Origin of the sequence: Hymenobacter sp. BT18, from assembly GCF_012273015.1 — a bacterium.
GTDB classification, from domain to species: Bacteria; Bacteroidota; Bacteroidia; order Cytophagales; family Hymenobacteraceae; genus Hymenobacter; species Hymenobacter lutimineralis.
Map to the genome: position 1 here is coordinate 287,058 of NZ_CP050954.1, position 115,343 is coordinate 402,400.

A 115,343-nucleotide genomic window follows, 5' to 3' on the forward strand; every position below is an offset into this window, starting at 1 on the left:
GGCCCGGCGCGTGGTCCTGGTCGGTATGATTTTGAGCACTCTGGTAGCCCTGAGCCTGGTGGTGCGGCTGCCCCGGGCCGTGCTCCGCCCTTTGCGCCGCCTCCGCGCCGATGTGGAGGATGTGGCCAGCGCCGGCCCCGCCACCCAGGTTTCCATTGCCAAAAACGACGAAGTAGGCGCCGTGGCCCTGGCTCTCAACCGCGCCTTCGGCTACCTGCAGGACCAGCGCGCCGTGACGCGGGCGGCCCTGGCTACCGAGCGCAGCCGCCTGGAAAGCCTCATCGAGCACCTCGACGAGGGCTTGCTGCTACTCGACCCAGATGGCTGCGTGCTGCTGGCCAACCCCGTGGCGCGCGAGCTGCTGGGCCGCTCGGCCGCCGAACTGGTAGGCCAGCGGGCCGAGGACCTGCGCCGCGAGTCGGCCCTGCTGCACGACGTCTTTCAGCCCCTGCTGGAGCCGGAGTCGGGCCGGGCCGGCGAAGCCCCAGCGCCGGTGCTCCTCACCATCAACCATGCCAACGGCGAAACGGCGTACTACCGGCTCACGCTCAACCACATCGTAACCCGCAACCGCGAAACGGGCCGCACGGAGTTCGTGGGCCACATTCTGGCGCTACGCAACGTGTCGGACTTCAAGAAGCTGGACGAGGTAAAGTCGAACTACTTGGCTACGATTTCGCACGAGCTGAAAACTCCCCTGGCCAGCATCAAGCTTAGCCTCATGCTGCTCCAGGATGAGCGCACCGAGGCCGAGGAGCGCCAGCGCCTGGCTGACGGCATCCGCGACGAAACCCAGCGCCTGCTGGGCATGGTGGGCCAGCTGCTGGCCGTGTCGCGCCTCGATGCCGGCGCTGACATTCAGTTCGACGTGCAGCCCGTGGCCCTGGCCGAAGTAGTAAACTACGCCATTGATACGGTGCGCCCCCAGATTGAGGACAAGCAGCTGCAGCTGTGCCTGGAGCTGCCCGCCGGCCTCCTGCCGGCCCGCGCCGACCTGGAGAAAACCACCTGGGTGCTCATCAACCTGCTCAGCAACGCCATTCGCTACTCCCCCCGGGGTGCCCGCCTGCTGGTGCAGGCCACCCCGCGCCTAGAGGCAGTAGAAATCAACGTGCAGGACTGCGGGCCCGGCATTGCGGCCGAGTTCCACGAGCGGATTTTTCAGCGCTTCACCCACGTGCCCAACGCCACGGGCCACAAGGGCGGCTCGGGGCTGGGCCTGAGCATCTCCCGCGAATTCATCGAAGCTCAGGGCGGGCGCCTGTGGGTGGAAAGTGAGCCCGACTGCGGCAGCAGCTTCCGCTTCACGCTGCCGCTGGTGGACGTAGGATAAAAGGATTCAGCTGCCGATTAGCCGCCGCTCGGGTACCAGCCAAATACCCCTTGCCTACTCGAAAACACTTCTTAGCTAAGCAGAAACCCAACCTACTAAGAATCGACTACCCCTTTCCCGGCAATTCCGCTTAATTTCGCCCTTTCACTCGCAGCAGAATCCCATGCCCGGCTATTATCCCCAGGATATTGAGAAGAAGTGGCAAGCCCACTGGAAAGAGCACCATACGTTTAAGGCTGAGAATCAGTCGGACAAGCCCAAGTATTACGTGCTGGACATGTTCCCGTACCCCAGCGGCGCGGGCCTGCACGTAGGTCACCCGCTGGGCTACATTGCCTCCGACATTGTGGCCCGCTACAAGCGCCTGCAGGGCTACAACGTGCTGCACCCCATGGGTTTCGACTCGTTCGGCCTGCCCGCCGAGCAATACGCCATCCAGACCGGCCAGCACCCGGCCCTGACCACGGAGCAGAACATCGACACCTATATCCGGCAGCTCAACTCCCTGGGCTTCAGCTACGATTGGAGCCGGGAAGTACGCACCTCCGACCCGCAGTACTACAAGTGGACGCAGTGGATTTTCCTCAAGCTGTTCAACTCCTGGTATAACCTCGACACCAACCGGGCCGAGCCGCTCAAAACCCTGCTCGACAAGTTCCAGCAGAATGGCAGTGAGGGCATCCGCGCCGCCGGAGATGAGGAGGAGCGGCACTCCTTCACGGCCGGTCAGTGGCAGTCGTTCACGGAAAAGCAGAAGCTGCAGGCCGTGCACCCCTACCGCCTGGCCTACCAGCAGGATACCTACGTGAACTGGTGCCCCGGCCTGGGCACAGTGCTCAGCAACGACGAGGTGAAGGATGGCCTCTCGGAGCGCGGCGGCTTCCCCGTAGAGCGCCGCCTCATGCCCCAGTGGAACCTGCGCATCACTGCCTACGCCGACCGCCTCCTCCAGGGCCTCGACACCCTCGACTGGCCCGACGCGGTAAAGGAAATGCAGCGCAACTGGATTGGCAAAAGCATCGGGGCCGAAGTAGAATTTTCGGTTATTAGAACTGAGAATTTAGAACCTAGAACTCAGAACTCGGCTGAAAATACTCTAAGCTCCCAGTTCTCACTTCTAAGCTCTAAAATCAAGGTCTACACCACCCGCGTAGATACCATTTACGGCGCGACCTTCCTGGTGCTGGCGCCCGAGCACGAGCTGTTGAAAGAGCTGACTACCCCAGACCAGCAGCAGGCCATTCAGGACTACATCGACGCCACCAAGCGCCGCTCGGAGCGCGACCGGATGGCCGATACCAAGACGGTTTCGGGTGCCTTCACCGGCGCTTATGCCCTGAATCCGTTTACGAACGAGCCTATCCAGATCTGGATTGCCGACTACGTGCTGGCGGGCTATGGCACCGGCGCCGTGATGGCCGTACCCAGTGGAGACCAGCGCGACTACGTGTTTGCCAAGCACTTCAATCTGCCCATTGTGCAGGTAGTAGATGCCCAGCAAATTGACGAGCAGGCCGACCCCACCAAGGAAGGCAAGTACCTGCACGGCCTCATCCAGGGCCAGAACTACAAGCAAGCCACCCAAACCCTGATTCAGGAGCTGGAGCAGCGTGGCATCGGCAAGGGTAAAACCAACTTCCGCATCCGCGACGCCATCTTCGGCCGCCAGCGCTACTGGGGTGAGCCTATCCCGATTTACTACAAGGAGGGTGTGGCCTACGGCGTGGCCGAAGCCGACTTGCCCCTGGTACTCCCGGAAATCGACGAGTACAAGCCCACCGAAACCGGCGAGCCGCCCCTGGGCCGCGCCAAGGATTGGAAGTACAAGGGCCAGTTCGAGTATGAGCTGAGCACCATGCCCGGCTGGGCCGGCTCCAGCTGGTACTACCTACGCTACATGGACCCGCAGAACGTCGGCCGTTTCGTAGGCGAGGAAGCCGAGCAGTACTGGCAGCAGGTGGATTTATACATGGGTGGCGCAGAGCACGCTACGGGCCACCTGCTCTACTCCCGCTTCTGGCACCTGTTCCTGAAAGATCTAGGCTTGGTTTCAGCGCCTGAACCCTTCCAGAAGCTCATCAACCAGGGCATGATTCTGGGCCGCTCGAACTTCGTGTACCGCATCAACGGCACGAATACGTTCGTGTCTTCAGGCAAGAAAGGTGACCATCAGACTACCGCATTGCACGTCGATGTGAACATCGTTGAAAACGATGTGCTGGATATTGAGGCGTTCAAGAACTGGCGCGAGGAGTACGCCAACGCCGAGTTCATTCTCGAAGACAATGGCACCTACGTATGCGGCGTCGAGGTCGAGAAGATGTCGAAGTCGAAGTACAACGTGGTGAACCCCGACACGCTCATTGAGAAGTTCGGGGCCGATGCGCTGCGTTTGTACGAAATGTTCCTCGGGCCGCTGGAGCAATTCAAGCCCTGGAATACCAACGGCATGAGCGGCGTGGCAGGCTTCCTCAAAAAGCTCTGGCGCCTCTACCATCCCCAGGATGGCGACTTCGCCGTAACCGACGAGGCCCCGAAACCCGCCGAGCTGAAGGCCCTGCACAAGGCCATCCGTAAGGTGGAAGAGGATATCGAGAAGTTCTCCTTCAACACCACCGTCAGCGCCCTGATGATTACGGTGAACGAGCTGACGGCCCTCGACACGCACAAGCGCGCCGTGCTGGAGCCGCTGGTGGTGCTGGTGTCGCCCTACGCCCCCCACCTGGCCGAGGAGCTGTGGCAGAAGCTGGGCCACGCGCCCGGCTCCATCAGCTCCGCCACTTATCCCGAGTTCAAGGAAGAGTACCTGGTGGAGGACGTAGTGAACTACCCCGTGGCCATAAACGGCAAGGTGCGCGAGCAGCTGCAGTTCCCGGCCACCGCCACCCCCGCCGACATCGAAGCCGCCGTGCGCGCCTCCGACTTCCTGGCCCGCTTCGCCGATGGCAAAGAAGCCAAGAAGATTATTGTGGTGCCCGGCCGCATGGTGAACGTGGTGGTATAGAGCCAATCCGATTTCACCAAAAAGTCCCTGCCGTACGCACGGCAGGGACTTTTTATGTTTAAACAGGGTGCGGTGCGCGGGCCAGCTATTCGGCTGCGGCCAGTTCTTCCCGCAGTTTTTTGGGCAGGGAAGCACGCACCAGCTCGTAGGAATGATCTATCAGCTCACGTAGCTGCGCCTCGGGAATGCCCGTGCCAACCAGCACGGTGTTCCAGTGCTTTTTGTTCATGTGGTAGCCCGGCAGCACGTAGTCGTGCTGCTCGCGCAGCTCGGCGGCCCGCTCCGGGTCACACTTCAGGTTGATACTCCCGAACGTATCAATATCGGTAAGGGCGAAGACTTTACCGCCGACTTTGAACACCAGGGTTTCGGGCCCAAACGGAGTTTCTTCGCTTACACCCGCTTTGAGCAGGCAGTAGTCGCGGAAGTCTTCGATGTTCATGAATTAGCGAATAAACCAGCGGTAGATCAGCACCACCAAGCCGACCAGAAACATGGCCATGCTCAGCTTATTGATAAAGTGCATGGTCCGCAGGTTGAAGTTGGTGTGGCGGGTAGGGTCTGGCTTACGAAAGAAATAGCCCAGAGCCGGGCCGAAATTAAACAGGTCTTTGCGCATGGGAAGTGCTTATCTGGTACACGAAGATAACATAGCCAGGCGCAGAAAGATTTAGGTTTTCCGCTATTTAATCTACTGCTGCCTGGGCTGCAACCCTGCCGAAAGGCGGGCGTCGTTTCGGCCTTATCTTTGGTTTCCAGCTCCCCCGTAACGCTTTGCTTCCATGAAACATCTGCTACTCGTAGCCTTCCTGCTCAACGCCCTGCCCGCTGCCCACGCCCAAAAATCGACCTCCGACGCCGACGCGGCCAAGAAAACCATCACCACGTTTTTTGAGGGCCTGCGCAAGGGCGACAGCACCTTGGTGCGCAGTACGCTGGCCCCGGGTGTGGTGCTGCAAACCATCAGCAACCGGGGAGGAAAAACGCAGGTGCTGGTGGAAAGCCCCAAGGAGTTTTTGAAGGCAGTAGGTACGCCCCACAACGCCGTGTGGGATGAGCGCATCACCTTCGATAAGGTGCTGATTGACGCCAACCTGGCCAGCGTCTGGACGCCCTATGAGTTCTATCTGGGCACCTCCTTCAGCCACTGTGGCTACAATTCCTTTCAGTTGGTGAAGCTGGCCGAGGGCTGGAAAATCGTGCACATCATCGACACCCGCCGCAAGGAAAAGTGTAAGTAGCAAAGCTTTGGCCTGCCGCCCAGCAGTCATCCTGAGCGGAGCGAAGGACCTGCTCACGCCAGAACAGCAGGCGTGAGCAGGTCCTTCGCTCCGCTCAGGATGACAGGAAAGGCTACTTTTTCGCCGCAGCCACAATATCCGCCACTTCCAATACAGGTTTCGCGTAGCCGCGTTGCGAGACGTGCAGCATTGCCTGACCCAACTCTACCAATGTAGAGGCATATTTGGGGGCTAGCCCGCGCACTACCGGGTACAGCCAGCTGAAATACTTGTAGTACGACAGCACGTGCCGCTGGCCCGGGGTGGTTTTCAGAAAGCCGGGGCGGAACATGTAGGCCTGGCGGAAACCCATGACCCGCAATGCATTTTCGGTTTCGCCCTTCACGCGGGCCCACATCTGGCGGCTGCGCAGCGTATCGTCGGTGCCCGCGCCCGATACGTAGCAGAACGTGAGGCCGGGGTTACGGGGCAGCAAAGTTTGGGCGAAGTGGAGGGTTAGGTCCTGGGTGAGGCGGCGGTACTCGGGCTCCTTCATCCCCACCGACGACACACCCAGGCAGAAAAAGCAGGCGTTATAGCCCGTCAGTTGGTCCTGTACGGGTGCCAGATTTTGAAAATCTGAGTGGATGATTTCCCGCAGCTTGGGATGACTCCGGCCACTGGGCCGCCGGCTGATGCTGAGCACCTGCTCAACTTCGGGGCTGTTCAGGCATTCCAGCAGCACACCCTCTCCCACCATGCCGGTGGCCCCGGTCAAGATTACACGTAGTTTCATAGGAGGGCAGACGGATGAGAGGCATGGATGTTTTACGCTTCGTCCGGGCTCCTGTCGCCGGTAAACCCCGCGCCGGTATACTCAGCAGCTCCGTAGGCATCAATCGGGTAGTCCTCCACAAACTGAGTGTTCCAGAAAAACTGCCCTAGGGAACAATTTAGTTTGATGAAGAACTTGCGGGGATCTTCGGCTTCTTCTTCCCAGAAATAGTCGTGAAAAAGGTAGCCCACCTGCGAATCCTCAATATCCAGTGCCAGCGGGTCACCGGTTGAACCAGCTCCAACCAACAGCAGACCGGCTTGCAGGGCCCGTTGAAAATCGTCTTCCCAGTCCAGTCTCTTTTTCAGGCTATTGGCTTGGTCGAGATGCACTTCCCCGATTGCCAGGTCAGTATCGAAGGAGAACTCGGCCAAGAATTGCTGTACCTCCGCCGAAACGCCCCACTGGCGAAGAAGTTCAGCATTTTCGGGGCGTAACGGCTCCGGATGCTTCCGCCAGTTGCTGTCGGCTTCCTCCAGCACCGTCTGCATTTTTTGCTTATCTGTCATAATGGTACGCATGCCTTCGGTCAACCATCTTGCGCCAGCAAGCCGTAACGGGCCAGCGTTGCGTCTAGCCTCTTTTAAAAGATGCTGGCTGTCAGAATTCAAATAGAAATCCAGCACCGTTTCTTTCGATTTCAAGACAAAACGGGATTGGAGCATACAGCCCAATCCCGTTTTCATCGGGTTATTCACCCTACTACCCCACCACCGGTTCTTCCAGCCGTACCGGCTCAAGCCAGCGGCCGTCTTCGCGCATAAGCTCAATCAACTCATCTACCGCGCGCTCCTCGGGCACGGCTTTCTTGATGACTTCCTGGCCGCGGTAGAGGGCAATTTTGCCTTTGCCCACGCCCACGTAGCCGTAGTCGGCGTCGGCCATTTCGCCGGGGCCGTTCACGATGCAGCCCATGATGCCGATTTTCACGCCCTTGAGGTGGTCGGTGCGCTTGCGGATCATGGCGGTGGTTTCCTGGAGGTCGAACAGGGTGCGGCCGCAGCTGGGGCAGCTGATGTACTCGGTTTTACTCATGCGCGTGCGCGCCGCCTGCAGAATCCCGAACGACAGCTGGTTGAGCTGGTCGAGCGTGGTCAGCCACGCCTCTTTGCTTTGCTCGGGCAGTAGTTCGGTGCTCAGCACCACGCCGTCGCCGAGGCCATCAAGGAGCAGGCCGCCTACGTCGGTGGCGGCGTAGAGCTGGGTCTGCGCGGGCGTGAGCTCGGGGTACTGGCGGTTGATGATAACCGGATTAGTGATACCGTTATGCAGCAGCTCGAAGAATGCCCGGCGGATTTCGGGCATGGCGTGGGCATTGTCGGTGTAGAGAATGACAACGGCCGTAGCGTCCAGCCGGAGCTGGTCGAGGGCAGCAGGCGTGAGCGAGTCCAGGTTGTGGAAGACGAAGTTCAACTCCGGGTGCCGGGCCCCCACTACGGCGTAATCGGCCTGGGTGAGCACGGGGAAATGGTCGGTGCGGCGGCCCGCGTCGAGCCAAGCGCTGTAATCCACCACTTCCTTCAGGCCATTAGGCAGCATAAACGGCACCGGGCGCTGACCCGAGTACACGTAGTCGGCGCCCAGGTCATTCATCTGGAACTTGTCGAGAAAAGCCGAATAGAGGTGGCCGACTGCGCGCAGATCGGCATATTCTACAGAGGAGAGCCGCGAAAGATCGACCAGCACGCGGGGTACGTTCTGCCCGCCCAGGTTGAGCACTTCGTGGGTATGGCGGCGGTGGTACTGGAAGGGGACGATGGGCACCTGGGTAACCGGCTGTATCGGTTTGGCCTCGGCGGCGCGGTTCGTGTACCGGTCGATGAGGGCGCGGGCCACGGGAGCTTCGGCTTCGGGAGCTTCCGTAAGCGAAACGCGCACGGTGTCGCCGAGGCCATCTTCCAGCAGGGTGCCGATGCCCACGGCCGACTTGATACGGCCGTCTTCGGCCTCGCCCGCTTCCGTCACGCCTAGGTGCAGCGGGTACGGCTGCAGCCCTTCTTCGTCGAGCTTCTGCACCAGCATGCGGTAGGCCTGCACCATCACCTGGGTGTTGGAGGCCTTCATGCTCAGCACCACGTCGTAGTAGTTTTCTTCCTCGCAGAGCCGCAAAAACTCCAGGGCTGATTCCACCATGCCCAGGGGCGTGTCGCCGTAGCGGCTCAGAATCCGGTCCGACAACGAACCGTGGTTGGTACCGATGCGCATGGCCGTGCCATATTGCTTGCAGATCTGCACCAGGGGGCGGAACCGCTCCCGGATGCGCTCCACCTCGGCGGCGTAGGAGGCATCGGTGTAGTCGATGACGTCGAACTTCTTTTTATCGGCGTAGTTGCCGGGGTTCACGCGCACTTTCTCCACGATACGGGCAGCCAGTTCGGCGGCGTTGGGCGTGAAGTGAATGTCAGCAATGAGCGGCACGTTGCAGCCCCGCTTGCGCAACTCCTTCTTGATTTCCAGCAGGTTCTGGGCTTCCTTCACGCTGGGGGCCGTAATGCGCACGTACTCGCAGCCAGCCTCCACCATGCGCAGGGTCTGCTCCACCGAGCCCAGCGTATCCATCGTGTCCACGGTGGTCATGCTCTGCACCCGGATGGGGTTGAGGCCACCCAGGGGCAGGTCGCCGATTTTCACTTCCCGGGAGAGGCGGCGCTTGTATTCGGTGAGGCTGGGGCAATACGTCTTGTTCATAGAAAGGGAAACCGACGACGAAAGGCGAAAGTTGCGGGAGAAAGGCGGTACCAGCCGCAAAGGTACGAGCCAGCCGCTACGTTTAGCAGCGCCGTTCTCCGGCCCACCACCGCCGCAAGCGGCGCAGCGGGTGTTGCTTTTTGCATCGTACAACTCGAACGCAGTTACTACCTTGCCGCGGCTCCCCGCTTCTCATCTCCCTTCTCGCCCAGCCTGCATGTCTGAGTTCAATTCTTCGCGCCGTTACTTTCTGAAACTGACCGGGTTTTCGCTGGCCGCGCTGCCCCTGGCCCTTTCCGGGTGCGCGGCCGCCCTGCCCGGTTCCCGCAAAGCGCCTTCGTATCTGGTGTACGTGGGTACCTACGCCGCTGCCGACGCCGACAGCCTGTTTCTGTACCGGCTGAATGCGGAAACCGGCGCCCTCACCCGCATAGGCGCCACCAAAGCCGGCCCCAACCCCACTTACCTGACCCTGGATCCGCAGCAGCGCCTGCTGTACACCGCCAACGAAACCGAGGAATACAAGGGCATGAAGAGCGGCTCGGTACGGGCCTTTGCCGTCGACCGCAAAACCGGCGGCCTTACCCTGCTCAATGAGCAGTCGTCGTTTGGGCCGGGACCGTGCTATGTGAGTCTCGACCACACCCGCCGCGTGGCGCTGGTGGCCAACTACGGCGGAGGCAGCGTGTGCGCCCTGCCCGTGCAGGCCGATGGACGCCTGGGTGCGCCCTCGGCCACCCAGCAGCACACCGGCTCCGGGCCCCACAAAAACCAGAACGTGCCCCACGCCCACTGCTTTCTGCCCGACCCCGCCAACCGCTTTGCCCTGGCCGTGGACCTAGGCATCGACCAGGTGGTGGCCTACCCGCTGGAGCCGGGCACGGGCAAGTTTCTCAACACCCCCACCACGGCCTTTACCACCGCGCCGGGCGCCGGGCCGCGCCACCTCATCTTTCACCCCAACAAGCACTGGGCCTACCTCATCAACGAGCTGAACTCCACCGTTACGGCCCTGAGCTACGATGCCGCCCAGGGCAAATTCAGCGAGCTGCACACCCTGCCCACGCTGCCCGCCGACTTTACGGCGTGGAATGCCTGCGCCGATATTCACGTGTCGCCCAACGGCCGGTTTCTCTACGCCTCCAACCGGGGTCACAACAGCATCGTGGTGTACGCCATTGACCAGGCCAGCGGGAAGCTCACCTGGGTGCAGCACGCCGATACGCAGGGCAAGATTCCGCGCAACTTTGCCCTCGACCCCAGCGGCCGCGTGGCGCTGGTAGCCAATCAGCAGACCAACAACATCGTGACCTACCGCATTGATGAAAAGACCGGCCAGCTTGCTGCTACCGGCACGTCGGTGGAAGTGTCGGCGCCGGTTTGCCTGCAGGTGGTGCCGGATTTTCTGGCGTAGCGCCTAGTCAATGTGCTGAAGTGAAAACGTGCGAAGGTGCTACTGTTGCCTTTGCTCAGCCCGTATTGGCACCTCAACACCTTCGCCCCATACTCAAGCGGGCGTTTCCCCGGCTTCGTTGTCAGGTATTTTTTAAAAGATCGGAATACCTGACACTTTCTGCGCGGGGTTTGTTGTGTATTTTCCCGGATTCAAAAAATATACAACAAACCCTGGCTTAGGAAGAGGCTGTGTGGGCGGTTTATCACCGGCGGGTTGAGGGAGTTTCCCGACTTCCCACTCAGCTTCCGTCTCACCTTAGCCCATTCGGCTACAGGGGCACATTACTCCCCGACCTCCAATACGATTTTACCGATGTGCGCGCTGCTTTCCATGAGCTGATGCGCCGCTATGGCCTCGGCCAGCGGGAAGCGCCGGTAAATGACGGGCCGGAACCGGCCGGCCGCCAGCAGCGGCCACACGTGCTGCTCCACTGCGGCGGCCAGCGCGGCTTTGAACTCGGCGGAGCGCGGGCGCAGAGTGCTGCCCGTGACGGTGAGGCGGCGGCGCATCACGTCCAGGGCATTGAACTCGGCTTTGGGGCCCTGCATGGCGTTGATGAATACCAAGCGGCCATCCTCCTTGAGCAGGCGCAGGTTCTTGGGGGTATAGTCGCCGCCAATCATGTCCAGCACTACGTCCACGCCCTGGCCTTTCAGCTCATCTTCGAAATCCTCAGTCTTATAGTTGAAGCAGCGCGTAGCCCCCAGCTTTTCGCAGGCGCGGCATTTCTCGTCGGAGCCGGCCGTGGCAAACACCGGGGAGCCCAGCGCCGCTGCCAGCTGAATGGCCGTAACGCCGATGCCGCTGCTGCCGCCGTGCACCAGCAGGGTTTCGCCGGGCTGCAACTGCCCCCGCTGAAACACGTTGTGCCACACAGTAAATACCGTTTCAGGCAGCGTGGCGGCTTCGGCCATGCTCCAGCCGAGGGGCACGGGCAGGCAGTGGCGGTCATCTACCAGGGCGTATTCGGCGTAGCCGCCCTCGGCCAGCAGGGCGCACACCGCGTCGCCGGGGTGCCAGCGCCTAACCTCCGCTCCTACGGCTTCCACGGTGCCCGCAATTTCCAGCCCGGGTACGGTACCCGTTACGTCGCCGCTGCCGGCGTATTTGCCCTGGCGCAAAAGCACGTCGGGACGATTTACGCCGGCGGCCTGCACGCGCACCAGCACCTGGTGCGGGGCCGGCTGGGGTAAATCGGCAGAAGTAAGCTGCAGGACTTCAGGGCCGCCGGGCTGGGTAATGATGATCTGATGCATAAAAAAGAGAAAAAGGCAGGGCTGTAAAGTTGCGTTACCGGCAGACCGCCTACGTCACCTACGCCAGCGGGCAGTGGTAGTTTCGGCAGGTTTTGGCCGGTACTGCTTGTCCGCCCGGCGGCGGGCTGCGTACTTGCAGACCTTACTGCTTTGCCCACCCTTATGAAAGACCGCCCCATCTGGATTACCCTACTCGGCAACATGACCAAGGCTACCGGCCTGGCCGCCTGGCAAACCGGCCGCCTGTTTCGCAAAGCCGCCGCGGCCGCCCTGGAGTCGGTGCAGGAAGTGCTGCGGGCGGAAGTGAAGAAAGGCAATGGCCGGCTGGTACAAGACTTTCTGGCCAATAAAGCCCTGCCGGCGGCGCGGGCCCTGCTGCTGGAGCGCATGGCGGCCCGGCTGCTGGTGCGCATTGGGCTGCGCGGGGCCCTGGCCTCCAGCGTGGTCGGCTGGATTTTGCCTTTTGTGGTAGAGCAGCTGGTGAAAGTTGCGCAGCGCACGGGAATACTCGATAAGCTTAGGGCTCACCCCACCGTGGCCGATACGCTCACGCGCCTCGATGAGCTGAAGCGCGCCGCCTGGAAAACGCTGGTGCCGGATGCCGGCAGCGGCGCCGAGGTGCTGCCCGATGACGCCGAAGGCCCACGGCTGCTTTCCTGACCGGGCTTCAGCGCTGAGCATGCCTTAGCCGGAAGGAACCGTTATCCTATCCCAGAATTCCCTTGTTTCAGGCCCGCAACGTGGTTTTTGTCAACTCCCGGCGCAATCGGATGGCCGAAACTGAGCGTTTCCCGTATAGCCAACCTTCACCAGCTTTACGACCTTTATGAAACTCTCTTTCAAGTCTCTCGTGTTGTTTTCGGCATTTGCCGCCTTTGCTACCACCTCCTGCTCGGAGCGCCAGCAGGAAAACACGGAAGCCGCCACCGAAAATGCCGTGGATCAGGCCGGCGACGCTACCAGCGAAGCCGCCAATGAAGTGCAGGCTGACATGGCTACCGAGCCCGGTGACACGGCCGTAGTGCAGAACAAAGAAGCCGACAAACTCGTGGAGAAAGTACCCGCTACGCCGCAGAACTAGTTACTGCCTTTTATCCGCAAAGCTCCTGCTCAAACCTTGGTTTGGGCAGGAGCTTTTGTTTTATTCCTGCCCGCTGCTGCCTTGGGCTGTTACCAGCCACCGTGTACGTATCTTGAGGCCGTTTCGCCCCGGAAAGTTATTTCGGTGGTCTTCGCCTTGCTTTTATGTTCGCTCGTACCTGGTTGTGGCTAGCTGCCTGCTTTCTTTCGGTTCCGGCTTGGGCGGGGGGCCCGGCTCCGGCTGCTCCTCCCACGTTGGCCGACCAGTTTGTTGAGTTTTTTGCCCGCCTGCTTTCGCCCTGGGGGTTTCCAGCACGCTGGCACTGCGGGCACTGGACCAGCTTCCACGGCTGGCTCTACATCGTGTCCGATCTGATGATCTGGGCGGCTTACTTCGCTATTCCTTTCCTGCTGATCAACTTTATCCGGCAGCGCCGCGACATGCCCTTCAACCGCCTGTTCTGGCTTTTTGGGCTGTTTATTTTTGCCTGCGGCGCCACGCATTTGCTCGACGCCCTGATTTTCTGGGTGCCCGTTTACCGGCTGAGCGGCCTCGTCCGGCTGATTACGGCCCTGGCCTCCTGGGGCACGGTGCTGGCCCTGTTTGGGGTGATTCCCAAAGCCCTCCTGCTGAAAACGCCCACCGAGCTGGAAAGTATTGTCCAGGCACGCACCACGGAGCTGGCTGCCACCAACCAGCAGCTCCAGGACGTGGCCGCCCAGCTCCGGCAGCAGAACGCCACGCTGGCCCGCACCAACCGCGACCTGGACACCTTCGTGTATACAGCCTCCCACGACCTGAAGCAACCCGTGCTGAACCTGTCGGGCCTGCTGGAGGAACTCACGCGCACGGCTACCTTCGCCGACCCCGAGGCCGGCCCCATGCTGAAGATGGTGGATGCGTCGCTCAACCAGCTGCTGGGTACTATTCAGTCCCTGGCAGAAGTGGTGCAGGTGCAGCGCCCGGCCCACCTACTCCCTCCCGAGCCGGTAGAGCTGCAGCCCTTGGTGGAGGAAGTGCTCCGCAACGTGCAGAATCTGCATCCCAACACCGCTACCTGGACGCTGGCCTTGGCCAACATTCCGGCCCTGCACCTGGAGCCGGCCACCCTACGCAGCGTGCTGTATAACCTGCTCAGCAATGCCGTGAAGTACGCCGCCCCCACCCGCCCCGCCCATATTGAGGTGCGCACGGAATGGCAGCACGGCCAGCCCACCCTTGTGGTCCAGGACAACGGCCTGGGCATCGACCTGACCCGGCACGGCACGGAGCTGTTTAAATTATTCCGGCGCTTTCATGACCATATTCCCGGCACCGGGCTGGGCCTCTATCTGGTTCAGCGCCAGCTGGAGCAGGCCGGGGGGCATCTGGAGGTGGAGAGTGAGGTAGGAAAAGGCTCCACTTTCCGGGTGGTACTGCCGGCCCCCACAAGGCCAGGGTCTGGCTCTGCGCCTACTCAGTAGCAATAGAGCCAGCCCGGCTACCCGGGAAAATTCGGGCCGCTGGGGCTGTAGGCACGCGTTGGCGGTCGGCTGCGGAAACCGGACGCCAGAAAAATATCGGCGGGTCGAAATCCGGCTGGCCCAACACTACGCACTTACCAATACCTTAGGGTGCGCCTTTTCCCGTTTAGCCTCCGCCGCTGCCGTGTCCACCTCTTTCGCTGACGTTTCTTTCGTGTATGACGCACTGCCGGGCTCCGTGCTCCTGCTGCAGGCCAATGCGCCGGACTTTACGCTACTGGCCCTCAGCGACGACCTGCTGCCCCGCCTTGCCTCCACCCGAGCGGAGGTAGTAGGCCGCAGCCTCTGGGCCGTGTGTACTGCCAACCCAGCCCTACCCGGCGCCGCCAAGCCAGCCGGCCTGGCTAGCGCCTTGCAGCACGCCCTGCTCACCCGGCAAGCCACCCAGTACGCCATCGGGCCGGGCTGGAGCCCCCACGAAGAGGAGGCCAACTGGGTAGCCCACATCCGGCCGGTGTCCGATGCAACCGGGGAAGTTCGCTGCCTGGTGCTCAGCTTCAGCCACGGCGGGCGGCTACCAGCGGCGGGTGTTCTGCAAGGGCAGGAAAGTGCTGCTTACGACCAAACCCTGCTTGAAGCGTGCCCCATTGCCACGGCGCTTTACTTAGGCCCGGAAATACGGGTGCAGTACGCCAACGCCTTGATGCTGGAGTACTGGGGCAAGGACCCATCGGTAGTGGGCAAAACTTTCTGCGAAGCGCTGCCGGGCCCGGAGAGCCGCGCCTTCCAAGCCCGGCTGGAGCAGGTATATGCTACCGGAGAGGCCTACGCGGGGGTATACGAAAAGGCTGCTGTACTGACAGACGGGGCAGCGCACACTGCCTATTTCGATTTTACCTGCAAGCCCCTGCGTACCCCCCAGGGCCACGTGTACGGCATTCATCACACGGCCACCGACGTAACGGAGGAGGTGCTGACCCGCCAAAAAAGTGAGGCCCGCCGGGAGGAGCTGGAGTGGTTTAAATTCATGGCCGATCAGGCCCGCGACTTATTTATCCTGGTGCGCGAGAATGGCACTTTTGCTTACCTGAACACCCAGGCGCTGGAAACCTGGGGCTACACCGCCCGGGAAGCCCAGCAACTGCACGTAGCCGACATCGACCCCACGTACCAACCCAGAATGTTTGCCCTGGGCTTTGCCAAGGCCCAGCGCGAAATCATTCCCCCTTTCGAAACCCTGCACAAGCGCAAGGACGGACACGTGTTTCCGGTGGAAGTGAGCATGAATGCACTGGTGCTGGGCGGCAAGCCCCACCTACTGGCCGTAGCCCGCGACATCACCCAGAAAAAGCGCGACCTGGAGGCCCTGCAGGAAAGTGAAGAGCGGTTCCGCATCATGGCCGACGCCGCCCCCAGCCAGGTGTGGGCCGTGCACCCGGATTCGTCGGTGCGCTACGTGAACCGTACGTTTCTGGAGTTTGTGGGCCTCGACCTGCCTCAATACCTGGCGAAAGGCTGGTTTTCCTTTTTACACCCCAGCGAGGCGGCCTTTGCCCAGCGCACCCTGGAGCAGGCCATTGACGAGCGGAAACCTTACAGTTTGGAGCACCGCATGCGGCGCCACGATGGCGTGTACCGCTGGTTTCTCTCCCAGGGCGCCCCCAGCTACTACGCCAACGGAGAGCTGTACGGCTACGTGGGCGCCGCCATCGACATCACGGAGCTCAAGCTGGCCAACGAGCAGCTGGTCCGGATAAATAACGACCTGGACAATTTTGTGTACACGGCCTCCCACGACCTGAAGGCCCCCATCAGCAACATCGAAGGCCTGCTCCACGCCCTGCTGCGCGTGCTCCCCCCGGAAACGCTGCAGTCGGAACAGGTGCTGCAGCTCACGGCACTCATGCAGGAGTCGGTGGAGCGGTTCAGCAAGACCATTGCCAACCTCACGGACGTAGCCAAGCTGCAAAAAGAACACAGCGCCGAAGCCGTGCCCGTGCAGCTGGCCACCGCCATTCGGGAAGTGCTCCTGGACCTGCAACCCCAGCTCGGCCGCGGGCACCTGCAGGTGGAAGTTGACGAAACCACCACCATCCGCTTTTCCGAGAAAAACATCCGCTCCGTGGTGTACAACCTGCTTAGCAACGCCCTTAAATATTGCGCCCCGGAGCGGGAGCCCCACATTGTAGTGCGCTGCGAAGCCCGGGACGAGCACCACGTGCTCACGGTGGCCGATAATGGGCTGGGACTGGATGCCAACCAGCAGCGCCAGCTGTTCATTATGTTCAAGCGCCTACACAGCCACGTAGAAGGTTCGGGCGTTGGACTCTACATGGTCAAGAAGATTATGGAAAACAGTGGGGGCCGCATTGAGGTGGAAAGCACGCCGGGCCTGGGGTCCACGTTCCGGGTGTACTTTGCCCGCTAACCCCGCAGTGATTCAGCACGAGTCATAAACAGAGCAAGCCCCATCCGGCGTGGGCCGAACGGGGCTTGCAGTAGTTTAAGCAAACACGCTTATTGCTTGTCTTCCAGCTTTTTTAGCCGGTCGTAGGTTTTTTGGGAAAGCTCGTACTGATGCTGCACGGCCACCCGGATGGAGCCGGTGAGGGTGCCTTGCTCCAGGGCGTCTTCGTAGGCTTTCAAAGCCCACTCCTCCCCGTACACATTGGAGCCCAGGATGGCTTTTTCGCTCCGGCCCGTGAGCAGGGCCTTGGCGTCCATCCAGCCTCGGTAAAGCTTGCCTTTCAGCGTGGTGCTCGTTTCCGTGGGCTCCCCCTGCGCCCGCAGGGCGGCATTCAGCTCGTTGGAGAACTGCTGACTCTGGCTGACCAACTGCTTGTAGTAGCCCGTCAGCTCGGCATCGGTGCTTTCGGCGGCCGCGCGCTGATACCCTTCTATCCGGTCGTTTACGAAATACAGCAGCTCCCGCAGCGTGTCGGCCTGGTTGGTTTGCGAAGCGGTTTTATTGCGGCGCGCCAGGTAGCCTACCCCGGCTACGAGCAGGGCCCCGCCCACTACCTTCTGCAGGGTGCTGAGTTTATTGAGGCTGGCGGCCGAACGGCCCAGCAGGTCGCCCATGGTTCCTTGGGTAAAACGCGTTGCAGTAGCCGGGCCCGCCGCGCGTTGCGCGGTGCGGGCCGTGGGGTAAGATGATGCGGACTGGTTCATAGGTCTAGCGTAGGATGGTGAAAAACACCTTGCTCTACGACCTGGTTAAGCAGTTAGTTATGTTGAGCTTAGCCACTTGTTCCGGCCACACTGCTGCCGGGGCTGCCTGTTCTCTTTGACCCGAAACACGACCAGGACTTGCTTGTGCGACCGAAAAGTGTAAGTTTGGTGCCAATGCTCCGGTATATTCTTCATGGAAATCCACCCCGAACTTGTTACCATTCGCCGGCAGATGCGCCAGCTGTTTCATGAGCGGGCGGAGCTGGGCACCCTCGACACGTTGCGCCAGCAGTGGCAGCAGACCCTGAAAGCCTTGCAGCAGCAGGCGCTGGAGCCGCAGGTAGCCCTGCGCGTGGCCAACAGTCTTACGCAGCTGGCCGCCCTGGAGCAGCCCGCCTCGGTTTTCTGGTCGAGCCAGGCCCGGCGGCAGCAGCTGGAAAATGCCCTTATTCGCGCCGTGCAGGAGCTATAGCCTCCGGCCTACCCCCACCACTACGGTCCAGCTACACCGGCCCTGGCCTCGCCGGTGCCGGTCCGCCCCCAAGCAGCCCCGCGGATTTTTGACGCCAAATAGGCGGCCTGCGCGTGTACATCCGCTTTCGTCTGGCTAAGTTCGCAGCGGCTTAGGCCGGCCACACGTGTCCTTTTTGCTTTGCTGGACCCGTACCGCGCTGCTTGCTCCTACTTCACCTACAGCACACAATCTCCATGCTGCTTTCTTCTTTTACCGGTTTTTTACCGCCCCGGATGGCCCGGCAACTGCTGGCTATCTGTGGCCTTGCGCTACTGAGTCCGGCCGCTCTGGCCGAAGAGCTCAAGTCGCCCAATGGGCAGCTTACCCTCAACTTCGACCTGCAGGCCGGCGGGGTGCCCACTTACCGGCTTACCTACAAGGGCCGCGACGTTATCAAGGCCAGCAAGCTGGGCCTGGAGCTGAAGGGCACCACCAGCCTGCAAAGTGGCTTTGCGCAAACCGACAAGCAAACCCGCTCCTTCGACGAAACCTGGCAGCCGGTGTGGGGCGAGGCCAAAACCATCCGCAACCACTACAACGAGCTGGCTGTGACGCTCACGCAGGCCGAAACCCAGCGCACCATCCGCGTCCGGTTCCGGGTGTTCGACGACGGGCTGGGCTTCCGCTACGAGTTTCCGCGCCAGCCCAAGCTCGACTACTTCACCATCAAGGAAGAGCGCACCCAGTTTGCCCTGGCCGGCGACCATAAGGCCTTCTGGCTACCCGGCGACTACGACACCCAGGAGTACAGCACCGTTACGTCGAAGCTCTCGGAGGTGCGCGGCAAGATGAAGGCCGCCGTGACGCCAAATGCCTCCCAGACGACCTTTTCGCCTACCGGCCTGCAAACCCCGCTCATGCTCAAAAGCCAGGACGGGCTTTACATCAACATTCACGAGGCCGCCCTCATCGACTACTCGTGCATGCACCTTGACTTGGACGACAAGAACATGGTGCTGGAAAGCCACCTGACGCCCGACGCGGTGGGCGACAAAGGCCTGATTCAGACCCCGGCCAACTCGCCCTGGCGCACGGTGATTGTGAGTGATAAAGCCGGCGACATCCTGCTCTCCAAGCTGGTGCTGAACCTCAACGAGCCCACCAAGTTCAAGGATGTGTCGTGGATCAAGCCGGTGAAGTACGTGGGCGTGTGGTGGGAAATGATTACGGGCAAGAGCACGTGGTCGTACACCAACATGGACAACATCAAGCTCGACTCGGTAGACTACCAGAAGGTGAAGCCCAACGGCACCCACGCCGCCAACACCCAGCACGTGAAGGAGTATATCGACTTCGCCGCCAAGCATGGGTTTGATGCCGTGCTGGTAGAAGGCTGGAATACGGGCTGGGAAGACTGGTTTGGCAAGCACAAGGACTACGTGTTCGACTTCGTGACGCCCTACCCCGATTTCGACGTGCAGGAATTGAACCGCTACGCCGCCGCCAAGGGCGTGAAAATCATCATGCACCACGAAACGTCCGGCTCGGTGCGCAACTACGAGCGGCACCTGGAAAAGGCCTTTCAGTTCATGAACGACAACGGCTACAACGCCGTGAAAACCGGCTACGTGGGCGACATAGTGCCCCTGGGCCACCACCACTACGACCAGTGGATGATAGACCACTACAACTACGTGCTGGAAAAAGCCGCTGAGCACAAGATCATGGTGAACGGCCACGAAGCGGTGCGCCCCACCGGTCTTTCGCGCACCTTCCCCAACCTTATCGGCAACGAGGCCGCCCGCGGTACGGAGTACGAGTCGTTTGGCGGCAACAACGCCGACCACACCACCATCCTCCCGTTTACCCGCCTCATTGGTGGCCCGATGGACTACACGCCCGGCATCTTCCAAACCAAGGTGAGTGCCTACAATCCGCAGAACACGTCCTTCGTGCACAGCACCCTGGCCCGGCAGCTGGCCCTGTACGTGACCATGTACTCGCCCCTGCAGATGGCCGCCGACCTGCCCGAAACCTACAACAAGCACCTCGACGCCTTCCAGTTTATCAAGGACGTAGCGGTGGACTGGGACGACACGAAAGTGCTGGAAGCCGAGCCCGGCGACTACATCACCTACGCCCGCAAGGCCAAGGGCAAGAGCAGCTGGTTTGTGGGCAGCACCTGCGACGAGAACGGGCGCACCTCGAAAATTGACCTGAGCTTCCTGGAGCCTGGCAAGAAATACGTGGCCACCATCTATGCCGACAGCAAGGGCGCCCACTACCAGTACAACCCGCAGGCCTACCAGATCCGCAAGCTGAACGTGACCAGCAAAACCAAGCTGACCCAGCTCTGCGCCCCCGGCGGCGGCTATGCTATCAGCCTGATAGAAGCGGGCCGCTAGACGCAAAACCTCCAACGAAGAAGCCCCTTGCGCAGCTGCGCCAGGGGCTTCTTTTTGATTTATGGGTCGGCTTTAAATCAGCTTATCGGGGGTGATGGGCAGCTCCCGCACCCGCTTGCCGGTGGCGTTGAACACGGCATTGGCAATGGCCGGCGCTACGCCGATAATGGCTATTTCGCCAATACCCTTCGTACCCAGGGCATTCACGTGCGGGTCGGGCTGGTTGACGAAGGCTACTTCCACGGCTGGCGAATCGGCGTGCACGGGCACGTGGTAGTCGGCAAAGTCCTTGGTGACGTAGCGCCCAAACCGGTCATCGATGTGGGCAGCCTCCATCAGGGCCATGCCGATACCGCCCACGGCCCCGCCCTTCATCTGGTTGCCGGCCGTTTTCTCATTCACGATAGTCCCGGCATCAGCGCAGGAAACCAGCTTGCTCACGCGCACTTCCCCGGTCAGCTCATGCACCCGCACCTCGACAAAATGCACCGAAAACGAGTACATGGAATACTGCTGGCCTTCCGGGCCGGGGCGGGCTTCCACCATCACAGCTTTGTCACCGCCCTGCTTGATTAGGTCGGCGTAAGCCACGCGGGTGGCGGGGTTGCTGCTTAACGCCAGGTAGCCATCGGTTAGGGTCACGTCCTCTTTTTTGGCAGAAGCAAAGGCAGCGTTGCTGGCCCCGGCCAAACCGCGCAGCTTGTCTTTCAGGGCCAGGCAGGCTTCCTGCGTGGCTGGCCCTACGCTGTTTACCGTGGAGGAGCCGCCCTGGGTGCCGGCCTTGGGAAACGAGGAGTTGCCGAGCTCAAACCGGATTTTCTTGGGGTCCAGGCCCAGCGTGTCGGCCGCAATCTGCGTCATCACGGTGCCGGTGCCCGGGCCAATGTCGGTGGTGGCACACTGCAGCAGCACGGTACCATTTGCCAGCAGCTGGGCTCCTACGGTGGCCGCTCCGCGGTGCGCGCCAAACGTGCCCACGCCCATGCCGTAGCCGATGAGCCACTCCCCGTCGCGCAAAGAACCGGGTTTGAGCTGGCGCTTGCTCCAGCCAACCCGCTCGGCCCCCAGCTGGTAGCACTCCTTCAGAAACTTAGTGCTCCAGGGCTTGCCGTTTTCCGGGTCCTTGTCGGTGTAGTTGCGCAGGCGGAACTCCAGGGGGTCCAGGTTCAGCATATGCGCCATTTCATCCATAGCCGACTCCAGCGCAAAGGCCCCGGTAGCCTCGCCCGGGCCGCGCATCCAGATGGGAGAACATACGTCCAGCGAAACCAAGCGGTAGCGCGTGGTCACGTTGGGGGCTTGGTACATCATCCGCGTCTGGGCCAGGGTCGACTCAGTGAACTCCTCGTAGTTGGAGGTTTGCCCGATGGATTCGTGGGTAATGGCCGTGATTTTGCCGTCGGGTGTCGCACTCATGCCCAGCTTCTGCCAGGTGTAGGGCCGGTAGCCTACGTTGGTAAACATCTGCTCCCGGGTCAGCATCAGCTTTACCGGCCGGTTGACCACCCGGGCCGCAATAATGGCCGCCGACTCGTGGGGCCAGCTGTGCAGGGCGTTGCCGAAAGCCCCGCCCACGAAGGTGGCAATGACTTTCACGTTTTCCTCGGGCAGGTTCCACTCCTTGGCGAAGTCGCGACGGGTGGCCATGGTGCCCTGGGTTTTGTCGTAAATCGTGAGCTTATCAGCAGCCTCCCAGTGGGCCGTAATGGCCTGCAATTCCATGGGATGGTGTACTTCCGTGGGAATGACGTACTCACTTTCCAGCTTGATAGCGCCCAACTTATAAGCATCAGCCTGGCCGCGCTGGTAGTCGTTCATGGGGTGCTTGGGGTTCTTCTTGGCCGCCGTGGGCAGGAAGGCTTCCGAGGCACCGGCCTCAAGGTTGGTTTTGTGCTTTTCCGGGGCGTATTGTCCCTTCACCAGCCGGGCCGCGTGCCGGGCCCGCTCCCAGCTGTCGGCCACCACTACGGCAATGGGCTGGTCGCTGTAGTGAATTTTGTCGTCCTTGAAAATTTTCAGGGGCCCGCCCACCGTAGCCGGCTGCGAGGGGTCTTTGCCCGCGGTATCAAAGCCCGGAACCTTAGGCGAGTTGAAGTGGGTGATAACGGCCAGCACGCCCGGGGCCCGCTCGGCGGCTTTGGCATCGACGCCGGTAAGACGGCCCTTAGCAATGGTGCTGCCCACCAGCACCGCGTAGGCCATGTTGGGCAGCTCGTACTCGGCCGAGTATTTAGCCGCGCCGGTTACTTTCAGGTGGCCATCCACCCGGTTCATCGGCGCCCCGATCTGCTTGTTTTGCGCTTGCTCTTTCATAGAAAATCAGGGTTAGGCGGCCGAAGCAGCCGTTCGCAGGGCCTGCACAATGGTGTTAGGCCCAAGCTTGATCTTGTAGGCATTGTGCTTGAATGCCTTGGCCCCTTGCATGGCTACTTCCGCCGCCTGCCGGAAGGTATCTTCGGTGGCGGGCTTGCCCACCAGCAGCTGCTCGGCAGCCGTGAGGCGCCAGGGCTTGTGCGCCACCCCGCCCATGGCCAGCCGCGCCGCCTTGATGGTGTTGTTTTCAATGTCGAGGGCAGCGGCTACCGAGAGCAGGGCAAAGGCGTAAGAGGCCCGCTCCCGTACTTTCTGGTAGTGCACGTATTTGGTAAAAGGCCCATCGGGCACGTCCACGGCCGTTATCAGCTCACCTTTCTCCAGGTTGGTGTCTTTCTCCGGGGTGTCGCCGGGCAGGCGGTGGAAGTCGATAAACGGAATGCGCCGCTCCCCTTTTGGACCGCTTACCAGCACGGTAGCATCCAGGGCTACTAAGGCTACGCTCATGTCGGAGGGGTGCACGGCAATGCACTTGTCGCTAAAGCCGAAGATGGCGTGCATGCGGTTGATGCCTTCCAACGCACCGCAGCCCGAGCCCGGCTCCCGCTTGTTGCAGGGCATGGCCAGGTCGTAAAAATACGAGCAGCGGGTGCGCTGCAGCATATTGCCGCCCACGGTGGCCATGTTACGCAGCTGAGCCGAAGCCCCGGCGTTCAGGGCCTGGGCCAGCAGCGGCTGCCGCTCCCGCACCTGCTTGTCGTCGGCCACCGTGGAGTTCAAAGCCAGGGCCCCGATGCGCAGCTTGCCCGGGTCGGCGTCGATGCGGGCCAGGGGCAGGCGGTTGATGTCAACCAGCTTCTGGGGCGTGGCGATGCCGCGCTTCATGAGGTCTACCAGGTTGGTGCCGCCGGCAATAAAGGTGGCATTCGGGTCCTTGGCTACGGCATCGATGGCGGCCTGCTGCTTGCTAGGCCGCACGTATTGAAACTGGTTCATACCTTCTGTCCTCCGTTTTTCACTTCCTGAATGGCCGCCACAATGTTGGAGTAGGCCCCACACCGGCAGATATTGCCGCTCATGTACTCCCGGATTTCGGCCTCCGAGCCGGCGTGCCCCTCGCGCACGCAAGCTACGGCTGACATAATCTGGCCCGGGGTACAGTAGCCGCACTGAAATCCGTCGTGCTTCACGAAGGCTTCCTGCATGGGGTGCAGCTTGTCGCCCTCGGCCAGCCCTTCGATGGTGGTGATTTTCTTGCCTTCGTGCATCACGGCAAAGCTCAGGCAGCTGTTTACCCGCTGCCCATCCACGTGCACGGTGCAAGCCCCGCACTGGCCGTAGTCGCAGCCTTTCTTGGTGCCAGTGAGGTTCAGGTTTTCGCGCAGTAAGTCCAGCAGCGTGGTACGCGGCTCCACCGAGAGCTTGTGCTTTACGCCGTTCACCTCCAGCTTGAGGGGTACTTTTTCGAAGGCCGCGGCTACTTTTTCATCCAGCTCATTGGTAGCGGCCTGAACGACGGGCCCAGGCACAAAGGTCAAAGCCGTCAGCAGCGACGACTGTTTGAGGAAGGTGCGGCGGCTTTCGTCGTGGCCGGCCGGCTGTTCCAGGTCGGGAGGAAGAGACATAAGAAGAAAGGATATAACGGAAGAAGGCCAGATACTTTTGGACCCGCGTTGGGTGGGGCTGGTTATTACCGACTGACCCACCCACCGGCTGCCACGGACAATAAAGTCAGTTAAGGTGGGAAAAGATTTGCCGGCCCAAACTAATAAGGAAATTACCGGTACCAGGCCGCGCTGATACGTATACGGGAAGCCCACGCCGGAGGCACGAACAAACAACGGAAAAATGCGGCGGAAGGTAAGCGGGTGGGCAGGGCAACTAAACGGTGACCAACCCGCAGGGCTGTAGGGCCCGGCCCCGAGGGAAACTGGCGCATCCTATCCAGGGGCGGCCCGGCACGGGGGCCGAATGCCTCATGCAACGTTTCGGCAGGAAGGCCGCTCCTAGCTATGGGTTAACGCCCGTTCCATAGAGCTAGTGCCCGTATTTTCCAACTTCCCCCTCCTTACCACGATGAAATTACCCAAAGCTTTGCTAGGTGCCATGCTCGTTGGCATTACGGTGCACGCTACCGGCTGCGCCAAGAAAGGCACGCCCGAACCGGCGGGCGAAAAAGTAAGCAAGGACGGCAAAGAAGTCCCCCAACTGCCCGATAATTGCCCGGCCTGCGGACGCGGCTAAAAGCGTTGGCTCTGCCCCCGCCGTTATGACTAAGCCGCCGACCATTTTTGCTGCCCTTGCCCTTAACCTGGACGCAGATATGCTGGCAGCGGCTTTCCCTTTACTGGCCGATGGGTCCGTTGGCGCGCTGGAATGGTCTTTTGATGCGCTATCAGGAGCAAACACGCCGGTGTGGTTTACGGAGTTGTTGCATGCTTTCAGCAAAGAGCAGCGGCTAATTGGGCATGGCGTCTTTTTTTCGCTGCTTTCAGCCCGCTGGACCACCGAGCAGCAGCAATGGCTCCAGCGCCTCAACCAATTGGCACGGCAATTTTCCTTCAACCACGTTACCGAGCATTTTGGCTTTTTCACGGGCCAGAACTTCCACTCCGGGGCGCCCTTACCCGTTCCCTATACCGCGGCCACCCTCCGGATCGGGCAGGATCGGCTGTGCCGGATCAGCGAAGCCTGCAGCTGTCCGGTAGGACTTGAAAATCTGGCCTTTGCGTATTCCCTGGAAGAAGTAAAACGCCACGGTGAGTTCCTGGATAAGTTGCTGACCCCGGTTAATGGGTTTCTCATCCTGGATTTGCACAATCTTTACTGCCAGCTCCACAATTTCTCTATTTCCTACGAGGAGCTTATCGCACTCTACCCCCTGGAAGAGGTGCGGGAAATTCATATTTCGGGCGGCAGCTGGGCGGATTCTTCCCTATTGCCCGACAAAAAGATCCGCCGCGACACCCACGACGATGCTGTCCCGGACGAGGTGTTTTCTCTGCTAAAGGCAACCATGCCCCGGTGCCCGCATCTGAAATACGTAGTCCTAGAGCAGCTAGGTAATGGCTTGCAAACTGAGCACAGCCAAACCCGCTTCCGCCAGGATTTTCTGCGGATGCAAAAGCTGGTTGCCCAGCAAAATCAGGAGTCGAGACCGACAGATTACCACTTCCTCCCCCGGCAGCCCGTTGTTTCCGGACCCGTCGAAGAAGATGTCCGGCTTTATGCACAGCAGCAGCAGCTTTCTCACATCCTCGAAACGGCCCATTCCTACGAGGAAGCCCACCAGCGGCTACTTTTGTCGTCTTTGGCCCAATCGGAATGGCAAATCGAGCAGTGGGCACCTTATATGCTGGAAACGGCGCTGGGTATTGCCCAGAAGTGGCAGCTTAAGCCCAGTTGATCCATAAAGCTACTCCAGCCACTGTGCTGACCGATCTTTTGCACGCTGCCACAGCCCAAGGCCAAGGCGCCATTGGCGAAGCCACTATGCCGCCGCTGAGGTAGAAATGGCCGGGGGTATGCCCACTGCCTGCATGACGTGGAAAACCACCAGCTCCCGACTAATCATCTTCTCTCTCAGAGGCAGCGTCATCAGGTAGCGGTCGGCTACGTAATGAATAGCCTGCGAGGGGCCCAACACCTGCCAGCCCAAGCGGCTGATAGTAACTGAAGTAAGTATTTGATCAGCCAGCCGGAATTCAAATACCAACGACTCGGCATTCGGGTTTTGTAAAGCGACGAACAAGGCGGGTCGAACAACCATCATTACCATCTATATTAGTTATCATATGCAATATACTAATTTTGTTAGCAATTATCTGCTGCCTTCATCAATTGTTGCGCATGATCCTGCACGGACGCCTCTTCTGTGGTAGTGCTTGTCCAGTGCCTGCTTGTTCAGCTTTATGCCATAACGGTCATTAATCTTCAGCCCTTAGCCAACTTTCTCTAGAGTCCAGGCAACGATTATATTCTGCATTTCCGTTAGCTTCCGCTCGAATTGCCTGCATATCCTTTATCATAGCCTGGCCCATGGAGTATCTGCACTTGCTTGCCCTTGTCCTGATTGGTTTTGTGGCTGTTATTCACCTCTATATTCTGTGGCTAGAAATGTTTGCTTGGACCACCCGCGGCCCTAAAGTATTTCGCAACATTCCGGCCTCATTATTTCCGGCCACCCGGGTATTGGCTGCTAACCAAGGATTATACAATGGTTTTCTGGCGGCCGGGCTGGTTTGGTCGCTCTTCATTCCCGACTCTTCCTGGCAGCGGTATGTGGCCAGCTTCTTTCTTGGCTGCGTGGCCATAGCCGGGCTCTATGGAGCGGCCACCGCCAGCCACCGCATTCTGTATGTGCAGACGCTGCCAGCGGCGCTGGGGCTGCTCCTGTTGGCGCTGACAAACTAACGCTCAAGGTCCTGGCTGTTTGCCGGGGCCATCAATTGCGCAGCCCCCAACCTTTCGTTTGCCGCATTTATGATGCCTGCCCTTCCCTACGTCGCCTCTGCTTTTGTTTCGCTGACGTACCAGGCCGGGCAGCATGTAGCCTTGCAATGGAAGCTGTCCGACGGGTCAGAAGCTGAGCTCAAAGCACTGTATACCCACGTTTTGCAGGTGATGATAGCCCACCGGGCTCCCCGCCTTTTGAGCGACCATCGCCTGCGGCCCCCCATGTCCATGAGCTTGCAGCACTGGCTGCAAACGGAATGGATTCCTCAGGCAATTCGCGAGGCCCGTTACAGCCATTGTGCCATCGTGGAAAGCAGCAACCCTATTGGCCGGCTGGCGGCCCGAGCCATCGGGATGGCCGTGAACCCCACCCTGGCAGTTCAATACTTTCAAACCTCAGAAGAGGCTGCTGCTTGGCTGCGGCAAGCCTCGCCAGCGCGGTAGCCCCCAACCAGAAACGGAGCCAGAGTACCTGCTGCACCTCATTCTGCTTGCGAGTAAGGGAGCCTTGTGTACTACTTTGCCTTTTTTGCCGGATCGACGCAGGGCCAATGCAATATTTACTTCTAACTGATTAAAAGATACTTACTGTAAAACAAGCTGGTTTTTCGATGGATTGGCCATCGTATACCGGTAAAGCAACGGGAGTACACTTCGCTGGGACTTCCCCAACTTTGCTCGTAGGCAACTGGTCGCATTGCCTGTAGAATCAAAGTTTTTGCAACTGCTTATCTGCGTAGAGATGTAGCGCGGCAGCAGACGCTTGTTTTCATTATGCGCACAAAAATACGCCGCCAGGCCCGGCGGATGAAGATCATCGTGTACCAGGAAACACTCTTTGACTACAAAGAGCATTTGTGGACGTTTCTGGGTGCTTTCGTGGGAATTGGAATTATCGGTTTGCTCAACCGTCACCGCCTCCCCACGGATGCGCCTTTGCTGATTGGTTCGTTTGGAGCGTCTTCGGTCCTGGTGTACGGGGTCATCAATAGTCCGCTGGCCCAGCCGCGCAACCTGCTCGGCGGCCATGTACTGAGTGCCTTTATTGGCGTGACGCTGTACCGCTGCATGCCGCAGGAGCTGTGGCTGGCGGCGGCCCTGGCCGTGTCTCTTTCCATTGTGGGCATGCAAATAACCAAGACGCTGCACCCGCCCGGTGGGGCTACGGCACTGATTGCCGTTATTGGCTCGCCCCAACTGAAGGCGCTGGGGTACAGTTACGTGTTCATGCCTGTGCTGTCGGGGGCGGTGGTACTGCTGCTGGTAGCGCTGGTGTTCAACAACCTTTCCCCCACGCGCCATTACCCTACCAACAAGCATTGGTACCGAATCTGGCAGCGCCGGTACTATGTGAAGGCCCTTAGGCGGCTGACGAATTCGTAAGTTGCCATCGGCAAGGGCGCTTCGCTGACGTATTCTGTACCTTCAATCCCGCTTAGCGGCGGCCCCTTCTCAGCATGCCGCTGGAGGCACAACCGGGCAAGAACTAACTGAACTGCTATAGCCGTGACTATCCCCGCCAATGACCGTAAGGCCTCGAATCTGCTGCTCTTGAGTGGGGGACTGATTTTACTTGCTTACATCAAAGAACTCCCTTCTTTCTTCGACCGGATTTTAGCGAAAGAAACGCCTGGCGCCATTTGGGTCCTGGGCGTACTTTTCATTACTTATCTATGCACCTTGGTCGTGGGCATACGTCGGGGCAACCGCTGGGCCAAGATTACCTTCATTGTGGTCAGTATCTTGGGTATCACACAGATCTTATCCCGATTAGTGAGCACCTCACACATCCCCAGCGCCCTATCTCTGAAATTCTCTTTGACACTGATGGCCTCAGTTGTACGATACTGGGCAGCCTTCATCGTAGCTCGCGACCTGCTGCGCCAGCCAGTATCCGAAGAGGCCGGGGGTTCGGTGGGGCAAGGGTGATTGAATTAATCACACCTTGAACGGCTCTACTTATGCCTATTAATACGCTTCAAATCCCATCGCAACAGGGCACAAATATTGACACTAATCCCTACGCCGAGATTGGCCCTACGAGTTCCATTGTCATCGTTGGGGCAAATGGTTCAGGCAAAACACGCTTGGGCGCTTGGCTTGAATTTAATGGCCCACAACACAGACTGGTTCACCGTGTTGGAGCGCAAAAAATGCTAAATTTCCCAGAATCCTCAAGTCCAGTCGCTCTTGAGGACGCGTACTTAAGTTTCAAAGCTGTTGTTGATTCAAGTAGCTTGGTTAACAACAGGGAGCATTTTTCAAGAACTGAAACTAAAATTCATCAAAAATGGCAAGGTGATGCTGCGACGGGCACCGTAAATGATTTCAGGCATCTTATGATCTATTTGATGTCCGAGCAGTATGAAATTGTATTAGCTTACGCCCAGCAGGCGGAACAAACAGCCATCTATAAAAAACCTGTTGCTACTAAACTGGGGCGAATTAAGCGCATCTGGGAGCATGTTATACGTCATCGACAACTTATAATCAAAGCCAGCGCTATTGATGTAAAGTTAGTAGAAACATCGGATGCGAATAATTACAAAGCCAGTCAAATGAGTGATGGGGAGAGAGCAGCCTTTTATCTTATCGGTCAATGCTTAGCAGTTCCAGAAAATAGTATAATTGTCGTTGATGAACCTGAAGTGCATCTGCATCGTGTTGTTCAGTCCACGTTGTGGGATGCAATTGAGCAAGAACGGCCCGACTGCTTGTTTGTTTATCTAACGCATGACCTTGACTTTGCTGCTTCTAGAATTGCAGCTAAGAAAATCTGGATTAAGAGCTACGATGGTAAATTTTGGGACTGGCGGGAAGTACCCGCTGAATCAGAAGGCTTGCCCGAAGAAGTACTTCTCGCTGTTTTAGGTAGTCGCCGGCCCGTAGTCTTCACCGAAAGAACGCGAGGCGGCACCGAGCACACCCTCTTCTCTCGTCTTTACCCAGGCTGGACTATCATGCCCCAGGGTAGCTGCGAGCAAGTCATCCAAGCCACGAAATCGTTTAGTGACCTCAAACACCTGCACGGCTTAGAGTGCCGCGGCATCATCGACTTGGATTTCCGCACTCAGGAAGAAGTAGCAGACTTACACAGCAAGGGCATTTATGCGCTAAATGTGCAGGAAATTGAAAACCTACTGATCACCGAGGATGTTCTGACAGCTGTCGTTCGCCACGCTATTGAATCTGGTACTATCGAGGGTACAGTGTCTGATAAAGTTACTCAGATTAAGCAGTTTGCTTTTGGCCTTCTAGCTAGGGATAAGGACCAAATTGTTTCCCGAAAAGCCAGTTGGGAGGTTGAAAAAGCTCTTCGGAAGTTTGATGCTAGAGCAGTTGGCCTAGATGCGTTGAAGCAAGCTTTAGCGGATACTGCAGCTCTCAATGTGGATGCGCTTTATGCGCCATTAGAGCAGGAGATAAGTCGCGTTTTAACTGAGCAAGATTACCCAGCGCTGCTACGGTTGTACAACAACAAGGGGCTAGCAAAGCAGGTAGGTAAATTCTTTGGTATTCAGAAGTCTTACCCAGATTATGTGAAAGGCTTAATCAGCCTTAGCAAAGGAGAATTAATTCTTCAAGCCCTTGCGGCTTCGGCGCCAGTTTTGAGTTAGCTTGGGGATAGGAATGCATTCTTAAAATATTAAACAAAAAAACAATAGACAATAAACATGGATTCAAAAATCTCTCTATCTTATTGCTGGGCTGATAAAGACATTGCTAACAAAATTGATCAGGACTGGAAAGCCTTAGGTATTATATTAACTCGGGACATAAGAGACGTCGATTATAAAGGATCATTCCGGGCTTTTATGCAAAGCATGAGAGAAGGAGATTTCGTTCTATTAATTATAAGCGAGAACTACTTAAAGTCAAAAAATTGCATGTTTGAGGCATTGGAGCTTTTCCAGGACCCAGCGTTTAAAGACAAAATCCTTCCTGTACTCGCCCCAAATGCAAATATATATAATGCGTTGGGCAGACTTCAATATGCAAAATACTGGGAAGAACAGATCAGCGAATTAACAGCTCAAATAAAGCAACTAGATGGCCTTGATAACATAACTAGCGCTTATCAGGAGCTAGACCATTTGAGACGTATTCGTGGTTCTATTGATCAATTTTGCGCCACATTATCTGATTTGAAATACTCTACTTGGATTGAAGTAGAAGCGAAGGGATATAAAGATATTTTTGAATACATTGGAGGCGATATAGATAGCGCTTTAACTGCTGAGTGTAGTGATATACTTATGATTAATGACATACAAGAACAAGCAATTCACCTTGAACAATTGAGTAGAAAAAATCCAAATAATAAAACCATCCTCTTTACCGAAGCAGCAGTTGCATTTAAGCGCAAGAATTATAAGATAGCAAGAAATAAACTCGAAAGCATTGTAAGTATTTATGATGATAACACAGCACGGATAGAGTTAGGTATCATATTAGCTGGATTTTTAGGAAAACCTCAATTGGCGAGGGAACAATACGAATCAGCATTGGAAAAAGACCCCAAGAATAGTAATATTCTCAACAACCTAGCATTAGTGTTATCCGACGATTCAATCAACGAAGTTGAATTATCGAAATCTTGCTTTGAACAAGCTATTGAAATCAACCCGAATGATGACGAAATTTTAATAAATTATGCTAATTTTTTATATCAAAAAACTAATGATTTAGAAAATGCTGCACTAAAATTTAAAACCGCATTTTCCATCAACAATGCCAATGCAGGAACTCATTATAGTTACGGGCTTTTATCATTAAAACAGGGAAACATCGAATTGGCAAGGCATCATTTGGAGGATTCAATAAAACTTGACCCTAAAACACCTGCATGGGGTATAATCGGCAACATCATATTAATCCATTACAAAAATCTGGAGCTTGCCGATAAATATTTCAAAGGTGCTATTTCATTAGCTGATAACGAACCACAAGGTCATTATAACTATGCTAATTATCTAGCACAGCATACGACTAATCATGAACTCGCCCTCATACATTACAGGAGAGCAATAGACTTAGATCCAAACAACGGAATATATCATATAAATTTATGTATAAAGCTTCTTAGGATAAACAGAATGGCCGAGGCAAGGGAGCATTATCAAAGGGCTTGCGCTATTGACCCAAGTTTAAAACAATTGGCTCTTGATGAAGCTCTATTAAAAACATAATCGACTAGTTATTGGCACGAGCGTTGGCGGGCCTATATGTATGATAAATCCATGTTAATACCTTAGTCATGAAAATCATTCAGCAGCTCCGCAAGTATAAACTCAACAAGCACGGCTTTGCCTCCATCCATTCACCGTCTGTTGGGCTAGCACCCGCTTGCGCGTGGCCTTAGAAAAGTCCCAGCCGCTACCACGGGCGTAGCCAGCGCAGCGTGGTATCTTTGTTTACCCCGAAAGTATCTCCAAGCTATGCCTATCCGAATAGCCTACCTTCTACTCTCCCTGCTGCTCCTCGTTAGCCCAGCCTTTGCCCAGTCTACCCCAGCCAAACCGGCCGGCGGCGCGCTGCTGGACCAGGAGAATGGCTTTCGCGCCTACCATTTCGGAGACCCAGCCGCCCAGCATCCGCCGTTGCGCGTGTTCTTGGAAGATGGCCCCACCATCATCTACACCGCTTCTCCAGAGGACTTGCACTACGCCGGTGTGCCACTCACGGAAATACTCTACACCTTCAAACCCGACGGTCTGGACCGGGTCAGCTTCACTACCCGAGGCCAGCGCCACAGCGACCAGCTCTTGCAGCAGCTTGTGGCCCACTACGGCCCCGGCGAGCCCGGCTCCAGCTACGTGAATAGCTACGAGTGGCGCGGTCAGCACGTGGTACTCAGCTTCAGCCCCGCCACCAAGGCCAACCCGGACGCCCAAGTGCTGCTGTTGCGCTTACCTTAATGCAGACTGAGCCCTAAGACCTTTTCCCTGCATGCCAATGCGCCGTTTCCTCTTCCTCCTTTTGCTCAGCAGCCTTGCTTCCCTGCCCGACGCCTTGGCTCAACAGCCCCCTGTCACGGCCACCACGCCGCCGATGTATGGGTTGGCCCTTATCGAGCTAAGCCGCCAAGTAGGTGGTAGCTGCTCGGTGATTCTCTCGGATGGTGTAACTCCAAACCCTAAGGCCAAGGTTTACCAGGAGAATGGCCGGAACCGGGAATTTGCCGATGAAGCGGCCGCCCTTAATTTTCTTTATAACCTGGGTTGGGAGGTCATCCCCAACGGCAGCCCGGCGTCCAGCCTTTACATCAACCGCTACTTACTCAAGCGCCGCAACCAATAGCTTTTTGTATTCCGGCAGGCTCCATACTAAGCTGTATTTTGGTAGTAGCTGTAAGGTATGGGCACAAAAAAAGCCGCCCCACCCGGAACGGCTTTTTCGAAATCGAGACCGAAGAAAATTCCCACCCAACTTCGGTTCGATTCTGGCGCTGGACTCTAGTGCCGGAACAACAGTTCGCGGTACTTTACCAGGGGCCAGTCCTCATCGGCCACCATCAGCTCCAGCTTATCCACGGAGCGGCGGATGGTGTCGAAATGTGATTTGACAGTGTCGCAGTAGGCAATAGCCCGCTCGCGCGTGTCTTCAATTTTGTTGGCCACTTTACGGGCATCAATCATCTGCTCCACTTGGGTTTTGATGGTGTTGATGTGTCGTGAAATAGCTTTGATCGTATCTACGGTTACCTGAGCCGTGTCGTCGTCGAGGCCCAGCTCGCGCAGGCCGCGCACGTTGTTCACCAGCTTGGTCTGGTATGCAACCGCCGTGGGGATGATATGGTTCACGGCGAGGTCACCCATTACGCGACTTTCGATCTGGATTTTCTTCATGTAGTCCTCCAGCAGAATCTCGTGGCGGGCGTGCAGCTCTACCTGCGAGAAGATGCCGTGACGCTCAAACAGGGCCGCTGCCTCTTCCGTCACCAGCGCATCCAGGGCGTGGGGCGTAGTGGGGATGTTGGCCAGACCCCGACGGGCGGCCTCTTCCTTCCACTCATCGGAGTAGCCATTGCCCTCGAAGCGGATGTCCTTGGAGCTGATAACGTACTCGCGCAGCACCTCTACGATGGCCACTTCTTTTTTCTTGCCCTGCTCGATCAGCGCATCCACTTTCGTTTTGAAGTCAATCAGCTGCTCGGCTACAATGGCGTTGAGCACCGTCATGGCCGAAGAGCAGTTAGCCGAAGAGCCCACGGCGCGCAGCTCGAACTTGTTGCCGGTGAAGGCAAACGGCGAGGTGCGGTTACGGTCCGTATTGTCGAGGAGGATAGCGGGAATCTTATCGATGCCCAGCTTGAGGTAGATGTTGTCGCCCTTGTCCAGGGGCACTTTGGCGGTTCGCTCCAGTTCGTCCAGCACCGAGTCCAGCATCGAGCCTACGAATACCGACATGATAGCCGGCGGGGCTTCGTTAGCCCCCAGGCGGTGGTCGTTGGAAGCCGAGGCAATGGAAGCGCGCAGCAGGTCGCCGTACGTATGCACCGCCTTAATGGTGGTGATGAAGAACGCCAGGAACTGCAGGTTTTCCTTGGGCCGCTTGCCGGGAGCGAGCAGGTTCACACCGGTATCGGTGCTCATAGCCCAGTTGTTGTGCTTGCCCGAGCCGTTTACGCCCGCGAAAGGCTTCTCGTGCAGCAGCACTTTGAAATTGTGCTTCTCGGCCACCTTGTCCATCAGGTCCATCAGGAGCTGGTTGTGGTCGATGGCCAGGTTGGCATCTTCGAAGGTGGGCGCGCACTCAAACTGGTGCGGGGCTACTTCATTGTGGCGGGTACGCAGCGGAATGCCCAGCTTGTTGGCTTCCTCTTCGTAGTCCAGCATAAAAGCGTGCACCCGGGGCGGAATGGAGCCGAAATAGTGGTCTTCCAGCTGCTGGCCTTTAGCCGGCGAGTGGCCGAACACCGTGCGACCGGTCATTACCAGGTCGGGGCGGGCCGTGTGCAGGGCTTTGTCAACCAGGAAATACTCCTGCTCGATACCCAGCGTGGTGTTTACGCGCTGTACGTCTTTGTCGAAGTACTGGCACACATCCACGGCGGCCTTTTCCAAAGAAGCCAGCGACTTCAGCAGCGGGGCTTTGTAGTCGAGAGCCTCGCCGGTGTAGGCTACGAAGATGGTGGGAATGCACAGCGTCTTGGCACCGGCCGTTTCCAGGATAAAGGCGGGCGAGGTGGGGTCCCAGGCGGTGTAGCCGCGGGCCTCAAAGGTGTTGCGGATGCCGCCGTTCGGGAACGAGGAAGCATCGGGCTCCTGCTGCACCAGTGCCGAGCCTTTGAAGTTTTCTACGGGCCGGCCGTCGGAGTTCAGGTCAAAGAACGAGTCGTGCTTTTCGGCGGTGGCGCCGGTCAGGGGCTGGAACCAGTGCGTGTAGTGGGTAGCACCTTTGGCCATGGCCCAGGTTTTCATGGCTGAGGCTACGGCGTCGGCCACGGAGCGCTCCACGGGGGCTCCCTGCTTAATGGCTGATTGTAATTTCTTGAAGTACTCTCCCGGCATAGTCGCCCGCATGGCGTCGAGGTTGAACACGTTCTTGCCGAACGAGTCGGAGCGACGCTCACCGGAGGAAACCACCTCGACCGTCTTGCGCTGGTCGACTAATTCAAGAGCTTTAAATCTGAGAATGGCCATACAGTAGTTACGTGGAGGCTATGATGTATGAAGGCAAATGTAGATGACTGGCTTTCTCTTTTCCAAATACCCTTTCAAAATTTAAGGCATTTGTGTAAAAATCATTTGTTTTTTCTCGCATACCCCTCAAAAACCAATACCAATCTCCGATTTAACCAGTCAAAAAGCAACCCCTCCCGACTTCTTGATTAAGAAAGCATAGGCATTTGCAAATTCAGCACTAGTGAGCCCGCGGCGCAACTCCCGGGCCTGGGGTGTTACTTTTGGGGCGTGAAAAACCGCTTTGCGTTTCAGCCGCGCTACTTCCTGTTCTGGCTTTGTTTTTTCTTCCTGGCCAAACTGCTGTTTCTGGCTTACCAATTCCGGCTGGTGGCCCCTTTGTCAGCAGCTACGGTAGCCAACATTTTTTGGTATGGACTGCGGCTGGATGCCTCCGCTGCGGCTTATCTGTGTTTACCTGCCTTTCTGCTTTTCTTAGTCGACAGTCTGGCCGGACCGCGCTTTCCGCTGCAGCCCCTCCTGCGCTATATAACGAGCGTGGCGGTGCTGGTGGTGACGACGCTGACTATAGCGGACCTGGAGCTGTACCAGGTCTGGGGCTTCCGCCTGGATGCTACCCCGCTACAGTATCTGAATACGCCCGCCGAAATGGCGGCCTCGGCGGGTGCGGCCCCCTGGGCCCTGCTGCTAGCGTTGTGGGCAGGCCTGCTGGCCGGCAGCTGGGGGCTTTACCAGCGGCTGATTGGCCGGCTCCCGGCCACCCCGGTTGCTTTCGGCCGCTGGCGGGCCCTCGCAGTGAGTGTGCTGTACCTAGCCCTGGCAGTGGTGCCGCTACGGGGCGGGGTGCAGCAAATTCCCGTCAACCAGAGCGACGTATACTTTTCGCCGGTGCCCTTCGCCAACCACGCGGCGGTGAATATGGCCTGGAACGTGATGAACTCCCTACTGCAGCAGAACAGCACGGTAAACCCCTACCCCTACCTACCCGACAGCACCGCCACCCGCTTGGTCAGCCAGCTCTACCCGGCCGGCCGCCCGCAGGCAGCACCGCAGCAGCTCTTGACCACACCCCGGCCCAACGTACTGTTCATCATTCTGGAAAGCTTTACCAGTAAGTGGGTAGGCAGCTTGGGCGGGCAGGCGGGCACTACCCCTACCCTGGATAGCCTGGCCCGCACGGGGGTGTTGTTTTCCAACGTGTACGCGGCCGGCGACCGAAGCCAGAAGGGCCTCGTGGCCCTGCTCAGCGGGTATCCTAACCAGCCCACTACCAGCATTATCAAGTACCCGCGCAAAACGGAGCGGCTGCCCCACCTGGCCCGCTCCCTGGCGGCTGTCGGTTACTCTTCCCGGTACTACCACGGCGGCGAGCTAGCGTTTGCCAATATGAAAAGCTACCTCGTAGCAGCCGGCTACAACCAGCTCACGGAGCGCAGCGACTTTCGGGCCGCCGAGCAAAACTCGAAGTGGGGCGCCCACGACCACGTGCTGTTCCGCCGGATGCTGAGTGAGCTGCCAGCCCAACGTCAGCCCTTTTTCGTCACGGCTTTTACGCTGAGCAGCCATGAGCCTTTTGATGTGCCCATGGCTACCCGGTTTCGGGGGTCCGACGAAACCACTCGCTTCCGCAACTCGGTGTATTACACGGACCATGCGCTGGGGCAGTTTTTACGGGCAGCCCAGGAGCAGCCCTGGTGGGCCAACACCTTAGTTGTACTGGTAGCCGACCACGGGCATCCGTTGCCGGGCGGCACGCCAAATTACGCCCCGGCCAAGTTCCGAATACCGCTTATCCTAACCGGGGGCGCCCTGCGGGCCGAGGCCCGGGGGCAGGTTGTGGCCACGCTGGGGTCGCAGACAGATGTAGCGGCCACCCTGCTGGCTCAGCTGGCGCTGCCGACGGCCGCGTATCCTTTCAGCCGAAATATCCTGGCCGCTGACTCCGCCTCAGCCTTTGCGTTTTACTGCTTCACCGATGGTTTTGGCCTGGTTACTCCCCGCGGGGCCGTTACCTTTGACAACGCGGCCCGGCAAGTAATTTCCCGCAGCCCCGGCGTCCCGGCCGCTCAGCTGCAAGTGGGTAAGGCGTACCAGCAGGTTTCTTTCGAGGATTTTCTGCGCAAATAACTTCCCCCGTATGGCCCAGCCCCAGCCCGAGCTGCTCTTTGTGTACAACGCGGATGCCGGGCTGCTGAATGGCCTACTGGATGCGGTTCATAAGGTCGTATCACCCGGCACGTATGCCTGCTCCCTGTGCGCCCTCACCTACGGCGCTACCAGCATGCGCCCCGAGTGGCGGGAGTTCCTGCGCCAGCTGCCCGCCCGCACCACTTTCTTGCACCGTAATGAGCTTCCGCGGCAATTTCCGGAGCTGGCAGCTGTTGCGTTGCCGGCCGTTTTCCGCCGACCTGTAGCTGGTTCCTGGCAACTGCTGCTTGCCGCCCCCGAGTTGCAAGCCTTGGATTTGGCGGGTTTGATGCAAGCCCTGCAGGACAAACTCCACCTCCCAGCGGAATAAGCGCCTACCGCTGACTACTGCCATAGGCTAAGTAAAATTTCGCAGGGTTTCCCACCCTGCTGGTCCAGGGCGTGAGCCAGGCTCCTAAGGCTGGGTCATTCCCGTTACTCCCTTTTTAATGAAACCTTGGCCCAGTTAAGTGCGGATGCTTTACTGGCTTAGCGTGCAACAACCGGCAAGTCGCCGTATCTTTGCGGCCTTGCTTATGGAAACCAGAAAAGTTGCCTTTTATACGCTGGGCTGCAAGCTCAACTTCTCCGAAACGTCCGCCATTGGCCGGCAGTTTGAGGAGCATGGCTTCGTAAAAACCTCTTTCGAAGACGCGGCTGATATCTACGTTATCAACACGTGCTCGGTAACCGACCATGCCGACCGCAAGTGCCGCAAGGTGGTGAAAGAAGCCCTCAAGCACAACCCGGAGGCCTTCGTGGCCATTGTGGGCTGCTACGCCCAGCTCAAGCCTCAGGAAATTGCCGGGATTCCCGGAGTGCATGCTGTGTTGGGGGCCGCCGAGAAATTTCAGCTGGTGGAAACGCTGGCAGGCTTCCGCAAGCCCGCCCCGGGGCAACCCGGGCAGGTGTTTGCTTCCCCCATTTCTGAAGCCACCGAGTTTCACGCCGCCCACTCTTTCGGCGACCGTACCCGCACCTTCCTGAAGGTGCAGGATGGTTGCGACTACTCCTGCTCGTTTTGCACTATTCCGCTGGCGCGGGGAAAAAGCCGCTCGCACTCGGTGCAAAGCGTGGTAGAGCGCGTGCAGCAGTTGGCCGAAACGGGGGTAAAGGAAATTGTACTCACGGGCGTAAACCTCGGCGACTTTGGCCTCCAAGGCCCTGAGCGGGAACGGAAGGAAGACTTCTATGACTTGGTTCGCGCCCTTGATGAGGTTTCCGGCATCGAGCGGTTCCGGATCAGCAGTTGCGAACCGAACCTGCTCTCCGACGAGATTATCCGCTTCGTGGCGCAGTCGAAGCGGTTTATGCCCCACTTCCATATCCCGCTCCAGTCAGGCTCCAACAAGATTCTGGGGCTGATGCGTCGGCGCTACCGCCGGGAGCTGTACCAGGAGCGGGTAGCGTTGATTAAGGAAGTAATGCCTCACGCCTGCATTGGCGTCGACGTTATCGTGGGCTTTCCCGGCGAAACGGAGGCCGATTTTCTGGAAACCTACCAGTTTCTCAACGAGCTGGACGTGAGCTACCTGCACGTATTTCCGTACTCGGAGCGCGAAAACACCCTGGCCCCAACCCTGCCCGGCCGCGTGCACGACCGGCTCCGCCACGACCGCACCACCCAGCTGCGCGGCCTCTCGGAAAAGAAAAAGCGCTTTTTCTACGAGCAGCACCTCGGCCAGGAAACCCAGGTTTTGTTTGAGGATGACGTGACGAATGGGCAGATGGAAGGCTTCACCCCCAATTACATTCGCGTCACAGCCAAGTATGACCCGTTGCTGGTGGGTGAGCTGAAACGCCTGCGCCTTACCGCCGTGAACCCGCAGAACCTGATGGAAGCGGAAGAAGTTGGGTTCGAAGTATTACACCATTAGCCTCCAATTCTTACCAACAAGCAAAAGCGGCCCGATAAAGTATCGGGCCGCTTTTGCTTGTTGGGTCTTACCCTTGAGGAGGCATTACCGTAGCTGGCGCTGCATTAGGTCCAGCATTTGCTGCATCATGCGCTGCTGCTCCTGCAGATGCTGATTGCGCAGCTCGGCCAGGGCCAATTGATGGGCCATCTGTTGCGTGTACAGAGCCGACTGCCAGCCATCGGCTGGTGCCGGGGCGGGGGCCGGAGGCGTAAGGCTGGGGGCAGCCACTGGGGCCACTGCAGGAACCGGGGCCGCCGTGGCGGGGGCTTCCGACACCAGGTTTTTGAATGCCTGTCCAGATTCCGGAGCCGACTGCCTGCTTGTGTCAGCCGGTAGCTCTACGGAGCTGGCGTAAGCGGCCGGATCATCAACCTGCTCATCTTCTGAAAGTGAAGCTGGCTCTGGCTTGACCTTACTCATATCCACTGCTTGCCCATTTGAAGCATACGCCTCGCTATTGAGCATAGGCCCAATGCCCTGCAGCAGCCAGTCTTTAGAAACATTTGGATATACTTCGAATACCTTGCACAAAAGGTCAAAACCAGGCTTATTACGCTCATCTACAAGGTGTTGAATAACCGTAGCCGTCTTATCCAAGGAAGTAGCAAAGGCATTCTTGCTTATTCCCAAATGAGCAATAAGCGAGACGAAGCGCTGTCCAACTGTTTCCGTATTTTGCATATACCCAAATGATTTAATAGCAAATGTATATAAAACTTTCAAACACTCCCGATAAAGTTTTCACTTTGGAGTTGGTAGGCTTTAGCTGGTAGCAGCCGACTGATCCCGGCTTCGCACTGATAAAACGGTTGTAGGTATTCTCTCCCGGGCAGAAAGTGAACGAGGTGCCTGAAGGTGGCTGATAAAACCTCGCAGGTAGGGCACGGGCAACAAGTACGCTTGGGCCTGGCAGCGTCATAGTCGCATCACCGCAATGGCAAGCAGGGTTACTGCTTGCCATTGCGGTGATGCGTCGGTGCCTGCAACCAGCCTCCCCGGTTCTGCTTCTAGCCTACACCCGCTAAGCGGAGTTACTGGAAAAAAGGCCGACCTGTTTGCTTCAATACTCACTCAGAGTACAAATTGAAAAGCTGACGCCGAGCTTGCGCCGCAGAAGTATCTGGCTCACTTTACGGCCGCTTCCGCTTGCTTTTTTCTGAACTGGCGGAGCAGCTTGTAGCAACTGTGAGTACTGAATCTATTGGCCTGGGCTATGCCGTTCAACCATCCCGCTTGAGCAGTTGTTGCCTGGCTTGCCTCCGAAGCGCGGGCGTATCTTTACTTGATCTAGGATGGCAGCAGGTACTCTACCAAGGCCGGTAACGCTACGCCAGCCTGCCCGGCCCCCGGCGCCGCTGCCGGCTGGTTGCGGTAGTCCCGTTTCGGCCGGCCAGTAAACTTGCTCCTTCTTCCAGCTGCGCTGTTGCACAGCTAAACATAGGCCCGGCTGTTGCCTACCAACTACTACGCCATCGGGCGGCTACTCGTAGCGCAGACTCTCAATGGGGTCGAGGGCGGCGGCTTTGCTGGCCGGGTAGTAGCCTGATGCCAGCCCTACGGTTACGCAGATAATCAAACCCAACGTCATCCAGAGCCAGGGCACCACGAAGCCGCCACTGCCCACAAAAAGCGAAACCCCGTTGCCCATACCCACCCCCAGCAGAATGCCGAAGGAGCCGCCCATTATGCAGATAACAATGGCCTCGATGAGGAACTGCTGGCGGATCTGCAGGGCGGTAGCACCCAGTGCTTTTCGAATACCGATTTCGCGGGTGCGCTCCGTCACCGACACCATCATGATGTTCATAAGGGCAATGCTGGCCCCGAGCAAAGTAATAAAGCCCACTAGGAAACCGCCGATTTTCATCCCGCCAGACAACTCATCAAGCTTAGCGGCCAGAGAGTCGGAGCGCTCCAGGTCAAAGGAATCTTCCTGGCCCAGCTGGTCGTGGCGCACGGCGCGCATAATGCCGGTAGCCTGGCCCGTAACGTAGGTCAGATTTTCGGGCTGCTGCACTGCCGTTTTCACGTCGTAGGTGAGGGCCTGCTGCCGGGGCATCTGGTTGCCGGTTTCCAGCGGAATGAGAATGGTGCGGTCGGAGCCGCCCCCGCCCATGGTGGGCCCGCTTTTCTCGAATACGCCCACTACCTGAAACCGGCGGCCGAGAAAGTACACGTATTGGTTGATGGGGTTCTGCTGAGGGAATAGCTTGTCTTTGATTTCCGTACCCACAATAGCCACGTTGGCCCCGTTATCCAGCTCGGTTTGGGAAAAGCCCCGGCCGCTGCCCAGATTGTAGTTCTGGATGAGTAGGTAGTTCTCGTCCCCGGCCACCACGTTCATGTTGGGGTTGGTTTTCTTGCCGTTGGCCTTCACCTCGGCCGCCCCCGCAATAAAGGCCGACAGCCCAACTTTGGCATCGTCGCCGAGTTGCTCTTTGTACTGCTGGGCCTGCAGGTAGCTGATGGGCGGGTAGGTTCGCTCCTGCCGCCCCCCGCGCCGGAAGCGGTTATTGTACCCTTTGGCCGTCATTTCAAAGGAGTTGGCTCCCAGGCTGGCAAAGGTCTGGTTCAGGGAATTCTTCATGGCATCAATGGCCGTGAGGATGCCCACCAGCGCCATAATTCCGATACTTACGATAAGCGCCGTGAGCACCGTCCGCAGCAGATTGCTGTGAATGGAACGGAACGCCTCCCGAATGTTTTCTAGCAGATGCATGGCCAAAATCCCAGGTAATGGTGCGCTGTGGGCGCTGCAAGGTAGCCGCTTTCAGGCTAACTCCCGCGGGTTTTGGTACATTTGCTTACCTCGGTTTTTTACGGTTATCGTGCATGATGCGGAAGTTGTTTTTTCTGTTTGCGGGCCTGTTCCTGAGCCTGCTGCCACTGGCAGCCCGGGCCAACCACGTGCTCATCCCAATGGACCAGGTCCAGAAAGAGCACCTGAAAGCCTACGGCATTGCGTTCTGGCTGCTTACCAAGCAGGTAGAGGTAGATTGGCTGCTGAACTACCGCGGGGGCGCTTTTGCCTGCGACAACGTGCCCGGCCTGGAAAATGAGCTGGCCGTGCGGGGTGTGAGCTTTCAGGTGATTTCGGCGGCCCAGTACGGCATCATCCTGCAGGAAATTGCCGACCCCAACGCCAACATGGACATCATGAAGCTGGAAAAGGTACCCAAGATTGCGGTATACACGCCCAAGGGTAAGCAGCCCTGGGATGATGCCGTGACCATGGTGCTTACCTACGCCGAAATTCCCTACACCCAAATCTACGACGACGAGGTGCTGCACGGCGACCTGCCCAAGTACGACTGGCTGCACATTCACCACGAGGACTTTACGGGCGAGTACGGCAAGTTCTACGCCTCCTACCGCAACCGCCCCTGGTACCAGCAGCAGCAGCGCGACTCGGAGGCGGCGGCCAAGCGCAACGGCTTTGCCAAGGTCAGCCAGATGAAGGGCGCCGTGGTAACACGCATGCAGGAGTTTGTGGCGGGCGGCGGCTTTATGTTTGCCATGTGCGGGGCTACCGATACTTACGACATTGCCCTGGCCGGCCTGGGCATTGATATGGTGGAAAGCATGTACGACGGCGACCCGGCCGACCCCCAGGCCCAGAGCAAGCTCAACTTCAACCGCACCCTGGCTTTCAAGGACTTCCAGCTGGTACGCGACCCGTACCAGTACGAGTACAGCAACATCGACATGCAGCCCCAGGAGCGCGGCGTGTACGAAGACAATGACTATTTCCAGCTGTTTACTTTCTCGGCTAAGTACGACCCGGTGCCCACCATGCTCACCCAGGACCACGAGAAAACCATCAAAGGCTTCATGGGTCAGACCACAGCTTTCCGCAAGCAGCTTATTAAGTCCGATGTGGTGGTGATGGGCGACAACAAGGCCTCGGGCGAGGTGCGCTACATGCACGGTACTTTGGGCAAGGGCACCTGGACGTTCTATGGGGGCCACGACCCCGAGGACTACCAACACCTGGTAGAGGAAGAGCCTACCGACCTTTCGCTCCATCCCAACTCCCCCGGCTACCGCCTCATTCTCAATAACGTGCTATTTCCTGCTGCTAAGAAGAAAAAGCAAAAAACCTGATCAGCTGTAGGCAAATTGGGTCATCCCAAAAAGCGCCAGGAGTTGCTGAGAGCAGGTTCCGGACAAACGATTTTTCAAGTGGCAACGGAAGCTGCGCGTCCCGGCTGTGGGGCTTCTCTCTTGCTTGCTGGACTCACCAGTCACGCCTGCTGTTCAATCTAATTCGGCGGCCCTGTTACTCTAACTTATCTAACGGACAGCGCGTTAGCCTTGGCCCCGCCTGCGCTGGCAGGCACTGGCTTTCCTTGGTCCAGGCTTCCACCATAGTTTTCCTATTACTCTCGGGCAATTGATTCGGTACAAAACTCCCGGGTTAGGATATCCGTGAGGGTAAAATCCACGTTTGTAAGCGCTGACCTACTGCTGACCTTATGACTTCCGGGCAAACCAACTACGGCTTCTCTGCTACCAAAGGTGACTTACGCTCTGCCAACCCTCTCCCACGAGCTGTACTTCGCTCCAACAACTACCTGCTTCTCGATGGCGAATGGAGTTTTGCCCTAGACCCCGAGGACATTGGCCTGCGCGATGCTTGGTACGTGAGCCACCAGTACCAGCACACCACCAACTGGCCTGGCTCTATTGAAGAGCATATGGAGCAAATCAAGGTGCAGGGCCAGCCCTCCCGGTGGCAGGATAAGGTGGTAGCCTGGTACGAGCGGGAATTTGCCCTGCCCGAGCGCGGCGACGAACACAGCCTGTTTCAGCTTACATTCGGGGCCTGCGGCTACGAAACCCATGTGTGGCTGAATGGGCATCAACTGCGCACGATTGAGGGCGAAGATGTGCACTACGGCGAGTATACGTCCTTTTCTTTTGAATTGCGCGCCGAGCAGCTACGGCCCGTCAACCGACTCACCGTCCGCATTGCTGACACGATGGATGCCGAAACGCCCCGGGGCAAGCAGGAGTCGCACGTGTACAAGCGGGGCGGCATCTGGTACCAGACTCAAACCGGGGCTGTGCGCAGTGTGTGGCTGGAAATGGTAGAGCGCAACCGCCTCCGTTCCCGCGTGGGCGTTGAGAGCGTCATTGAGGACCACCTCGTCCGCTTCAACATCACCACCCGGGTGCACGACCCGGGCGTGTACACGCTGCGGCTGCAGGTATTCGCCACCGACAGTGTTTCGCCCCAGCCCCTGGCTACTTCAGATTTCTCTTTAAAGCTGGAAGCCGGGCAGCGGCAGCAACGCGTAATTCTGGAAATTCCGGATGCCAAGCTGTGGGCCCCGGGCTCCCCTAACCTGTATCGGCTAGTAGCCCACCTCATCGATGCCGACGGCTACGATGCGCAGATTGAAACCCATTTTGGTTTGCGAAAGGTAGAGTCGCGCGGCCGGTACGTGTACCTCAACAACGAGCCCATCTACTTGGATGGTATTCTGTACCAGCCCGGTACCGCTACCTACGAGGAAATGCGGCGCCACATGCACGCCATGCGCGAGCTGGGCTGTAACTTGGTGCGGGTTCACATTGCGGGCATCGACCCACGCATTTACAACCTGGCCGACGAACTGGGGCTGCTGCTCTGGGTGGAAGTGCCCAGCCCCCACTCCTCTACTCCCCGCAGCCGCGAAAACCACCGGGCCGAACTCCTCCGCATGCTGGCCCTTATCCAGTCGCACCCCTCCGTGGTTATCTGGAGCCTCTACAATGAAGACTGGGGCTGCCAGGATATTGCCACCAACCCCGAAACCCGCCGCTACATCATCGACATGTATCACTACATGCAGATTGAGCACCCGCAATTCCTGGTGGTAGACAACGACGGGTGGCAACATATTTCCCACGAAGGCCGCCTGAAATCCGATTTGCTCACCGCTCACCTCTACACGCCCGATTTGCCCCGCTGGCAGGAGTTGCTGGACCGGCTAGTGCAGGGCGAAATGGTGGGCACCGCTGCCTTTCCTTTGGTGGTGGGTGACCCGTTCTTTTACCGGCGCCAGAAGCCCCTCATCGTGAGTGAATGGGGCGGTTTTGGGTTTGCGGATTACGGCGGACCTGCGGCGGGAGAAGAGCGCACGGAGCGCATTCGCCAGTTTAAGCGGGAGCTTCGCAGCCGCCCCATTGCCGGCGACGTGTACACCCAGGCCACCAACATTGAGGACGAGCGTAACGGCATCATCGACCCGCACACCGGCGAGCTGTCGGTACCGCCCGGGGTTTTGAACTCCGGAACGGCGCCCCTCTTATAAGCGGCCTGTTGCGCGGCGGCTAGTGCATCCGGTCGTCGCGCACGGGCAGGCTGGTGACGATTTCGCCTTCAATCTGGAGCAGTTCCTGCAGGCGGGCGTCTACCTCGCGGGCGTCGCAGTATTCCTTGGCCAGGTCCACGTACGCCACAAAATGGCCCGCTTCCGACACCATCAGCTCGTAGTAAAACTTGCTGAGCTCGGGGTCGGGAATGTGCTTCCAGAGCAGCTTGAACCGCTCACAGCTGCGGGCTTCAATCAGGGCCGACACCAGTAGCTGATCCATCAGCTGCCGCTCGCGGGCTCCGCCTTTGCGCACGTGGGCCATCAGCTGTACCACGTACTCGTCGCGGCGGGGGCGACCCAGCTGGTGGCCCCGCTTGCGCAGCTCCTGCAGTACCCGCTCGAAGTGGGCCCACTCCTCGGCCACCAGCTCGGTCAGCTCATCCACGAGCCGGGTTTTCTCCGGGTACTTCACAATCAGGCTGATGCCCGTGCTGGCGGCCTTCTGCTCGCAGTAGGCGTGGTCGACGAGAATGTCTTCGATGTTCTTACTAGCAATATCCACCCAGCGCGGGTCGGTATTGAGTTTCAGCTTCAGGATGGTTTTCTCCCGTTTCTGCGCTTCTTCCAGGGAAGGCTGCGTCGCCGAAAAGTCTGTCATAACGCTTCAAGTACTGCCTGAAACTACCCATGCTAAACAGGCTACAGGCTAAGTTATTAATCAAAGAAGTTCCAGCGCAGCCCAAACTGAAAGCTTCGCGGGTTTCCCGTGTAGTAAGGCGTGGCGAAGTAGCCGTTGCGGTACAGTCCCTGGTTGAGGTAAGCTAGTTTCAGGAAGAACGTCACAGCCTTGATGTCGCCGCTCACAAACACATCCATGAGCGGGTAGCTGCGGGAAGTGAACGTGTTCTGCACGTAGAACTGCTGGGTGCTGGGGCTGTAGTCGTAGGGCCGCCACCGCGACTGGAAGTACGTTTCCAGTCCGACCTGGCCAAACAGGGCTTTCTTGAACAAGTAGCCCTGGTAAGCAATGCGGCTGTTGGCTACCAGGGCCGGAATGCGTAAGCCAGGCTGGTCGCCGCCCCCGGTCAAAGTGGCTTCGTGGTCGGCGCGGAACTTGCCCAGGCGCACGTGGTGGCGCAGCCGGCCAATAAACAGGCGGCGGGCTTCTTGCAACTGCTCAGGTACCGCGGCCTCGTTGTAGAAAACCAGATCGGTGAGGTCTACGATGGCACCTTCTGCCCAAATGTGTTGAGAACCTAGCTTCTGCTCAGCCCGAACCAGTAACTGGTTTGCTTTGGTATTGCGGAAGGTGTTGCCTTCTGTGACATGGTCCCAGGCGTAGTGGTTGCCGCTCAGCTGTTGTTGGGTGAGCGTGGGCGCGTACGAAATGCTGGAAATCTCAGCCGTGAGCGGCCCCAGCGTAGCCGACGCCCGCACCCAGTACTCGTCGGCCAACTTGTACTCGCCGGCCGTTTCGATGGCAAACTGCCGGTAACGGAAGGCCGCCGTGCCGCCCAGAAACACTTGGTTGAGCGTGCGAGCCCCGGTTTGCTCCGATTCGTCCTCGTTCACCATTGAGCGGGAAGCAAGGCGGGCATTACGGTACCGGCCATAGAGGCGGTAGTCGACGGCGTCGGTGTGGCCCAACACTCCCACTGTGTTGTCGAGTTGCCGGTACGTGGTGCTGTCACCGGTAGCGGTCGAGTCGTAGCGGGTTTGGCGGTTGGCCAGGGCCCGGGGGTAGTACAGGATGTTGCCCGCGTTGTCGTAGGGAATGGCGTCGTCGTCGTAGCGGACGCGCTGGCGGTTGTAGTCCAGGGTATGGTACGCCGTGAGGCCTTTGCTAAGCAGGCGGTACGTTTGCGTCAAGTGGACATCGTCGCGGTTGTCGCGGCTCAGCGCCTGGGAAAGCCACACTTCCTCCCGCTGGTAGTCAAACAGCTGCCTTAAAGTCGAATCCCGGGGCAGGTTTCGAGCCGGGTCGCCGGGCTGGGGCTTAATACCGCCCTGCTCCACTGCCTCGTGCCGCGTGATGAGGTAGTTGGCCAGCAAATGATACCGCTCATCTTCGGACTGGTAGCGCCCAAACAGCATGATGGTGGAGTGGCGCACCATGCCCTGCCGGGGTGTAGACGCCAGCACCTTGTTGCTGGCCACGCGGTTGTAGGTGATGCCCACATTGGCCAGCTTTTTAAAGCTCCGGCTGTGGGTCAGCTCAAAGATCTGCTCCCCCAGGTTGCTCTGCAGGTAGCGAAAATAGGTGAACGGCGAGCGGGTATCGTAGTACGGGATGTTGGCGGGATTGGGCGCGTACCGGTCGAAGGCGTTGCGCCCCAGCCGGGCCCCAATCTGGGTGGGCATCTGCCAGAGCAAGCGGCGGGAGGCCGTGCCCAGGTTGCCCAGGTCCTGGTAAAAGGACGAATCGGGCAGCCAGTAGCGCAGGTTATGAAAGGTGGTGAGGGTGGTGTCCACGGTTTGGCCCTCGGTCAGGTCGCGCAGCACGTCCCGTTCCCGGATGATGCGCGTCGTGAGGGGCCCGTACAACACTTTGGTGGAGTCGTCGATGATTTGGGCGTGCGCCGGCCCACCCAGTACCAGCCCGACCAGGACGGCCAGCAGCCCGGCGTACCAACGAGTTGCGGAGAGGCCTTTCCTTCTCAACGAAAACAAAGCAAATAAATCAGACAACAGCGTAGGGCTGAAAAGTAGACATCAGTGACTGCCGGAGAAGGCTGGCGCCATCGGCCAGGAACCGGACTTCAATGGGAATATAAAACACCGGCACGCCTGCCAGAGCCGCCTGCAGGGCCGGCTCGCGCAGGCGCATGGCGTCTTTCTGCGTGGTAAAGATGCTGTCTCCGGGCCGGAGTTGGGCACACACCGCCTGAATTTCGGCCACGGTAAAGGGGTGATGATCGGCAAAGGCGGCCTCGTGCGTAAGCAAATATCCGGCCTGCATCAGGTGAGCCCGCAGGGGCCCGGGCTGGGCTATGCCCGTCAGCAGCACCCCGCTTTTGGTGGCCGGCCCGCCCTCCGCGCCTACAGCAACCGGCACCCCGTAAGCATAAGTGGAAAACAGCACGGGCACGCCCGGTCGGCTGTAGCGCCGGATGTACCGCCGAATCTGGGCTTGTTCAGCCAGGGCAAGCTCCGCCGGGCACTTGGTGACGATAATGGCATCGGCCCGCCGGGCTCCACGGCGGCTTTCGCGCAGCCGCCCCGCGGGCAGCACGAAATCATGGTAGAATGGGCGCTGGTGCTCGGTAAGCAAAATGGACAGCGTAGGCTGCACCCGCCGGTGCTGGTAGGCATCATCCAGCACTATCGCCGAAGCGGAGGTGTCGCGGAGCAGGTGTTGAATGCCCACCCTGCGGTCCTCGGCTACGGCGACGGGCACGGCGGCCTTGAAGTCGAGAAAGTGCTGGAGCGGCTCGTCGCCCACCGTTGCGGCGGAGTCGGCGGCCGACACCCGCCCGTAGCCGGTTGTCTGGCGGCCGTAGCCCCGGCTAAGAATAGCTGGCAGCTGGCCGGCCAGCTGCAGTTCGTGCACCACCCAGGCCACGTGCGGGGTTTTGCCCGTGCCGCCCACCCGCAGGTTGCCTACGCTGATAACGGGAACCGGGAAGTGTGTTACTGCCTTGAGCCCCCTATCATACAGCCAATTGCGCACTGCCAGCACGGCGGCATAAAGCCAGCTTAGTGGCAGCAGCAACAGGGTAAGCGGAGCGTTCATGCGGGGAATACAGAATTGAGTGGGGCGAAATTAAGGGGTTGTGGGCTGCCAACGGCGCAGGCTCCTAACGTAAGAGCAACCAAACCCGATGTTTTCGTCTGCTACTTTCCGCCATTTCTTCCGCCGCGTATGTCGTTTGCCGACCGGCTGCTGCCGTTTCTGACCCAATTTCCGCTGCCTGAGACCCTGCCCGGCGACGTGCAGGCCCTGAGCCCTTACCAGGAGCCCGTTCCCCGCGAGCTACTCACGCAGTTTGCTCACCGCTTTTACGCCAGCCCCCGGCCACGCATTGCCCTGCTCGGCATCAACCCCGGCCGCCTGGGCAACGGCCGCACGGGCGTGGCCTTCACCGACCCGGTGGCTTTGCAGGATGTCTGCGGCATTGCCAACGAGCTACCGCGCCGGCGGGAGCCTTCCAGCCAGTTTGTGTATGAGGTAGTGGCGGCCATGGGCGGGCCGACGGCTTTCTACGAGGACTTTTATCTTGGGTCGCTTTATCCGCTGGTACTGCTGAAAAATGGCCTCAACTACAACTACTACGACGCCCCCGCCCTGCAAACAGCCCTGCTGCCTGCCATGCGGGACTCCCTACACCGGCTGGTGCACGAGGTGGGCGTAGCACGCCACGCGGCCGTGTGCCTGGGCCGGCGCAACGCCCTGCTGCTGCATCGCCTGAACCAGGAGCTACAGCTGTTTGACCACATTGAGGTGCTCGACCACCCGCGCTACCTGATGCAGTATAAGCGCCGGGCGCTGGCCGAAAACGTAGCCCACTACGCCGCAACCCTTGACAAGGTGCGCCTGTGAGCAGGGAAGCCCCAGCAGTTCTTCGGGCCAGCCGTTAGAATAATTCACGACTCCCTGCGCCAGATTTATTTTCCACATTTGTCACATTCCTCACATTCGCCAAATTAAAAGAATGCCCACCCTTCAAGACCTTATGCGCGTGCTGGAGCAGGCCGCCCCGCTGGCGTACCAGGAAAGCTACGACAACGCGGGCCTGCAATGCGGCAACCCGGCGGCGGAAGTGCGGGGCGTGCTGATTGCCCTGGACTGCACGCCCGCCGTGGTGGAGGAAGCCCGCCGCCGGGGCTGCAACGTGGTGGTAGCCCACCACCCACTCATCTTCAAGCCCCTGAAGCGCCTGACCGGAGCTACGGAGGTTGAGCAAACCCTGCTGCTGGCCATCCGCCACGATATTGCCCTGTACGCCGCCCACACCAACCTCGACAATGTGCTGCACGGTGTCAACCGCAAGCTGGCCGACAAGCTGGGCCTGCAGCAGCTGCGCATCCTCGACCCCAAGCCCGGCCTGCTCGCTAAGCTTATCACCTACGTGCCGCTTGCCCACACCGATGCCGTGCTGCAGGCCCTTTACCAGGCGGGAGCCGGCCAGGTAGGCGCCTACTCGGAGTGCAGCTTCCGCACGGAAGGCACAGGCACCTTCACGCCGGGGACTGGTACGCACCCGCATATTGGTCAGGTGGGTCAGCCGGAGGAAGTACCCGAGCACCGGGTAGAAGTGCTGCTGCCGTTGCACCTGAAAAATGCGGTGGTGCGGGCGTTGCGGCAGGCTCACCCCTACGAGGAAGTTGCCTACGACATCATTCGGCTCGAAAACCAGCACCAGGACGTAGGATCGGGCATGGTAGGCGAGCTGCCGGAGCCGCTAAGCCCGGCGGAGTTCCGGCAGCGCCTGAAAACCGCTCTGGGCGTGCCCGTGGTTAAGTACACCGCGTTTGAGCAGCCCATCCGGAAAGTGGCGCTTTGCGGCGGTGCCGGCGCTTTTCTGATTGGCAATGCCCGCGCTGCCGGGGCCGACGCGTACGTAACCGGCGACCTGAAATACCACGAGTACTTTGGGGCCGAGGGCCGGCTGATGCTCTGCGACGTGGGCCATTTTGAGAGTGAGCAGTTTACCGGGGAAATCTTCCGGGATTTGCTTATGGGCAACTTTGGGAGTACTTTTGCGGTCTTAATTGCTGAGACTCTCACCAACCCTGTCCGTTATGATTGCTAACCCTTCCACGGAAACCCCGGTTGCCAGTAAGCTGGAAGCCCTCCTGAACCTGCAGCGCATCGATTCGCAGCTCGACGAAATCCGGCGCGTGCGGGGCGACCTCCCCGAAGAGGTGCGTGACCTGGAGGACGAAATTGCGGGCTACGAGGTGCGCGTAAGCAAGTTCGACGAGGAGATTTCGGGCCTCAACGAACAAATCAAGCAGCGTAAGCAGAACGCCAAGGACGCCGAAGGCCTCATCAAGAAGTATGAGGACCAGCAGCAGAACGTGCGCAACAACCGCGAGTACGAGGCTATTGCCAAGGAAATCGAGCTGCAGCGCCTGGAAATCCAGATTTCTGACAAGAAGATCAAGGAAGCCCAGTACCACATCGAGCAGAAAAACCAGGACATTGCCGGCACCAAGCAGCGCCTGGAAGAGCGCAAGAAGGACCTGGAAAACAAGCGCTTGGAGCTTCAAACCATTGTGGGTGAGAGCGAAGCCGATGAGCAGGTGCTGGTGAATGAGCGCTCCGGGGCCGTGAAGCCCATTGAGGAGCGTCTGCTGACGGCCTACACCCGCATCCGCGGCAACGTGCGCAACGGCCTGGCCGTGGTGACGGTAAAGCGCGACGCCTGCGGTGGCTGCTTCAACACGGTGCCCCCCCAGCGCCAGGCCGACATCATTGCCCACAAGAAAATTATCGTGTGTGAGCACTGCGGCCGCGTACTGGCCGATGTGGAAGCGCGCATTGCTTAGCTTTTGCTGTTGAGCTACTGACTATGTGAAAAGGAACGGCCTGCGCCGTTCCTTTTTTCTTGTATGGGCCGAATCCACCTGAACCTGCGGACTTACCAGCTGCGCCCGGGCCTCTTGCTTTGGTTGCTGGCGTTGCTGTGGCCACTGACGACAGGAACGCTAACGGCGCGCCCGCACCCCCGGCAGATCCCCGCACCCGAAGAAGGCAACGCGGCTAGCTCCCTGAACTTTCAGCTAAGCCCCGCGGCGCGGCAAGCCTACGCCGAGCTGCTGAAACTGCGTACTGCTCCGGCCCGGGCCCTGCTCCGGCCCGAGCAGCAGCGCGCGGCCGGCAGCGCCGGCACCCTGCTGGTAGCCGACTGCCTTGACTTCGCCGAGCTCATGATTACGCAGGATGCCCGCCGCTACGAGCCGCTTATTGACGCCCAGGACGAGCGGCTGGCCCAGCTGGAAAAGTCGCCGGAGCAAACCGCGCTACGGGCCTATGCCGCCGCCGAAATCCGCTTGCACCAAGCCGCCGCCCAGGTTGCTTTTCAGCACGAGCTGCAAGGCGCCTGGAGCATGCGCCAGGCGTATGCCGGCATGCTCCAAGTGGTGCGGCGCTACCCCAACTACCTGCCGGCCCGCAAGACCCTGGGCATGATGCAGTTCTTTATTGGCTCCCTGCCCGAGGGCTACCGCTGGTTTCTGAAGCTGCTGGGGCTGCCGGGCAGCGTGGAGGCCGGGCTCCAGAACCTGCGCGCGGCCGCCCAGCAACCCAACGACTTCCAGCCGGAAGCCCAGATTATGCTGGCGTTGGTGGAGGAAACCTACTACAAGAAAAAGGAACAGGCGGTGCAGCTGGCCACGGGCTGGGCCGCACGTCAGCCCGACAACCTGCTCTTCAGCTACTTGGTCATTAGCCTCAACAAGCGCCAGCACCACACGGAAGCGGCCCTGGCCGCCTACCGGGCGCGGCCCACCGGGGCGGGCTACCTGCCGGTAGCATACCTGCACCACATGGCCGCCGACTTGTACCTGTACCAGGGGCATTATGCCGCCTCGGAGCGGGCGAACCTGGTTTTTCTGCGCGACTTCCAGGGCCAGCACTACCGTAAGGATGCCGCTTTCAAGCTCTACCTGGCCTGCTGGCTGCGCGGCGACAACGCCGCCGCGGAACTGTACCGCCGCCAGATACCCACGGCGGGGCGCACCGTAGTGGAAGAAGACACCTATGCCCAGCGGTTTTACGAAGGCCAACAGCCCCTGAATGCCCATCTGACCCGGGCCCGGCTGCAGATTGATGGGGGCTATTACCGGGAGGCTCTCTCCACGCTGAATGCTTTCCAGGAAACACCCCGGACTCTGCTGCGTGACCGAATCGAAGCGCCCTACCGCCGGGCCCGCGCCTGGCAGGGCCTCGGTCGCCTCGACTCGGCCCGCCTGCTCTACCGCCAAACTATGGCTGTAGCGGGCAACGCACCATACTACTTTGCCCCGCAGTCGGCTCTGCAGCTGGGCTATCTGTACCAGGCCGAAGGCCAGAAAAGCACGGCCCGCTACTATTTCCAGAAAGTGCTGGCCTATCCCAAGCACGAGTATAAAAACAGCACCGATGCCAAAGCCAAAGTAGCCCTGCAGGAGTTGGACTGACCCGAAGGCGCTAATGCCCCTGGCGGGTCTTGACCTATCCTGACTGCAGATTTAGTCCGCGCAGCGGGTGCGTCTGCCCGCCGGCGAATAGAAGCCAGTCTCCCGACTGGCGGCCGCCCCAGCGGCCACCCGGTACCGCGCCACCTTCGCCACCTCGCTCCGCCGCCGTACTTTTGCGCCGTGCTTTCCTTTCCGCTTGCCTCCCTCCCGTTCGACTTTACCGCCCGCGCCCTGCGCTGGGCCGCTGGCTTTGCCCACTGCGCCTATTTTGAGCCCAATAAGCTGAGCTATCCGGCCGGGCCGTTTGAGCAGCTGCTGGGGGTTGCCGCCGAAGCGCCCGATGCCCCGCGTACTTTGGCGGAGTTGCGCAGTTGGCAGCAGCGGGAAGGCGCCGCGCCCGGCTTTGGGTTCCTGACCTATGAGGTAAAGAACGAGATAGAGCAGCTGACCAGCGCCAACTTCTCGGGCCTGGACTGGCCAGTGCTGCACTTCTTCCGGCCCCAAACCTGGCTGCGTTGGGACAGTGAGCGGGTAGAAATCCACGGGCACACGGCCGGCGTGCTGGACGCTATTCTAGCTACTCCTGTGCCAGCCGTGCCACCCGTCCGGGTACCGTTGCTACGAGCCCGCCTGCCCAAAGCCGACTACCTGCGAACCGTAGAGGCCGTGCGCGAAGACATCCTCAACGGGGAAGTGTACGAATTGAATCTTTGCCAGGAGTTGTACGCCGAGGCCGTTGTGCTAGACCCCGTCGAGGTGTTTCTGCACTTGCAGGCCGCGTCTCCCGCCCCCTTCGCCGGTTTTTTTCGCCACCGGCACCACTACCTGCTGTGCGCCTCGCCGGAGCGGTTTCTGGCCCGCCGCGGCGCCACCATCCTTTCGCAACCCATCAAGGGCACCATCCGGCGGGGTACCACGGCGGCCGAGGACGAGCAGCAGCGCCTGCGCCTGCTGCACGACGAGAAGGAGCGCGCCGAAAACCTGATGATTGTGGACTTGGTCCGCAACGACCTCGCCCGCGTAGCTCAAACGGGCACTGTGCAGGTGCCCGAGCTGTTTGGCCTCTACCCCTTCCGCCAGGTCTGGCAGATGATTTCGACCGTGCAGGCTGCGCTGCGCCCCGACGTGGGTATGGTGGACGTGCTGCGGGCATCTTTTCCCATGGGCTCGATGACGGGGGCGCCGAAAATTCGGGCCATGCAGCTGATTGAGCAGTATGAGCGCACCCGGCGCGGCCTCTACAGCGGCAGCATCGGCTACGTGTGGCCCTCCGGCGACTTTGACTTTAACGTGGTTATCCGCAGCCTGCAGTACCGGCAGGACACCGGCTACCTGAGCCTGCAGGTGGGCTCGGCTATTACCTACGATTCGGTAGCGGAGCGCGAGTACGAGGAGTGCCTGCTCAAGGCGCGGGCCGTGCTGGAAGTGCTGGGCGCCACGGTGAGCGAGTAAGTGCGTGAATGCGTGGTTTCAGGTGCTAACACCTTCCTTGCCCACTCCTGTACTTACTCTCGCATTGCTTTCTGCCATTCTGTCATTTTAGACCTATAACCGTTACCTTTGTCTTTCCCCGAACTGTGAAGCCGACGCCTCCGAGGCATTTTCTATGTCCCAACCGCTGATTACCTTAGACTTCCTCGATACGCCTACCCTCCCCACGCCCACGGTGGAGGCCACCACGCACGCGCACGAGCCCTCGGGTGCCGTGCGCGTAAACCCCAGCACCCGCACCGGCCGTACCCGCAAGCTCTACATCGAGAGCTACGGCTGCCAGATGAATTTCTCGGATTCCGAAATCGTATCCAGCATTCTTTTTGAGCAGGGCTTTGATACCACCGAAGAGCTGGAAGGTGCTGACCTGGTACTGCTTAACACGTGCTCCATCCGGGAAAAGGCCGAGCAGACGGTGCGTATGCGCCTTTCCCAGATCAACAGCTACAAAAAGCGCAGCCCGGGTATGTTGGTAGGTGTGCTGGGCTGCATGGCCGAGCGCCTGAAAAGCAAGTTTCTGGAAGAAGAAAAACTGGTAGACCTGGTAGTGGGCCCCGACGCCTACCGCGACCTGCCCCAACTCATTCAGCAGGTAGATGGTGGCCAGAAAGCCGTGAACGTGCTGCTGAGCCGCGAGGAAACCTACGCCGATATCACCCCCGTACGCCTGAACTCCAACGGCATCACGGCTTTTATCAGCATCATGCGGGGTTGCGACAACATGTGCTCCTTCTGCGTGGTGCCCTTCACCCGCGGCCGGGAGCGGAGCCGCGACGCGCACAGCATTGTGCAGGAAGCCCGCGACCTGGTGGCCCAGGGCTACAAGGAAGTAACCCTACTGGGCCAGAACGTGGACTCCTACAAGTGGGCCAGCGCCGACGGCACCGAGCACGTGAACTTCGCTCAGTTGCTGGAGCGCGTGGCCCTCATCAGCCCCGAGCTGCGGGTGCGCTTCTCTACCTCGCACCCAAAGGATATTACGGACGAGGTGCTGCACACCATGGCCCGCCACGAAAACATCTGCAAGTACATTCACCTGCCGGCTCAAAGCGGCAACTCCCGCGTGCTGGCGCTCATGAACCGCACCTACGACCGGCCCTGGTACGAGGAGCGGGTGCAGGCCATCCGCCGCATTCTGGGCGAGGACTGCGCCATCAGCACCGACATGATTTCGGGCTTCTGCTCCGAAACCGAGGAGGAGCACCAGGACACGCTGAGTCTCATTGACTTCGTGCAGTACGACATGGGCTACAACTTCTTCTACTCGGAGCGGCCCGGCACCTTGGCGGCCCGCAAGCTGGAAGATGACATTCCCCTGGACGTGAAAAAGCGTCGCCTGCAGGAGGTTATTGACCGCCAGCAGTTGCACGCCCGGGCCCGCTACGCCCGCATGGTGGGGCGCGTACACCGGGTGCTGGTAGAAGGCCGCTCCAAGCGCTCCGAAGATCAGCTCAGCGGCCGCAATAGCCAGAACCAGGTGGTTATCTTTCCCAAAGGCACCGCCCAAAAAGGCGACTACGTAAACGTACTAGTGACTAGCACGACTGGCGCGGCCCTCCTGGGGGAAATCATTTAACAAACGGCTAGCCTGCGCGGAGCGCCTCGTACCATTCCACCAAAGGTGCTTCGCTGTGCCTAAGCTGGCGGCATTCTTTGTGGATGCTGCAAAATAAACCGCTGCGATTTTCGTCTACCCCACGAAAACCTACCCCGACTTGACACCTTCCGAAATACAGAGTATCAAACAACGCTTCGGCATCATCGGCAACGCGCCTACGCTGAACTACGCCATTCAGGTGGCAGCGCAGGTGGCTCCTACCGACATGACGGTGCTGATTACGGGCGAAAGTGGTTCCGGTAAGGAGTCGTTTTCCAAGATTATTCACGCCCTGTCGCCGCGCAAGCACGGACAATTCATTGCCATCAACTGCGGCGCCATTCCCGAAGGCACCATCGACTCGGAGCTATTCGGGCACGAAAAAGGCTCCTTTACCGGCGCCCAGGAAGCCCGCAAAGGCTACTTCGAGGTAACCAACGGCGGCACCATTTTCCTCGATGAGATTGGGGAAATGCCCCTGGGTACCCAGGCCCGGTTGCTGCGCGTGCTCGAAAATGGGGAGTTTATTCGGGTGGGCTCCAGCAAAGTGCAGAAGACCGACGTGCGCGTGGTGGCCGCTACCAACGTGAATCTGCTGGACGCCGTGCGCGAAGGCCGCTTCCGTGAGGACCTGTACTACCGACTTAATACGGTGCCGATTACTGTTCCACCCCTGCGTGAACGCGGCGATGATATTTACCTACTATTCAGGAAGTTTGCCACGGATTTTGCCGACCGCTACCGCGTAAAGCCCATTAGCCTCAACCCCGAGGCAGTACAGGAGCTGCAGCGGTTCCGCTTTCCCGGCAACATCCGCCAGCTTAAGAACGTGGCCGAGCAGATGTCGGTGCTGGAAACCGACCGCGAGGTGGATGCCCGCCGCCTGCGCACCTACCTGCCTGCCGACCAAAGCAGCCGCCTGCCCATGCTGGCCCACGCCGCCGGGCAGGCCACCGATGGCGCCGGCAACGCCTATTCGGAGCGCGACTTACTCTACAAGGTGCTGTTTGATATGCGCCGCGACATGACCGACCTAAAGCGGCTGGTGCTGGACCTGGCCGCCGGCCAACGCCCCCAGGATACTCAGGAATTGCTGCGCCAGAACAGTCACTTGTTCAGCAACTTGAACGCGGTGCCCTACGAGGCTGGCCGGCCTCTGCGCCCGGCCCCCGAAGGCAGTGCCTCCGAGTACATCCTCACGCCCTCCGTGGCCGAGCCTATCGAGTACGAGGAGGAAGGACAGCCCGTGGAAGATATTTCGCACGAAACAGAAGAGGAAACTCTTTCGCTGGAGGCTAAGGAAAAGGAAATGATTATTAAAGCGTTGCGCAAGCACAACAACAAGCGCAAGTACGCGGCTCACGATCTGGGCATTTCCGAGCGCACCCTGTACCGCAAGCTCAAGCAATATGATCTGGAACAACTATAAGCGGCTGCTCGCCCTCTGCCTGCTGGTGCTGGCGGCCACCCTCACGGGCTGCGGTATTTACTCGTTTACGGGTACCAACACGGGCGCCGCCAAAACGATGTCCATCCAGACCTTCCCCAACAACGCCCCTAACGGCCCATCGGCGCTTTCTCAGCAGTTTACCGAGGACTTCAAAGACTTTTTCCAGCGCAACACTACTCTGAAGCTAGTCCCGCGTGATGGCGACCTGCAGTTTGAAGGCGCCATTATTGCCTACGACCTGGCCCCGGCGGCCATCGAAAACCAGGGTGGCCGCGACCAGGCGGGCATTAACCGGCTCACCATTCAGGTGCGGGTGAAATTCACGAATACCCTGGACCCCAAGCAGGACTTCGAGCAAACCTTTCAGAGCTACGAAGACTTCCCCGGCACCCAGGACGCCTCGCAGATTAGTGCCAACCAGACAAAGATCCGCGAAATCAACCGGCGCATTATCAATGATGCCTTTAACAAGTCGGTAGCCAACTGGTAAGTTATGGCGGGCAATGATTTAGTGGCTAAAATCCCGTATTGTTGCGCCCCGCCAGCGGCGGCCTCTTCCTTCACTACCAAGCCTACCGGGCCTTTCGGCCGTTATTTCTCCTGCTCATGACCCGCGCGTCGCTGCTACACATTCTTCATCACGTGACGCATATTTCGCAGGCCGAAGTGCGCGAGCTGGAGCAGTTGGCGGCCGCTTTCCCCTATTGCCAGACGGCCCACCTGCTGCTGGCCAAAGCTGCGCACGACCAGGGCAGCATGCTGGCCAGCCAGCGCCTGCGCCACGCGGCCACCTACGCCGCCGACCGGGAGCTGCTGCGTCGGCTGATTGAAACCTCGCCCGCGGCGCTGCTGGTCGATTCACCAACTCACCTTGTCCCGGCAGCTGCTGAGGCCGGCGTATCGGCACCCGTCGAGGTTGACTTACCGCCAACGCCCGAAACCAACGTATCCGAATCGTTGGCTGCACTGGCAAGCGAGGAATCCAACCCTGATTTACCGGCCTCGCTGCTGGAGGCTGCTGCAGAGCAGCCATCGGCCACGGTTACAGAAGAGGCTAACGCAGGCCCAGAACCTAGTTTTCACACCGAATCAGTTGTGGCCGCCGACTGGCAGGAAACAGTTGCGGAAGCCGAGTTCCCAGCAAAAGATGCTTTAGCCTCCGCCCCCCCGGAAGAAGCGCTGCTTGCGAAGGATGCTGAAAACCTTGTACCGGCAACCACGGCAGCCGCCAATGCTGATTCCCATCCCGCAGAGTTGCCCGTGGAGCGGGTAGCGCAAGAGGAGAATACTGAGGAAGCTAGCTTGGAGGTGGAAGCTGAGGCGGCGATTGTAGAAGAAACTCCCGTACTCCTGCCGGCGCCTACTTCGGGTGAGGAAGTCATAGCGGAGCCAGCCGACCAGCCCGAAGCGGTTACCATCGTTGCCTTGCCCGACGATTTGCCCGCAGTAGCTCCGCCCATCCGTGCCCCCGCCGATGCCGGGTTTTCGCGTTTTGAGTATGGCTTTGAAGAGCCGGATTCCGTGGCGGTTCCCGTTCTGTACGAATTGCCCGAGGCCGATGATGCCGCCCGCCAGAAAACGCCGCCCTTCTACGCCGACCCCTCTATCGGCTACGGCCTAGGGAGCAGCAGCCGACTGGGCTACGCCCTGGAGGCCGGCGAGGCTGGCATGCTGCCCTTGCCACTCGAAGCCTTCTTCGAGCCCGACGCCCTGTTGCTGGCTCACCTTGAGGCCCATAAGCCGGCGCCCCTGCCCACCTCCATCGACCTGATCAACCGCTTCCTGAAAAATAAGCCCCGGCTGAAAAGCCCGGCCACCCTACCGGCTCCTACCGATGAACAGGCCGACCTATCGGTACGCAGCACCAGCAGCGTGCCCGAACTGGCCTCCGAAAGCTTGGCTAAAATCATGGTGCGGCAGGGAAAAGTGGCCAAGGCCATTGAAATATACGAGCGGCTGATGGTGCGCCAGCCGGAAAAAAAGGCGTACTTTGCCGACCAAATTCAACACCTGAAACTCTCGCAGTAGATGTACATTGCCCTAATCAGCCTGATTATTTTTGTGTGCTTGTTGCTGGCCCTGGTGGTGCTGGCCCAGAACCCCAAAGGCGGCGGCCTCTCCAGCCAGTTCGGCGCGGGCGGCACGGCCCAGCTGATGGGCGTAAAGCGCACCGGCGACCTGCTGGAGCGCCTCACCTGGGGCTTTGCCATTGGCCTGATTGTACTTTCGCTGGGCACCCACATGGTGAATGGGGAGTCGGCCGCCGCGCCGGTTCGCAGCGTGAACCAGCAGCGCGCCCTCGAAACGCGCGTACCCGCTACCCCAGTCCCTTCAGCCCCGGCTCCGGCTGCTACGCCGTCCCCGGCTCCCGCTACTACGCCCGCACCCGCTACGAAGTAATTTTTCGGCCGCGGCCAGCTTTAGTGGCTGCAGCAGCTGCAGTCTACCATCCGGTAGTTCCCCAGGGGAGCTACCGGATGTTTGTTTTTAGGCCCTTTCCGTGGCAGACTCTGCCACCACTCTGACAGACCCTCGTGTAAGTTTCCGTCAAGAATGCGGTTTTGGTGTTCATTCTGTCAGGTTTCCCGGGGCTGGCATAAGAAGTGTTGGGCAGCGGGCACCACCTAGTTTCAAGTAACCTTTTTAACCAAAACGTACCATATGTCGCTTAGCATGAAACCGCTGGCTGACCGCGTCATCATCGCGCCGGCCGCTGCCGAGGAGAAAACCAAATCGGGCATTATCATCCCCGATACGGCCAAAGAAAAGCCCCAGCGCGGCGAAGTTGTAGCCGTAGGCGAAGGCAAAGTGGCCGACAACGGCACCACCATCAAGCCTCAGGTAAGCGTTGGCGACCAAGTGCTCTACGGCAAGTATGCCGGCACCGAAATCACCGTGGAAGGTACAGACTACCTCATCATGCGGGAGTCGGACATCCTGGCCGTACTCTAAGCTTCCTTTCTTTCTCTCTGATTTAACTCTCCCCGAACTACGATGGCGAAGAACATCCAATTCGATACCGACGGCCGCGACAAACTCAAGCGTGGTGTAGACAAGTTGGCCAATGCCGTGAAAGTAACCCTGGGCCCCAAAGGCCGTAACGTGGTTATTGACAAGAAATTTGGTGCTCCCAGCATTACCAAGGACGGCGTAACCGTAGCCAAGGAAATTGAGCTGAAGGACCCGATTGAAAACATGGGTGCTCAACTGGTGAAGGAAGTAGCCAGCAAAACCGCCGACCAGGCCGGTGACGGCACCACGACGGCTACCGTATTGGCCCAGGCCATCTACACGGCTGGCTCCAAGAACGTGGCCGCTGGCGCCAACCCCATGGACCTGAAGCGTGGCATCGACAAGGCCGTACAGGCCGTGGTTGCCAACCTGCGTGCTCAGTCCAAGAAAATTGAAAACTCGTCGGAAATTGCCCAGGTAGGCGCCATTTCGGCCAACAACGACATGGAAATCGGCCAGATGATTGCCGATGCCATGGATAAAGTAGGCAAAGAAGGCGTTATCACGGTAGAAGAAGCGCGTGGCACCGAAACCGAGGTAAAAACGGTAGAAGGCATGCAGTTCGACCGCGGCTACCTGTCGCCTTACTTCGTGACCAACGCCGAGAAGATGGAAGTAGAGCTGGATGCTCCTTACATCCTCATCTACGACAAGAAAGTAAGCACGATGAAGGAGCTCCTGCCCGTGCTCGAGCAGGTAGTGCAAACCGGCAAGCCCCTGGTTATCATCTCCGAAGATGTGGACGGCGAGGCCCTGGCTACGCTGGTAGTGAACAAGCTGCGCGGCTCCCTGAAGATTGCCGCTGTCAAAGCGCCCGGCTTCGGCGACCGTCGTAAGGCCATGCTCGAAGACATTGCGGTTCTCACGGGCGGTACAGTTATCAGCGAAGAGCGCGGCTACAAGCTGGAAAGCGCTACCCTGGAGTACCTGGGTCAGGCCGAGAAAATCATCATTGACAAGGACAACACGACCATCGTGAACGGCAAAGGCCAGAAAGATGGTATTACGTCCCGCATCAACGAAATCAAAGCCCAGATCGAGAAAACCACTTCGGACTACGATAAGGAGAAGCTGCAGGAGCGTCTGGCCAAGCTGTCGGGCGGCGTTGCTATCCTCTACATCGGTGCTTCTACGGAAGTGGAGATGAAAGAGAAGAAGGACCGCGTAGACGATGCCCTGCACGCTACCCGCGCGGCCGTTGAGGAAGGCGTGGTACCCGGCGGTGGCGTAGCCCTGGTGCGTGCCCTCGATTCCCTGGAAGCCGTTGATACGCTGAACGGTGACGAGCGTACCGGCGTGAACATCATCCGCACGGCCCTCGAAGCTCCCCTGCGCACCATCGTGCAGAACGCCGGTGGCGAAGGCTCGGTAGTGGTGCAGAAAGTGCGCGAAGGCAAAGGCGACTACGGCTACAACGCCCGCGAAGACCGTTACGAAAACCTGATGGCGGCCGGTATCCTCGACCCCACCAAGGTAACGCGTCTGGCCCTGGAAAACGCCGCTTCTATTGCTGGCCTGCTCCTGACCACGGAGTGCGTGATTTCGGATGAGCCCGAGGACGACAAAGGTGGCGCTGGTGCCGGTGCTGCCGGTATGGGCGGCATGGGTGGCATGGGCGGCATGATGTAATCAGCCGCAGGTTGAACGGATGGTTTTGACGGATAAAACGGATTCGTTCTGATAATTCCTCCGCTATAAAAGCCCCGCTGGATTAATCCAGCGGGGCTTTTTTGCTTACATGAGAGCTTATTTTTTCTTGATAAGCTGATTGCTGAACCCAATCAGCAGCATTACGATAACCACTAGTGCGCCCGTTACCCATTTCATCTGGATGGCGCGGGCGCACAAGTCGCGGCCGGATACCTGAGACAGGCAGCCATCTACTCCGGTTTCATATTTCAGGCTCACCTGCACGCCAAACAGGCTGAGGAGGGCCCACAAAGCGGCCAGGCTGCAGAGGACAATCAGGGCTGTATGCTGGTGGTCTGACATGTGGTGTTGGGAACTTAGACAACTTGTATTAAAAAGCCCCGCCGAAATGATTCGGCGGGGCTTTTTAGTTCTCATGCTTGGCTGCTTAACCGCGGCCGTGCATCATGTGGAACAGCTTCTTGGCAATGGCGACCAGAATCAGGCCGGCCAGGATAACGAAGCCGGCAATCAGCCCGAACACCGTAAGCGCGCCCAGTTCCTCTACGTACTTGGCAATGTAGCCGCCGGCAATCTGCGCCACGAAGGGAGCCAGGAACCATACGCCCATCAGCATGGACGTGAGCGTGGGGGGCGACAGGCGCGACACCATCGACAGGCCCACCGGCGACAAGCACAACTCCCCAACGGTGTGGAAGAAATAGGTAGCAATCAGCCACCAGATGCTAGCCTTGATGGTTTGGTCGGCTATGTCGCCACCACGCTCCATCACGGCGCCTACCATGAACAGGAAGCCCACGCCCAGCAAAATCATGCCCAGGCCCATCTTCACGGGGATGCTCAGGTCCTTGCCCTTGCGGCTCAGGTTGATCCATAGAGCCGCTACCGGCGCGCCCAGCAGCACAATAAAGCCCGCATTCACCGACTGGAACCAGGATGTCGGAATGAGGAAGCCGAAGACTTCGCGGTCGATATACTTATCGGTATAGAGGGTGAGCGAGGAGCCAGCCTGCTCGAACCCGGCCCAAAAGAACACCACAAACAGCGTGATGATGAAGATAACGGCCATGCGGTCGGTTTCCTCCTTGGTCAGCGGTGTTTTGGCAATGGTTTTGTCATCGTTCTGGCCTTCAGGGTACATGCCTACGTCGCCGAGGTAGCGCTTGCCCAGCAGGTTGAAGAGCAACTGCCCGAGCAGCATGCCAATGCCTGCGGCCAGGAAGCCGTAGCGGAAGCCGTAGCTGGCTACCTGCTCTACGCCATCTACCACTGTTTTAGTGGCAAACCAGTCTTCGGCCAAGTAGCCGCATACCAGCGGGGCAATGAAGGCACCCGTGTTGATGCCCATATAGAAAATGGTAAAAGCAGCATCGCGCCGGGGGTCACCCTGCTGGTAAAGCTTGCCTACGATGGTGGAGATGTTGGGCTTAAAGAAGCCGTTGCCCACACAAAGCAGCAGCAGCCCCAGGGCCGTAGGCCACGGCAGCCCGAAGAAGGCTGCTTCGCGGGAAAGATCCGGCTGCATGAACAGGAAGAACTGCCCCAGCGCCATGGTAAGTCCCCCAATCAGGATAGCGCGGCGCTGGCCGATGTACTTATCAGCCAGCCAGCCGCCCAGGATAGGCGTCAGGTATACAAAGCCGGTGAAATAGCCATAAATCAGCGAAGCGCTGGCCGCCGGAATGCCCAAACCACCCTCCAGTGCTGTTTTGGACAGATAAAGCATGAGCAGGCCGCGCATACCGTAGTAGCTGAACCGCTCCCACATTTCGGTGAGAAACAGTAGGTACAGCCCGGGCGGGTGCCCCTGTTGCGTACTGGGTTGCTCCTGAACAACGGAGGTTGTTTGCATGAAAAGAAAGTAAGAGGTGGAAGAGTAACCGTTTTCCCGCCCGAAGGCGAATGGGGTTGGTAAATCTACAAAACTTTCCCAACTGGCTCTGGGCGTTGGCTTGTTCGCTAGAATAGACAGATTCGCTGGCAAACCTACAAGCGAAAATTCGCTTTTTTTGTAACATGTCACAATCGAGTCGCGTTTTTGTCTATTTTTGTCTCACGATTCCCCAGTTTTTCCCACCCACCCTTATTTCGTTTTCGGCTCTATGCAAGCTTCTGCCGCCAACGTATCCACTCGCCTTCAGCCGCTTGGATTCACCCAGACCACCGGTCCTGTTCACCTCAACCTCCCACCCGCTGAGTTGGTAGAACAGGCCCTACGCCGCAGCGAAGGCACCCTCACCGACACCGGTGCGCTGATGGCTGACACCGGCAAATTCACGGGCCGCTCCCCCAAGGACCGCTTCGTGGTACAAGATGCCAGCACGGAAGACAGCGTATGGTGGGGTGACATCAACATCCCCTTCGCTGCCGACAAGTTCGACCAGCTGCACGCCAAGATGGTACACTATCTGGCCGACAAAGAGCTGTTTGTGCGCGATGCCTACGCCGGCGCCCATCCCGACTACCGGCTGAAACTGCGCGTCGTAAACGAGCTGGCCTGGCACAACCTGTTTTGCTACAACATGTTTCTGCGGCCCGAAGAAGGCGCCGACACCAGCTGGACGCCCGATTTCAGCATTATCTGCGCCCCGGGGTTTGAAGCTGACCCCGAAGTAGATGGCACCCGCCAAGCCAATTTCGCAATCATCAATTTCTCTAAGAAGATGATTCTGATTGGGGGCACGGGCTACGCCGGTGAGATGAAGAAAGGCATCTTTGGTGTGCTGAACTACCTGCTGCCGCACGAGAAAAACACGCTGAGCATGCACTGCTCCGCCAACATCGGGGAGCAGGGCGACACGGCCATCTTCTTCGGCCTTTCCGGCACAGGCAAAACTACCCTCTCCGCTGACCCCAACCGCGGCCTTATCGGCGACGATGAGCACGGCTGGATGCCCGGGCAGGCGGGCATCTTCAACTTTGAAGGCGGCTGCTACGCCAAGGTTATTGACCTGAGCAAGGAAAAGGAGCCGCAAATCTGGGATGCCATCCGTTTTGGCTCCATCGTGGAGAACACGCGCTTCGTACCCGGCACCCGCACAGTGGACTACGCCAACAAGTCGGTGACGGAAAACACCCGCACGGCCTACCCTATTCACTTCATTGATAACGCCGTGGAGCCCTCGGTGGGCGGTGTACCGAAGAATATCTTCTTCCTCACGGCCGATGCCTTTGGCGTGCTTCCTCCCATCAGCAAGCTGGATAAGTCGCACGCCATGTACCACTTCATGAGCGGCTACACAGCTAAGGTTGCTGGTACCGAGGTGGGCATCACCGAGCCCCAGACGACCTTCTCCGCCTGCTTCGGCCAGGTTTTCCTGCCCCTGCACCCCACCACCTACGCCGAAATGCTGGGCAAGAAGATGGAGGAGCACGACGTGAACGTATGGCTTATCAACACGGGCTGGACGGGTGGCTCCTACGGCACGGGCACGCGCATGAAGCTACCCTACACCCGCGCCATGATTACGGCCGCCATCAACGGCGACCTGGACGAGGTAGAGTTCGTGAAACACCCGGTGTTTGGCGTAGAAATGCCCACTTCGGTTCCGCACGTACCCAGCACCATTCTCGACCCGCGCAATACGTGGTCGGATACGGAGGCCTACGATAAGACCGCCGCTTCCCTGGCCGATAAGTTTGTGGCCAACTTCCAGAAATACGCCGAATACGCCAACGAGGAGATTCTGGCCGGTGCCCCGAAAGTAGCCGTTGCCGTTTAATTCTCCTTGCCGGTTAAGGCACTAAAAAGCCCCCACTGCCGTAGCAGTGGGGGCTTTTGCTTGGTATCGAACGGGGTAGCCTTAGTGTACGCTTGGGCTAGTATCGTTCAGCGGGTACTGAAACTGCACGTCAACTTCCGGTTTACTGGTTTGGGCCGGAGCTTTCGGCACGGAGTTGGGCTGGCCGTTTGAGCTCTGCTGGCCGTTTACCTTTTTGTCGCGGCCCAGAATGGAAACCAAAGCCAGCCCCGCGCCTACGGCCAAAGCGGTTTTAAGCACCGGTACTTTGGTGGTTACGGCTTGGGTATAGTAGCTATTTTCGCGGGTATGCCCGGGGTAGTTGCCGCGCTCTTCCAACGCGCCCATGGGCTGGTCGAGGGCGTTCTGGCTTAGCGGCCGGGGTGGGTAGTCGGCCTTTTCCTGCTTTACGAAGGCCGTTTCCATAAACTTATCGAGCAGGCGCGGCGTCCACTGCTCCATTTCGATAAAGGCCTTGCCCCCGCCGCCGACTACGACGGAACGCTCGAAGGTAGTGGCGCTGTGCAGGATAGCGCGGGCTACGGTTTCGGGAGCGTAGGCGGGCGGGGCGTGTTTGGCCTCGCGCTCCATGAAGTTCTTGGCATGCACCGGATAGGGCGTATCAATAGCCGCCGGCTGAATCAGAGTTACGGAAATGGGCGCGCCTTCCATCTCCAGTTCCATGCGCAGGCCATCGGTAAAGCCTTTTACCGCGTGCTTGCTGGCCGAGTAGATGGTTTGCAGAATAGCGGTGATGTCGCTCAGGATACTGCCCACGTTGATGATGGCTCCGCCTTTGTGCTTGAGGTGGCGGGCCGCTTCCAGGGAGCCATTCACCAAACCCCAGAAGTTCACGTCGAAGAGTTGACGCATATCTTCCTCGGGAATCTGGTCGAGGCGGCCGTAGATGCTTACGCCAGCATTATTGATCCAAGTGTCGAAGCCACCGAAGCGCTGCTCGGCCTCCTGCACAATGGCCAGGATGTCTTCCCGACGGCTTACATCGGCCACTACGTAGGCTGCTTCGCCGCCGTGGTCTTCAATTTCTTCAACCAGTTCGCGCAGGGCATTTTCACTGCGGGCGGCCAACACCAGCCGTGCGCCTTTTTGCGCCGCCATGCGCGCCGTGACCAGCCCAATGCCCGACGAGGCCCCCGTGATAACGATAACCTGGTCGCGTAGTTTTTTCAGTTTTGGAGTCATCAGAAAACAGCTTTTTAGCAATGAATGGGAATAGTTCTGTTTTCTATACGATGCTTACCACGTTCCGGGAGTGTAAAATATGGAGCAGCCTCTTCGCCTAAGATGTTAGTACCCGCCAAATGCAGCCATCCGCCGAAAAACGGGTATTTTGCGGACACGTTCTTTTTGGTCTTTTTTCATGTTGAAACGTTTTCTGCCACTGGCCTTCGGGCTGCTGGCTCCTGCCGCCTCGCACGCCTGGGGCGTTGATGGACACCGCGCCGTAGGCCGCATTGCCGAGCGCCACCTCACTTCCAAAGCCCGCCAGGCCGTGCAGCGCCTGCTGGGCACGGAAACCCTCACGCTGGTCAGCACCTACCCCGACGAAATTCGCTTCTACCCCGAGTTCAAGGAAACCGGGCCTTGGCACTACGTCAATACGGCCTCCGGCCTCAACCAGGAGCAGTACCTGACGGAGCTACGCGGGCAGCAGCAGGCCAACGCCTACAACGTGCTGTTGGCCAAGCTCAAGGAAGTGAAAGATCCCGCCAAAACGCCCGCCGAGCAAGCCGTGGCGCTGAAGTTTATTGTGCACCTCGTGGGCGACGCCCACCAGCCCCTGCACGCGGGCCACGCCGAAGACAAAGGCGGTAACGACATCAAGGTGAAATTCCGGGGCAAGGACACCAACCTGCACAGCCTCTGGGACAGTGGCCTGATTGACTACCAGGGACTCACCTACACCGAAATGAGCCAGGCCTATGACTGCAAGCTGCCCCGGGCTCTTACCCAGGTGTGGGAAAAGGCCACCGTGGAGCAGTGGTTCTGGGAGTCGTATCAGGCCAGTGAGCAGATCTACAAGGAAGCGCCCACTGGCACGGATATCGACTATAAGTATTTTCCGGCCCACTCCGAGCTGATGAAGGTGCGGATTCAGCAGGCCGGCATCCGGTTGGCCAAGCTGCTGAACGACACCCTAGGCTAGGCGTGCGTCCGCTCCTTATTTCACAAACCCCTGGGCTATCCGCAGCTCAGGGGTTTTCGTTTATGATACCCTCCACGCGCCACGGTGGATTTTTGCGGTTCTCGCCGGCGTGATACAGCATAAGCTGGTTTCCATCGGGGTCTTTCAGCCGGGCTTCGCGCCATAGCCACGGCTGGTCGGTGGGTAGTTCCTCGAAGGTGAGGCCGGCGGCCTGCAGCTGTTGCACTCGCTCATCCAGGTTGGGGCACTCGAAGTACACCCAGATACCATTGCCCCGGGGCAGCTCTTCCACTTGGTGCAGGGAAAAGGTGGCGTCGCCCTCGGGGCATTCGAAGCGGGCGTCGCGCGGCAGAGCATCCACGATCAGGCGCAAGCCCAGGCGCTGGTAAAACGCCACGGCAGCGGGCAGATTGCGGGAAGGAACGGTCAGCTGGTTCAGGTTCATTGGTGGCGGGCAGGCAGTAGTGGCCCGCTGCGCAGCACGGCGCCGTTTGGGCCCCGCAATTACGCGTAGCTTTGCCGTATGCCGCACACTTTTTTCGCCCCCGACCTTGTCCTGCCTACCTACACGCTGCCCGAAGACGAGAGCAAGCACGCCGTGCGCGTGTTACGCTTAGCCCCGGGCGACGCCGTGGTGCTGGTAAACGGCCGCGGGGGCGTTTTTCAGGCAGAAGTAGCCGTAGCCGATGCCAAGCGCTGCCAGCTGCGCATCACCGGGGAAGAGCAGGTGCCGCGCCGTCCCTACCATGTGCACGTAGCTGTGGCTCCCACCAAAAACCTTGACCGCATGGAGTGGCTGGTGGAAAAAGCCACGGAGATAGGCGTCGATACGCTCACGTTTCTGCGCTGTGCCCGCTCCGAGCGGCGGGAGCTGAAGCTGGAGCGCCTGGAGAAAATTGCCGTTAGCGCCCTCAAGCAGAGCGGGCAGGCCTGGCTACCGCAACTTTCCGAGCTAACTGACTTTGCCCGCTTTCTGCCCACCGTGGAACCAGCTACCACCTTCATTGCCCACCTCGACGAGGGAGAACGGATACCGCTGGCTCGCGTGGCAGCCTTCGGCGCCAGCTGCTGCATCCTGATCGGTCCGGAGGGTGACTTTACCCCGCAGGAAATTGCGGCGGCTTTTGCCCGAGGCATCCGGCCCGTAACCCTGGGCAGCTCGCGTCTGCGCACCGAAACCGCCGCGCTGGCTGCCGTGCACACCGTGCACGTGGCCCGGGAATTAGTGTAGCGCAAACTTTGTAATTTACTTGAGCTGCCATCAGGCTTCTCCTTCTCTATGCGTAAGAATCTGCTTTTGTTGCTGTTTCCGTTGCTTTTGTCGCTCACGGCGGCCGCGCCGGTGGCGCCCAGCTTCCGCATCGCCAAGCTGCACTACGGCGGCGGGGGCGACTGGTACGCCAACAAAACCAGCCTGCCCAACCTCATCCGCTTCTGCAACCAGACGCTTAAAACCAACATTGCCCCCGATGAGGCTACCGTGGAACTCGACTCGCCGGAGTTGCTCACCTACCCGTTTGTGCACATGACCGGGCACGGCAACGTGGCTTTTACCGACGTGGAAGCGCGTAACCTGCGCCGCTACCTCATGGGCGGCGGCTTCCTGCACATCGACGACAACTACGGCCTCGACAAGTTTATCCGCCCCGAAATGAAGAAGGTGTTTCCCGAGTTGGAATTCGTGGAGCTGCCTTTCTCCCACCCCATCTACCACCAGAAATTCCAGTTTCCGCGCGGCCTGCCCAAAGTGCACGAACACGATGGCAAACGGCCCCAAGGGTTTGGCTTACTCTATAAAGGCCGGCTGGTGTGCTTCTACTCCTTCGAGTGCGACTTGGGCAACGGCTGGGAAGACCTCGGTACTTATCCCGAAGACACACCTGCCATTCACGAAGCCGCGCTAAAGATGGGCGCCAACCTCGTCACCTATGCTCTGACGCAGGAATAAGCCAGTTACCATTGCGCACAGGTGGCCTAAAAAGGCCGCAAGGAAGCAATACCGGCTAGGTAATACACCAAGCCCCAAGAAGTGAAAAGCCCCTGCCGCCCGTGCTGGCGTTAGGGGCTTTCTGGCAAAAGAAACGACGTGGTTCTATTCAGGCAGGTTCCTTGCGCGGCTTGCCTGGCCACGTCACGCATGACCTTAAAACCGCCTCTGCAGAATCTCGCTCAGGATAAACGCCTGCCGCACGCTGGCCGGGTTTTGCAGCTGCTCGGCAACAGAGCCGGGCGTTTGGGCTTGGGCAGCTTGCCGACTCCAGTAATCTTCCTGACCGTGTTGCACAGCCGCCCGGGGCAGCGCGGAGGCCCGGCGGGCAGGGGCGGCGGGAGCTTCCTGGCTGCGGGCTTTGCGCTTGGGCGCGGGTGTTTCCAGGCTGCGGGCGGTAGGTGGCGTGGCTTCCAAAGAGCGCGCCGGCTTAGCCTTTTCCTGCGGCAATGCCCGGCCCGCTGGCGTTGTAGCGGTGGAAGCAGTAGGCGCGGCCTTGTTTTCCGTCATCATCTGCTGCAGCAGCTCTTCAAAAGACTTTGCCGGGGCTGCTGTAACCACGGGTCGGGGCTTACCCGTGCTGTCGGGCTGAGAAAAGCGGCGTTCCTGCTTTTCCCGGCTGGTAGTGGCGCGGGCTTTCTGAATCATGCGCCAGATAAACACGCCCAGGGCTACCAGAATCCAGAGGATAGTTTGCAGTTTTTCGGGCATGGCGTAGCGCAGTTGCAGGTAGAACGGTGGGTAAGCTACGCAACTTGGACGGTTTGTCTAGCAGCCTGGGCCATTTCCCAGCCAATAAGTGCCTTCTTCGTGACGCAGCCCCAGCGGTACTGGCCCAGCGCCCCTTCTTTCCGAATGACGCGGTGGCAGGGAATAAGGACCGCTACGGGGTTAGCTCCCACCGCCGAGCCCACCGCCTGCAACGCCCGGGGCTGGCCAATGGCCTGGGCTACGTGCTGGTAGCTGACCACCTGCCCGCTGGGTACGCGCAACAGTGCCTCCCATACCTTCACCTGGAAGTTGGTACCGCGCACGAGCAAGTGCAGGGGCTGACCCGCCACCGGTGCAAACGCCCGCGCCACCAGCGGGGCCGTCAGCGCCGCATCGGGCTCGAATTCTGCCTGAGGCCAGTTTTTTCGCATTTCCCGCAAGGCGTTTTCAACGGCATCGGCTTCAGCATCCAGCAAGTGCAGGCCGCATACGCCCCGGCTGGTAGCGGCCAGCAAGGCCGGCCCAAAGGGCGTAGCGTGCACGCCGTAGCCGATGCGCAGGCCCACGCCACCCGTGCGAAACTCGTGCGGAGTCACGGCTTCCAGGGTCACAAATAAGTCGTGCAGGCGCGACGGGGCCGAGAGACCGGCTTCTTCCGTAGCTTCGAACAGTGGGGTGGCCTGGGCCAGGCGGGTTTTCAGAAAATCGGCGGTGAGGAACTGCACAAAGCGCTTGGGGCTGATGCCGGCCCACTCGCTGAACAGCCGCTGAAAGTGAAACGGGCTCAGGTGTACGGCTTCCGCCACTTCATTGAGGCTGGGCTGGCGCCGGAAGTTTTCTTCCAGGAATTGAATGGCCTGGGCTATGCGCTGATAGTCGGTGGCAGCAGTGGAAACGGACATGGTAGGGAAGCTTAAGTAAGATTAAAGCTACTGCCCTTGGCCTGAGCCCTCAACCCGATTCTTGCGGAGTTGCGCGCTATATTTTTAAGAAAAACAGCGTCCTGCTGAGCGGAGTCGAAGCATCTCTACCGCTTCGTTGAACGATGCATACGAAGCGGTAGAGATGCTTCGACTCCGCTCAGCAGGACGGCTTTGAAAGCTTCAAAAAAACGTTCTAGCGTACTCCTTTCTCCGGGAAGCGGCCTTGCTTGGTGCGGTAGAAGGCTTTGATTTCCTCCAAGTCTTTCTCATAGTCGCCGGTGGGCCAGAAAGCAGGGCCTACGCCAGCTTCTTTCTTGCCATAGTCGAGGTAGCCGAGCAGGATGGGCACCCCCGCGCCCATGGCCGCGTGGTAGAAGCCCTTACGCCACTTGGGCTGGTAGCTGCGGGTGCCTTCGGGGGTGATGAGAATTACCAGCTCGTCGCGCTCATTGAAGAGCTGCACCATGCCATCCACGAGGCTGTTGTTCTTGCTCCGGTCGACGGCCAGGCCGCCCAGGCTGCGCACCAGCGCCCCCAGCACCGGGATGGTGGTCCACTCCTTCTTGATGGTGAGCTTCACGTCCACGTCCATTAGAAAGAACGCGGCGCGGGCAAACATAAAGTCCCAGTTGCTGGTGTGCGGTGCGGCAATCATCATGCTTTTCTTGATGCCGGGCGGCACATGGGAGCCCAAATGCCAGCCGGTTATCCAGAACCAGAATTTCGAAAACAGATACCAGAAAGTGGAAGTCTTACGCGCCATGCCGAAAATGAGCCGGTAGCCAGGAGGAAGAGCTACGGCGAATCAAAGCTAGAGAAATTGTACCGGAAGCGCCCAATCAGGCCTCCTCCCGCAACAACTGCCGGAGCGCCGGGGCCTGGCTCAGCGTGTAGCGGTACCCAATGTCGAACAGCTCGGGGGCCCGCCGGTAGCTCATGGCCCGAAACTGCGCCAGCGCCGGGGGCTCCAGCAGGAGCTGGCACTGCCGCTTGCTGAGCACGGTATTGCCGCCGATGGCCAGGTTCAGGGTGCGCTCAATCAGGCTGGGCAGGGACGTCACCTGGGCCGCGCGATTGGGCGGGTTGCAGTGCACGCCCACTACGCGCAACTCGGGCCGGGCCAGCAACGGCTCCACGGGCAGGTTGTTGAGCAGGCCCCCATCTACCAGCTGCCGGCCCTGGTACTCTACCGGCCGGTACAGGATGGGCACCGCCGACGAGGCCATCAGCGGCGGCACCAACGGTCCTTGGTCGAACCACACCGACGTACCTTCCAGCAGATCGGTGGCCACCAGCGTGACGGGCAGACGCAGCTGCTCGAAGGTGGCCCCGGCGCCCAGGTGCCGCTCAAACAGCGTGCCCACGGCGGCCATGTGCAGCAGGCCGTAGCGGCTCAGGGCAATGCGGGTGAGGCGGGTGAGGTTGACTTCTTCCAGCAGCCGTAGAACGTCCCGTGGCGGAACCCCGGCCGCGTAAAACACCGCCGCAATGCCCCCCGACGACACCCCCGCCAGTGCCCCGATGGGGAGCTGCAGCTCATCCAGCGCGGCCAGCACACCCAGGTGCGCAATACCCCGGGCGCCCCCGCCGGAAAGTGCCAGTCCCAGCATCAGGTAATGGAATGGTGAAAGGTGAAAGTGTTTCTCGGGGAGCTAACGTAACGATGCCCAGGCAGGGTTATGTTAGCTCCCCGAGAAACACTCGGTTGGAAGTACGATTTCTCGGCAGAACCAGCCGTGCGCCGTTCGTCCAACACATGCGGCAAGTGTCCCTTACAGCTCCGACAGGGCAAACGTTTCGGCTAGGCGCACGCCTTTTTCGGTATGCTGCACGGTGCAGCAGGCAGCGGCGGGGTCGTGCTCCAGCAGCAGCACCCAGTTTTCGTCGGCGGCACGGCGCAGCACCTGCTCCTTTTCGGCCAGGGTTTGCAGGGGGCGCATGTCGTAGCTCATCACGTAGGGCAGCGGAATGTGGCCCGTGCTGGGCAGCAGATCGGCCATGAACGCCAGCGTTCGGCCTTTGTACTCCAGCACCGGCACCATCATCTTCTCGGTGTGGCCATCGGCAAAAATGATTTCCCGGAACATGGAAAGCTCCGCCGGCACCCCGGCAGCCGCATCGACAAAGCGCAGATGGCCGCTTTCCTGAATGGGGAGGATGTTTTCGCGCAGAAAGCTGGCTTTTTCGCGCGGGTTGGGCGTCACTGCCCAGTCCCAGTGGGCCTGATTGCTCCAGTACGTCGCATTGGGGAAAGCCAGCTCCAACTTGCCATCAGCCTGGCGCACCACCGAGCCCCCGCAGTGGTCGAAGTGCAGGTGAGTCAGGAAGACGTCGGTGATATCCGAGGACGTGAAGCCGAGTTGGCGCAGGGACTTTTCCAGCGTGTCGTCGCCGTGGAGGTAGAAATGTCCCCGAAATTTCTCGTCCTGCTTGTCGCCGATGCCATTATCCACCAGCACCAGCCGGCCCGCATCTTCAATCAGCAGGCAGCGCATGGCCCAGGTACACATGTTATTGGCATCGGCGGGGTTCAGCTTCTGCCACATGCTTTTGGGCACCACGCCGAACATGGCGCCGCCATCCAGCTTAAACAGTCCGGTATCGAGGGTATGAACGTGCATGATGAGTAGGTGGGATTGAGAAGGTAAAGGAATAAAAAAATGTCATCCTGAGCGGAGCGAAGGACCTTATCACGTTGCAACGATTCGTTCTGGTGTGAAAAGGTCCTTCGCTCCGCTCAGGATGACGGGGTACTGTTCGGCAGCTTGCTTTTTACCCAACCACTACGCCCATGGCCGAGAACTTGTCGATGCGCTGGCTCATGCGCTCTTCGGCGGGCACGGCCTCCAGCTCGTCGAGGGTTTTGAGGATGGTTTTCTTGAGCGTTTTGATCATCGCGGCGGTGTCGGTGTGGGCGCCGCCGAGGGGTTCCTTCACGATGCCATCCACGAGGCCGGCCTTGAGCATATCGTTGGCCGTGAGCTTGAGGGCTTCGGCCGCCTGCTCCTTGTAGTCCCAGCTGCGCCACAGGATGCTGCTGCACGACTCCGGCGAAATCACCGAGTACCACGTGTTTTCCAGCATCAGCACCCGGTCGCCGATGGCAATGCCCAGGGCCCCACCCGAAGCGCCTTCGCCGATGATGATGCAGATAACCGGCACCTTCAGCAGAAACATTTCCTTCAGGTTGCGGGCAATGGCCTCGCCCTGCCCCCGCTCCTCGGCCTCCAGGCCCGGAAACGCGCCAGGCGTATCAATGAGTGTGATAATGGGCTTACCGAATTTCTCGGCCAGCTTCATCAGACGCAGGGCTTTGCGGTAGCCCTCGGGGTTGGGCATGCCGAAGTTGCGAAACTGCCGCTGCTTGGTGTTGCGCCCTTTCTGCTGCCCGATAATCATCACGGAGCGCCCCCCGATTTCGGCAAAACCACCCACCATGGCCTTGTCGTCGGCCACGGTCCGGTCGCCGTGCAGCTCCACGAACTTGTCGGTCATACCCTCTACGTAGTCCAGGGTATAGGGCCGGTCGGGGTGGCGCGAGAGTTGCACGCGCTGCCAGCGGGTGAGGTTCTGGTAGGTTTCCTTCTTGAGGGCTTTGATTTTGGCTTCGAGGGCCGCTACGGCTTCCGAGACGTCCACCTGGCTATCGAGGGCCAGTTGTTGCATTTCACGGAGCTTGCCTTCGAGAGCGGCAATTGGTTGTTCAAAATCGAGGAGCATTGCCACGGCAGGATGCGAAAGAAGTTGCGGGGTGAGAGAAGAAAGCAAAGGTAAGTGAAGCCGCGCTTACCGCGCACGGCCCATCGTCATCGTTTTTCAGAGAAATTTTTCTTCTTGATAAACAGGTGCTACCATAATGGGTGGAAAGTATTTTGCGGTTTTTTGGTCTTAACAGTTGCGTAGTCCAAGCTGGTCTTCTACTTTTGCACCACTTCACCGGAAAGCAGCTGGCTTTTAGTAGTGCAAGTCTACCTTGGTTCGGTAGTTCAGTCGGTTAGAATGCCGCCCTGTCACGGCGGAGGTCGCGGGTTCGAGTCCCGTCCGAACCGCGAAAAAAAAGCCCTTGTATCAACTGATGCAAGGGCTTTTTGCATGTGGATGGAAATAAAGTCTATTGAAGCTTAGACGACCGTTTCGCTTAACGCAAATTGCAACGCTATGTATGAGCTATTGCGGTGCCGAAATACAAAGCGCAAAACTCTTTAGGCCGCGTTTGGAGACGCAGACTGAAACAGGACATGGCAGCTGAAATACCAGCCAAAACAGAGCGCAATCGGTATGTTAGCCTGCACCTCGTCCGCGCCAAAGAGGAAGCTTCCCGGCACCTGATATAGAAGGTATAACCCTAATGCCGCGTTTGCGAACCGACGTATACCGAGGTGGTCAGTGAATGCGAGCCACAACCAAGCCACGCCATGCAAGGTGGGAAACGTCCAGGTGAGTAGCATCACATAGAGCGTACGGCCAGGGAATTCAGGTGCTGTGGAAATGGTGCCCAGTTGGAGCAAGATTATTCCGGCTAGTGCTAACAGCGCGGCTGGCGCTCGAAAACGGGTTGGTGACCGTAATAGGAGCCAGCCGAAATAACCCGTGAGTACGACGCCCGGCAGCGCGTAAGCAAACAGGGACATAATAAACGCATACTTGACCCCTTGCAGGTTGAATTGAAGCAAGTTGACGGCGGCGAGTTTTTGAAACGCAGCCGGATTGAGGAAAAAGAAGGCCGCCACGGCGAGGGCAAATAAATAAGCAGCTAGGCGCGGGGCAAGCGGCAGAAATCGGGGCATATAAGCAGGAAATAGATAAGGGAAAGCCGCACTTTTTCGAGTCGCGGTTTTGCCAATGGCTGCAAACGTAACCCTCCTTTGAGTGAACTGTACCACCAGGACTCTGATAGTACCCGCAACCTGCGCCTTGGGAGCAGTCGAGTTCAATAAACTGATTCAAGTAACTAAGTACAGAAAACCCTTCCTGGTGGATGAGTTTCGCGAACTCCTCAAACTCAAGATTTGCACCACCGAGTGAGCGTATTTTGGGTTTCCTATTTCAGCCAAAGGAACCTTATTTTGGCAGGTGCTTCTCTTGCCCTTTATTTGTAATAGTCAGTTCTCTTATGCCCGGCTTTAAAGATGATCTGCTTCAACTGGCTAAACGGCTGCACATTCCCTCCGATGAGTTTGATGCAGTGAGCATTCACGCCTGGCCCTCCGTGCTACACAAGATCGAGGCAGCATTCGTCATCAAGACATCGTCTAATACGCATTTCAACTGGTGGTGGGAAAGCTTCAAACCCCCTCAGTACCGGCACTTTTTTGAGAATGGTCATGCCTACGAATGTTTACGCCAACTGATTGACGCTCACGAATTGGTTTGGTTTGTTGCTTGCGACAGTAGCAAGGACCCGAGCAAATTCTGGCTCTTCCAAGGACGTGTACATGCTATTCAAGCTATTCTACGGGAGTGCTACGCTTTTGAATACTACATCGTCTCAAAGAAGTACGAGTGGTTACTGTGCGAAACGGATCACGACGTATTGGTAGGATTAAAGGGCGTGATTCCGAAAATGCAAGGGTTGTGGGCGATGGAAAGCCCGCATTAAAAGCGCCAAGCTTATACCGTTGCGGTTCATACGACAGGTCGCAATAGCAAAAGGGGGGTTACGTTTGCAGCCATTGGCAAAACCGCGACACGAAAAAGTGCGGCTTTCCCTTATCTACTTCCTGCTTATATGCCCCGATTTCTGCCGCTTGCTCCGCGCCTAGCTGCTTATTTATTTGCCCTCGCTGTGGCGGCCTTCTTTTTCCTCAATCCGGCTGCGTTTCAAAAACTCGCCGCCATCAACTTGCTTCAATTCAACCTGCAAGGGGTCAGGTATGCGTTTATCATGTCCCTGTTTGCTTACGCGCTGCCGGGCGCCATAATCACGGGTTATTTCGGCTGGCACCTATTTCATTCACCAACCCGTTTTCGAGCACCAGCCGCGCTGTTAGCACTAGCCGGAATAATCTTGCTCCAACTGGGCACCATTTCCACAGCACCTGAATTCCCTGGCCGTACGCTCTATGTGATGCTACTCACCTGGACGTTTCCCACCTTGCATGGCGTGGCTTGGTTGTGGCTCGCATTCACTGACCACCTCGGTATACGTCGGTTCGCAAACGCGGCATTAGGGTTATACCTTCTGTATCAGGTGCCGGGAAGCTTCCTCTTTGGCGCGGACGAGGTGCAGGCTAACATACCGATTGCGCTCTGTTTTGGCTGGTATTTCAGCTGCCATGTCCTGTTTCAGTTTGCGTCTCCAAACGCGACCTAAAGAGCTTTGCGCTTTGTATTTCACCACCACAATAGCCCATAAATAGCGATGGAATTTGCGTTCAGCAAAACGGTCGAATAGCAAAAGGAGCGACTACGGCTTATTGGAGTCAATTACCACGCGGCTGTCGCGGTTGGCCAGCTCCCAGGCCGTATGAAAAATGAGCTGGTCGCGGCGGGTCATGGCCGGGAAGTCAATTTTGTCCACGTCGTCCGACTCCTTGTGGTAGTCGTCGTGCAGGCCGGAGGTATAGTAAAGCACCGGTACCTTGTTTTTGGCGAAGTTGTAGTGGTCGGAGCGGTAGTAGATGCGCTCCGGGTCGTTGGGGTCGTTGTACTTGTAGTCCAGCGCCACGGGGGTGTACTTGGCAGTGGTGGCCTCGCTCAGCGCGTGCAACTCGGAGCTGAGCTTGTCGGAGCCGACCAGGTACACATAGTCGCCCTTGCCTTCGTGGTCTTTGTCCACGCGGCCGAGCATGTCGATGTTGAGGTTGGTGACGGTCTGGGCGAGCGGAAAAATCGGGTGGTTGACGTAGTACTCCGAGCCCAGCAGGCCCACTTCCTCGCCGGTGTTAGCCAGAAACAGCAGGCTGCGGCGCGGGCCGTGCCCCTCCTTTTTGGCCTGGGCAAACGCCTGGGCCAGTTCTAGCACACTCGCCGTGCCCGAGCCGTCGTCGTCGGCGCCGTTGAACACCACGCCGTTTTTCACGCCCAGGTGGTCGTAGTGCGCCGAAATCACCAGCAGTTCGTCTTTCTTATCGGAGCCTTCCAGGTAGCCCAGCACGTTTTCGGTGCCGAACATCTCGCGCTTTTTCTCGGTCTTAATCTTGATGCTGGCGGGTTTGAAGGAAGATGCCACCGGCTTTTTGGCGGCGGCCACGGCCGTCAGGTACTTCTGCACGTCGGCTTCCTTGGTTTTCAGGATGGCATAGCCCACAGCCGGCGATACATAGATGCCCGGCGCGTAGCGCACCGGCGCATCCGTAAAGCGAATGATGGGCGCGTTGGTGCTGGACGCTAGGCGGGCCGCCAGCCTGGCAAAGTTGGCGTTGGGGCTGAAATCGACGAAAAACACGCTGCGGGCGCCTTTCCTAGCGGCCAGCTCCAGCTTGGTGCCGGGGCTGGCCTGGCCCCAGCGGGTGGGCTTACCGTCGGGGCTGAGCACGGGCTTGCCGTCGGCGCCCAGGGGCTCGCCCATCATCATGAACAGGTCTTTGCCCTTCACGTCGCCGGCCGTGGCGTAGTCCGAGTAGCCTTCCTGCTCGATGCCGTAGCCAACAAACAGCGGCTGCACGGTGGTAAGCGTCTGGAACGGCGTGACGCCGCGGACGTAGTAATCCTGCAGCCATGTGTAGGTTTTGCCGCCCATCTGCAGGGTTTGCCCGCCCGCAGCCCAGGTGCTGCGCTCCAGCTCAAACTGCTGCAGGTGCATGTTAGCGCCGCCCTTCACCGGGCCGCTCAGCCCAAAAGCGGCAAACTGCTTGCTGATGTAGTCGGCGGCCATTTTCTGGCCTTTCTGGCCGGTTTCGCGGCCCTCGTACTCGTTCGAAGCCAGCACGCTCAGGTGCTGGCGCAGGTCCTCGGCCGTGATGGTGGCCGCGTAGTTCACCGACCAGTCGGTGGCGGGCGCGGCCGCCGGGGCGGCGGCCGTCGTGCCCGGCTTCGACTTCGTTTTGATTTTACTGGTCGGCTTGTCTTGTGCCATGGCGCAGTTGGCACCAACCAAAGCGAAAGCCGCGGCAAAAAATAGTTTTCGCAACATGAAAAGAGAAAAAATTGGGAGCGAGGAAGTGGAAGTGAATTAGCAAGTGAGGACTTTCATCGAACCTGTTCAGGGTTATGGCTAAGTAGTCGGTTAAATAGAGCTTGCTTAGGAAGCAGAAAAGGTAGCGCGTTAATCAGTTAAAAGCGGCCTCCAGAGCACCGAGAAGGCATCCCGAAACGTGCGTTCAGCAAAACGGTCGGAAAGCTAAAGGAGCATTTAAGAAAATGGGGCATTACTGAGGTAGCTGCTAAAGCTGGTCCCAGAGCTGCTTTGACATGTTTATGGTTAGCGTAATCCGGTGCAAGCTTGTCGCGTCCGTTCTGAATTTAAGCAAGGGGGCATTGAAGCCATAGGTGAGGTTGGAAGCCCCTAACAAGCTGGTGCCGAGTTCAGGCAACAACCGAACGTCTACCCGGCCCTAGTCAACATAGCTTATCACATTTCCGCGGAAGGCAAATAGCATCCCCGAGAGTTCGTAGCCGATTTTTGGAGCATACACCCACCGGCGGTCATGAAGGCTTGCTTCCACCCCAAGGCGAGGCCCCCAAATAGCGGTTCCTCCGTATTCCACCGAGACCCGGGCGTACATCAGGTTTACCTCACCAAAGAGTTGCCCTTGGTAGGAAAGACTAGGTGAGCAGATGATGCGTGGTTTAACCTCCTCCTGCGACTGTGCTTGGGTCTGAGATGCACCTGTACAGAACAGCAGAGCTGGTAAGAGACACTTTATAGGTCGATAGTGCGTTCAGTATCCCTGCAATAGTACTGAAAGTGGACTGGCTCAGGAGTACAGTTCACGAAAACGGTGATTAAAATAGCACTCCTTTTTCAACAAAATCCATTTATGCTCTACTGACACAAGGCTTATTAGCTAATAGCAGCATTTTGGCTATTCCTATATAGCACGGCAGATGGCACCTTTGCCCCTGAGATGCATCACGTCGCAGAAAAGCTCACTGGAGCACGTAGTTCGATAAACCGCTTTGCGCAACCAGTGAGGGTAGTGCGTACCTCTTCCTCACGTTGGATTTGTTGAGTGTCCCAGTCTGGTCCCATAAGACAAGGGCAAAAGGAAATGCAGCACTATTGCTGCATCGCAACACCACCCGAAGATGAGCAAAAGAGTATGCAGGAACGCCAGTTGTGGCGGCAATGGCCCCATAACACCCTCTGCAACTACACCGAAAGGCGGGTAGACCAACACCGAGTGCTGTGCATTGCTTGGCTCAGTAACACGCCCTTAAACTCAAATCTGCCACACTATTCTATTTTTAATACTGACAATCATACTGTTATGAAATTCCCGTCCGAACCACAAAGGCCCTGCATCCGTGGATGCAGGGCCTTTTGCTTTTCACCGCCTGCTACCTGATGCCCCACCTGCAACGGTTTTTACCCAATGACCATACGGTGAGCAGTTGAGAAAAATAATTTCAGTGCTATTCGCTTTGAAACCAAGCGGCTAGCTTGAAAAGCGGGGTTTTTACGCAGCCAGGACGCTTTTCAGTGTTTGGAAATCAAAAACTCCTCCTACCTTTGCACCACTTCACCGGAAAGCAGCTGGCTTTTTGTAGTGCAAGTCTACCTTGGTTCGGTAGTTCAGTCGGTTAGAATGCCGCCCTGTCACGGCGGAGGTCGCGGGTTCGAGTCCCGTCCGGACCGCTAAAAGCCCCAGTATCCCCGGATGCTGGGGCTTTTTCATTTTGCAGCTTGGCCCTTCACCTTTTCCCTATCTTTGGTGAGAAGGTTGCCGGCAGGTACAGCCCGGCTATTGGTATCAACCGCTATCCACTTGTTTCACCCCAGCCGCTTACGTCGTCTCCTGATGCTGGTGAGCCTGCTGGGGTCATTGGCCGCCTGCGCTCCGGCTTCGTCGCCCACCTACCGCATCGCGTTTTCGCAAAGCATAAGTGCCGGCGACTGGCGCCAGGCCATGCTGGCCGGCATGCAGCGGGAGTTGACCTTTCACCCGGATATTCAGTTTCTGACGCGCGACGCGCAGGGCAACAGCCGCCAGCAGCAGCAGCAGATTCATGATTTGCTGGATGCCGGCGCCGATGTGCTTATTGTGGCACCTAACGAGGAACACGCCCTGTCGACGGCCATTGAGGAAGCTTACCGGCGCGGGGTGCCCGTGATTTTGCTGGACCGCCGCACCACCTCTCCCCACTACGCAGCCTACGTAGGTGGCGACAACACCGGCGTGGGGGCCGCTGCCGCCCGCTACGCCGCCCTCCGGCTGCGGCAACGAGGCCGGATAGTGGAAGTTGTCGGCGCTGCCTCCTCCGTTTCGGTGCAGCGGCATGAGGGCTTCACTCAGGCCCTGCGGGCATACCCAGACATGCGCGTGGTGGGCGAAGTAGTGGGCGACTGGGGTGCTACCGCCCTGCAGCCGCCCCTGACCAAGCTCCTGCAGGCCCACCCCGAAACCAACCTGATTTTCGCGCACAGCGACCTGATGGCCCAGGGCGCCTACGAGGTATGCCAGCGGCTGGGCCGGAAGGATATCCGCATTATTGGGGTAGATGGCCTGCCGGGACCAGACAACGGAATGGAGATGGTACAGCAGGGCCGCGCTACGGCTTCGCTCTTTTTTTCGCCCGGCGGGGAGGAAGCCATTCGGGTGGCCCTGAAGATTCTCTACCACCAGGCCTACGAGCGGGAAAACATCTTGGGCACTATCGTTATCGACTCGGTGAACGTGCTGACCTTGCAGCAGCAAGCCACCAAAGTGGCCAGTCAGCAGGCTGGCATTGAGCAGCAACAGCTGCTGCTGCGCACCTTGCAGGCCACCTACGCCAGCCAGCGCACAGTGCTGTATGGGCTGCTGGCCACGCTGCTGGCGGCCGTGGTGCTGGGGGCTAGCGCCTGGCGGGCCGCCCGCATCAACCGGCGCATCAACCGGGAGCTGGCCCGGCAGAACGAAGCCAACGACGTCATTAACCAAGAGCTGGTGCGGCAGAATGAGGCCAACGACGTCATCAACCGCCAGCTCAGCACCCAGAACGAGGAAATCCGGGCCCAGCGCAACCAGATTGCGGAGCTAGCCGAGCAGGCTCGGGTAGAAACCGAAGCCAAGCTGCGCTTCTTCACCAACTTTTCCCACGAGCTGCGCACCCCGCTCACCCTAATTATGGGCCCGGTAGAGGAAATGCTAACCGGCTCCCATAGCACCGCGCTACTACCCTCCCACCGCCACGACCTAGGCTTGGTGCGCCGCAACACCCAGCGCCTGCTACAGTTAGTTAACCAACTGCTTGATTTTCGGAAGATTGAAGTGGGCAAAATGGCCGTACAGGCGCGGGAAGACGACCTAGTGGCCTTCGTGCGGGAGCTGGTAGAAACCTTTGAGCCGGCGGCCCGGGTGCAGCAGGTGTCCCTCCGGTTTCAACCAGCCGAGGCGCGGCTGCCAAGCTGGCTCGACCGCAACGTGCTGGACAAGGTCTTTTTCAACCTGCTTTCCAATGCCCTGAAATATACGCCCGCCGGCGGCCAGATTACGGTGCGCGTGCGGCCCGCCGATGACGGCAGTTCGCTCCAAGTGGAAGTAGCCGACACCGGGCGTGGCATCCGGCCCCAGGATAGCCCGCACATCTTCGAGTGGTTTTACCAGGGCGAGCAGCCGGCTACGGCCAAAGGCTCGGGCATGGGGCTGGCCTTGGCCCAAGGGCTGGTGCGGCTGCACCAGGGAAACCTCACGTTCAGTAGCCAGGTGGGCCAGGGCAGCACGTTCATTGTCACGCTCCCGCGTGAGCTGCCGGCGGCCCTGCGTACCACGACCGCCCCGCCCGAAACGCTGACGCTGGACGAGCCGCAGGCTTTCCCCGTCGAGGCCCTGGATGCGCAGGCAGTGGCCGGGCAGGAGCCGCTGGTGCTGGTGATTGAGGACAATGCCGACGTGAACGAGTTTGTAGCCCGCAAGCTACAGTCTCACTTCCGCGTGCAAACGGCGGCCGATGGTACTACCGGCCTGCAGCTGGCCCAGGAGCTGATTCCCGACCTGATTGTGTGCGACGTGATGATGCCCGGCCTGAGCGGGCTGGAGGTAGTGGCGCAGCTGCGGGCCGACTGGCGCACCTCGCACGTACCCGTTATTCTGCTCACCGCTCGTACCGCGCCCGAGCAGCAGGTGGAGGGCGTGCAGGCCGGGGCCGACGTGTACCTGACCAAGCCCTTCAACCCCACCTTCCTGCTCGAAAGCATTCATACCCTGCTGGCCAACCGTGCCCGCCAGCACGAGCACACGCGCCGGCAGCTGGGCGCCGCAGGCCAGGCGGCACCCAATTCGGCCGCTCCTGCGCCCGACCCCGACCAGGCCTTCCTGCAGGCGCTGACAGCCCGGATAGAAGCCGACCTGACCCGCACTGACCTGACCGTGGAGGAACTGGCCCAGGCCCTGGGCTTCTCGCGCACCCAGCTCTACCGCAAAGTAAAAGCTGTATTGGGCACCAGCGTAACCGACTACATTCAGCTCGTGCGCCTACGCAAAGCCCGCGAGCTGCTGCTCGACGATAAGCTCACGATTACGGCCGTGGCTTACGAAGTGGGCTATACCTCGCACTCATATTTCTCTAACAGCTTTAAGGCCCGCTACCAGGTGTCGCCCTCCGAGTTCCGGGCGCGTCGGTTGGCTGATTCTGCTTGAAGAATTGTGCGTCAAGCGTTCAAAAACTGATAGAACAGGGCTATTTCCAAGCAATACGATAAATTTAATTCACTGACTAATAACTATTTCACCCTCATTGTTGAGTATGCACACGTGCGGGGTAATTGCTGCATAAGCGCAGAAGCGGAGAAATGGAGCTTTGGCTTCTACTCTTCCTTAAATCTGCCGCATGAATTCCCGCCGCACATTTGTTAAGTCCGCCGCGCTGCTCTCGGCGGGCGTCCTGCTCAGCCCGGAGCTGCTGGCTTCTTCCAAAAAAAATATCGGCCTGCAGCTGTACACCGTGCGCGACGCCATGCAGCAGGACCCGGCCGCCACGCTGGCCCGCGTAGCCAAGCTCGGCTACACCTGTATGGAAGGCGCCACCTACACCGGCAACCAGAAATTCTACGGCATGGAGCCGGCTGCTTTTGCCAAGGTGCTCAAGCAGAACGGCCTGAAGATGCCCAGCAGCCACTACCTGCTGGGGGAGCAGGAAAACAACGGCCAGCCCACCCAGGGCACCATCCTGCACGGCTGGGACAAGGCCGTAGACGATGCCGCCCAGGTCGGCATCAAGTACATGGTGTGCGCCTGGCTAACCGAGTCGGAGCGCGGCAACCTCGACCACTACAAGCTGCTGGCCGAGCGCCTGAACAAGGCCGGGGAACGGTGCAAAAAGGCCGGTATCCAGATGGCTTACCACAACCACGACTTCGAGTTTGCGGCCCAGAACGGCCAGCTACCCTACGGCGTGCTGCTCAAGGAAACCGACAAGAGCCTGGTGCAGATGGAGTTGGACCTCTACTGGGCCACCAAGGCCGGCCACGACCCGGTAGAGCTGTTCAAGCAGAACCCCGGCCGCTTCCCGCTCTGGCACGTGAAGGACATGGACAAGACGCCCCAGCAAAACTTCACCGAAGTGGGCAACGGCAGCATCGACTTCAAGCGCATCTTCGCCCAGGCCAAGCTGGCGGGCCTCAAGCACTTCTTCGTGGAGCAGGACCAAACGCCCGGCTCGCCCTTCGACAGCATTCAGCAAAGCATCACGCACATAAAGCGCAACCTCATCTAATTGTAAGTTACTGGTTGTCAGTTGTTAGGTATCGGCGAAAATCTACCGTCCGACAACTAACAACCAGTAACTAGCAACTACCATTCCCACCTATTTCTTATGGAAAAGAACACCTATGACGCCATCGTCATCGGGTCCGGCATTTCGGGCGGCATGGCTGCCAAGGAGCTGACCGAGAAAGGCCTGAAAACCATCATGCTGGAGCGGGGCCGCAACGTAGAGCACATCAAGGACTACGTGAATGCCAATAAGAACCCCTGGGAGTTTGCCCACCGCGGCGGCAAAACCGAGCAGATGGTGAAGGACTACCCGGTGCTAAGCCGCGACTATACCCTCAACGAAAGCAACCTGGATTTCTGGGCTAACGAGAAGGAAAGCCCCTACGTGGAGGTGAAGCCCTTCGACTGGTTCCGGGGCTACCAGGTGGGCGGCCGCTCCCTGATGTGGGGCCGACAGAGCTACCGCTGGAGCGAGTACGATTTCGAGGCCAACGCTAAGGACGGCATTGCCGTGGACTGGCCCATTCGCTACAAGGAGCTGGCGCCCTGGTACAGCCACGCCGAGAAGTTTGCGGGCATCAGCGGCAACCGGGACGGCCTGCCCCAGCTCCCCGACGGCGAGTTTATGCCGCCCATGGAAATGAACTGCGTGGAAAAGGACGTGGCCGCCCGCATCCGCAAAAACTTCAAGGACCGTCACATGGTGATTGGGCGCACGGCCAACATCACCAAGCCCCACCACAACCGCGTGAACTGCCAGTACCGCAACAAGTGCTGGCTGGGCTGCCCGTTTGGGGCCTACTTCAGCACGCAGTCGGCCACGCTGCCGGCAGCTATGGCCACGGGCAACCTCACGCTACGGCCGTTTTCCATCGTCACCAAAATTCTCTACGACAAGGACACCAAGCGGGCCAAGGGCGTGGAAGTGCTGGACGCCGAAACCAACCAGACCTACGAGTACTACGCCAAAATCATCTTCCTGAATGCCTCCACGCTGAACTCGGCCTGGGTGCTGATGAACTCGGCCACCGACGTGTGGCCTGAGGGCCTGGGCAGCAGCAGCGGGGAGCTGGGCCACAACCTGATGGACCACCACTTCCGGGTAGGCGCTTACGGCGACATGCCCGGCTACGAGGACAAATACGTGTACGGCCGCCGCGCCAACGGCATTTACGTGCCGCGCTTCCGCAATTTGTTCGGGGACAAGCGCGACTATATCCGGGGCTTCGGCTACCAAGGTGGGGCCGGCCGGGAAGGCTGGAGCCGCGACATTGCCGAAATGAGCATCGGCGGCGACTTCAAGGATGCGCTGTCGGAACCCGGTGGCTGGACCATGGGCCTGGGCGCTTTCGGCGAAACCCTGCCCTACCACGACAACCGCACCTACCTCGACAAAACCAAGAAGGACAAGTGGGGCCTGCCCGTGCTGGCCATCGACGCGACCATCCGGGAAAATGAGCAGAAGATGCGCATCGACATGATGCAGGACGGCCAGGAAATGCTGGAGAAAGCGGGCCTGAAAAACGTGCGCACCTACAACAACGGCTACAACCTGGGCGGCGGCATCCACGAAATGGGCACCGCCCGCATGGGCCGCGACCCCAAAACCTCGGTGCTGAATGCCCACAACCAGGTGTGGGACGCCCCCAACGTGTACGTCACCGACGGGGCCTGCATGACGTCCTCGGCCTGCCAGAACCCCTCCCTGACTTACCTGGCCCTCACAGCCCGCGCCGTGGACCACGCCGTGGGTGAGCTGAAAAAACAAAACCTCTAACCCCTACCGATGATGATGAACCGACGTGATGCCCTGGCCCGCGTAGCGCTGCTGATGGGCGGAGCCGTTATCGGGGGCGACTATTTCCTGAGCAGCTGCTCCTCCCCCAGCGAAGAAAAATCCACGGCGAAAACGCCCCCGGCGGCCGCGCCCAAAGAGCTGCCGGCCGTGCTCAACGCCGAGCAAATAGCCTACCTCAACGAAGTGGGCGACACCATTCTGCCGCCCACCAAGTCACCCGGGGCCAAGGCCGCCGACGTGGGCAGCTTTATGGCCGTGATGGTGCGCGACTGTTACCGCCCCGACGACCAGCAGGTGTTCAAGCAAGGCCTCACCAAGCTGGAAGACGCCGCCAAGCAGAAGTACAGCAAGGGTTTCCTGGCTTTGGACGCCACCCAGCGCACGGCCCTGCTCACGGCCCTGGACGCGGAGCAGAAAAGCTACGCCAAAACCAAAACCCCGGAAGCGCCCAACCACTACTTCCGCATGATCAAGGAGCTCACCTTGCTGGGGTACTTCACCTCCGAAGCAGGCGCTACCAAAGCCCTCCGTTACCTGCCCGTTCCCGGCAAGTACGACGGCTGCGTGCCCTACAAAAAGGGCGACCGGGCCTGGGCAACTACTTGATAGCGCCTCACCCCCTAGCCCCCCTCTCCGAAAAGGAGAGGAGGCACTAGTTTTTAGCTTTCTAGAACTGGAGTTAGAGCCCCTCTCTTTTTCGGAGAGGGGTTGGGGTGAGGCGGCTAGCGCTATGGCCCGACGACGCACGCGAGATGCTTCGACAAGCTCAGCATGACGTTCCTACATAACAAACCCATAACCGAATGAAACTACGACTGGGCATGATTGGCGGGGGGCAGGGCGCGTTCATCGGGGCGGTGCACCGCATGGCCGCCGCCCTGGATGGCCTGTATGCGCTAACCGCCGGTGCCTTCAGCAGCAACCCTGACACGTCCCGGGCTACCGGGCAGGAGCTGGGCCTGGCCCCCGAGCGGGTGTACGGCTCCTACCAGGAGCTGATTGCCCAGGAAGCCCAGCGCCCGGCCGACGAGCGGGTGCAGGTCATCAGCATCGTCACGCCCAATCACCTGCACTTTGCGCCGGCCAAGCTGGCTTTGGAAAGCGGGTTCGACGTGGTGCTGGACAAGCCGATGACGTTTTCCCTGGAGGAAGCCAAGGAGCTGCAGCAGGTAGTAGAAGCCACCGGCCGCCGGCTCTGCCTCACGCACACGTACACCGGCTACCCCATGCTCAAGGAAGCCCGCCAGCTGGCGGCCTCCGGGGCGCTGGGCACCATCCGCAAGGTGTACGTGGAGTATCCGCAGGGCTGGCTGAGCAACTTTGAGGAAGGCGGCAGCAACAAGCAGGCCGCCTGGCGCACCGACCCCGCCCGCAGCGGCGTGGCCGGTTCCATGGGCGACATTGGCACCCACGCCTTCAACCTGCTGGAATACGTGAGCGGCCTGCAGGTCACGCAGCTCTGCGCCGACATCAACACCGTGGTGCCCGGCCGCCAGCTGGACGACGACGGGGCTGTGCTGCTGCGCCTCACGGGCGGGGCCAGCGGGGTGCTGGTGGCTACCCAGGTAGCGGCCGGCGAGGAAAACAACCTGCGTCTGCGCATCTACGGGGAAAAAGGCGGCCTCGACTGGCAGCAGGCCGACGCCAACACCCTGCTGGTAAAGTGGCTGGACCGGCCCACCGAAATCCGGCGCACGGGCGCGGGCTACCTTAGCGCTGCTGCTCGCCACAACAGCCGCATTCCGGCCGGCCACCCCGAGGGCTACCTTGAGGCCTTTGCCAACCTCTACCGCAACTTCGCTTTGACCCTGCTGGCCGAGCAAACCGGCCAACCTGCCCCACCCGAAGCTCTGGACTTTCCTGGTATTGAGGATGGGGTGCGGGGTATGGCCTTCATTGAAAACGTCATTGCCTCAGGCCGCTCCGCGCAGAAGTGGACGGATTTCCCGGCTATTGAGAGCTTAGAGCAAAGACCTTAGAGTTCAGACTCAGTTCAAGCAAAAAGACCTAATTTCTAAGCTCTTAGTTCTCTGCTCTAAGCTCTCAAAATGAAAACCATCAAAGGACCCGGCATTTTTCTGGCCCAGTTCATCGGCGACCAGGCCCCGTTCAACAGCCTCGCCAACATTTGTGAGTGGGCCGCCGGTCTGGGCTATGAAGGCGTGCAACTCCCCACGCTGGACAGCCGCTTTATCGACCTGAAGCTGGCCGCCGAAAGCCAGACCTACGCCGACGAGCTGCGCGGTACGGTGCAGGCGGCTGGTCTGGAAATCACCGAGCTATCCACCCACTTGCAGGGCCAGCTGGTGGCCGTAAATCCCGTGTACGACCAGCTATTCGACGGCTTCGCGCCCGAGGAAGTGCGCGGCAACCCCGCCGCCCGGCAGCAGTGGGCCGTGCAGCAGCTCAAGTATGCCGCGCAGGCCTCCCAACGGCTGGGGCTTACGGCCCACGCCACGTTCAGTGGGGCGCTGCTCTGGCCCTACGTGTACCCCTGGCCCCAGCGCCCGGCCGGCCTCGTGGAAACGGGCTTTACGGAGCTGGCGCGCCGCTGGCGGCCCATTCTGGATGTGTTTGACGAGTGCGGCGTGGACGTGTGCTACGAAATCCACCCCGGCGAGGACCTGCACGATGGTGTGAGCTACGAAATGTTCTTGGACAAAGTAGACCACCATCCGCGCGCCTGCCTGCTCTACGACCCTTCGCACTTCGTGCTACAGTGCCTGGACTATCTGGAGTACATCGACATCTACCACGAGCGGATCCGGGCCTTCCACGTGAAGGATGCCGAGTTTAATCCCACAGGCCGCCATGGCGTGTACGGGGGCTACCAAGGCTGGGCCGACCGTGCCGGCCGCTTCCGCTCCCTCGGCGACGGGCAGGTAAATTTCAAAGCCATTTTCAGCAAGCTCACCCAGTACGACTACCCCGGCTGGGCCGTGCTGGAGTGGGAATGTGCCCTCAAGCACCCTGAAGACGGAGCCCGCGAAGGCGCGCCTTTCATTCAAAACCACATCATCCGCGTCACCGACAAGGTATTCGACGACTTTGCCGCTTCCGGCGTCGACGCGGCCCGCAACAACAGCCTGCTCGGCTTCTAACTCATCCGACTCACCCATGAAAAACGCGTTTCTACTCTTAACGCTCTGCGCCAGCTTGGCTTCGTGCAGCTCCGAATCCGACAAGCCTGCCGCCAAGGAATCCTACACGTTGGCCGATGAAACCGTGCCGGCCCAGGACAGCACCACCGGTGCCAACATCAGCGCCGTGGCCCGCCAGCCCCAGGTAGACACCAACGCCACCAAAATCGGGACGGCGCCCACGGGCGGAGCAGTAGCCGGCGGGGCTAAGCTCATCCAATCGGCCGACTGCGCCAGCTGCCACCGCGAAGCCGAGAAGCTGCTGGGACCGGCCTACAAAGATGTGGCCGCCAAATACCCCGCCACGGAGGCCAACGTGAGCATGCTGGCCAAGAAGATCATAACCGGCGGCAGCGGCAACTGGGGGGACGTTGCCATGACGCCCCACCCCGGCCTTTCCCAGAAAGATGCCGAGGAAATGACCCGCTATATTCTGAGTCTGAAGTAAGAACTGCATCAGCACGAACCCAGCACGTCATGTTGAGCGGAGTCGAAGCATTTCTACCGCTTCGTTGGAGTCGCTCTACGAAGCGGTAGAGATGCTTCGACTCCGCTCGGCATGACATATAGTTTGGCAACGTCAGCACGCGAGATTCCTCGGCTTCGCTCGGAATGACGGTCTATCGAATTGACGTTCTACTTAATACGACCCCACTCCCAACCTCCAATTCCCACTTGCTCATGACTTCTACAATCCGGGTAAAACTGTCCCTCATGATGTTCCTGGAGTTCTTCATCTGGGGCGCGTGGTTTGTCACGCTGGGCACGTATTTGCTGCGCAACCTGGGAGCCTCGGGCACACAGGTGGGTGTGGCGTTTTTGACGCAATCCATCGGGGCTATTGTGGCACCGTTTATTGTGGGACTCATTGCCGACCGGTTTTTCTCGGCCCAGAAAATCCTGGGCGTGCTGCACCTGGCCGGAGCAGTGCTGCTGTGGCGCGCCTCCCAGGCCCCGGATTTTAGCAGCTTCTACCCCAACATCCTTACCTACATGATCTTGTATATGCCCACGCTGGCCTTGGTGAACTCCATTGCTTTCCGGCAGATGCAGAACCCGCAGAAGGAGTTTGCCCCCATCCGGGTGCTGGGCACGCTGGGCTGGATTGTGGCCGGCCTCACCATTGGGTGGCTGAACTGGGAACAAAGCAACAGCCTCCAATCCACCTTCCTGATGGCGGCCGGGGCCTCGGCCCTGCTGGGCGTATTCAGCTTCACGCTGCCGGCCACGCCACCCGTTAAGAAAGGCCAGTCTAGCTCCGTGGGCAGCTTGCTGGGGCTCGACGCCATTGGCATGCTGAAAAACCGCTCCTACCTCACATTTTTCCTGGCCTCCATTGCCATCTGCATTCCGCTAGCCTTCTACTACGGCTTCACCAACCCCTTCCTGAATGAAGTAGGCATGAAAGCCGCCGCCGGGGTGCAGAGCCTGGGGCAAGTGTCGGAGCTGCTGTTTATGCTGGCCATTCCGCTGTTTTTCAGCAAGCTGGGCGTGAAGAAGATGCTGGCTATTGGCATGGCGGCCTGGGTCTTGCGCTACGTGTGCTTCGCCTACGGCAACGGGGAAAGCGGCTACTGGCTGCTGATTGCGGGCATCGTGCTACACGGCATCTGCTACGATTTCTTCTTCGTGACGGGCCAGATTTACACCGACAACCTGGCCGGTGAGCAGTTCAAAAGCTCGGCCCAGGGCTTTATCACGCTGGCTACCTACGGTGTGGGCATGCTGATCGGCACGCTGCTCTCGGGCCGCATCTTCGACAGCTACCAGCTCTCGGCCGGCACGCACGACTGGCGCATGATCTGGCTGATTCCGGCCGGTATTGCTGGCGCCGTGCTGATGCTGTTCCTGCTCCTGTTCAAGGAGCGCAACGCCGCTCCTGCTTCCACTGAGGCAGCCGGCATTGATGCCACTACCCGTTTGGCCAACGCCAGCTAGGCATGGCTGCCACCTGGAACCGCCGTGCGGCCCTCAAAGGCCTGCTCACCAGCACCGCCGCTGTGGGTACCCTCGGTCTGGCCGGGGCTGCCGCGCCAGCTGAGAAACTAACCGCCATGCCCGCCGCTCTGAAAGGAAATATCCGCCACTCGGTGTGCCGCTGGTGCTTCGCCGACCTGCCGCTGGAGCAGCTCTGCGCCGCGGCCAAGGAAATGGGCATCCGGGGCATTGATCTGGTTGGGCCGCAGGACTGGCCTACGCTGAAGAAGTACGGCTTGGACTCGCCTATGTGCAACGGGGCGGAAATCAACCTCACCGACGGCTTCAACGACCCGCAGTTTCACGCCCGCCTGCAAAAGCAGTACACTGAGCTGATTCCGCAGGTAGCCAAGGCCAGCTACCGCAACCTGATCTGCTTTAGCGGCAGCCGCCGGGGCAAGACCGACGAGCAGGGCTGGGCAAACTGCGTGGCTGGCCTGAAGCCGCTGCTGAAGCTGGCCGAGCAGCACAACGTGGTGCTGGTGATGGAGCTGCTCAACAGCAAAATCGACCACCCGGACTACCAGTGCGACCGGACTGCCTGGGGCGTGGAGCTGGCCAAGCGGCTGGGCTCCGAGCACTTCAAGCTGCTCTACGACATCTACCACATGCAAATCAACGAGGGTGACGTCATCCGCACCCTTACCGAGTTTCACCCCTACATTGCCCACTACCACACGGCCGGCGTGCCTGGTCGCCACGAGCTGAACGATGCCCAGGAGCTGAACTACCCCGCCATCATGCGCGCCATCCAAGCCACTGGCTTCAAAGGCTACGTGGCCCAGGAGTTCATTCCCACACAGCCCGACAAGCTGGCTTCCCTGCGCCAAGCCGTGCAGCTCTGCGACGTTTGAACACTAGCAAATGGCGTAAGAGACGCATCAATTCGCGCCTCCTCGTTGCTGAGGTTGTGACTGTTCAAAACCATATTGCGCGTCATGCTGAGCTTGCCGAAGCATCTCTACCGCTTCGTTGTGGCAGTATTCGAACGAAGCAGCGGTAGAGATGCTTCGGCAAGCTCAGCAGGACGTTCTAGTTATTACTGACGATTCTGGACCCGGCTCTCTTACTTATTCTACATGGTATCAGTTTAACAACGACAAAGCACCAGAGCTTGCGTATCTACACCGTTCTTGCTTTCAACTCCCATGAAATTCCTATTCCTGACTGCTGCCCTCCTCGGCTTATCCATGACGGTCCACGCCCAGCAAACCGGCAAGCCGGAGGACACCGAAGTGTGGAAGCCGGTCCCGAAAACCGTGCGCGGCAAGCTGAAAACCACCCCGCCCCCGGCCGGCGCCCTTGTGCTGTTCGATGGCAAAAGCCTGAGCGAGTGGGTGTCGGCGGATGACCGTACCCAGCCCGCGCAGTGGACGGTGGCCGATGGGGTGCTGACCGTGGACAAGTCGAAAGGCAACATCGAAACCCAGCGCACCTTCGGCAGCTACCGCCTGCACCTGGAGTGGCGCGTGCCGGCCGGCATTACCGGCGAAGGCCAGGTGCGCGGCAACAGCGGCGTGTTTCTGGCTTCCCTGGGCAAAGGCGACCTGGGCTACGAGCTGCAGATTCTTGACCCCCACCAGAACCCGACCTACGTGAACGGCATGGCCGGCAGCATCTACAAGCAGCGCATTCCGCTGGCCAACCCCGGCCGCAAGCCCGGCGAGTGGCAGTCGTACGACGTGCTGTGGCTGGCCCCCACCTTCAAGCCCGACGGCACCGTGCTTACGCCGGCCCGCGTAACGGTGAAGTTCAACGGCGTAGCGGTGCAGAAAAACGTGGCCCTGGCGGGCCCTACGCGCTACATCGGTCCGCCCCAGTACGAGCCCCACGGCGCCGCGCCCATCAAGCTCCAGGCCCACGGCGACCCAAGTGCGCCCATCTCCTTCCGCAACGTCTGGGTGCAGGAGCTAAAATAGCGCCTACTCCGCGCTGACGGCATGGGCCATGCGGCGGGCCAGGTCCTCGATATCGGCGCGGCGGGCCAGCACCTGGAGCCACTCCGGCGGAATAGCCGCTTCGCCATAGTACAGCCCGGCCAGGCCGCCCGTCACGGCGCCGGTCGTGTCGGTATCATCGCCGAGGTTGACGGCAGCCAGCACGGTTTCGGCGTACGTGTCGTAGCGGAGCAGGCACCAGAGCGCGGCTTCCAGGGTGTGCAGCACGTAGCCGGAACCACTGATTTCATCTTCTCGGTACCGAATCAGAGACAATATCTCATAGTCGGCTTGCGGGTTTTCGAGGATGCGGTGAAAGCGTGGCAATTCGGCTAGCAATGCAGGTTCCGTATGGGCAAACTCATTTACCTCCTGCTGCATGGCCTTGTAGGCCGCATGCTTATCAAGGCCACTCAGCAGTTGCCGAGCCAGTTCCAGGTAGATGAAGCAAGCCAGTATAGAGCGTGTATGGGCATGAGTTAGGCTCGATACCTCAAGCGAAAGCCGAAACCGCTCCACCAAGGTTAAAGGTTGCATCCAGAAGGCCAGCGGAAGAATCCGCATAAGGGAGCCGTTGCCGTTGCTATACTCATCATTGCCGCCCGCCAGCAGTGGCGACGTCCCCCGGCTAAGACGCCGGATTGCCTCAGAGGTAGCTACGCCTACATCGAAGACATGACCATGAGGCGTCCAATAGCCGTGCTCATACCAATTGATAAAGCGGCGACTTAAATCCCCTAGATCGTAGCCGCGACACAGACTCTCCGCCAGGCAAAACGTGAGCGAGGCATCGTCGGACCAAGTGCCCGCGGGTTGGTTGTGGGTGCCGTAGGCGCGCATGACTACCACAGGGTCCTGGCGGCGGGCGGCCCGGCTCTGGAATTCCACGGGCACGCCCAGGGCGTCGCCCACGGCCAGGCCCAGCAGCGCCGCACGGATTTGGGTTTCGAGAGTTGTCAGGTCAGCCATTGCAGGGGAAGGATAAAGCAGCTAGCGGGGGGTAAAGATGTTGTTTTCTCTTGGCTAACCGATATTCAGCTGGTATCTATTCCCATCCAGAACGTCATGCTGAGCGAAGTCGAAGCATCTCTACCACTTCGTCTGCCTCATTCAACGAAGCGGTAGAGATGCTTCGACTTCGCTCAGCATGACATGGCTAGCAAGGCAGTTCCAGTTAATCAATCTGTGCCTGCTTGCTGGCGGAGCGGCCGAAGCGGGTGGGGAAGTACATCAGCTCGGCTTTGGCGGGGTTGAGGGTGTAGCGGCCCCGGTAGCGCGGCTGCAGGGCAATGCGGAACGTGTGGCGGCCCACCGGCAGTACGTCGATGAAGATGCCCACCTGGTGACGCAGATACTCCCAGTGTACTTCAAGGCTGTTGCCAGTGGTTTTCTCCCTGTAGGAGCAACCGGCCGGAATGGGCACTTCCAGCAGCACGTAGCGGGCCTCGGCCGGCACGTCTACCGTCACTTCCAGCTCGGTGGGCTGTCCGGCTTTCAACCGGATGCTGCTTCCCTCCTGCCCGGCCAGGCGCGTGCGCACGGTAAAAGGCGTAGCCACTGCCGCCGGAGCCGGGTTCCAGAAGGTCTGGTAAGCCGTGGCATACACCGGCAGGCCGCCTTGCTTGCGGAGCGTGAGCAGTCCGGCAGTGGCGGGCACCGTGGTTTCAAACGGAAACTGCCCGACTTCCTGCGTGAGGCCGCCGCTAAGCTGAGCCCGCGCCAGCAAACCGCCACTGGCCGGCACCACCAGCTCGGGACCAATGGTAGCCAGAATCTGGGCGGCCTCGTAGGTGCTGGCCCAGTGGCCCCCAAAGCTGCGCTGCTCTAGCAGATACGTGCGGATGCGCAGCAACTCCTGTTCCTGCCCGCCGCGGGCCCGCAGCAGGCGGTATGCCAGCAGCGTATTACCCAGGCGGTCGGGCAGCAGATAGCGGTAGAAGGTGCCCTGGTACAGGGTATCGACAAAAAACACCCCGCCCAACTCCGAGCGGAGGCGGTAGCGGCGCAGGGTATCGAGTTGGTAGGGCAAGCCCAGCTGCTGCCGCAGGTTGGTGAGGGCCAGGTACCGGTCCAGGGGCTGGCGGCCGCGCTGCTCCCGCTCCAGGCGCTGCACCAGGGCCGGAAAGTCGGGCTGGGCGCCGAGGTCGTGCAGCAGCTGGAGCAGCCGGATCCGGTCGTCGGGGGAGCTAAAAAAGGCACCGGGGACCGATTCACGCAGGTTTTGGCGGACAGCGGCATCGGCAAAGGCCTCGTCAAGCTGGGTGAGCAGGTAGCGGCGGAGCGGGTCTTTGTCGAGGGCAACTTTATAGCCCTGCTTTTCGGCCTGCAACAAAGCGTCTACCACGTGCAGGGTAGCCCAGGCGCTGACGGGCGAGGCCGGCCAGGTGCCCCACAACCCCTCGGGCTGGTGCCGCCCACGCAGCAGATGACGGATCAGCTGCTGCACGTCGCGCCCACCCCGGAAGGGTTGATCCAACCCTTCGCGCAGGCGCTGCTCCAGCAAAAGGGCCAGCAGCTTGGAGGCCGCCTGCTCGTTGCAGAGGTAGTCGTAGCCCAACACGTGGCGGATTTCCTCGAATACCACGGGCAAGGGGCTATTTTCCAGGCGCACCGTCACGGGTCCCAGCTCGGGGCGCGCGGGGAAGGTGAGCGTGGTATCGGCGGTGGTAAGCACAGCAAAGGAGCCCACCCGCTCGCGGGTACCCACGGGCAGCACCGGCAGCTGGCGCAGTTCCCCGTCCTGGTAGCCGTTGGGCTGGGTTAGGCTGAAGCGCACGGCCACGGAATCGGCATCAGTGGGCGCCGTGAAGGTAAGCGTGTCGAGCCAGGCTGTGGCCACGCGGTGCCGCTGGGTGCGCACCGGCCCCGCCCCTACCTGGAAGCTGGTGGTCACCTGGGCAGTATCGGGCAGGTAGTTCAGAGTTTTGCCGATAACCTGGGGCCGGTCGCCCTGGAGCAGGAAGCGCGGGGCTGCCAGCTCGCCCATCAGGGCCTTGAAGGAGCGCAGGCGCTGGGTGAAGGTACCGGTGCGGGCGTGGTCGTCGGAAGCCAGCACGAAGGTGTCCCAGCCGGTGATGTCGTCGGGGATGATGACCTGGGTGCTGGCCTCCCCGCGGGCGTCGGTGACGAGGGTGGGACGCCACCAGCCTACGTCGGAAAAGCGGCGGCGCAGGGCTAGGCGCGGGTCGCGCGTGCCGGACACGGGCAGGCCGTCGGGCCCCAGGGCGGGACCGTCCTGCATACTCGCCGCCGGCCGGCCGTTAAACCCGCTTTTGGTGGTGATGATAATCACGCCGTTGGCCGCCCGGGAGCCATACATGGCCACTGCCGACTCCCCTTTCAGGACGCTCGTCTTGGCAATATCCTCGGGCCGCAGATTTTTCAAGGGTCCACTCATCGGCAGCCCATCCACAATAAAAAGCGGTTCACCGCCCCCGATTACGCTGCTGGCTCCCCGAATCCGAATCACCGTCTGCCCGTCTATAGCAGTGCTAATACTCACCCCGGCTACCTTACCGGAAACCGCTTGTGCTACCGAGGCGCTTTCCACGGTCAGCGTCCTGCCATCTACTTTAGTGGTCCCGAAGCCAGTTACGACTACCTCACTCAGTTGCTTGGTGTCCTCGTTCAGTGCTACCTGAATATCCTGACTGTCCACCCGGCGCTCAACCGATACAAACCCAATACTGAAAAATTGCAGCACGCTACCATTTGGCGGTACGGCCAGGGTAAAGCTGCCGTCCGCATTCGTGCTTGCGCCGTGGGTGGTTCCTTTGAGCAGCACCGTTACACCAGGTAGCCCCTCCCCTGAATGGTGGCTCGTGACCTGCCCGCGCACGATGTACCAGTCGGGCTGGGGCTTCACCGGGATGGTTGTTACCACCTGCCGCCGCGCACTTGCCGAATCGAGCACGCCAGGTTTCGCCGGGGCGGGCAGATTACGGCGGATTTCTTCTCGCATCACGCGCAATAAGCGCTGGCGGGCTGGGCCAGCAGTTAGCTTATCCAGGGAATCGAGCTGCACGTAGGTGGTGCCGTTAGCCTGTATCAGCACCTCGGCGTTAGGCGCGAGCAACGTGCTATCGGCCAGCAGTAAGGCCAGGCGGTAGCGGCCCGGAGCCAGGGCATGCAGCGGGGTGGGCAGCTGCCGGTGCAGGCGGCGGAACGCAGGTTTGGCGGGCTGGGTGAGCAAGGTGTAGAGCACCCGCGGGGAGTAGTACTGGCGCATTGAACTGGTTGGCAGGCGCACTTCCAGTAGGCCCTGGCCAGCGGGGGTGCTGGTCGGCACCGGCAGCAGCGGCTCAGGCTGCGGGCCCTGGTAGAAGGACGTAGCGGGCCGGGGGCGCAGGTCGGCTTCGGTATACGCAAAGTCAGTAAAGGGCAATTGCGGGAATTGGATGGACTGACGCAGATCCGGGTAGCGCTCCGCCGAAACGGTGCGCATCTTCAGCAAATCCCGGGTGAAGGTGTAGCGGTAGCCCGGCTCATGCAGAAACTTGCGCCAGAGCCCATCGGAGCGGCGCAGCAGCACCGAGTCGGGCAGGAAAGGGCCACCCACGTGTAGCAGCTCGTTTTGACGGTAATATTGATAGGGGCGGTTGGGCTGGTAGGGCTGGCCGGTGCCCAGCACCTGTAGGCGGCGGCCCTGGCGCAGCAGCACCTGCTCCTGGTAGCTGTTGCGGTCGATGAGCACCAGAAAGCGCGCCAGCTCCTCCCGCTCGGTTTCCGACAAGGGTCCGGGGATTTCCACCGTCAGCTCCCGGCACGGGTGGTTGGGGTCGAGGCTGAGGATGAGCTTGTGCAGGGGGCGCAGGTACACTTCCCGCAAACTGATGCGCTGGGTGGGCGTGCGCACGGTGATGGTATGGTAGCCACTGTCGGCCACCAGGGCAAACGGCTCGTCCCCGTTCACGGCCGCCACGTACACCGGGTGCCCATCCACGTACACGGCCACGGTGGGCTGCACTCGCCCCGAGTCTACCACAAACGGCGCCACCTGGGTGATGCCGCCCGGGGCCGGCTGGTACTCATGGAACGTGCCGTACGCGGGGTACAGAAACTGGTAAAAGCGCAGGGAGTCGAGGCCGAGGCGCTGGCGCCAGGCGCCCCAGGGCAAGGGCCGGCGGGTAGGCTCATCAGCCTGATTCTCAAACCGGGCCCCCAGGGCAAACCGCCGAAGGGCTACCCGGCCCACCACCGCCGGCTCGAAATCAGGCAGCGCGGGGGCGTTAGCCACCTCAAACTTGCTGGTGTAGGCGTAGGCCGTAAGGTCGGCCCCGGGCACGGGGCGGCCAGCCCCGTCGCGCACGGTGTAGCGCAAACTCACTTTCTGCCCCGGGTATACAACCTCAGGCTGCTCGGCTTCGATGGAGAGCTGATGCTGGGGCAACGCCACATTGTACTCGGCCGTGCGCAGCTCCCCACCCCAGAAGTAGTGCAGCGACACATACCAAATTTCCGGCGTGGGCGCGGCCAAGTCCAGTTTCAGCGCGGTGGTGTACTCCCGGCGCATCAGGTCATTGGCGCGGTATAGGTAGTACCAGAAGGGCAGGCGGCGCGGGTTCTCCACCAGCAGGTGCAGGAAGTCTGAAGTGCGGTCGGAGCGCAGCACTAAATCAGCGTTGTCTTCGTCGAGGTTCAGCAAAGCCGAGCGGCCGGCGGCAGTAGTCAGCTGGTAGCGGGTGGCGCGGGCGTCCACGGGCCGGGCCAGGGGCAACTGCACAGTTTCCAACGTAGAAACCAGGTTCTTTTCCGGGTCGCGGCGGGTGGTTTCGAGGCGGGCCGGGCCGGGGGTGCCGCCGGGAAAGCGGGCAATTACCGAGTCCTGGCGCAGCAGAAGCTGCAGCTCCCCGCTTTCCAGGGCATACTCCACTTGGGTAGTTTGGGTGCGGCGCTCCTGGTCGGCGTTCCGGAACTCGGCGTGCACCTGGTAGCGGAGGTTAGCGGTGGGCAAAGCAGAGGGCGGCAGGTTGAGGCGGGTTTCGCCGGCGGCGTCCAGGGGCTGGGCGCGCGTCCAGAGCGTATCGGGCACAAACACCTGCCGGCCGGGAAAATGGCCCACGGTCAGGGGCGTCACACTCAGGCGCACGCGGGCATCGAGCAGGTTCAGCTCGTTGGCATCCTGCCCGCGCAGGTACAGGGCCTGCGTAGTACCGGCCCGGTGGGTAACTTCGGCCGGTCGCAGGGTATAGCGGGTGTTTTTGAGCTCATAGTCTTCCAGCCGGAATGAGGCTTGCGCCAGAGTTTCGCCGTTTTTTCCCGGCTGCTGCAGCCGCAAGCGCACGTCCTGGTCGGCGCGCAGCTGGAGGGTGTTGAGGCGTTCCAGCTCGAACTCGTAGGAGCCGGGACGCACGGGCCGGAGCAAAGCCAGGCGGCGCGGCGTACGGTCCTGGTCGGCCTGCAGGTACAGCTCCAGGGGGCGGCGGTAAGGCCAGCCGGCGCGGTGCAGGATGCGGGCCTTCAGGCGCAGGGTGTCGGCCGTGGGACGGTAGCGGGGCTTGCTCAGCACCAGGTAAGCCCGCCACTTTTTGCCCCGCCGCTCCGTGCGCCGGTCTTGGCGCTCCTCGCGCACGTCGGGGTTGAAGATGGAGCGCAGCAGCCCGATGGGGCCGGTGCTGACGTTGGAAGCGTAGTGCAGCTCCCGAAACAGCTTCCGCGCGGGCCGCGTGAGGAGCCCCAGCGGAAAGCCGAACACCACCCGCTGGTACGCCCCACGCCAACTCAGGGCCCTACGTCCGGCCGGCCGGTACGGCAGCTGCTGCTCCAGCACGTGAAACGTGGTGCGCCCGCCGTGGGTGACGGCCAGCAGCCCCGGGCGGCTGGTGCGGCCGGCCAGGCGGTAGGTTTGGGTGGCAGCGTCGAAGGGCACGAGGCGGCCCCGGGGCAAGGTCAGGCGGGCATCGGGCAGCATCCGACCCAGACTATCCTGCACCACCACGCTCAAATCCTGCTGGTTGGTGATGACGGTGAGTTGGCGGCCGGTACGGGTGTGCAGCCAGTACACCAGCTCGGGCCCTTCGGTGTGGGCCACCAGGTAGTAGCCGGCCGGCAGGGCTGCCACCCGGGCCCGGCTTAGGCTGTCGGGCTGGCTCGTCGGGAAGGAGTCGACGGGCTGGGCGAAGTAGGCGTCCTGCACGGCCGTGAGCGAGTGTTCGTAGAGGTGGCGCGTCTGGGCGTCGGTCAGGCGGAAAACCTTGGTCAGGTAGCTCTGCTGGCGGGCCGTGGCCAGGCGTTGCTGGGCAAAACTGTAAATGGGCAGCAACAGTAGCCCCAGGATAAGCGGGCGTAACGATGAAAGCATAACGGTGGGATAGGCGTACCTGATAGCTGATGCCACGGGAAGCCGCATTCCACACTTCACTTTTTTTTCGGCTTGCGAAAAAAACTTGGCTTATTCTCGAAGAATCAGGTTTTCAACGGATTACCTAACCTAAAAAGAACACAAGTTTCCTAGCTGGAATACCATTTACCCAGGCCTCACACAATTTCTGGCCTGGTCCTTGGGTTATGGGGGGCAAGCATGTTTCACCTTTTCACTTCTCTCCCATGTTCCGGATTCTGCTGTTAGTTTGCGCGCTACTGTTTGTGAGTGGTGCTTCCCAGTCGGTAGAGGCTGCCCGCCCTAGTGCTTATGCCAAGGCCAAAATGAAAGGCCGCATCTTCACCCACCGGCCCGTGTACAAGACCTACAAAGGCCGTAAGAAAGCCAAGAAGCCCGGCTTCTTCAACCTGCGCCGCAAGGCCAAAGCGCCTGCGCAAACTACGCGCCGCTCTACTCGCTACACCACACACTAATCGGCCGCCTGCGCCTATTGCATTTTCCGGTTCCGGCCGCTCTGCCTTCGGGTGGAGCGGCCGGTTCTGCTTTTTGGAGACCCTGAGCTTATTGGATTTCGTAAAAACTTCTTTAAAACGTCATGCTGAGCGGAGTCGAAGCATGACCCAAATGTAAAAGCCCAAACATGCTCTAAAGCTGCGCGTACCAGGCCCGGCGCGTGTTTACCAATAGCTGCTCGGCGGCAGCTTTGTCGGGCGCTTCGGGCAGCGCGGAAGCCGTAAAAGCTTCTTCTACCCGCACTACCAAAGCTTCGGCTTCCGTCACCAGCTCTTCGTAGCTGAACTCGCCGCGGCGGATTTGCAGCAGAAACTCCCGGTCGGGGCGGCGGACGTGGATTTGCCCTTCTCTGGCAATTTCCTCGGCCATACGCAGGAGCCGGAACACGTGCAGCATGTTTTTGGCGTCGTAGTTTTTGCCGTGCTGCACGGTGTTCTGGAACCGCTCGGGGTTGCGCTTCTGCTCCCACTCCTGGTACTCGCGGTACACCCGGCAGTAGGTGCTGTAGCCGTTGCGGTTAAAGCTCAGGTACGCCACGGGCTCCTCCCCTTTCGGCACGGCCGAGAGCAGCACGTCCTGAGAGGTTTCCGGGTCGCGCACCAGCCCCCGGTAGCCGTGGCGGCGGTCCGGCGTATCGTCCACGAACACGGCGTATAAATCGTTGAGGTGATTTACGTTGGCCAGCCCACACTGCGCGCCCTCGTATCCTTTACGGGCCAGCCAGGCCGCCACCGGCTGGGCCCCCGCGCCCACCGTCACGTAGCAGAAATCCAGCACCGATTTGCGCTGGGGCGGCTCGGGGTGGTTGATTTTCTTGTTCAGCCCCCGCGCCTTCCGGATCTGGGCCACGGCGTACTCGGCAAAGCTCTGGCGACACAGCTTCGAGAGGAAGTTCTCGGCCCGAAACGCCGCGATCAGCGGGTGCCGGTACACCACGCAATCCGGGGGCGTGCCCAGCAGCTCCAGCACCGTGGGGTTGCTTTTGAGCAGCAGCTCCACGAAGCGGCGCAGCTCATAAAACACCTCATCGTTGGTGTCGTTGGCCACCTGCGGCACGTAGTCGAGGCCGTAGAACTCGGTTTCGGGCAGGATGAATACGCCTTTCAGGTCGGTATCGGAGTGGGGCAAATCGGTGCCGTAGGCGCGGCTGCCGCTGATGGCCTCGAACAGAATCAGGCCGCGCCGGCGCAGGTCGGAAATGGTCATACGGGTATGTGGTAAAGATCTTTTACTACTGATGGTCATGCTGAGCGAAGTCGAAGCATCTCTACCGCTTTGTTGCATTGGCAATGATTAGTCAGAGGTAGAGATGCTTCGACTTCGCTCAGCATAACAGACGTTTATCAGTAGGAATGCCTTCTACTAACGGCCTAGTTATCTAGGGCGGGTATCAGCCAACCAATTCTGGAACAGCGCATTCAGCTCCGGTGTGGGGTCGGCGGGGCGCGCTACGGGCAGCGTTTCGCGGGCGGCTACAGCGGCTTCGTACTCGGCTTGCAGAAACGCGACCAGCGCGGCCGGGCGCGGCACGGTGGTTTTTTCGTGGGCGGTGGCTTTGCGGGCGAGCAGCTCATCTACGCTGCCGTTCAGCTCCGGAGGCAACAGGCTGCGCAGCGCGGCAAACTCCATGGGTGGCACCTCGGCGGGGCGCTGCTGAATCCAGCGCACGGCTAGCGTGGAGCGCAGGGCGTAGAACAGCCGTTTCAGGCGCACGTCTTCCCCGGTCAGGTCGTCCATTACGCCGCGGCGCATCAGGCCGGCATAGTGGTGCAGGCCGGCGCGTGGGTTCCAGCACGCGGGCAGCAGCGGGGCCAGCGCCGCCCGAAACCCGGCGGCTTCCTGGTATACCACCGGCGACTGGAGCCACTCGAAAAGGGCCGCGTTGGCCCCACGCAGCAGCTTCAGCGTCTTGCGCAGCTCCCAGCCGGCCAGGTCCAGCTCCTCGTCCACGGGAAAGTTGAGCGTGTCGGGGCCATCGTCGAGGGTCAGGTACCAGTTGGTGGGATGAGCGTAGATAAAGCGCACGTCGTAGTCGGAATCCGGCGAGGGAAAGCCCCAGGCCCGGCTGCCCGACTCGCAGGCGTACAGGATGCGGATATGGTGCCGGGCTTCGAGCTGGGTGAGGGCGGTTTGGATGCGGGCGTGCACGGGCAGAATGGGTGGTGAAAGGCGAACTAGGGCTTTACACGTGCAAGGTAAAGGCCCAGCCCCCTGTTCCGGTGCGTATTGCCCCCTCATTCTGCCCTGTATATTTGGCCGCCGCTCCCCACTATGCCGGCAGTAACTCCTTATGCTGTGAACTACCGCCCCCTCTTCTGGCTGCTGCCCGCCCTGCTCGGTGCCTGCACCCCCGATACCCCTTCTACCCAGCAGCCCACCCCGCCGCCTGCCCCCGTTGGCGCAGCGGCTGCTCCGGCGGCAGCTGACTCGCTGGCTACGTTTCACTGGGACACGGAAATGTGCACCTTCACCGGCCGCTACGACAGCCGCCAGTACACCGCGCAGCAGCTCACCGATACCTACGACCTGCTCCGGGGCGGGCAGCTCACCACCTCGGCGTCGGTCTTCAAGCCCGCCGATATTGCCAAGCTAAGCGTGGATACCCTGGAAGCGGAGTACACCAACGTGCTGGCGCATATCAGGAAATTACAGCCCGTGCCGGGCGCTACGTGGCGGGAGCTGAAGCGCCTCAAGCTCCAGGAACTCAACGACGAATACCGCGCCATCAAGCTCACCATCCTGGGGTATAGCAACCCCAGCCTGCTGGCAAACTCCCCGTACCCGGCCGCGTGCAAAACCTACATCAGGGGCCTGGCCGCGGGCAACGATAGTAGCATCATGGCCAGTTGGCAGCAGCTGGTGCGGGAGCAGCAAAAGAATAACAGCGTGCCGGAAAGTTTGCAGGCGCGGTTTGAGCAGGAATCCACCGCGCCCAACTGGCACGAATACGCCCAGGTGGAGCTGATTAATTTCGGCTGGTGGAACTGCATCAATGAAACTATCCGGCGCGTGGAGCCCACCGAGAAATGGCAGCAGCAGTACGAAAAGCTGTTCACCAACGTGCAGTCGGAGTGTGAGGAAGTGGATTGACCCGGCTTTTTCTACTGAACGTCATGTCCTGCTAAACGTCATGCTGAGCGTGTGGCGCAGCATCTTGGTAGTATGGTAAACCCAGGCGAAGCGGTAGAGAGACTTCGACTTCGCGGACGCCAGATGGAGCAGGACGTTCTATCTGACAACGAACAACCAATACTTAAAAAGCCGCTTCGGCTTGGCGCCGGCATAAGACCGAAACTCTCCTCGCAACTTCTGCTACCTTGCTTGTCTGAACTAACGCTCTGCCTTTATGGTGCTTTTCCACCTGCTGCCCGCCAGCCTCCTGCTCGGCCTCGGCCTATTCAGCTGCCAGACTCAGCCCGCTACTACGGCCTCCGCTCCCGTCGCCACGGCCGAAACTACCGCCACGCCCGGGGCGGCCGCCCCAGCCGAAGCCATCAGCGCGGCCAGCATCAGCAAGTACCTGCAGGCAGTTTCCTCGGATGAGATGCTGGGCCGCAAGCCCTTTACGGAGGGCGAGACGCGCAGCACCCAGTACCTGGCCGACGAGTTCAAGCGCCTCGGCCTGCAGCCCGGCCCGAACGGCACCTACTTCCAGCCGGTGCCGCTGGTCGAAATTACCGGCACGCCCTCTTCCACTCTGCAAGTCAAGGGCAAAGGCCAGGCGCTAAGCTTCGAGTATAAGACCGACTTCGTGGCCTTCACCCAGCGCGAGCAGCCCGAAGTGAAGGTCACCAACTCCCCGCTGGTGTTTGCCGGCTACGGGGTGGTGGCCCCCGAGTACGGCTGGGACGACTACGCCGGCCTCGACGTGAAAGGCAAGACCGTGGTGGTGCTGGTGAATGACCCCGGCAACGCCAGCCAGGACTCCACTCTGTTCAAGGGCCGGGCTATGACCTACTACGGGCGCTGGACCTACAAATACGAGGAAGCCGCCCGCCACGGCGCCGCCGGCGTGCTCATCGTGCACGACACCAAGCCGGCCGCTTACCCCTGGAGCGTGGTGCTGAGCGGGGCCATCAGCCCTAAGCTGCGCGCCCAAACCGAGAACAAAGGTGCCGACAAGTGCGCCCTGGAAGGCTGGCTGACTTTGGACGCGGCCAAAAAGCTGTTCCAGGCCGCCGGCCAGAACTATGAGCAGCTCTACGCCGCCGCCAACACCCGCGGCTTCAAGCCCCGCCTCCTGGGCGGCCTTACCCTCACGGGCAGCATCCAGAACAAGTTGCTCCGCAAGACCTCGCGCAACGTGCTGGCCGTGCTGCCTGGCACCACCCGCCCCGACGAATACATCCTCTACTCGGCTCACTGGGACCATTTCGGGGTGGGCAAAGCCATTGCCGGCGACTCCATCTACAACGGGGCGGTGGACGACGGTACTGGCCTGGCTTCCCTGCTCAGCATTGCCGAGGCCTTCCAGCAGGCCAAGCAGAAGCCCGAGCGCAGCATCGTGTTTCTGGCCGTGACGGCCGAGGAGCAGGGCCTGCTGGGCTCGGCGTACTACGCTCAGCACCCGCCCTTCCCGCTCAATAAAACCGTGGCCGACCTGAACATGGACATGCTCTGGCCCTACGGCCCGATGAAGGACCTCACCGTTATCGGCTACGGACAGTCGGAGCTGGAGGACTACGCCCGCGCGGCGGCCCAGGAGCAAAACCGCTACCTGCTGCCCGACCAAACGCCCGAAACCGGCATGTTCTACCGCTCCGACCACTTCAGCTTCGCCCACGTGGGCGTGCCCTCGCTCTACGCCAGCGGCGGTTTTGAGAGCCGCACCGGCGGCAAGCAGGCCATTGCCCAGCAGCGCCAGAACTACACCACCAACCTATACCACAAGCCCGCCGACCAGTTCGACCCCAGCTGGGACCTGACGGGCATTGCCCAGGACGCCCAGCTCTACTTTCGCGTGGGCCAGCGCCTGGCTAGTGAAACCACGTTTCCCAAGTGGCGCGAAGGTTCGGAGTTTAAAGGGGCTCGAGAGAAGAGTATGGGCGGGAAGTAGCAGGATAATTCTATATGACAGTTCAAGAAATCCTGCTTCACTTAAAATCCAGTGATACTGAAGAGAAGCTACACGCTTTTGAAGAGTTGTATCAGTTGGCGGCCATGCCTGAACTATACGAGGCAGTTGTAGAAAACCTCGCAAGCATGGATGATAGAGTACAATTTGCCAGCCTCAGTATAATAATTAAGAAGTTCCCAACACAGCTTCAACGGGATGCGAAGAAACTCACGCCACTACTGCTACATCTGTTAGTTGCCTCCTCTTCTCCAGTCACAGATAGAGCCATTTGGGCTTTGACTATAACTGGAGAAAACTCTATTCATGCACTTATTCGCAGCTTGACTACAACGAATGATGACCTTTATAAGGAAGGATGTATCTGGGCACTAGGAAGAAATGGGCACATTCGTCAGCATCCCACCTTGGTAGTTGATACCCTCCGTGCTTTTTTACACAGCACCAATCCCCGCCTACAATATGCAGCCCTGATTGCTTTGATGGATATGAGCCCCCTGCGCCCATTTAAGCGACTATCGGCCACTGATTACAATTTCACTGTTGTCTATGACGAGGAAGAAGTAATAGCCCAATCGTTACTACGTCGGCAGGTTGTCGATGCGCACTGGCCTAAGCTATATCTGGAATTGCTACGTAACCGATGAAGGCAGAATGCATAGGCACACGAAGAGTACCGGCATTACAGCCGCGGGTCCACGGCTTCGCTTTCCAGGGCCAGCACGCCGAATACGCACTGGTGTACCTCCCGTAGCGGGGCGCCGGCCACAAACCGCTCTAGACCTTCCACGCCGAGGGTGAATTCGCGCAGAGCGAGGTTGCGCTTGGACTTCACGTTCCGCTCGCGCAGACGCTCCAGGTTGCCGGGTAGCAGGTAGTCGGGGCCGTAGATGATGCGCAGGTACTCCCGACCCCGGCACTTGAGGGCGGGCTGCACCAGGGTTTTCTGGCCGCTGGGAATGAAGTCGTAGGGCTTTACGACCATGCCTTCGCCGCCAGCCGCGGTGAGGTCCAGCCACCACTGGGTAGTGGCTTCCACGTCGGTAATGTCCTGGAGGTGCACCACACGGTAAGGCGTAGCGCGGAGCAGGCCTTCGTCCTGGAGGCAGATGGCGCGCAGGGTTTCCATGTGCCAGGCGTGGTCCTTATCGAAGTAGGTGCGGCCCTCGGTGGCGAGCAGGTGGAACGGGGCCAGGCGCAAATCGGCGAGGCTATCCACGGGCCAGCAGTAGCGGCGGTAGGCCTCGGCGTAGTGCTGGGCGGCGCTTTGGCGGGCAGTGGTGCGGGCCAGCAGCGCCTCTACCCCATCGAGGCCTCGGGCGGCAGCCTGAGTGAGGACGGCCGCGGCTTCGGGCAGGGCGGCGGTGGCCGCTGCCGCCACGGCGGCGTACTGGTTCTTGATCAGCTCCTGGGCCTTGGCCGACCATGGCAGCAGCTCGGCGTCCAGGCACAGCCAGTCGGTGCTGAACCGCTCCCAGAAGCTACTAGCCGTGAGAGCATCCTGCAGGCGGGCGAGGAAGGCGGCTTCCAGCGCGGGGTCATTGAAGAAGTTACGGCCGGTGCGGGTATACACCTTACCGGGCCCCTCGCCTACTACCCCGAAGCGGCGGCGCGCGGCGTCTTCATCCCGGGCCAACACCACGACCACGCGGCTGCCCATGTGCTTTTCTTCGCATACCACCCGCTCCAGACCCTGGCGGCGGAAGTAGTCGAAAGCTTCGGCGGGGTGCTCCAGCAGATCGGGCAGCGCCGAGGTTTCCGACGGGCTCATGGTGGGCGGCAGATACAGCAGCCACTTCGGGTTGAGGGCAAACCGGCTCATCACCTCCAGCGCCGCCACCGCGTTTTCCTCCCGAATGGTGACGGAGGGCAGCAAGCGCGTCTTGATGATCTGCTTGCCCGTCACGTCCTGGATGTCGAGCAGGTCGTCGTGCTGCTGCTGGGCGGAGAGCTGGTTGTTGGGTTCTGGTTGTTCGTTGCTGGCTTCGGCCAGGCGGCGCAGGTAGTCGAGCGGGCGTACCGGCTCACAGTATACCTGCCGGGCGGGTACCGAAACCAGTTCCCGCTCGGGGTAGCGCAGGGCGGTGAGGCGGCCCCCGAACACGCAGCCGGTGTCAATGTCGATGGTGTTGTTGAGCCATTCGGCGTCGGGTACGGGCGTGTGGCCGTACACTACCATGGCCCGCCCACGATACTCCGAGGCCCAGTTGTAGCGCACCGGCAGCCCGAACTCGTCGATTTCGCCGGTGGTTTCGCCGAACAGCGCAAACGCCCGCACGGCCCCCGAGCCGCGGCCCTGCATTTCCTCCCGCATGCCCGCGTGGGCCACCACCAGCTTGCCCCCATCCAACACGTAATGGCTCACCAGCCCATCCAGAAACTGCCGCACCTGCGACTTAAACGTGTCAGATTCCGAGGCTAACTGCTGCACCGTTTCGGCAAAGCCGTGCTTTTCGTTGACCTGCTTGCCGTTGAGGTAGCGCAAGAGCTTGATGTCGTGGTTGCCGGGCACGCACAGCGCCTGGCCGCCCTGTACCATGCTCATGACCAGCCGTAGCACCCGCGGCGAATCAGGCCCACGGTCCACTAAGTCGCCGAGGAACAGGACACGGCGTGGCGGCTTATTCTCTGGGTGATGTAGAGACGCGACACTTCGCGTCTCATCGTTGCTGAGGCTGTTTAGGCCGCGCGGTTCCGGTTCGTTCAACGACGAGACGCGAAGTGTCGCGTCTCTACCCACATCCTCCCGACGCGTCACCCGCACGCCCAAATCCCGCACATCTGCCACAGGCTCTTCCTCCACCACATAGCCCAGCTCCGTGAGCAGCTGCACCAACTCCTGGTAGCAGCCGTGCACGTCACCAATGATGTCGAAAGGGCCGGTATCCTGCTTGCGGTTGCTGTAGAGCGGGTCGCGCACGATGGTCTGTACGGCGTCAATTTCCTCGGAACCGCGCAGGTGGAAAATGTGGCGGAAGCCCTCCTGTTTGAGGGTTTTGAGGCTTCGGCGCAGCTGCTGGCGCTGCTGGGGTATCACGTGGCGGCCCAGGTGCTGGCGCTCGGTGCGCTGGCGGTTGCGGTCCTCGGCCACGCGGTCGGGCACGTCGAGGATGATGGCCGTGGGCAGCACGTGGTAGTCGCGGGCTAGCTGCACGAGAGTTTTGCGCGCCTCGGGCTGGACGTTGGTGGCGTCGATTACCGTGAGGAGGCCGCGCTTGAGGCGCAGCCCCACCAGGTAGTGCAGCAAGGCAAAGGCATCCGGCGTGGCCGACTGGTCATTCTCATCATCGGCCACCAGCGCCCGGCACTGGTCCGACGACACGATTTCAGTAGCCCGGAACAGCCGCCGCGCAAAGGTGGATTTGCCCGCCCCAGAGGTACCGATGAGCAGGACGAGGGAGAGTTCGGGGAGCTTGAGCGTATCTTGGGGCATTGAAATTGAGCATCAACTATGTTGACAGACTATGGTAATCTATAGCTATTCTACTTTAACAATGACAATAGTACGGCTATTCTTACTCGGTATTTTATTCTTGCCAGGTGGGCGGGCCAAGGCGCAGAAGCAGGAGCCTCCCTACCGAATGCGGCGTGGAGGTATACCGCAGGTAAAGCGTATTCTCATCTACGAAACTGTAGAAAAACCGTCTCCTGGTTTTGCGAACCTACGCGCTAACGTCTCAACCGAAAAATTACTTCGCCTAGCTCAGCAGTCAAATCCGGCTATGAGGCTGTACGCTGCCCTGGCGCTGGCTGACCGCAAATACCCGAAGTTGTACGAGGTTTTCGGGGAGATAATCCGGAGCGACCAGCGTGTCACCTTGCAACTAACTCACCCCGACAACGGCCGGGTTTTCACTCGTAAGACTTATCCATCTTCCGAGCTCTATGACCGATTTTACTACAGTGGACGATACCAAAAACTCACTGCGCAGGACAGTGCGAGCTACACCTTTCAGCTGCTGAAGCTAGATAGCGTGGCGCTAACCCTGGCAAGTCAGGGCTACCCTATTGATTGGCGTACAGAGGAAACGGCTTGCTACACCAACAATGCCTACCCTGGCTCCTATGCGGCTATCCGCAAGCTTTGCCTGGATTTGGTAGAAACAAAATACGGTTCTGCTCCACTGGCTCATGCGCTGGCTTCTTACCGGGAGAAGGCCGATGTACCGCTTATTGCCCGCTTCGAGCAGTGGTCGTTGTGGGCAGCGGTAACCCAATTTCCTGACCCAGCCCTCTGGCCACTGCTTCAGCCGTACGTAGGCAAGGAAAGCGACTATAGATTCTACGCGGCAGTTGCGAGCTACCAAAACCAGGCAGTAGCGCACCTGCTTGATAGTATCTACCGCCACAGGTTGTACTACGATGACGGAGCGGGCCGCCGTACCCTTTCCGAACTTGCCCAGGCACTTTCCAATCACTATCACCCAGTATTTGACAGCCTGATTGTGCAGCTGTGGTGGCAGCAACAGCTGATTACGCCTGCAGAAGTTACCCTCTTCACTAAGCGAGATGAAAAGAAAGCCGCCGCCATTTTTACAAGGGGGCTATTAGGGTTTTCACCTACCGGAAACAGCTTTCTGGTAAGCTATGAAAGCGGGCTCAACACCGAGCGACTGATGAGCAACCTGCTGCTCCCTATCTTACAGCATGATAGTCTGACCTTCCGGGCCGTTACCTTTCACGGACTTTCCGTATTTGGGGACAAAGACCTGGCGGCGCTGTGTGGCATCATCCGGCAGCACCATCTTACCTGGGCTGCTTCTGCCCTGCTGACGCGCCTGTCCGCTGAGGAGCGAGCATTTGACCTTTTCACTATCAGTGAAACGCTGCTTTCAATTGGAAACGCCGATGTGCACCGACGAACCCGGGAGTTGCTGCTAAAAAAACCTGTGCAGGAATTCATTGGAAAATGGCCCGTCAGTTTTGACAAGTTGCTAAAGTCTTACAACCTCACACCATTATCCCCTTAAGCTGCTGTTCTACATTTGATTAGCTCATCCCGCGAACAGCCAAAACCAAGCGCTGCTGTGCTGGGGTGTATCCTACGCCAGCACAGTCTCTTACGCCGCCACTGCCTCCCCCGCGTGCATGATGTGGGCGCGGTGCTGCTGGCCCCAGGCGTGCAGGGCCTCGATGACGGGAAATAGTGTGTGGCCGTAGGCGGCTAGGGTGTACGTCACGGCCACAGGTGCGGCGTCGGCCTGCACGTGGCGGGAAATCAGGCCGTTTATTTCCAGCTCCTTCAGCTCCTTGCTGAGCATTTTGGCCGTGATGCCCGCTACCTCGCGCTGGAGCTGCTTGAAGCGCTGCGGGCCGCCGCTCAAACCCACGATGATGGGGAGCTTCCACTTGCCACCTAGCAGGTCGAGGGAGTCGCGCACGGAGCGCATGGCGCCGGTGCATGCGGTGTGGGAGGGCGCAGAGGAAGGAAAAGGCATGGGGCAAAGGTCGCTAGAAATCAGGTGAGTACCCCGCAGCATACCGGTATCCTTTGGGAAACCGCTATCCGGAACATACCGCCAGGCCAGCACCTTTGCTCCCGCAGGCTGCCACCGACGGCCGCTTGCACATCCCTCATTCTCAAGGTGTACTCCCATGGCATTCAATAAGAAATACCTCCTACCCGGCCTGCTCACGACCGTACCCGCCCTGCTGATTACAGCCAGCGGCATCATGAAACTTGTCGGCGGTCCGGAAATCCAGAAAGCCATGGCCGAAACCGGCGTGGCCGATTACGTCAAGCTGCTGGGAGTGATGGAGCTGGTTTTCACGGCCCTGTTCCTCTACCCCCGCACCATGAAACTGGGCTTGCTGCTGCTCACCAGCTACTTCGCCGGCGCCATGGCTACTGACCTCTCCCACGGCCGCAGCATAATCACTCCCACCGTTATCCTGGCCCTGGTCTGGGTTGCCGCCTTCGTGCGCGACCGGTCGGCGTTTCTGCCCGCTGCCCGGCCACTGGCGTAGGGCTTGCCGGCTGGGCTCTTACCCGCCCCCCGTCACGCGGAACTCTACCCGGCGGTTGAGGCGGCGGGTGGGTTCCTGGTCGTTGGAGGCGCGGGGCTCGGCACCGCCCAGGCCAATGCCGGTAATGCGGGCTTCGGCAATGCCGTGGTTGACCAGGTAAGTCTTCACGGCCTGCACCCGTTCCTCGCTCAGCAGCACGTTCTTTTGGGGGTCTCCCACGTTATCGGTGTGCCCCCGCAGCTCTATGGTCAGGCCGGGGTTGGCCTGGAGCAAAGTCAGGAGGCGCTCCAAATCGGCGTAAGACGATGAAAGCAGCGCGTTCTTGCCTTGCTCGAACTGCACTTTATCCAGCCGCAGCACCGAGCCTACCGTCAGCGGCCGGAGCAGCACATCGTGCACCAGCACGCCGGGGCGGAGCAGCAGCGTGGTATCGAGGGGGAAGTAGCCACTGTGCTCGGCTCGCAACGCCAGGGCCCGACTGGGGGAAGCTACGGTCGAAAACAGGGCATCGGGCTTCAGCGCCAGCGTCGTATCGGCCTTGATGACGTTTGAGCTATTGCTCAGCTGCAACGTGACGCGCGCCAACGGACCAAGCGTGGCTGCGTCGAGCACACGCCCCTGCCAGTAGGCCAGCGGCTCCGCCGGAGGTGGTTCGGGTGGCGGTACGACGACTACCGGGGCCGCGGGCGGGGGGGCGGGGGGACGCATTACATTGCACCCGGCCAGGTCGGTGTACACGCCCCGGCGCACCCGGCTGGCCTGGTTGTGGGCCGCATCGACT

Annotated in this window: 94 protein-coding genes and 2 tRNA genes (2 of these 96 cut by a window edge); 60 read left to right on the forward strand and 36 right to left on the reverse strand. The window is 59.8% G+C overall.

What is annotated here, in order from left to right; all coding sequences use genetic code 11:
- Together HER32_RS01290 and leuS are read left to right on the forward strand one after the other, a co-directional pair.
- Nucleotides 1-1,333 carry the 3' portion of an ATP-binding protein gene (locus HER32_RS01290; RefSeq protein WP_149072599.1) on the forward strand. Its footprint begins 452 nt before the window's first position, so the window shows 1,333 of its 1,785 coding nt (coding positions 453-1,785); the start codon falls outside the window, past its left edge; the stop codon is at nt 1,331-1,333.
- Nucleotides 1,334-1,496: 163 nt separating this feature from the next.
- Nucleotides 1,497-4,337: a leucine--tRNA ligase gene (gene leuS, locus HER32_RS01295; protein ID WP_149072600.1), complete on the forward strand. Its 2,841-nt coding sequence runs from the start codon at nt 1,497-1,499 to the stop codon at nt 4,335-4,337.
- Between the two features lie 85 nt (nt 4,338-4,422).
- On the opposite strand, the gene HER32_RS01300 is transcribed toward leuS, so the two are convergent.
- Together HER32_RS01300 and HER32_RS01305 are read right to left on the reverse strand one after the other, a co-directional pair.
- The gene (locus HER32_RS01300) at nt 4,423-4,779 is read right to left on the reverse strand and encodes an MmcQ/YjbR family DNA-binding protein (protein ID WP_149072601.1); all 357 of its coding nucleotides are present in this window, start codon (nt 4,777-4,779) and stop codon (nt 4,423-4,425) included.
- A gap of 3 nt (nt 4,780-4,782) precedes the next feature.
- The gene (locus tag HER32_RS01305; protein WP_168679896.1) at nt 4,783-4,956 is read right to left on the reverse strand and encodes a DUF6728 family protein; all 174 of its coding nucleotides are present in this window, start codon (nt 4,954-4,956) and stop codon (nt 4,783-4,785) included.
- Between the two features lie 163 nt (nt 4,957-5,119).
- Between HER32_RS01305 and HER32_RS01310 the strand changes: the two genes are divergently transcribed.
- Nucleotides 5,120-5,578: a nuclear transport factor 2 family protein gene (locus HER32_RS01310; protein WP_168679898.1), complete on the forward strand. Its 459-nt coding sequence runs from the start codon at nt 5,120-5,122 to the stop codon at nt 5,576-5,578.
- A 112-nt stretch (nt 5,579-5,690) separates the two neighbouring features.
- Here the strand turns inward: HER32_RS01310 and HER32_RS01315 are convergent, their stop codons facing one another.
- The 3 genes from HER32_RS01315 to ispG are packed head-to-tail and all read right to left on the reverse strand — an operon-like array spanning nt 5,691 to nt 9,080.
- Nucleotides 5,691-6,353, reverse strand: coding sequence for an epimerase (locus HER32_RS01315; RefSeq protein WP_168679900.1), 663 nt, complete (start codon nt 6,351-6,353; stop codon nt 5,691-5,693).
- A 32-nt stretch (nt 6,354-6,385) separates the two neighbouring features.
- On the reverse strand, nt 6,386-7,036 hold the full coding sequence (locus HER32_RS01320) for a hypothetical protein (protein ID WP_168679902.1): 651 nt from the start codon (nt 7,034-7,036) through the stop codon (nt 6,386-6,388).
- Nucleotides 7,037-7,094: 58 nt separating this feature from the next.
- Nucleotides 7,095-9,080, reverse strand: a complete 1,986-nt coding sequence (gene ispG, locus HER32_RS01325; protein ID WP_168679910.1) for a (E)-4-hydroxy-3-methylbut-2-enyl-diphosphate synthase — start codon at nt 9,078-9,080, stop codon at nt 7,095-7,097.
- A 217-nt stretch (nt 9,081-9,297) separates the two neighbouring features.
- On the opposite strand from ispG, the gene HER32_RS01330 reads away from it, so the two are divergent.
- Nucleotides 9,298-10,494 carry a lactonase family protein gene (locus tag HER32_RS01330; protein ID WP_168679912.1) on the forward strand — a complete coding sequence of 399 codons (1,197 nt, stop codon included), beginning with the start codon at nt 9,298-9,300 and terminating at the stop codon, nt 10,492-10,494.
- A gap of 323 nt (nt 10,495-10,817) precedes the next feature.
- On the opposite strand, the gene HER32_RS01335 is transcribed toward HER32_RS01330, so the two are convergent.
- Nucleotides 10,818-11,792 (reverse strand): NAD(P)H-quinone oxidoreductase, encoded by a 975-nt coding sequence (locus tag HER32_RS01335; RefSeq protein WP_168679914.1) that lies wholly within the window; start codon nt 11,790-11,792, stop codon nt 10,818-10,820.
- A 162-nt stretch (nt 11,793-11,954) separates the two neighbouring features.
- Here HER32_RS01335 and HER32_RS01340 point away from each other — a divergent pair, with 162 nt between their 5' ends.
- The 4 genes from HER32_RS01340 (at nt 11,955) to HER32_RS01355 (ending at nt 16,764) form a co-directional block, all read left to right on the forward strand.
- On the forward strand, nt 11,955-12,452 hold the full coding sequence (locus HER32_RS01340) for a hypothetical protein (protein WP_168679916.1): 498 nt from the start codon (nt 11,955-11,957) through the stop codon (nt 12,450-12,452).
- A 166-nt stretch (nt 12,453-12,618) separates the two neighbouring features.
- Complete coding sequence (locus HER32_RS01345) at nt 12,619-12,873, forward strand: hypothetical protein (RefSeq protein WP_149072608.1); 255 nt, start codon at nt 12,619-12,621, stop codon at nt 12,871-12,873.
- A 164-nt stretch (nt 12,874-13,037) separates the two neighbouring features.
- A complete protein-coding gene (locus HER32_RS01350; protein ID WP_168679918.1) occupies nt 13,038-14,336 on the forward strand; it encodes a sensor histidine kinase in 1,299 nt (432 codons plus the stop codon).
- A 184-nt stretch (nt 14,337-14,520) separates the two neighbouring features.
- The gene (locus HER32_RS01355) at nt 14,521-16,764 is read left to right on the forward strand and encodes a PAS domain-containing sensor histidine kinase (RefSeq protein WP_168679920.1); all 2,244 of its coding nucleotides are present in this window, start codon (nt 14,521-14,523) and stop codon (nt 16,762-16,764) included.
- 89 nt (nt 16,765-16,853) lie between these two features.
- On the opposite strand, the gene HER32_RS01360 is transcribed toward HER32_RS01355, so the two are convergent.
- On the reverse strand, nt 16,854-17,507 hold the full coding sequence (locus HER32_RS01360) for a PA2169 family four-helix-bundle protein (protein ID WP_168679922.1): 654 nt from the start codon (nt 17,505-17,507) through the stop codon (nt 16,854-16,856).
- Between the two features lie 193 nt (nt 17,508-17,700).
- Here HER32_RS01360 and HER32_RS01365 point away from each other — a divergent pair, with 193 nt between their 5' ends.
- Together HER32_RS01365 and HER32_RS01370 are read left to right on the forward strand one after the other, a co-directional pair.
- Nucleotides 17,701-17,979: a hypothetical protein gene (locus HER32_RS01365; RefSeq protein WP_149072612.1), complete on the forward strand. Its 279-nt coding sequence runs from the start codon at nt 17,701-17,703 to the stop codon at nt 17,977-17,979.
- Nucleotides 17,980-18,254: 275 nt separating this feature from the next.
- On the forward strand, nt 18,255-20,366 hold the full coding sequence (locus HER32_RS01370) for a glycoside hydrolase family 97 protein (protein ID WP_168683181.1): 2,112 nt from the start codon (nt 18,255-18,257) through the stop codon (nt 20,364-20,366).
- Nucleotides 20,367-20,438: 72 nt separating this feature from the next.
- Here the strand turns inward: HER32_RS01370 and HER32_RS01375 are convergent, their stop codons facing one another.
- The 3 genes from HER32_RS01375 to HER32_RS01385 are packed head-to-tail and all read right to left on the reverse strand — an operon-like array spanning nt 20,439 to nt 24,304.
- Nucleotides 20,439-22,679: a xanthine dehydrogenase family protein molybdopterin-binding subunit gene (locus HER32_RS01375; protein ID WP_168679924.1), complete on the reverse strand. Its 2,241-nt coding sequence runs from the start codon at nt 22,677-22,679 to the stop codon at nt 20,439-20,441.
- Between the two features lie 12 nt (nt 22,680-22,691).
- Entirely contained in the window at nt 22,692-23,675 is a 984-nt protein-coding gene (locus HER32_RS01380; protein WP_149072614.1) for an FAD binding domain-containing protein, read from the reverse strand.
- Entirely contained in the window at nt 23,672-24,304 is a 633-nt protein-coding gene (locus tag HER32_RS01385) for a (2Fe-2S)-binding protein (protein WP_168679926.1), read from the reverse strand. Before HER32_RS01385 ends, HER32_RS01380 begins: the two co-directional genes overlap by 4 nt.
- Nucleotides 24,305-24,755: 451 nt before the next feature.
- On the opposite strand from HER32_RS01385, the gene HER32_RS01390 reads away from it, so the two are divergent.
- Nucleotides 24,756-24,923, forward strand: coding sequence for a hypothetical protein (locus HER32_RS01390; RefSeq protein ID WP_168679928.1), 168 nt, complete (start codon nt 24,756-24,758; stop codon nt 24,921-24,923).
- Nucleotides 24,924-24,948: 25 nt separating this feature from the next.
- Entirely contained in the window at nt 24,949-26,085 is a 1,137-nt protein-coding gene (locus HER32_RS01395) for a DUF692 family multinuclear iron-containing protein (protein WP_168679930.1), read from the forward strand.
- Nucleotides 26,086-26,169: 84 nt separating this feature from the next.
- Here HER32_RS01395 and HER32_RS01400 read toward each other — a convergent pair whose 3' ends face one another.
- Nucleotides 26,170-26,451, reverse strand: coding sequence for a hypothetical protein (locus HER32_RS01400; RefSeq protein ID WP_168679932.1), 282 nt, complete (start codon nt 26,449-26,451; stop codon nt 26,170-26,172).
- Between the two features lie 275 nt (nt 26,452-26,726).
- On the opposite strand from HER32_RS01400, the gene HER32_RS01405 reads away from it, so the two are divergent.
- From HER32_RS01405 to HER32_RS01435, 7 genes are all read left to right on the forward strand, one after another.
- Entirely contained in the window at nt 26,727-27,092 is a 366-nt protein-coding gene (locus HER32_RS01405; protein ID WP_149072626.1) for a DUF1304 domain-containing protein, read from the forward strand.
- Nucleotides 27,093-27,161: 69 nt separating this feature from the next.
- Nucleotides 27,162-27,578 carry an STAS/SEC14 domain-containing protein gene (locus HER32_RS01410; RefSeq protein WP_168679934.1) on the forward strand — a complete coding sequence of 139 codons (417 nt, stop codon included), beginning with the start codon at nt 27,162-27,164 and terminating at the stop codon, nt 27,576-27,578.
- 330 nt (nt 27,579-27,908) lie between these two features.
- On the forward strand, nt 27,909-28,517 hold the full coding sequence (locus HER32_RS01415; protein ID WP_168679936.1) for an HPP family protein: 609 nt from the start codon (nt 27,909-27,911) through the stop codon (nt 28,515-28,517).
- A gap of 578 nt (nt 28,518-29,095) precedes the next feature.
- Nucleotides 29,096-30,751: a DUF4435 domain-containing protein gene (locus HER32_RS01420; RefSeq protein ID WP_168679938.1), complete on the forward strand. Its 1,656-nt coding sequence runs from the start codon at nt 29,096-29,098 to the stop codon at nt 30,749-30,751.
- A 57-nt stretch (nt 30,752-30,808) separates the two neighbouring features.
- Nucleotides 30,809-32,323, forward strand: coding sequence for a toll/interleukin-1 receptor domain-containing protein (locus HER32_RS01425; protein WP_168679940.1), 1,515 nt, complete (start codon nt 30,809-30,811; stop codon nt 32,321-32,323).
- A gap of 249 nt (nt 32,324-32,572) precedes the next feature.
- A complete protein-coding gene (locus HER32_RS01430; protein WP_168679942.1) occupies nt 32,573-33,052 on the forward strand; it encodes a hypothetical protein in 480 nt (159 codons plus the stop codon).
- Nucleotides 33,053-33,089: 37 nt separating this feature from the next.
- Entirely contained in the window at nt 33,090-33,434 is a 345-nt protein-coding gene (locus tag HER32_RS01435; RefSeq protein WP_168679944.1) for a DUF362 domain-containing protein, read from the forward strand.
- Nucleotides 33,435-33,589: 155 nt separating this feature from the next.
- Here HER32_RS01435 and HER32_RS01440 read toward each other — a convergent pair whose 3' ends face one another.
- Entirely contained in the window at nt 33,590-35,779 is a 2,190-nt protein-coding gene (locus HER32_RS01440; protein WP_149072621.1) for a glutamine synthetase III, read from the reverse strand.
- Nucleotides 35,780-36,049: 270 nt separating this feature from the next.
- Between HER32_RS01440 and HER32_RS01445 the strand changes: the two genes are divergently transcribed.
- From HER32_RS01445 to mtaB, 3 genes are all read left to right on the forward strand, one after another.
- Nucleotides 36,050-37,906 carry an LTA synthase family protein gene (locus tag HER32_RS01445; protein ID WP_168679947.1) on the forward strand — a complete coding sequence of 619 codons (1,857 nt, stop codon included), beginning with the start codon at nt 36,050-36,052 and terminating at the stop codon, nt 37,904-37,906.
- A 10-nt stretch (nt 37,907-37,916) separates the two neighbouring features.
- Nucleotides 37,917-38,297, forward strand: coding sequence for a hypothetical protein (locus tag HER32_RS01450; protein WP_168679949.1), 381 nt, complete (start codon nt 37,917-37,919; stop codon nt 38,295-38,297).
- A gap of 205 nt (nt 38,298-38,502) precedes the next feature.
- Nucleotides 38,503-39,843: a tRNA (N(6)-L-threonylcarbamoyladenosine(37)-C(2))-methylthiotransferase MtaB gene (gene mtaB / locus HER32_RS01455; RefSeq protein WP_149072343.1), complete on the forward strand. Its 1,341-nt coding sequence runs from the start codon at nt 38,503-38,505 to the stop codon at nt 39,841-39,843.
- Between the two features lie 84 nt (nt 39,844-39,927).
- Here mtaB and HER32_RS01460 read toward each other — a convergent pair whose 3' ends face one another.
- Entirely contained in the window at nt 39,928-40,305 is a 378-nt protein-coding gene (locus HER32_RS01460; protein WP_168679479.1) for a hypothetical protein, read from the reverse strand.
- 1,060 nt (nt 40,306-41,365) lie between these two features.
- Nucleotides 41,366-42,604 carry an ABC transporter permease gene (locus HER32_RS01465; protein WP_168679951.1) on the reverse strand — a complete coding sequence of 413 codons (1,239 nt, stop codon included), beginning with the start codon at nt 42,602-42,604 and terminating at the stop codon, nt 41,366-41,368.
- 113 nt (nt 42,605-42,717) lie between these two features.
- Between HER32_RS01465 and HER32_RS01470 the strand changes: the two genes are divergently transcribed.
- Nucleotides 42,718-43,989 (forward strand): asparagine synthetase B, encoded by a 1,272-nt coding sequence (locus HER32_RS01470; RefSeq protein WP_410503888.1) that lies wholly within the window; start codon nt 42,718-42,720, stop codon nt 43,987-43,989.
- A gap of 371 nt (nt 43,990-44,360) precedes the next feature.
- Nucleotides 44,361-46,184, forward strand: coding sequence for a glycoside hydrolase family 2 protein (locus HER32_RS01475; RefSeq protein WP_168679953.1), 1,824 nt, complete (start codon nt 44,361-44,363; stop codon nt 46,182-46,184).
- A gap of 19 nt (nt 46,185-46,203) precedes the next feature.
- Here HER32_RS01475 and HER32_RS01480 read toward each other — a convergent pair whose 3' ends face one another.
- The 3 genes from HER32_RS01480 to lpxK are packed head-to-tail and all read right to left on the reverse strand — an operon-like array spanning nt 46,204 to nt 49,920.
- Nucleotides 46,204-46,845: a tRNA-(ms[2]io[6]A)-hydroxylase gene (locus HER32_RS01480; RefSeq protein WP_149072338.1), complete on the reverse strand. Its 642-nt coding sequence runs from the start codon at nt 46,843-46,845 to the stop codon at nt 46,204-46,206.
- Nucleotides 46,846-46,901: 56 nt separating this feature from the next.
- The gene (locus HER32_RS01485) at nt 46,902-48,875 is read right to left on the reverse strand and encodes a putative porin (RefSeq protein WP_168679954.1); all 1,974 of its coding nucleotides are present in this window, start codon (nt 48,873-48,875) and stop codon (nt 46,902-46,904) included.
- On the reverse strand, nt 48,868-49,920 hold the full coding sequence (gene lpxK / locus HER32_RS01490) for a tetraacyldisaccharide 4'-kinase (RefSeq protein ID WP_168679956.1): 1,053 nt from the start codon (nt 49,918-49,920) through the stop codon (nt 48,868-48,870). Before lpxK ends, HER32_RS01485 begins: the two co-directional genes overlap by 8 nt.
- A 129-nt stretch (nt 49,921-50,049) precedes the next feature.
- On the opposite strand from lpxK, the gene HER32_RS01495 reads away from it, so the two are divergent.
- The 12 genes from HER32_RS01495 to groL all read left to right on the forward strand — a co-directional run bounded on the left by HER32_RS01495 (nt 50,050) and on the right by groL (nt 63,490).
- Nucleotides 50,050-50,727 carry a uracil-DNA glycosylase family protein gene (locus HER32_RS01495; RefSeq protein WP_168679958.1) on the forward strand — a complete coding sequence of 226 codons (678 nt, stop codon included), beginning with the start codon at nt 50,050-50,052 and terminating at the stop codon, nt 50,725-50,727.
- 112 nt (nt 50,728-50,839) lie between these two features.
- Nucleotides 50,840-51,940 (forward strand): Nif3-like dinuclear metal center hexameric protein, encoded by a 1,101-nt coding sequence (locus HER32_RS01500; RefSeq protein ID WP_168679967.1) that lies wholly within the window; start codon nt 50,840-50,842, stop codon nt 51,938-51,940.
- A complete protein-coding gene (locus HER32_RS01505) occupies nt 51,930-52,679 on the forward strand; it encodes a zinc ribbon domain-containing protein (protein ID WP_149072334.1) in 750 nt (249 codons plus the stop codon). The genes HER32_RS01500 and HER32_RS01505 overlap by 11 nt, the downstream gene beginning before the upstream one ends.
- 63 nt (nt 52,680-52,742) lie before the next feature.
- Nucleotides 52,743-54,311 carry a tetratricopeptide repeat protein gene (locus HER32_RS01510; RefSeq protein WP_168679969.1) on the forward strand — a complete coding sequence of 523 codons (1,569 nt, stop codon included), beginning with the start codon at nt 52,743-52,745 and terminating at the stop codon, nt 54,309-54,311.
- 180 nt (nt 54,312-54,491) lie between these two features.
- Nucleotides 54,492-55,763, forward strand: a complete 1,272-nt coding sequence (locus HER32_RS01515; RefSeq protein WP_168679971.1) for an anthranilate synthase component I family protein — start codon at nt 54,492-54,494, stop codon at nt 55,761-55,763.
- Between the two features lie 154 nt (nt 55,764-55,917).
- The gene (gene miaB / locus HER32_RS01520) at nt 55,918-57,378 is read left to right on the forward strand and encodes a tRNA (N6-isopentenyl adenosine(37)-C2)-methylthiotransferase MiaB (RefSeq protein WP_168679973.1); all 1,461 of its coding nucleotides are present in this window, start codon (nt 55,918-55,920) and stop codon (nt 57,376-57,378) included.
- A 139-nt stretch (nt 57,379-57,517) separates the two neighbouring features.
- Nucleotides 57,518-58,828, forward strand: coding sequence for a sigma-54 interaction domain-containing protein (locus HER32_RS01525; protein ID WP_168679975.1), 1,311 nt, complete (start codon nt 57,518-57,520; stop codon nt 58,826-58,828).
- Nucleotides 58,809-59,339 carry an LptE family protein gene (locus HER32_RS01530; RefSeq protein WP_149072329.1) on the forward strand — a complete coding sequence of 177 codons (531 nt, stop codon included), beginning with the start codon at nt 58,809-58,811 and terminating at the stop codon, nt 59,337-59,339. The genes HER32_RS01525 and HER32_RS01530 overlap by 20 nt, the downstream gene beginning before the upstream one ends.
- A gap of 116 nt (nt 59,340-59,455) precedes the next feature.
- Nucleotides 59,456-60,877 (forward strand): hypothetical protein, encoded by a 1,422-nt coding sequence (locus HER32_RS01535; RefSeq protein ID WP_168679977.1) that lies wholly within the window; start codon nt 59,456-59,458, stop codon nt 60,875-60,877.
- Nucleotides 60,878-61,249, forward strand: coding sequence for a preprotein translocase subunit SecG (secG, locus tag HER32_RS01540; protein ID WP_168679979.1), 372 nt, complete (start codon nt 60,878-60,880; stop codon nt 61,247-61,249).
- Nucleotides 61,250-61,510: 261 nt separating this feature from the next.
- Nucleotides 61,511-61,801 carry a co-chaperone GroES gene (gene groES / locus HER32_RS01545; RefSeq protein WP_168679981.1) on the forward strand — a complete coding sequence of 97 codons (291 nt, stop codon included), beginning with the start codon at nt 61,511-61,513 and terminating at the stop codon, nt 61,799-61,801.
- A 42-nt stretch (nt 61,802-61,843) separates the two neighbouring features.
- The gene (gene groL / locus HER32_RS01550) at nt 61,844-63,490 is read left to right on the forward strand and encodes a chaperonin GroEL (RefSeq protein WP_149072325.1); all 1,647 of its coding nucleotides are present in this window, start codon (nt 61,844-61,846) and stop codon (nt 63,488-63,490) included.
- A 117-nt stretch (nt 63,491-63,607) separates the two neighbouring features.
- On the opposite strand, the gene HER32_RS01555 is transcribed toward groL, so the two are convergent.
- Both HER32_RS01555 and HER32_RS01560 read right to left on the reverse strand, forming a co-directional pair.
- Entirely contained in the window at nt 63,608-63,853 is a 246-nt protein-coding gene (locus tag HER32_RS01555) for a hypothetical protein (protein WP_168679983.1), read from the reverse strand.
- 85 nt (nt 63,854-63,938) lie between these two features.
- The gene (locus tag HER32_RS01560) at nt 63,939-65,363 is read right to left on the reverse strand and encodes a peptide MFS transporter (RefSeq protein WP_149072323.1); all 1,425 of its coding nucleotides are present in this window, start codon (nt 65,361-65,363) and stop codon (nt 63,939-63,941) included.
- A gap of 250 nt (nt 65,364-65,613) precedes the next feature.
- On the opposite strand from HER32_RS01560, the gene pckA reads away from it, so the two are divergent.
- Nucleotides 65,614-67,233 carry a phosphoenolpyruvate carboxykinase (ATP) gene (gene pckA, locus HER32_RS01565; RefSeq protein ID WP_168679985.1) on the forward strand — a complete coding sequence of 540 codons (1,620 nt, stop codon included), beginning with the start codon at nt 65,614-65,616 and terminating at the stop codon, nt 67,231-67,233.
- Between the two features lie 81 nt (nt 67,234-67,314).
- On the opposite strand, the gene HER32_RS01570 is transcribed toward pckA, so the two are convergent.
- Nucleotides 67,315-68,454 carry an SDR family oxidoreductase gene (locus tag HER32_RS01570; protein ID WP_149072321.1) on the reverse strand — a complete coding sequence of 380 codons (1,140 nt, stop codon included), beginning with the start codon at nt 68,452-68,454 and terminating at the stop codon, nt 67,315-67,317.
- A 178-nt stretch (nt 68,455-68,632) separates the two neighbouring features.
- Here HER32_RS01570 and HER32_RS01575 point away from each other — a divergent pair, with 178 nt between their 5' ends.
- Nucleotides 68,633-69,418, forward strand: coding sequence for a S1/P1 nuclease (locus HER32_RS01575; protein WP_168679987.1), 786 nt, complete (start codon nt 68,633-68,635; stop codon nt 69,416-69,418).
- 46 nt (nt 69,419-69,464) lie between these two features.
- Here HER32_RS01575 and HER32_RS01580 read toward each other — a convergent pair whose 3' ends face one another.
- Complete coding sequence (locus tag HER32_RS01580) at nt 69,465-69,863, reverse strand: VOC family protein (protein ID WP_168679989.1); 399 nt, start codon at nt 69,861-69,863, stop codon at nt 69,465-69,467.
- A gap of 78 nt (nt 69,864-69,941) precedes the next feature.
- Here HER32_RS01580 and HER32_RS01585 point away from each other — a divergent pair, with 78 nt between their 5' ends.
- Together HER32_RS01585 and HER32_RS01590 are read left to right on the forward strand one after the other, a co-directional pair.
- Nucleotides 69,942-70,649 carry a 16S rRNA (uracil(1498)-N(3))-methyltransferase gene (locus HER32_RS01585; protein WP_168679991.1) on the forward strand — a complete coding sequence of 236 codons (708 nt, stop codon included), beginning with the start codon at nt 69,942-69,944 and terminating at the stop codon, nt 70,647-70,649.
- A gap of 48 nt (nt 70,650-70,697) precedes the next feature.
- A complete protein-coding gene (locus tag HER32_RS01590) occupies nt 70,698-71,366 on the forward strand; it encodes a DUF4159 domain-containing protein (RefSeq protein WP_168679993.1) in 669 nt (222 codons plus the stop codon).
- A 195-nt stretch (nt 71,367-71,561) separates the two neighbouring features.
- On the opposite strand, the gene HER32_RS01595 is transcribed toward HER32_RS01590, so the two are convergent.
- The 6 genes from HER32_RS01595 to HER32_RS01620 all read right to left on the reverse strand — a co-directional run bounded on the left by HER32_RS01595 (nt 71,562) and on the right by HER32_RS01620 (nt 76,759).
- Entirely contained in the window at nt 71,562-72,116 is a 555-nt protein-coding gene (locus HER32_RS01595) for a hypothetical protein (RefSeq protein WP_149072316.1), read from the reverse strand.
- 35 nt (nt 72,117-72,151) lie between these two features.
- A complete protein-coding gene (locus HER32_RS01600) occupies nt 72,152-73,018 on the reverse strand; it encodes a methylated-DNA--[protein]-cysteine S-methyltransferase (protein WP_168679994.1) in 867 nt (288 codons plus the stop codon).
- A 214-nt stretch (nt 73,019-73,232) separates the two neighbouring features.
- Nucleotides 73,233-73,802 (reverse strand): 1-acyl-sn-glycerol-3-phosphate acyltransferase, encoded by a 570-nt coding sequence (locus HER32_RS01605; protein ID WP_149072314.1) that lies wholly within the window; start codon nt 73,800-73,802, stop codon nt 73,233-73,235.
- 76 nt (nt 73,803-73,878) lie between these two features.
- A complete protein-coding gene (locus HER32_RS01610; RefSeq protein WP_149072313.1) occupies nt 73,879-74,649 on the reverse strand; it encodes a patatin-like phospholipase family protein in 771 nt (256 codons plus the stop codon).
- A 162-nt stretch (nt 74,650-74,811) separates the two neighbouring features.
- Nucleotides 74,812-75,660: an MBL fold metallo-hydrolase gene (locus HER32_RS01615; protein WP_168679996.1), complete on the reverse strand. Its 849-nt coding sequence runs from the start codon at nt 75,658-75,660 to the stop codon at nt 74,812-74,814.
- Nucleotides 75,661-75,811: 151 nt separating this feature from the next.
- On the reverse strand, nt 75,812-76,759 hold the full coding sequence (locus tag HER32_RS01620) for an acetyl-CoA carboxylase carboxyltransferase subunit alpha (RefSeq protein ID WP_149072311.1): 948 nt from the start codon (nt 76,757-76,759) through the stop codon (nt 75,812-75,814).
- A 255-nt stretch (nt 76,760-77,014) separates the two neighbouring features.
- On the opposite strand from HER32_RS01620, the gene HER32_RS01625 reads away from it, so the two are divergent.
- Nucleotides 77,015-77,088 (forward strand) — tRNA-Asp (locus HER32_RS01625).
- Nucleotides 77,089-77,241: 153 nt separating this feature from the next.
- On the opposite strand, the gene HER32_RS01630 is transcribed toward HER32_RS01625, so the two are convergent.
- The gene (locus tag HER32_RS01630) at nt 77,242-77,826 is read right to left on the reverse strand and encodes a hypothetical protein (RefSeq protein ID WP_168679998.1); all 585 of its coding nucleotides are present in this window, start codon (nt 77,824-77,826) and stop codon (nt 77,242-77,244) included.
- Nucleotides 77,827-78,152: 326 nt separating this feature from the next.
- Here HER32_RS01630 and HER32_RS01635 point away from each other — a divergent pair, with 326 nt between their 5' ends.
- Both HER32_RS01635 and HER32_RS01640 read left to right on the forward strand, forming a co-directional pair.
- Nucleotides 78,153-78,638 carry a DUF6756 family protein gene (locus HER32_RS01635; RefSeq protein WP_168680000.1) on the forward strand — a complete coding sequence of 162 codons (486 nt, stop codon included), beginning with the start codon at nt 78,153-78,155 and terminating at the stop codon, nt 78,636-78,638.
- Nucleotides 78,639-78,767: 129 nt separating this feature from the next.
- Nucleotides 78,768-79,352, forward strand: a complete 585-nt coding sequence (locus HER32_RS01640; protein ID WP_168680002.1) for a hypothetical protein — start codon at nt 78,768-78,770, stop codon at nt 79,350-79,352.
- Between the two features lie 93 nt (nt 79,353-79,445).
- On the opposite strand, the gene HER32_RS01645 is transcribed toward HER32_RS01640, so the two are convergent.
- Nucleotides 79,446-81,113: a M28 family peptidase gene (locus tag HER32_RS01645; protein WP_168680004.1), complete on the reverse strand. Its 1,668-nt coding sequence runs from the start codon at nt 81,111-81,113 to the stop codon at nt 79,446-79,448.
- A 1,591-nt stretch (nt 81,114-82,704) separates the two neighbouring features.
- Between HER32_RS01645 and HER32_RS01650 the strand changes: the two genes are divergently transcribed.
- The 11 genes from HER32_RS01650 (at nt 82,705) to HER32_RS01700 (ending at nt 95,669) form a co-directional block, all read left to right on the forward strand.
- A tRNA-Asp gene (locus HER32_RS01650) sits at nt 82,705-82,778 on the forward strand.
- A gap of 109 nt (nt 82,779-82,887) precedes the next feature.
- Nucleotides 82,888-85,761 (forward strand): substrate-binding domain-containing protein, encoded by a 2,874-nt coding sequence (locus tag HER32_RS01655; protein ID WP_168680006.1) that lies wholly within the window; start codon nt 82,888-82,890, stop codon nt 85,759-85,761.
- A gap of 190 nt (nt 85,762-85,951) precedes the next feature.
- Nucleotides 85,952-86,836, forward strand: a complete 885-nt coding sequence (locus HER32_RS01660) for a sugar phosphate isomerase/epimerase family protein (RefSeq protein ID WP_168680008.1) — start codon at nt 85,952-85,954, stop codon at nt 86,834-86,836.
- A gap of 99 nt (nt 86,837-86,935) precedes the next feature.
- Complete coding sequence (locus HER32_RS01665) at nt 86,936-88,612, forward strand: GMC oxidoreductase (protein WP_168680009.1); 1,677 nt, start codon at nt 86,936-86,938, stop codon at nt 88,610-88,612.
- A 9-nt stretch (nt 88,613-88,621) separates the two neighbouring features.
- The gene (locus tag HER32_RS01670; protein WP_232066337.1) at nt 88,622-89,239 is read left to right on the forward strand and encodes a gluconate 2-dehydrogenase subunit 3 family protein; all 618 of its coding nucleotides are present in this window, start codon (nt 88,622-88,624) and stop codon (nt 89,237-89,239) included.
- 197 nt (nt 89,240-89,436) lie between these two features.
- Nucleotides 89,437-90,612, forward strand: a complete 1,176-nt coding sequence (locus tag HER32_RS01675; RefSeq protein WP_197748856.1) for a Gfo/Idh/MocA family protein — start codon at nt 89,437-89,439, stop codon at nt 90,610-90,612.
- Between the two features lie 69 nt (nt 90,613-90,681).
- The gene (locus tag HER32_RS01680; protein WP_168680011.1) at nt 90,682-91,734 is read left to right on the forward strand and encodes a sugar phosphate isomerase/epimerase family protein; all 1,053 of its coding nucleotides are present in this window, start codon (nt 90,682-90,684) and stop codon (nt 91,732-91,734) included.
- A 16-nt stretch (nt 91,735-91,750) separates the two neighbouring features.
- A complete protein-coding gene (locus HER32_RS01685) occupies nt 91,751-92,221 on the forward strand; it encodes a c-type cytochrome (RefSeq protein WP_168680013.1) in 471 nt (156 codons plus the stop codon).
- Nucleotides 92,222-92,454: 233 nt separating this feature from the next.
- Nucleotides 92,455-93,711, forward strand: a complete 1,257-nt coding sequence (locus HER32_RS01690; RefSeq protein ID WP_168680015.1) for a nucleoside permease — start codon at nt 92,455-92,457, stop codon at nt 93,709-93,711.
- 2 nt (nt 93,712-93,713) lie between these two features.
- Nucleotides 93,714-94,604, forward strand: coding sequence for a hydroxypyruvate isomerase family protein (locus HER32_RS01695; protein WP_168680017.1), 891 nt, complete (start codon nt 93,714-93,716; stop codon nt 94,602-94,604).
- Nucleotides 94,605-94,898: 294 nt separating this feature from the next.
- Nucleotides 94,899-95,669: a DUF1080 domain-containing protein gene (locus HER32_RS01700; protein ID WP_168680020.1), complete on the forward strand. Its 771-nt coding sequence runs from the start codon at nt 94,899-94,901 to the stop codon at nt 95,667-95,669.
- 3 nt (nt 95,670-95,672) lie between these two features.
- Here HER32_RS01700 and HER32_RS01705 read toward each other — a convergent pair whose 3' ends face one another.
- Nucleotides 95,673-96,656, reverse strand: coding sequence for an ADP-ribosylglycohydrolase family protein (locus HER32_RS01705; protein ID WP_168680023.1), 984 nt, complete (start codon nt 96,654-96,656; stop codon nt 95,673-95,675).
- Nucleotides 96,657-96,861: 205 nt separating this feature from the next.
- Nucleotides 96,862-102,987, reverse strand: a complete 6,126-nt coding sequence (locus tag HER32_RS01710; RefSeq protein ID WP_168680031.1) for a carboxypeptidase-like regulatory domain-containing protein — start codon at nt 102,985-102,987, stop codon at nt 96,862-96,864.
- Nucleotides 102,988-103,232: 245 nt separating this feature from the next.
- On the opposite strand from HER32_RS01710, the gene HER32_RS01715 reads away from it, so the two are divergent.
- Nucleotides 103,233-103,481 carry a hypothetical protein gene (locus tag HER32_RS01715; RefSeq protein WP_149072297.1) on the forward strand — a complete coding sequence of 83 codons (249 nt, stop codon included), beginning with the start codon at nt 103,233-103,235 and terminating at the stop codon, nt 103,479-103,481.
- A gap of 172 nt (nt 103,482-103,653) precedes the next feature.
- Here the strand turns inward: HER32_RS01715 and HER32_RS01720 are convergent, their stop codons facing one another.
- Both HER32_RS01720 and HER32_RS01725 read right to left on the reverse strand, forming a co-directional pair.
- Nucleotides 103,654-104,727, reverse strand: coding sequence for a DNA polymerase beta superfamily protein (locus HER32_RS01720; protein ID WP_168680033.1), 1,074 nt, complete (start codon nt 104,725-104,727; stop codon nt 103,654-103,656).
- Nucleotides 104,728-104,895: 168 nt separating this feature from the next.
- Nucleotides 104,896-105,669 carry a DNA polymerase beta superfamily protein gene (locus HER32_RS01725; RefSeq protein ID WP_168680035.1) on the reverse strand — a complete coding sequence of 258 codons (774 nt, stop codon included), beginning with the start codon at nt 105,667-105,669 and terminating at the stop codon, nt 104,896-104,898.
- A 147-nt stretch (nt 105,670-105,816) separates the two neighbouring features.
- On the opposite strand from HER32_RS01725, the gene HER32_RS01730 reads away from it, so the two are divergent.
- The 3 genes from HER32_RS01730 to HER32_RS01740 all read left to right on the forward strand — a co-directional run bounded on the left by HER32_RS01730 (nt 105,817) and on the right by HER32_RS01740 (nt 109,242).
- Nucleotides 105,817-106,611: a hypothetical protein gene (locus HER32_RS01730; protein ID WP_168680037.1), complete on the forward strand. Its 795-nt coding sequence runs from the start codon at nt 105,817-105,819 to the stop codon at nt 106,609-106,611.
- Between the two features lie 256 nt (nt 106,612-106,867).
- Nucleotides 106,868-108,577, forward strand: coding sequence for a M28 family metallopeptidase (locus tag HER32_RS01735; protein ID WP_168680039.1), 1,710 nt, complete (start codon nt 106,868-106,870; stop codon nt 108,575-108,577).
- A 14-nt stretch (nt 108,578-108,591) separates the two neighbouring features.
- Nucleotides 108,592-109,242, forward strand: a complete 651-nt coding sequence (locus HER32_RS01740; RefSeq protein ID WP_168680041.1) for a hypothetical protein — start codon at nt 108,592-108,594, stop codon at nt 109,240-109,242.
- 35 nt (nt 109,243-109,277) lie between these two features.
- On the opposite strand, the gene HER32_RS01745 is transcribed toward HER32_RS01740, so the two are convergent.
- A complete protein-coding gene (locus HER32_RS01745) occupies nt 109,278-112,028 on the reverse strand; it encodes a polynucleotide kinase-phosphatase (protein ID WP_168680048.1) in 2,751 nt (916 codons plus the stop codon).
- Nucleotides 112,029-112,059: 31 nt separating this feature from the next.
- Between HER32_RS01745 and HER32_RS01750 the strand changes: the two genes are divergently transcribed.
- The gene (locus tag HER32_RS01750; RefSeq protein ID WP_168680050.1) at nt 112,060-113,565 is read left to right on the forward strand and encodes a hypothetical protein; all 1,506 of its coding nucleotides are present in this window, start codon (nt 112,060-112,062) and stop codon (nt 113,563-113,565) included.
- Between the two features lie 90 nt (nt 113,566-113,655).
- On the opposite strand, the gene HER32_RS01755 is transcribed toward HER32_RS01750, so the two are convergent.
- Entirely contained in the window at nt 113,656-114,033 is a 378-nt protein-coding gene (locus HER32_RS01755) for a winged helix-turn-helix transcriptional regulator (RefSeq protein ID WP_168680052.1), read from the reverse strand.
- A 157-nt stretch (nt 114,034-114,190) separates the two neighbouring features.
- On the opposite strand from HER32_RS01755, the gene HER32_RS01760 reads away from it, so the two are divergent.
- Nucleotides 114,191-114,562, forward strand: coding sequence for a DoxX family protein (locus HER32_RS01760; protein WP_168680054.1), 372 nt, complete (start codon nt 114,191-114,193; stop codon nt 114,560-114,562).
- 18 nt (nt 114,563-114,580) lie between these two features.
- On the opposite strand, the gene HER32_RS01765 is transcribed toward HER32_RS01760, so the two are convergent.
- Nucleotides 114,581-115,343 carry the 3' portion of an OmpA family protein gene (locus HER32_RS01765; protein WP_168680056.1) on the reverse strand. Its footprint extends 1,301 nt past the window's final position, so only the last 763 of its 2,064 coding nucleotides appear in the window; the start codon falls outside the window, past its right edge — the gene reads right to left on this strand; it ends in the stop codon at nt 114,581-114,583.

Coding starts and splice junctions, on each gene's coding strand:
- leuS (WP_149072600.1), top strand. CDS start 1,497: ATGCCCGGCTATTATCCCCAGGATATTGAGAAGAAGTGGCAAGCCCAC.
- HER32_RS01300 (WP_149072601.1), bottom strand. CDS start 4,779: ATGAACATCGAAGACTTCCGCGACTACTGCCTGCTCAAAGCGGGTGTA.
- HER32_RS01305 (WP_168679896.1), bottom strand. CDS start 4,956: ATGCGCAAAGACCTGTTTAATTTCGGCCCGGCTCTGGGCTATTTCTTT.
- HER32_RS01310 (WP_168679898.1), top strand. CDS start 5,120: ATGAAACATCTGCTACTCGTAGCCTTCCTGCTCAACGCCCTGCCCGCT.
- HER32_RS01315 (WP_168679900.1), bottom strand. CDS start 6,353: ATGAAACTACGTGTAATCTTGACCGGGGCCACCGGCATGGTGGGAGAG.
- ispG (WP_168679910.1), bottom strand. CDS start 9,080: ATGAACAAGACGTATTGCCCCAGCCTCACCGAATACAAGCGCCGCCTC.
- HER32_RS01330 (WP_168679912.1), top strand. CDS start 9,298: ATGTCTGAGTTCAATTCTTCGCGCCGTTACTTTCTGAAACTGACCGGG.
- HER32_RS01335 (WP_168679914.1), bottom strand. CDS start 11,792: ATGCATCAGATCATCATTACCCAGCCCGGCGGCCCTGAAGTCCTGCAG.
- HER32_RS01340 (WP_168679916.1), top strand. CDS start 11,955: ATGAAAGACCGCCCCATCTGGATTACCCTACTCGGCAACATGACCAAG.
- HER32_RS01345 (WP_149072608.1), top strand. CDS start 12,619: ATGAAACTCTCTTTCAAGTCTCTCGTGTTGTTTTCGGCATTTGCCGCC.
- HER32_RS01350 (WP_168679918.1), top strand. CDS start 13,038: ATGTTCGCTCGTACCTGGTTGTGGCTAGCTGCCTGCTTTCTTTCGGTT.
- HER32_RS01360 (WP_168679922.1), bottom strand. CDS start 17,507: ATGAACCAGTCCGCATCATCTTACCCCACGGCCCGCACCGCGCAACGC.
- HER32_RS01365 (WP_149072612.1), top strand. CDS start 17,701: ATGGAAATCCACCCCGAACTTGTTACCATTCGCCGGCAGATGCGCCAG.
- HER32_RS01370 (WP_168683181.1), top strand. CDS start 18,255: ATGGCCCGGCAACTGCTGGCTATCTGTGGCCTTGCGCTACTGAGTCCG.
- HER32_RS01375 (WP_168679924.1), bottom strand. CDS start 22,679: ATGAAAGAGCAAGCGCAAAACAAGCAGATCGGGGCGCCGATGAACCGG.
- HER32_RS01380 (WP_149072614.1), bottom strand. CDS start 23,675: ATGAACCAGTTTCAATACGTGCGGCCTAGCAAGCAGCAGGCCGCCATC.
- HER32_RS01385 (WP_168679926.1), bottom strand. CDS start 24,304: ATGTCTCTTCCTCCCGACCTGGAACAGCCGGCCGGCCACGACGAAAGC.
- HER32_RS01390 (WP_168679928.1), top strand. CDS start 24,756: ATGAAATTACCCAAAGCTTTGCTAGGTGCCATGCTCGTTGGCATTACG.
- HER32_RS01395 (WP_168679930.1), top strand. CDS start 24,949: ATGACTAAGCCGCCGACCATTTTTGCTGCCCTTGCCCTTAACCTGGAC.
- HER32_RS01400 (WP_168679932.1), bottom strand. CDS start 26,451: ATGATGGTTGTTCGACCCGCCTTGTTCGTCGCTTTACAAAACCCGAAT.
- HER32_RS01410 (WP_168679934.1), top strand. CDS start 27,162: ATGATGCCTGCCCTTCCCTACGTCGCCTCTGCTTTTGTTTCGCTGACG.
- HER32_RS01415 (WP_168679936.1), top strand. CDS start 27,909: ATGCGCACAAAAATACGCCGCCAGGCCCGGCGGATGAAGATCATCGTG.
- HER32_RS01420 (WP_168679938.1), top strand. CDS start 29,096: ATGCCTATTAATACGCTTCAAATCCCATCGCAACAGGGCACAAATATT.
- HER32_RS01425 (WP_168679940.1), top strand. CDS start 30,809: ATGGATTCAAAAATCTCTCTATCTTATTGCTGGGCTGATAAAGACATT.
- HER32_RS01430 (WP_168679942.1), top strand. CDS start 32,573: ATGCCTATCCGAATAGCCTACCTTCTACTCTCCCTGCTGCTCCTCGTT.
- HER32_RS01435 (WP_168679944.1), top strand. CDS start 33,090: ATGCGCCGTTTCCTCTTCCTCCTTTTGCTCAGCAGCCTTGCTTCCCTG.
- HER32_RS01440 (WP_149072621.1), bottom strand. CDS start 35,779: ATGGCCATTCTCAGATTTAAAGCTCTTGAATTAGTCGACCAGCGCAAG.
- HER32_RS01450 (WP_168679949.1), top strand. CDS start 37,917: ATGGCCCAGCCCCAGCCCGAGCTGCTCTTTGTGTACAACGCGGATGCC.
- mtaB (WP_149072343.1), top strand. CDS start 38,503: ATGGAAACCAGAAAAGTTGCCTTTTATACGCTGGGCTGCAAGCTCAAC.
- HER32_RS01460 (WP_168679479.1), bottom strand. CDS start 40,305: ATGAGTAAGGTCAAGCCAGAGCCAGCTTCACTTTCAGAAGATGAGCAG.
- HER32_RS01465 (WP_168679951.1), bottom strand. CDS start 42,604: ATGCATCTGCTAGAAAACATTCGGGAGGCGTTCCGTTCCATTCACAGC.
- HER32_RS01470 (WP_410503888.1), top strand. CDS start 42,718: ATGATGCGGAAGTTGTTTTTTCTGTTTGCGGGCCTGTTCCTGAGCCTG.
- HER32_RS01475 (WP_168679953.1), top strand. CDS start 44,361: ATGACTTCCGGGCAAACCAACTACGGCTTCTCTGCTACCAAAGGTGAC.
- HER32_RS01480 (WP_149072338.1), bottom strand. CDS start 46,845: ATGACAGACTTTTCGGCGACGCAGCCTTCCCTGGAAGAAGCGCAGAAA.
- lpxK (WP_168679956.1), bottom strand. CDS start 49,920: ATGAACGCTCCGCTTACCCTGTTGCTGCTGCCACTAAGCTGGCTTTAT.
- HER32_RS01495 (WP_168679958.1), top strand. CDS start 50,050: ATGTCGTTTGCCGACCGGCTGCTGCCGTTTCTGACCCAATTTCCGCTG.
- HER32_RS01500 (WP_168679967.1), top strand. CDS start 50,840: ATGCCCACCCTTCAAGACCTTATGCGCGTGCTGGAGCAGGCCGCCCCG.
- HER32_RS01505 (WP_149072334.1), top strand. CDS start 51,930: ATGATTGCTAACCCTTCCACGGAAACCCCGGTTGCCAGTAAGCTGGAA.
- HER32_RS01510 (WP_168679969.1), top strand. CDS start 52,743: ATGGGCCGAATCCACCTGAACCTGCGGACTTACCAGCTGCGCCCGGGC.
- miaB (WP_168679973.1), top strand. CDS start 55,918: ATGTCCCAACCGCTGATTACCTTAGACTTCCTCGATACGCCTACCCTC.
- HER32_RS01530 (WP_149072329.1), top strand. CDS start 58,809: ATGATCTGGAACAACTATAAGCGGCTGCTCGCCCTCTGCCTGCTGGTG.
- HER32_RS01535 (WP_168679977.1), top strand. CDS start 59,456: ATGACCCGCGCGTCGCTGCTACACATTCTTCATCACGTGACGCATATT.
- secG (WP_168679979.1), top strand. CDS start 60,878: ATGTACATTGCCCTAATCAGCCTGATTATTTTTGTGTGCTTGTTGCTG.
- groES (WP_168679981.1), top strand. CDS start 61,511: ATGTCGCTTAGCATGAAACCGCTGGCTGACCGCGTCATCATCGCGCCG.
- groL (WP_149072325.1), top strand. CDS start 61,844: ATGGCGAAGAACATCCAATTCGATACCGACGGCCGCGACAAACTCAAG.
- HER32_RS01555 (WP_168679983.1), bottom strand. CDS start 63,853: ATGTCAGACCACCAGCATACAGCCCTGATTGTCCTCTGCAGCCTGGCC.
- HER32_RS01560 (WP_149072323.1), bottom strand. CDS start 65,363: ATGCAAACAACCTCCGTTGTTCAGGAGCAACCCAGTACGCAACAGGGG.
- pckA (WP_168679985.1), top strand. CDS start 65,614: ATGCAAGCTTCTGCCGCCAACGTATCCACTCGCCTTCAGCCGCTTGGA.
- HER32_RS01570 (WP_149072321.1), bottom strand. CDS start 68,454: ATGACTCCAAAACTGAAAAAACTACGCGACCAGGTTATCGTTATCACG.
- HER32_RS01575 (WP_168679987.1), top strand. CDS start 68,633: ATGTTGAAACGTTTTCTGCCACTGGCCTTCGGGCTGCTGGCTCCTGCC.
- HER32_RS01580 (WP_168679989.1), bottom strand. CDS start 69,863: ATGAACCTGAACCAGCTGACCGTTCCTTCCCGCAATCTGCCCGCTGCC.
- HER32_RS01585 (WP_168679991.1), top strand. CDS start 69,942: ATGCCGCACACTTTTTTCGCCCCCGACCTTGTCCTGCCTACCTACACG.
- HER32_RS01590 (WP_168679993.1), top strand. CDS start 70,698: ATGCGTAAGAATCTGCTTTTGTTGCTGTTTCCGTTGCTTTTGTCGCTC.
- HER32_RS01595 (WP_149072316.1), bottom strand. CDS start 72,116: ATGCCCGAAAAACTGCAAACTATCCTCTGGATTCTGGTAGCCCTGGGC.
- HER32_RS01600 (WP_168679994.1), bottom strand. CDS start 73,018: ATGTCCGTTTCCACTGCTGCCACCGACTATCAGCGCATAGCCCAGGCC.
- HER32_RS01605 (WP_149072314.1), bottom strand. CDS start 73,802: ATGGCGCGTAAGACTTCCACTTTCTGGTATCTGTTTTCGAAATTCTGG.
- HER32_RS01610 (WP_149072313.1), bottom strand. CDS start 74,649: ATGCTGGGACTGGCACTTTCCGGCGGGGGCGCCCGGGGTATTGCGCAC.
- HER32_RS01615 (WP_168679996.1), bottom strand. CDS start 75,660: ATGCACGTTCATACCCTCGATACCGGACTGTTTAAGCTGGATGGCGGC.
- HER32_RS01620 (WP_149072311.1), bottom strand. CDS start 76,759: ATGCTCCTCGATTTTGAACAACCAATTGCCGCTCTCGAAGGCAAGCTC.
- HER32_RS01630 (WP_168679998.1), bottom strand. CDS start 77,826: ATGCCCCGATTTCTGCCGCTTGCCCCGCGCCTAGCTGCTTATTTATTT.
- HER32_RS01635 (WP_168680000.1), top strand. CDS start 78,153: ATGCCCGGCTTTAAAGATGATCTGCTTCAACTGGCTAAACGGCTGCAC.
- HER32_RS01640 (WP_168680002.1), top strand. CDS start 78,768: ATGCCCCGATTTCTGCCGCTTGCTCCGCGCCTAGCTGCTTATTTATTT.
- HER32_RS01645 (WP_168680004.1), bottom strand. CDS start 81,113: ATGTTGCGAAAACTATTTTTTGCCGCGGCTTTCGCTTTGGTTGGTGCC.
- HER32_RS01660 (WP_168680008.1), top strand. CDS start 85,952: ATGAATTCCCGCCGCACATTTGTTAAGTCCGCCGCGCTGCTCTCGGCG.
- HER32_RS01665 (WP_168680009.1), top strand. CDS start 86,936: ATGGAAAAGAACACCTATGACGCCATCGTCATCGGGTCCGGCATTTCG.
- HER32_RS01670 (WP_232066337.1), top strand. CDS start 88,622: ATGATGATGAACCGACGTGATGCCCTGGCCCGCGTAGCGCTGCTGATG.
- HER32_RS01675 (WP_197748856.1), top strand. CDS start 89,437: ATGAAACTACGACTGGGCATGATTGGCGGGGGGCAGGGCGCGTTCATC.
- HER32_RS01680 (WP_168680011.1), top strand. CDS start 90,682: ATGAAAACCATCAAAGGACCCGGCATTTTTCTGGCCCAGTTCATCGGC.
- HER32_RS01685 (WP_168680013.1), top strand. CDS start 91,751: ATGAAAAACGCGTTTCTACTCTTAACGCTCTGCGCCAGCTTGGCTTCG.
- HER32_RS01690 (WP_168680015.1), top strand. CDS start 92,455: ATGACTTCTACAATCCGGGTAAAACTGTCCCTCATGATGTTCCTGGAG.
- HER32_RS01695 (WP_168680017.1), top strand. CDS start 93,714: ATGGCTGCCACCTGGAACCGCCGTGCGGCCCTCAAAGGCCTGCTCACC.
- HER32_RS01700 (WP_168680020.1), top strand. CDS start 94,899: ATGAAATTCCTATTCCTGACTGCTGCCCTCCTCGGCTTATCCATGACG.
- HER32_RS01705 (WP_168680023.1), bottom strand. CDS start 96,656: ATGGCTGACCTGACAACTCTCGAAACCCAAATCCGTGCGGCGCTGCTG.
- HER32_RS01710 (WP_168680031.1), bottom strand. CDS start 102,987: ATGCTTTCATCGTTACGCCCGCTTATCCTGGGGCTACTGTTGCTGCCC.
- HER32_RS01715 (WP_149072297.1), top strand. CDS start 103,233: ATGTTCCGGATTCTGCTGTTAGTTTGCGCGCTACTGTTTGTGAGTGGT.
- HER32_RS01720 (WP_168680033.1), bottom strand. CDS start 104,727: ATGACCATTTCCGACCTGCGCCGGCGCGGCCTGATTCTGTTCGAGGCC.
- HER32_RS01735 (WP_168680039.1), top strand. CDS start 106,868: ATGGTGCTTTTCCACCTGCTGCCCGCCAGCCTCCTGCTCGGCCTCGGC.
- HER32_RS01740 (WP_168680041.1), top strand. CDS start 108,592: ATGACAGTTCAAGAAATCCTGCTTCACTTAAAATCCAGTGATACTGAA.
- HER32_RS01745 (WP_168680048.1), bottom strand. CDS start 112,028: ATGCCCCAAGATACGCTCAAGCTCCCCGAACTCTCCCTCGTCCTGCTC.
- HER32_RS01750 (WP_168680050.1), top strand. CDS start 112,060: ATGGTAATCTATAGCTATTCTACTTTAACAATGACAATAGTACGGCTA.
- HER32_RS01755 (WP_168680052.1), bottom strand. CDS start 114,033: ATGCCTTTTCCTTCCTCTGCGCCCTCCCACACCGCATGCACCGGCGCC.
- HER32_RS01760 (WP_168680054.1), top strand. CDS start 114,191: ATGGCATTCAATAAGAAATACCTCCTACCCGGCCTGCTCACGACCGTA.